Below are 115343 nucleotides of genomic sequence, written 5' to 3' on the forward strand. Positions count from 1 at the left end.
GTTCGAAGGTGGATTCCACGGGATGAATGACTACGCGCTTATGAGCGTGTTTTCGGCGAATCCAGACGGGTATCCACATCCATCGCCGGACTCCGCCGGAATCCCCAGGTCGATCCAGGATGAAGTGCTCATAGCGCCTTTCAACGATCTGGAGAAGGCCGGGGAGATTATCGAACAGTACCACGACGAAATCGGCGGGATCATAGTCGAGCCATTCCAGAGGCTTATACCTCCGCAGCCCGGATTCCTCCAGGGACTTCGGAACCTGGCCGACGAGTATCAGATACCACTGATCTTCGATGAAGTGGTCACGGGGTTCAGGTTCGCGTATGGAGGCGCCCAGGAGTTCTACGGTGTCAAACCGGACATCTGCACCCTGGGTAAAGCCGTCGCAGGGGGCTTCCCGCTTACCGCGATTGCGGGCAGCGACGAGATCATGTCACATATGGACTCCGAGGCGGTCTCATCTGACAACTTCATGCCGCAGATCGGCACACTAAGCGGCAATCCAATAGCAGCAGTTGCAGGTCTCAAGACGCTCGAGATTCTACGCAGGCCGGGGACGTACGAGGGCATGAGGGCAACTGGGAACCAGCTAAGGACAACCCTCCAGAATATGCTCGACGAAGCGGAGATACCTGCGAAGGTGACCGGCGAAGACGTGCTGTTCGACGTGTTCTTCACTGACCAGGAGATCACCAACCACAAGGACACACTCACATCCGACTCAGCGACCATGAGTAAATTCAACGCCGGTGTTGTTGAACGCGGCGTGTTCAAAGGGGCATCCAAGTTCTACATCTCAGCCGCCCATACTGAGACGGACGTAGAGCAGACACTTGAGGCTTTCAGGGGCGCAGTAGAAGAGCTCCGCTGAAGTCAAAGTCCCTGTGGTGACTTCCACACATGACGGCCACTAGAGGGCCTTGTGTTTTCGCGCTGCCCTAACTATGGGGGCTGCGTAATCATCTTGAAGTCATGCTACTGTGTATTACGTATTTCGTAGGTGTTGCCAGTTTATGTAACCGATTTTCACTAATCATAGCTGGCATAAAATCTTTACACACGAATATTGCCAAAACATATACGTTCTCACGCTTGACAATTTTCGAAACAGATCATAAATTTAGAGGCGTGGGCTCCGGGGGGATATGCCCAATCCGCTAATGGATAGAAAGCGATTATGCAGCGTGAAAGACCGTTGCATTCGCCTCTCCGGCCAGGTCAACTGGCATCGTTCAACTGCATGACCCAACGACTACGGGTCACCTTGCTAGACGTGCAAGATTTAATGCGCCCGTATGTGGCGACTTGCGCACTTTCGATGTCTCTGGGAGCACCCTACTCGGGTGGCGCCAGCCTGGGCCGTGAACGACCGCGCGTAGGTGCGCGCTAGTGGAAAACGCTGTCTCCACCCACCTACGTGAGATTCATTTGAGATTCTGTATTTCATTTCTTGGAGGTTGCACAGGTGGATGTTGGGAATACGTCAATCAACTTGGTTAAAGATGGCACATTTATGGTCGACGGTGGAGTAATTTTCGGGCAGCTCGCCCGCACCCAGTGGGAACAGTTCATTAAGCCCGACCGCCGGAACAGGATTCGCCTGGGTCTGAACGCAGTACTCGTCAGGACACCAGGCCTCAATATTCTGGTCGACACCGGTGCCGGCAGCAAAAGAATGGTGGAGCTGAAGGCTGATTACAGCCTGAACGGCAACAAGCTGACAAAAGGGTTGAAGTCTTTTGGCCTGACGGCGAGGGACATCGACATAGTTGTGCTCACCAATCTCCAATTCGAGCACAGCGGGGGTTGCACCAAGCTAGACCGTACCGGGGCAGCTATTCCGATGTTTCCCAAAGCCAAATACCTGGTGCAGAAGGCGTCATGGGAGGCAGCAAACTCACCCAATGAGCGCTACGCCCAATCCTTCTACGAGGACGACTTCGAGCCACTAGCGGACCGCGACCTGATCGAGTTCGTGGATGGCAACAAAGAGATCGCCCCGGGTGTCAGTGTGAGGCTGATGGAGGGCCCATCGAGGGGGAACCAGGTCGTGTTCATCGAGTACGGCAGCGAACGAATCATCTACGCCGGCGACCTCATCCCTACCCCATTCCACCTACCCTTGCATCACATACCGGCCACGGCCGAATTCCCTAACGACACGCTGGTGCAGAAGCGCGAGCTACTGGAAATGGCAATGGGTGACGGGTGGATGATCGTCTTCGGGCACGGGAACGACTGCAACGCGGCCTACGTACAGGACCGAGGCGGCGTGCCTCAGTTGGTACCAGTGGAAGTCTAGGAGAAGCTACAGAGGGTTGACCTCTGCAGTCATCCAGTCGCCGTCTAAAGCCGTCAGCTTAGATTGCATGATTCGATTGGAGAGGTCGGCCTCATTCGTTGTACGCACACGAATGTAGTTGTCCGTAAGGCCAGACCAGACTCGATGGCCTCGACGGCCTCCATTTGTCGGTCTCTCCCACAGCACTGCCCTGCTCTGCCTGAGGAAACTACTTCTGAATTGCATCGACAGGTCAGCGGCAACGACCGCAAGCTCGGAAATGCGCTCCGCCTTTACCCTGGGGTCAATCTGTCCTTCAAGATAGGCCGCGCTAGTTCCTGGACGAACCGAATACGGGAAGAAGTGCACCGAGGCCAGTTCCGATTCAACACACGTTGCCAGGGTATTTTGGAAGTCTGAATCGGACTCCCCTGGAAATCCCACAATGACATCCGCGGTAATGGCCACATCTGGGACGGCGTCGCGAATCCGGCCCACAGTTTCAAGGAACTCTGCGGCATGGTATTGGCGCCTCATCCTCTTGAGGGCAGCGTCACTGCCGCTCTGAAGTGGAACGTGGAAGTGGGGGCACAGTCGCGTGTCCGTCCACAGATTCAGGAACTCATCAGATATGTCCTGGGGCTGGAGAGACGAGATCCTGATTCTTGGGATATCGGTCTCTTTAAGCAGGCTCTGGACCAGCAAAGTCAGGTCGACACCTGGTAGATCGAAACCGTACGAACCTAGTTGAGTCCCCGTAAGTACAACCTCCTGGCAGCCTGCCTCGCCATAGGAGTTGGCAGATTCGACTATCTGCCTGAGAGGGACGCTTCGCTCCCGGCCTCGAACCTTGGGAACGATGCAGTAAGCACAGACCTGGTCACAGCCCTCCTGGATCTTGATCATCGCCCTTGAACGCAGCCTGAGCAGAGGCTGGAGGGCACTGTCATCCCCGATCGCACAGGCGGTATCTGGCCCTTGGGAAGCGTCCTCCAGCATCGCGACCAGGGACTCCTTGTCGGCGTTCCCGACGACAAAGTCGACCTCCCGCATCGTGCGGAGGTCTCCGGGGGCACGTTCGGCATAGCATCCCGTTGCAACTACTGTTGCGTTCGGATTGCGTCGCTTCGCAGCCCGAGCGGCCTGTCTGGCCTTTCGATCAGCTACGTGAGTCACGGTACAGGTATTGAGGACGTAAACGTCAGCCGGCTCGTCCTGGGATGTCAGTACATAACCGGCCTCGACGAATTCCCTGGCCAAGACCTGCGTGTCGGCTTGATTGAGCTTGCACCCGTGCGTTTCCAGACACACGGTCTTTTGCGCTCCCCCACTGTCGATATTCTTAGCCGTTTCGATGCCCCCAAAATTGGATCAATGTATACTAGCACGGTGCTCACCAGCCATCACAACGAGCCGGTAAGCAAAGTGAAAGTAACAAACCCGTGACTGTAGACCCCTCGGACACCAGCATAAATCCCTGGCTGGACAGGGTCCGGCGGATGACAGAGCTTAGAGACGAAGCGGCCGACTTCATTCGGCGCGCAGGTTCGCTTTTGCCTGCGGCCGACTCCGACGTTGAGCTTGTCTGTCGGCTGTGGACCATTGCAGATGAGCACGACACGTTCATCTGCGAGGCCATGCAGAAGTTCAACGACGCAGTGTTCGAAACCACGGGAGAGTTGGAAATTACCCGGGGCGCTGAACCGATCACCGCCCCTGAAGGCAGTGTCTCACTCTCTTATATTTGCACGTGGACACTTGCGCGACCTGATTCACAAGGCGCGAGCGTGGTGCTGGCAGCCGACCAGGTATCGGGACGACTGATGTTTGAGATAAGGGACTCCACTGGCGCTGCGCGCAATATTGGCTTTCCAATTGACGAAGACGAAAGCCTCTACGAGGCATTAACATCCAGCTTCTTCGCCATGTACAGCCAGTCCGCACAGCCCTAGGGGTCACGCCGGAGGCGGGGAGCAATTCCGGCCACAGGGAAAACGGTGCACCTACTTGGTATAATCAACCGGCCTATCCGGACGAATCTGCGCTGGGCACTCGCAACTGGCGGCGCCCTACCCTCCGAGGGAGACTTAACTTGATGCACGCAAACAGAGTCGTTGTAACAGGAGTCGGTGTCGTCAGCCCCCTGGGGCTGGACGCAGGTTCAACCTGGAAGAATCTCCTGGCGGGAAAGTCAGGCGTTGATCAGATCACAGCTTTCGACACGGAAGGCCACGGGACAACAATCGCGGCCGAGGTCAAGGACTTCGATCCGGACTCGATAGTCGGCAGGAAGCAGGCGCGAAGGATGGACAGGTTCGTCCAACTTGGTGCAGCGGCCGCCCTCGAGGCCGTAGACGCGGCAGAGATAAGCGTTACTCCAGATAACCAGACAAGGGTCTCCGTGATGATGGCCAGCGGAATTGGTGGCCTCATCACTCTTGAGAGCCAGATCGGAGTGCTCGGCAATCGAGGACCTAACCGTATCTCGCCGTTCCTGGTCCCTATGATGCTTCCGGACATGGCATCGGGTCAGATCTCAATGATTCTTGGAGCAAAAGGGCCGAACTACAGCACAGTGTCGGCGTGTTCAAGCGCTGCAGACACAATAGGTCAGGCATTCGAAGCCCTCAGGAGGGGTGATGCTGACGTTGCGGTTGCTGGCGGTTCAGAAGCAGCCGTCTGCCCTATCGGGGTTGCTGGATTCAATGCCTGCCATGCACTCTCAAAGAGAAACGACGAACCGGAACGAGCCTCCCGTCCCTTCGACGCCGAAAGGGATGGATTCGTGATGGGAGAAGGCGGAGCCGCACTGGTGCTTGAAACCTTGGAACACGCCGTAGCGAGGGGTGCCGAGCCTATTGCAGAACTCTCCGGCTACGGCTCCACTGCTGACGCCCATCACATTACTCAACCAGCCCCGGAGGGTGAAGGTGCAGCTCGCGCAATGCGAAACGCCTTGAACCAGGCCAAAGTTCAGCCAGACGAGATTGGCTACATCAACGCACACGGAACATCGACTCCGCTGAACGACAAGTATGAGACGATGGCAGTCAAGGCCGTGTTCGGTGAAGAGGCATACAACATACCTATCAGCTCTACAAAGTCCATGACAGGCCACCTCCTTGGCGCCAGTGGCGCCCTGGAAGCAGCAGTGACAGTGTTCGCGCTCTCCAAGTGGGCGATCCCGCCTACGATCAATCTTGAGTCGCCCGACCCTGACTGCGACCTTGACTACACACCTCACATGCCGAGGCGGGGCCGTATTAGAAGCGCCATGAGCAACTCCTTCGGCTTCGGAGGGCACAACGCCTCCCTGGTCTTCCAGGAGTTCGCAAGCTAGATACCAACTAACCAAGCGGCGTTCCGGGAGAATGAAATGAAACCTAACTGGGCCATCCTCCCGACAGTACCTGCGTCCGTTGTCCGCGAAATCGGTCTGCCTCAGGCACATTGCCAGCTGCTGTACAACCGTGGCCTGACTACCGGGGCCTCCGTTCAGGAGTTCCTGTCCCCTGACACTTCTCATTCGCACGACCCCTGGCTGATGCCAGACATGGATGCTGCTGTAAGCCGATTGATCACGGCAGCTGAACAGGGTGAGACGATCGGCGTATTCGGAGATTTCGACATCGACGGGATCAGCGGTACAGCCGTCATGTCGACCGCTCTCCGCGATCTAGGCGCGGATGTCGTATCGTACATTCCAGACCGGGTTGCCGAAGGCCACGGCCTGGGACTGGAGGCAGTACAGTCCCTTGCGAGTCGAGGGGTGACCCTGCTGGTAACCGTGGACTGTGGTTCGACCTCCGAATCAGAAATAGAAGAGGCTTCCGACCTCGGTGTGGACACGATAGTCACGGACCACCACCTCCTATTGGACCAACCTCCCTACCCTGTCGTCGCCATGGTCAATCCGAGACGGCCCGACTCGGAATACCCATTCGAGCACCTCACTGGCGCCGGCACAGCCTACAAAGTGGCGCAGGCCCTCTACCGCTACAGGGATAGGCAGGAACCACCCGAGCTTCTCGCACTCACCGCCCTCGGAACCGTGGGCGACGTCGGGCCTCTTCAGGGGGAAAACCGTTACATCGTCGCTGAGGGGCTACGAAGGATGAACGCCAGCCCTTCTGTTGGTTTGGAGGCGCTTACAGCAGTCTCCGGCATTGGAGGACAAAACCTGGACACGGGTTCGCTGTCATTTCAGATCATCCCGAGACTGAACGCCCCCGGGAGGTTGGCCGATCCAGGGATCAGCCTGAGCCTGCTCACGACAACTGACCTGGCTCAGGCCAGGTCAATGGCTTCTCAGATCGACAGGCTAAACGCGGTACGTAGAACCGCAACCGAGAAGGGCGTTAAACAGGCGGAAGGCCAGATTCTCGAGAGATGGGGCGACGAAATTCCGGGAATCGTAATGGTGGGAAGGCGCGACTGGAGTGACGGCATAGTTGGCCTGATTGCCTCACGTATTGCTGAGACGTACACCAGACCTGTGATTGCGGTCGCGGTGGGTGATCAACTTAGCAGAGCGAGCGCGCGGAGCATCGACGGCTTCAACCTGATGGAAGTAATCGAGCCTGCAGGCCACCTTATGACTCAATTCGGGGGACATGAGCAGGCGGCTGGGTTCACTATTCCGAACGAAAACCTGAGCGAGTTGGCCCAGCAATTGGAATCAGTTCAGGTCTCTCAGGGAATCCAGTCAGGTAAGCCCAGAATTGAAATTGATATGGTCTGCGATCCATCAGCCTTGGAACGTGACATGTTCGAGTTTACTGAGAAGCTGGCGCCATTCGGAAAGGACAATCCAAGGCCCAAGTTCGCTGCGAGTGGGCTTCGGGTAGTGGACTCTCGATCCGTGGGTTCGGGGAAGCACCTCAAGCTCAGGGTCGCAGATGACAAGAGGACCTGGGACGCGATAGCGTTCCGAATGGGCGACCGAATCGCGGAGGCGCCCACCGGTTCGAGCATCGATATCGTCTATGAGATGGAGACGAACGTCTGGAATGGACGCACGAGTCTTCAACTCGTGGTCGAAGACTTCGAACCTACCCAACAGCCTCGACTAATCTAGCGTCGGTCCTGCCTGCGGCGCTGGGCCCTTGTGCGACTGTCTCTTGGCTGCACATCTTCAGGCTCGACAGCAACCTCGCCTGCCGGCACAGGCCGTGCCTTGATTAGCAGCAGCGGCACAGTGATCGCGAGTACCAGCAACGCGATGTAGTGCGCTTCCTGCATTCCAAACGCCCAGATCCGGTCTTCACGCAAGAATGTGATTCCGAATCGACCTATGGAGTACAGGGCAAGGTATAGGGCGAATAGCATGCCGTCCGGTCGGAGCCGATTACGAAGCTTCCAGACCACGATCAGCGACAGCATATTCCAGATTATTTCGTAGGCAATGACCGGCTGAACTGACACACCGATTCCGTTGGCGCAACGTGCCGCGTCTGAGGCTGGGTTCGTCCACATGAATCCCAGGGCAAAATCCCAGGCCTTGGCGCAATGTTCCCCGTTCACGATGTCGCCGAGTCGGCCAATCGTCTGGACCAACAGCAATGCTGGCGCGGTCAGATCGGCTATTACCCCCACGGGGTGCTTCCTCCAGGCTGCGTAGGCCACTCCGGCGATGAACCCGCCGAGGATTCCTCCCCAGAGCCCAATTCCACCGCTCCAGATCGCCAGTATCTGTCCAGGGGAGTTCTGATAGAAGTCCCAGTGGTCGATTACGTGGACTGCCCTGGCCCCCAGAATTCCGCCGATTATTGCCCAGATAGCGATGGAGTAGATGTCGTCAGGATGGATGCCACGCGCGGGCGCCCACCTGCCCACGAGGAACACCGCGGTCGCCACTGCTATGAAACTGAAGAATCCGTGCCAGCTCAGCACGAACGCAGAGAACGCGACGAGATTTGGGCCAACGACGATATCAACCATGTGGAGTGTCTCCGACTAGAACGGCTAACCCGGCGGGGTGTTTCGGACTGTTGATCCGCGAAATCTCCGTCTTATGAGACCGTCAACTCAGGACGCAATCGGGGCACATGGGCCGTACACTTGAAGGAATCCGTGTCACAGCCTGTGTCGAAAGGGCTTCCATGAGAGAGCAACTCGAAGATTTCCTTCACTACATGACAGTTGAACGAGGTGTTTCGAACAATACGATCGCCGCTTACCGAAACGATCTGGTGCAGTTGACTGAGTACCTCGACGCTCAGTATTCAGGCCGTTTCCGCCCATTCACATGGGCTGACATCTCGGAACAGACGATCTCAGACTATGTACTTCATTTGCACGAGTTAGGATATTCGGAAACTACGAGAGCGCGCAAGATTGCATCACTAAAGTCGATGTTCGGGTTCCTGGTCATGGAACAGGTCCTGGAGAACAACCCGACGGCAAATGTGGGCACTCCCAAGGTTGGTCGTTCACTTCCCGACCCCCTGACATTCGACGAGATTGAGAGGCTGCTCTCGGTTCCAGCATCCCTGGATTCACCTGAGGGGCTGCGAGACCTGGCAATGCTGGACCTGCTGTACGCGACCGGCATGAGAGTCAGCGAGCTGACTGCTCTCGACCTCGCGGACATCGATCTTACAGACGGATCGGTGCGATGCCAGGGTAAGGGAGGCAAGGAGCGAATCATTCCTGTTCATCCTGATGCGGTAGGTCTGGTGGATCTCTACATTCAAGACTCCCGGCCGGCGCTGGCCGGCGAGAGGGAGCCGGCGGCGCTGTTCCTGAACAGGAGAGGCAACAGGTTAACCAGGCAGGGTTTCTGGCTCATCCTGAAGAAGTACACAGCGGAAGCCAGACTGGAAGGACGTGTTACTCCGCATACTCTAAGGCACAGCTTCGCCACTCATCTCCTTAGAGGTGGGGCGCCACTGCGCCACGTGCAGGAACTGCTTGGACACGCGAGCATCACGACAACGCAGATCTACACCTACCTGACCAGTGAGCATGTCCGCTCCGAGTATGACACAGCCCATCCGAGGGCGTGAATTTTACAAGTCGCCGCTAGACCGCTATCCTCAAAGGGAGTCATTCCCCAACAGGAGCGAATCCAAATGCCAAGCAAGGGCAGGAGCAAGCGCGCAGCAACGCGCCAGGCCCAACTCAGCGGTAGACGTCGACGGCGAACAGGCAGGGCACGAGTAGAGGCTACCGAGCAGCCGCAGGTTCAGGAAGTGCGCAGGCAGGCACGCCCCTCCCCTGCGACGGCTACGGCTTCTGCGCTGGAAACTCCCTCGACAGCCCGGGCCCAGGAGACCACACCCGCTGTGGCAACTCAGGCACGCAGAAGGTCGTCCCGGGCCCGCGCTCCGATGGAGCCGCTGCAGATGTATCCGTACCTGGGCTCTGAGCTGCGAAGAATTGGTGCCCTGACGGGCCTAATGGCGATTGCTCTCGCCGTACTCACCTTTGTTCTCGGATGAGACGAATTTAGCGTTCCCGACAACTTGGTTACCCTGCCGGCCGGGACGTATCCCGTGCAGCTCGGTGGGAACTGATTTCGGTTCGGCCACATGATAGAAGCCCACAGAGACGCCACTGGCAGCGTGGCAGTGGCTGAGACTCCAGTCTTTACCCAACGACTTCGCGCCCTTCCCCCAGAGCCCGGCGTCTATCTGATGCGCGACGCCTCCGGGGAGATCATCTACGTTGGAAAGGCTGCCAGCCTTCGCAATCGGGTCTCGTCTTACTTTGGCAGTCCATGGGGACTGCATCCCAAGATTAGGCAGATGGTGCGCCGCATTGTGGACTTCGAGTTCATCGTAACGGAGTCCGAGCAGGAGGCGCTGATCCTTGAGAACAACCTCATCAAGGAGCACCAACCGCAGTATAACTCCCGTCTGAAGGACGACAAGTCCTACCCCTTTATCAAGATCGATACGACCGAGGACTTCCCGATCGTTTACGTCACACGCAGGGTACGTGAGGACGGAGCCCGGTACTTTGGCCCCTTCGCAAGCGCTTCAAGTGTTCGCAAGACTCTGGCACTGCTTAAGAAGCTATTCCCGTACAGATCTTGCACAAAGACCATAACCGGCAACGATGACCGAGCGTGTCTCGACTACTTCATTCATCGTTGTGCGGGCCCGTGTATCGGCGAGGTCGACAGGGTCCAGTACCACGAAATCATCGACCAGGTTGCGCTGTTCCTCGAGGGCCGTACCGACCAGGTCGTAAAGGGCATACGGTCTCGCATGATAGAGTCCTCGGAAAACCTCGAGTTCGAGCGCGCCGCCGTATTGAGGGACCAGATTCAGGCGATCGAGAGGGTCCACGAGGGACAGAAGGTACTCCATCTCTCGAACGAGAACGTCGACGTCATCGCGCTCGCGCAGGAAGGACGCGACGCGTGGGTTGAAGTCTTTTTCATCAGGCAAGGCAAGTTGGTCGGACGCGAGAACTTCCTGATGCACAGGTCTGAGGGTGATGAGCCTGCCGAGGTGATGGCAGCCTTCGTCAAGCAGTTCTACTCTGCCAACCCATACGTACCCAGGCGAGTTCTGCTTCAGCACTTGCCTGAAGACTTTGAAGCCATCGTCGCATGGCTGCGAACCAAGAGGCAGGGAGCAGTCCAGCTTCACGTGCCACAGAGGGGCGAGAAGCGAAAACTGGTCCAGATGGTGGCCCAGAATGCTGAACAGGGCTTGAATCAGCTAAGAGTCCGCCGACTTCACGAGTCCACAAACAACCAACAGGCCCTTGAGGAGCTTCAGGAAGCCCTGAGTCTGCCTGAACTGCCACGCAGGATCGAATGCTACGACATTTCCAATATCCAGGGCACAAATTCCGTGGGCAGCATGGTGGTGTTCGAAGATGGCAGGCCTAAGTCTGCCCACTACCGCAGATTCAAGATAAAGTCGGTCGCCGGTGTGGACGACTACTCCATGATGCGCGAGGTGCTTACACGCCGGTTCAAACGACTCTCTGAATCGCGGAAGTCGGAAGCAGCTGGAGGAGAAAACCAAGCAAACGGACGAGGAAGTGAGCGCGATAACGGAAACGCCTGGGGAATCATCCCCGACCTCGTCCTGATAGACGGCGGCAAGGGGCATCTTGGAGCAGCCTTACAGGTCTTCCTGGAGCTGGGAATCAACGACATTCCATTGTCCAGCCTCGCCAAGGAGAACGAGGAGCTATTCGTTCCCTACGTAAGCGACCCGATTGTCCTCCCTCGCGACGCACAGGGTCTGTTCCTGGTCCAGCGGGTACGTGATGAAGCACACCGGTTCGCGATCACGTTCCATCGCGAGCGGCGCTCGAAGAAGAGTGTGCAGTCTACCCTGGACCTTGTACCCGGTGTCGGACCCAAGCGTAAGCGAATGCTGATCCGAAGGTTCGGCTCGGTCAAAGGTATCCGTGAGGCATCGCTTGAAGAGGTCGCGGCCGTGCCTGGTCTGACCTTGACCGTGGCTCGGGCGATCAAGGACCACATCTAGCCCGAACTTATCCCCCATGCGTGGTTCAATGGGCTACTAGCAGGCTGGGTCGCCCACTTCAGCTAGTCTGCTTCCCTTGAGTTTACCGCTGCGGCTCCGGTTGCGGCGTTGATAAACGGATTCAACAGGTTCGTGAACTCCATTGGGAAGATGAACTTAGTGCTTTCGCTGCTCCCCAGAGCCTTGAGCGTGTCAAAGTACTGAAGGCTGAGCGTGTTAGCATCAATCCCCTCGGCAACATTCGAAATCCTGTCCAAGGCAGTGCTGAATCCCTCAGCCCGAAGTATCGCGGCCTGCTGATCGCCTTCAGCAGTCAGAATCTCGGACTGCCTGAGTCCCTCTGCACGGAGGATGGCGGACTGCTTCTCACCTTCAGCGACAGTAATTGCTGCTTGCCTAATGCCTTCAGCCTCCGTAACCGCGGCTCGGCGAATGCGCTCTGCAGACATCTGACGGTTCATGGCCTCCTGGATATCCCGCGCCGGTTCGATCTCGCTGATCTCGACCTGGGTTACCTTGATTCCCCACCGTCCTGTTATATCATCGAGCTTGATGCGGAGGTCTTCGTTGATTCGTTCCCTCTGTGACAGGACGTCATCCACGTTCATTTCGCCAATGACAGCGCGGAGTGTAGTAGTCGCCATCCCGACAACGGCGGCATGGTAGTCAACTACTTCGAGAACTGCCCTCTCCGCCTGATCCTCCATGATTCGCATGTAAACAAGGAAATCTATATCAATAGGTGCATTATCCAGGGTGATGTTGGTCTGGCGTGGGATGTCCATAACCTCCTCGCGCAGGTCAACAGTGCTGGTAACGTGAAACGGCCAGAACAGCAGACTCAGGCCCGGCTGCCGCAATCCGGCATACTTACCTAGGGTAAAGATCGCGATACGTTCATACTGGCGAACTATCTTCAGATATGGAATCACGTGATGCTCCTTTATATGGCGCCTAAACTGCTCTCTCTTACGACCCTAAGTTTCACTCCGTCCAGTTCTGCTGCGACTACGGTCTCCCCACTTTCGATTGTGTCTCCGGACTCTGATTCTGCGGTCCACAACTCACCTGCCAGGTGAACAGTGCCTATGGGATCCAGGGTGGACCTGACTACTCCGGTCTGTCCAATGATCTGTGAAGCACGTGAAACCACCGTGATGTCTTGGGCCTTCCTGGAAAAGTGGAATAGACCAAAGACGGATATTGCTATAAACACGGCCGTGCCAGCCAGTACGGCCCAGCCCACCCGCATGTCAGGCGCGGGCAGGCCCGGAACGCTCGTGTCACCGAACAGAAGAAATCCACCAATGACGAAGGCTATTCCGCCTGCTGCTCCGAATCCACCCCATCCTGGCGCCTGAAGTTCAACGAACAGCAGCACCAGCCCTCCTCCCATGAGCGCGAGGCCGATCCAGTTGACCGGTAAGTTGCCAATTCCCACAAAGGCCAGCAGCAGCAGGCCGAGTCCTACTGCACCCGGGATCCATCCACCCGGGCTAACCAGTTCAACGATTATCAGGATCCCACCGACTGCGAAGAGGATGAAAACCAGGTGAGGGTTGGCGAGCCATCCCTGGAATCGTTGGACGGGTGTCGCCTCCAGAAGTTCGACACTAGCCTGGGACGTTGCAAGCGTTACTGTCGTCCCCTGCACTTCAATCTCGGTGCCGTCGAGCTTGGCAATAAGATCGGACACGTCTCGGACATTAAGATCGACCACACCAAGCTCAAGCGCCTCCTCCGCAGAGTAAGAACTGGCTTCGAAAATTGTCTTCTCAAGCGCCTCAGAATTGCGACCTCTCTGGGCAGCGATGCCACGCAGAAGTGCCGCTGCATCCTGGGATGCTTTGGCCTTTATCGTTTCACGTAGGTCGTTTCCACCTGCATCGACCGGAGAAGCTGCGCCAATCGTCGTTCCTGGAGTCATCGCCGCGACATGGCCAGAAGCCACAATAAAGGTGCCGGCAGACGCGGCTCTAGCCCCGGCGGGAGTCACGATCACAGCCACCGGGACAGTGGAGTCCAACAGCGCGCCGGTCATGTCTCGCATTGAGTCAAGCCGTCCGCCGGGAGTGTCGATCTCCAGAACGAGAAGACGCGCGCTGCGAGCCTCTGCGTCTTCAATCCATCCCCTCACAACCCGGGCGGACACGGGATCAATCTGTGAATCGAGGCGCCCCACTAGGACGCCACCTCCGCCCTGCCCCTGTAACTCGCTCACTGCAAACGATGACGCAACCAGGATGACAACCACGGCTAGGAGAGTTCGGCGCACCATTGACATTGTGCCGTTGCCATCCGATCTGAGTTGGCGGATTCTGCCGAGAGCACACCTGACAGCCCAAGGTTACGCCGACGGCGATGCTCTACACAGTCATTATAGACTAGCGAATCTAAACTGCGCTTAGATCTTTCCAAGAGCTGTCCGGGAAACGGACTCGGCAGTTCGACGGGCGAATGACTCTAGATTCCTCCTATGCTGCAGCCCATAGCGGAAAAGAATTCATCGTCTATACAGGCTACAGACAGACCATTCTCCAGTGCCGTTGCGGCGACGACGGCGCTCAGCATTGCTTCCGGATTTGGAGAATCAAGCTCACGTACGATCTGTCCCGCTCGCCTCGCAACGGTTGCGCTCAGGTCGAGTACCTCGACGGAGTCCAGCAGTGCTTCAAGCTGAATCTCCGCCCGCCTGTCAGGAGCTTTCCGCACCATCTCCGCCACAGTCACTGTCGAGACTGCAGCCTTGCCGTCTCCGTTGACGACCGCCTCCAACCACCCCGTTCCCTCACCACCCGTCCACAAGCTCTCTACTACACCAGTATCCAATATAAGCGCGTCGTTCATTGTCCGAAGACTCCCTACACACCTGAGCTACCTTTGAAGTGCCTCACGAACTATCGCCTTTGCTTCCTCTGAGGTGAGTTCCACAGGCGAACCGAGTGGCTGGCGAAGCTGCATACCGAGATATTCGTCATCCCACACGGACCTGGGGACATCGGCGCGAGAGTGCTCGCCACTAAGAGCCGACTCGAGGGCGTCCTCTATGAATTCCCGTAGTGGGACCCTCATTTCTGCCGCCCTTGCCTTGGAAGCGAGGTAAATATCCTCCCTTATCTGGGCATACAGCTGCCTTGTTGGCTGCGTAGCTCTTTCCCTGGGCATGGACTTGGTCTCCCTATACTACTATTCATCTAGTTTAACACCTTGATCGCAAACGGCAAAGTGCCCACAATGATTGTCTGCTATTGTACTAGTTACCTATGGCCATATCATAATCATTTAGCTAGCGAGCTTCCCCTTGGCTGTCAACGTTCCCTAAAATGTGCCTGATATGAGAATTGTCATTGCACCACAGGCCTTTAAGGGAAGCATCTCGGCACTCAATGCAGCGAAAGCTATGGAGGCTGGCGTACTCAACGTGTTGCCAGATGCCGACACTTACTTGATACCCGTTGCCGACGGCGGCGACGGTACCCTGGAGACGCTGGTCGAAGGTTCCAGTGGCTCTGTACGCACTGCACTGGTAACTGGCCCCCTGGGAGAGCAGAGAGAGGCCTTGTGGGGAGCTATGGGCGACGGAGTAACCGCCGTAATTGAAATGGCGCGTACCTCCGGGCTGGCTCTCGTTCCCTTAGATGCCAGGGATCCATTGAACTCCACCACCTATGGTCTTGGTGAAGCGATTGCAGCAGCTCTGGACGAGGGATTCCGCAGATTCATCGTCGGTATCGGCGGCAGTGCAACGAACGATGCTGGAGCCGGAATGGCGCAGGCGTTGGGAGTTTCACTGCTAGATAGTAGCGGCAATAATCTCGCACTGGGCGGCGCCGCTCTAGCCCAACTGGACAGGGTCGACCTGTCTGGTCTCGATGACAGGGCCCTGGAATCGACATTAATGGTCGCCTGTGACGTAACCAACCCTCTTACCGGTCCCGAGGGCGCATCGGCCATTTACGGGCCTCAGAAGGGCGCTACGCCGGACATGGTTGCCAGTCTGGACTCAGCCTTGGGGAACTTCGCGGAGGTTGTACGCAGAGACTTAGATGTAGATGTCGAGCATCTTCAGGGATCTGGCGCTGCCGGAGGCCTCGGTGGCGGCATGGTGGCCTTTCTGAACGCTGAACTGCGCACAGGCGTCGATATAGTCATGGACATCGTGAACATCGACGAGCACCTGGAAGGCGCTGATCTGGTCATTACCGGTGAGGGGGAACTGGACTACCAGACGCTGTACAACAAGGCCCCTATTGGCGTCGCGCGGCGAGCCCAGGCCCTTGGAATTCCAGTGGTCGCCATAGCTGGCACACTTGGAGAGCGCTACGAACTGGTCCACGACCACGGAATTGACGGAGCGCTTTCGATTCCGACAGGCCCTATGACGCTCGACGAAGCCTCAGAACGAGCCGCTGAGCTCATAACCCGGTCAACTGAGCGAATGCTGAGGCTCATGAGGACTGGAGCGAAGGTGTTCGGTACCCTCTAGGTCCTGGTGTCCCCTACCCTATCAGCACCATGTGCACTTCACCGGGACCATGCACACCAGTCACGAGCTTGTACTCGATATCTGCGGTGCGGCTGGGTCCTGTGATGAGGTTCATGTAGCTTCGCACTGCCCCATCGACGAAGTCCCGGCGTCGCAATGTGAACAGCTCATCTAGGGTCGGAAGTACCTGGCCTCGCTCGATCAGTGCAATGTGAACCGGTGGAAGAAGGGACACAAGGCGGCTGGATCCAGTCGCAGGTATGATCACGCAGGTGCCAGTCTCGGCGATAGCGTAGTCAACTCCCGTGATTCCCAGGTCTGCGCTGGCCATGGCGGCTCTCAGGGTCGCGCGAGATTCACTCTCTGCATCTTCGCTTGCACGATCGACCTCAACTGGGACCAGTTCAATCCCCGTGCTGGAAAACAGGTCGCCGTATAATGCATCCTGGACGACGTTGTGGAGCGAGTGGACCGCAGACCTTGCCTCGAGGTCTCGTGCAACCTCCAGAACGTACTGCCCGGCCTCCTCAGCGCTGGGCACCCTTTTGACCACCCATCCGGAGGCCTCTCCTGAAGTTGCGAGTGCGTCCATGAGTGCATCAGCATCCCCGCTGGCCAAACCCTCGGCGGCCTGGACACGGGCTGCCAACTCATCGACGGGCCCCCGTGCAGGCGGTGCGTCGCCGGCGGGCGCGGTTACGGGCTCCGAACGTCCCAGGGAGGTCCGTATTCGCTGTAGAAACTCCGCCCGCTCGTTCATTCCTTCTGGAGCCTCTTCCATCGAGACCTGAACGACTCCTTTAGCTCAGGCATGTCCCGGTGATCAGTCCATCCCGACAGCGGACCCGGCAGTCCGGGGCTTTCCGATTGTCGCGAAACCAGTGACTGACCGAGTCTTCCGACCCAGTTGGCGAACTGCATGGTTCCAGCACTGGAAACCGACGCGCGCCAGCCTTTCATTGCCAGCTTCTCTGCGCTGTCAACAGACTTGTCCGATGGATAGTTATCCCCCTGGGTGAGCTCCTTGCGCAAATACAAAAGCATTCTCGGGATGTCTATCTTGACTGGACACGCTTCCTTGCACGCCCCGCAAAGGGTTGACGCGTATGGAAGGTCCTTGGCGTCTGACAGTCCAGTCAACATGGGGGACACAATCGAGCCAATGGGGCCGGGATACACCCAGCCGTATGCGTGGCCGCCTACCTTTCGATAGACCGGACAGGCGTTCAGACACGCCCCGCAGCGGAGGCAGAGAAGCCCTTCGCGGAGATGTTCATCGGCAAGCAGGCGAGAGCGTCCGTTATCGACAATTACCAGGTGAAACTCTTCCGGTCCATCTTCCTCTTCGGAGCGCCTCGGACCGGTCACGGTCGTGACATAGCTGGATAGCATCTGTCCCGTCGCCGACCTGATCAGCAATCGCAGGAACAGGCCAAGGTCCTCAAGTGAGGGGACTACCTTCTCCATACCTGAGATCGCAATGTGCACCTTCGGCATGGATGTGACCATCCGGCCGTTTCCTTCGTTCGTAACCAGGGTGACGGTGCCTGACTCGGCTACCAGGAAATTCGCCCCCGAAATGCCCATGCCTGCCGCCAGAAACTTCTCCCTAAGCTGCCGACGGGCCTCACGGGTAAGCTCCTCGATATCCTCTATCCTGTCAGTGCCTAGTTTCTCAGCGAAGAGGTCCGAGACCTGCTCACGAGACTTGTGGATCGCGGGCGCGATTATGTGGAACGGCGTGTCGCCGGCGAGCTGTACGATGTACTCACCCAGGTCGGTCTCCACTGGCTCGATCCCCTCGGACTCAAGCCGCTCGTTTAGTCCCATCTCCTCGGAGAGCATGGATTTGCTCTTCACGACCATCTCGACACCGCGATTGTTCGCTACTGAGACAACGTAGTCCGAAGCTGCCTTGGCGTCTTTGGCGAAGTAGACCTTCCCTCCGGCCTTCTCAACATTTGTCGCGAGAAGATCGAGGTAGTGGTCCAGGTTCTCGATTACGTGCCACTTGATCTGGCGCCCACGTTCACGCAGCTCTTCCCAATTCGTTGTCGCGCCAGAAGCAGAAATGCGGGCGCTGTGGAAGCCGGAATAGAGGCCATCTAAATTGCGCTGGATCTGGTTGTCGGCTAGCGCGCTGGCCGAACCTTGTCTGAACTGGCTGGTGCGGGGCTCCAAGCTCTAGTCCTCCTTGAGACCCTGCGAAATAAGCTCTGCAAAGTGGGCAGGTCGAACCTGGCTACCGCGACGGCGCAGGCCACCACCGATGTGCATAAGGCAGCTTGTGTCGCACGCGGAAACGACGTCCGCGCCACTTCGCTCAATGCTGTCCAGCTTATCACTCAGCATTGCGCCAGAAATATCGGCGTACTTAACTGCGAATGTACCGCCGAATCCGCAACACACTTCGGCTTGGTCCAAATCCACTCGACGAAATCCGGGAACTGCATCGATCAAGGACTTTGGCTGAGCATCGATACCAAGCTCGCGCTTGGCGTGACAGGCCTCGTGGAAGGCTACTTCGACCTCATCTGCCGCGGACGTCTGGAACAGTTGCTCCAGTTCTGGCGGACCAACTTTGTCGACGAGGAATTCACTGAATTCATAGACATTTCCAGCCAGTGAACCCGCGCGAGCGAGATTGACCGGATCGTCGGCGAACAGTTCCTCGTAGTAGTTGCGGATCATCGCTGTGCATGATCCTGAAGGAATCACTACGGGAACAGAATGGTCCAGTTGGCCTAGGAGCCTTCTGGCGACAGGGCGAGCTTCGTTCCAGAATCCAGAGTTGAATGCTGGCTGTCCGCAGCAGGTCTGGGATGTGTCAAACTCGACCTCGATGTCGAGGGCCTCGAGTACGTCTACTACAGCCTCACCGACTTCAGGGAAGAACTGGTCAACAACACATGTGACGAAAAGCTGTACGCGACGGCGGCCAGTTCGTTGAGTCATCCGAATATCTCACAAGTGACTCGAGGATCAGTCTTAACCGTCAAGGTACCTGGAGTCACAGTACAAGCCCGCGAACAACAAACCCGGCGATCCAGGTGATCATGAACACCCCGCCGCAGGCGAACAGCGCTCCTTCGGTCTCGCGCCGGGCCGGGCCATGCAACGCCAGATACGCAATAAACAGACCCAATCCAATTGCGATCAGCCAAACGGAAATTGAGTTCACGCCGAGTGCGAGGCCAATCGCGAAGCCTGTCACTCCCCACGTGATCCAGGAGTCCAGACGTCTGATAGTGGCCGCGAGCCAGGGTGGTCTAATGCGTTCAGTCAAGGAAACTATCCCGAAACTCATGCTGATGCCTGCGTCCGTCAAGGAAGGATACACAGGCCGTCGGAGCGATGCAACGCAGATTGTCGCATGGTGGCCAGTGACGTAAACTCGGCACAGAACAGGCAAGGGAGGAGAGGCATGGTAACCGGCTTCAATCACTCTGGATTCGTTGTCAAAGACATCAAGGCGATGGTGGAGTTCTACAGGGATACGCTCGGTCTAAATGTCATGAGGGAGGTCGACAGTGTAGCCCCACCCGAAGGCGACCACACAGGCATTCCGGGAGCGCGTAGGACGTTAGTCTTCGTCGGGAAGCCTGAAGGTGAGCACGTCCTGGAACTTGTTCACTTCATCGATCCACCAAGTCCGGATGGGCACCTGCACAGGCATCAACTGGGCGCAGCCCACGTCTGCTTCAACGTCAGTGACCTCGCCGACCTTGCGTCCAAGCTCAAGGCACAGGGAATTAGGTTTATTACCGCCCCAATCTTCCACGAAATGCCGGACGGCAAGAGGCGAGGGATATGCTACATCCAGGATCCCGAGGGCAACTACGTTGAACTGATTCAACCGCCAACGTAGCAGGGTCACACTGCCCTGTGGGTAGGTCTAACTAGGAAGACTTCTGGTACACCTGGAAGCGGTGGCGGTTGGTCTCGACGACGTACATTTTGTCTTCTCTGTCGAGTCTGACTGCCACGGGACCCCAGAAGTACGGCTCGACCTGAGAGGACGTGTGATAGGGGGTTTGGAGGTGTTCAGGCAGTTCGTCCGGGACGAGCTGCGATATCTGCCGGAGCTCCCATTCCTCGGGGTTGGACGAGTAGTAGTCAGCGGCCCACTTGGAAACTGTGGCCTGTCCTCTGAGCGTCGTCAAGAACGAGCCATCAGGATTGAAGACCTGTATCCGTTCGTTTCCCCAGTCGGCAACGGCCACAACTCCGTCCGATGCCACGGCGACACCGGATGGTCTACTAAGTTCCCCAGCACCCATACCGGACTTCCCATAGGTCTGTATGTAGTCACCATCGGGTGAGAACTTCTGAACGCGGTCGTTACGCCAGTCGGCGACGTAAACTGCGTCATCCGGTCCAACCCCGACACCCCATGGCAGGTTGAACTGACCGTTTCCTGACCCTGGCTCGCCCCAGGCGATGATCAATTCTCCGTCTGGCGACATCTTCTGAACGCGTCCGTTCTGTTGATCGGCTATGTAGAGATTGTCATGTGAATCGATTGCGATGCCCGCAGGTCCGCCAAACTGGCCGGGGTCCGAGCCCGCTTCACCCCACTGACTGACAAACTTGCCATCAGCATCATAGATGCAAACGCGGTTGTTGTATTCGTCGGTAATGTACAGACGGTCTTCGCTGTCGAAAGCCATGGCCACGGGCCAGATAAGCTGACCGTCCCCCTGACCGTAACCGTTTCCAAACTCGTACAGGTATTCTTCGTCGAGATTCAGCACGCCTACCCTGATGGCCACGGCACGAGCAGGGTCACAACGATTCAGTACAAAAATACGACCGTCCGGACGAAAGGCGATGTCGTAGGGATTAGCGAACCCACGTCCGTTGTCGCCATTGTTTACGATGCCGATCGTCTTGAGGTAGTCGAAGCTGAGTGTGGTAGCGCTTTCCTGTGTGGTCAAGTTATAATCCCCATCTCCGTCAGCTTCTTGCCGGTCTGTCGCCAATGAGCCGGCGTTTACTTACACCGGCTCATTCCTTCGGTCTTGCTGGCTCCTGAAGGCCTGTCTAAGCCAGTTGGTATTCCTTGGACGACGCGATCAGACGCATAACGTTAGCAACGGCCTCGACCGACCCTTCGGCTTCAAGGTCCATGTCACCAAACTGCGATGCAAACTCGACGATCGCCTCTCGTGTGCTGTCCTCAACCTGCAGGGGCCCCATCAGGTCCAGGCAACCGTCCACGACGTCGGCAGCCGACTGGGCAGTACCGCCATCTCTGGCAAGCCTGTCCACGATTGCACGCACACCGGGGTTAGAGGGATTGCCAAGCTCTTTGGCGGCGAAGTTCACCCGCTCGACGAGTGAACCGCTGTCGATCCACTCTACGCCCTCGTGCCAGCCCTCCACCGTGGGGGGCTGGAGCAGCCCCTGCCCCATGTAGAAGGCCTGGCTGGCGAGCTGGTTCACGCCCAGGGTCGGCTGGCGGTAGGACCCCGCCATCCTGACCGCGCCAACAACTGTTTCCACAGGGGCCTTCACGCGCGCATAACGGGCCGCCTCACCCTTGAAGAACTCGGAGTTGAAGAGGGTCCTGAGTACCGACCTGATCTCGTAGTCGGATTCGAAGTAGGAAGCCATCATCTGCTCGATTGCAGCTTCCCCTCTCTCGTCGATCTCGTCAGCGCCGAAGAACTGGAACAGACGCGTGCAGATAAACCGTGCAGTCGCGTCCTGCCTGCAAATGATGTCGACAATTTCGCCGCCGCCGAAGGCTCCGCGCTCACCGAGGAATTCCTTGTCGCCTGTGTCATGGTCATCTTCGCGGTACTCGAAGTGCCACGCGATGCGGCCATACGGCCAGATCGAGTCCTTCATGGCTCGCATGGACATGTACTCGGCGTTCTTCAGAGTCCATCCTGTAAAGGCGCGAGACGCCTCTTTGATGTCGTCCTCCGTGTAGTTGCCGATGCCCATCGAGAAGAGTTCCAGCAGCTCTCTGCCGTAGTTCTCGTTGATGGCGCCGTCATGGTTATCGTTATTGTCCAGCCAGATAATCATGGCCGGGTCCTTGGACAGCTCGATGAGAATATCCCTGAAGCTGCCGAACCCTGTGCGCTTGAACATATCTACCTGGTTCAAGAGAGCCCTGGCCTGGTTCAGCTTCGCATAGCCCGTCGCAAACAGACCGTGCCAGAAGAGCGCGAGCTTCTCCTCTAGAGGATGATTCGTCGTAATCATCTGGTACATCCAGTACGCGCCAGCGCCGTCCAGCTGGCGAAGCTCAGACTGGTCGACATGGTAGCGACGAATCAGATCGTCGGGAAGGTTCTCCCGGCTGTCAGCCGAGGGATGCAGCAGGTCCTCGACTACGTTCTCGTAGCCTCTTGCTACCTGCTCCTCCAGCTCCTCGCGGCCGGCTCCGAAGCCGGCCCTGCGCATGAGATGGGCCATCAGTGCAACGTCTGCCGTAGTGGTGGTCATCTGCACAATCCTCCTGAGTGTGAAATCAATTGAGACGTCTTAGGCGGGAAGGAAGTCAAACTGCTCGAACCTGCCGTTAACGATCGGTTCGGAGTCGAGGTGGAACCAGCGTTCCAGCAGCGTCGAATAGGTCATCCTGAAATCGTTGTTGTAGTGAAGGTCGCCCTCAAGCTGCATGTCAGGCGCCAGTGAGGGATACTGTCCGTAGAGTCCGCCCTTAACCTCGCCTCCGATCACGAAGGCGGTGCCGCCGGAGCCGTGGTCCGTGCCGGAGCCATTGTCCTTGACGCGGCGACCGAACTCGGAGAATACGAGGATCACGGCGTCGTTCTCACGGCCATGCTCCCTGAGGTCGTCGTAGAAGTCGCCGATTCCACCAGCGACCTCATCCCAGAGCTTGGCGTGACTTACCAACTCACCTGAGTGGGTGTCGAAACTGCCGTGCTGGGTGTAGAAGACCCTGGTGCCAAGATCTGCCAGCATCACCTGGGCGACGCTCTTTAGGCTCTGAGCGATCGGATTGGCTGCGTACTCGATTGAGGACTGGTACTGAGCAGGAGCGGTCCTCAGAATATCAGCGCCCTTCAACGCGTCGGTTCCCGTCTGGCCAAGGAAGTCCATAACGGCGTCCCTGCCCTGCGCGCCTCCGTACATCTTTGCGAATGCATCGAGTGCGTACTTTCGCAGGAACTCGTCCTGCACGTCAGGGAACAGTCCATACGTCTCAAGGTTTCCGACGGAAGCAACAGGTACACCTCTTACGCCAAGCGCCCTGGGCATTCCCCTTCCGAAGTTGACCGCGGTCAGAACGTTGTCGCCGGTCGGGTCCAACTCGCGTGTTGCGCGGCCAAGCCAGCCCTCTCGGCCGATCTCGTCCGGCATGGCAGTGTGCCATATGTCCATCGAACGGAAGTGAGACCTGTTAGGGTTGGGGTAGCCGATCCCGTTGATGACCGCGACCTTACCCTCGTCCCACAGGCGCTTGACCGGTCCCATGCTCGGGTTGAACGCGAGGTCGTCGCTGATGGGATGCACCGCGTCACCATCAACGTGGACCGTCTGTCTGTAGTCGTAATAGAGACCGTCGTTGTAGGGTACGACGGTGTTGAGGGTGTCGTTCCCTCCGGAAAGCTGAACGACTACTAGGGTCTTGTCGTGGTTGCCATTCTGCGTAACCATTGAAACGCTCCCTTTTTGAACGATTCCAGAATCTGCTGAATCTATGCAGAGAATCTACTACTTCCAGCCTCCTGACGCAAGACTTGGCACACCTCCAGCGTCTGATTAAATTGGATTCATGCCGTACCTGGTGACATAATCTCAGTACACGACGTTTTGAACTCGCATCTAAGGGAACAGGAAGACTCAAAACATGCAGAAGTCAGCAGCTGAATCATGGAGACTCCGAGTAGAGTCACATCACGAACAGTCGCTAAAAGTCATGGATGAATCGTGGCGTCAGGGTGACTTCTGGAAGAACCTGGCCCCAATGTTCAGGGCAGACCCTCGTCGGAACGACGACGAGGCGCTGAACGCCATCTCAGAACTCATCGGTTCCGTTTCAACCGTGCTCGACGTTGGAGGCGGTGCAGGCAGGTTCGCCATCGCTCTTTCGTTGAAGTGCGAGTCGGTGACAGTGGTTGACCCATCAGAGTCAATGCTGGAGCAGTTGCAGGAAGCAACCAACGAGGCTGGGCAGTCAAACGTCGCTTCCGTCCATTCAGAGTGGGAGACTGCAGAAATTGAACCAGAGGACGTTGTCCTCTGTTCACACGTCGTCTATGGCGTCGCCGACATAATACCATTCATCGAGAAGATCAACGCTCATGCACGGCGACGAGTAGTGCTGTTGTCTTTCGTTGATTCCCCGCAGTCGAACGTCGCAGCACTCTGGGAGCCTGTGCACGGTGAGCGCAGGATCAACCTACCAGCGATGCCTGAGCTAGTGAATGTGCTATGGGAGATGGACGTCTATCCCAGCATCCGGATGTTGACCTCTACGAGAGCGCAGTCATTCGAGTCAGTAGACGCCGCTACCGAGGAGTTGTCCAACAGGCTGTTCCTTGCCCAGGATTCCCCCGCCCGCCAGAGACTCGAGGCAGTGATCGAAGACTACCTCGAGTCCACGGACGAGGGTTGGCGAGTCATTGGTGCCAGACCTGTGAGGCAGGGTGTCATCTGGTGGGACACCGAGTCACGTTAGAGGCTGAATCTAGAGTCCCTCAGCATACGCTGAATGGAACGTATCCACGCCGGCTCGGAAGCCGCCATCACCGTCCCTGACGATGGCAACAGGGCTCGCGAAGCTGGCGAAGCCGCCCTGCACGTGATTGTCGCCAATGACGTATATGCGGTGACCTTTGCCCTCCAGTTCCGCTACCACGTCTGCCGAGAGCCTTGGATCCACGCTGGTGACAGGCAGGGAGCAGTCGACCCTCGGCGAGTCTATAGCCTCCTGGGGGCCAATGCCATAGTCAACGACCTTCGAGATCAGTTGCGTTACACAGTTGGTAATTCGGCGTCCTCCGGATGCACCTACGGCGAGCCGCACACCATCGTCGCCCATAACCAGGGCTGGAGTCATATTATTCAGTGGGTACTTGCCTGGCATGATCGAATTCACCCGCCCGGGAACCGGGTCGAACCACATCATCCCATTGTTCATCACGACGCCCGTTCCCTTCGGAACGAATCCGGAACCGAATCCAGCCATCAGCGTGTTTGTTAGTGAAACTGCGTTACCGTCCCCATCCATCGCGCACAGGTGAGTAGTTCCAGCGTCAAGTGCTGGAGCGCTCGCAGCGAGCTTCTTGCCAGGTGCGCCCTCATCAAATGCCCACGGGTCCCCGACTTCGATATTTCCCAATCGCTCGGAGTCGATCTGTCCACGTCGTAGCTCGGTGTAGCCGTCTGAAACAAGCCCCTTCCAGGGGGCGTCGACGAATGCCGGATCCGCCATGTAGGCGAACCTGTCTGCATAGGCCAGGCGGGCGCCGTATATGTAAGCGTGAAGCGCATCGGCTGAGTTGTGACCCATCGATGCAACGTCGAAACCGTCAAGCGACCGAAGCGTCATGGCGGACGTCGTCCCTGCACATGCGAACGGCGGCACTCTCACGGTATGTCCTCGATAGCCAAACTCAAGGCCGGAGTCCCACACGAATGGACGATACTCGGCAAGATCTTCCTCGGAAACAATTCCGCCCTTAGCCTGAATGTCGGAGGCAAGAGCCCGCGCAATCTCGCCAGCATAGAACGCAGATGGGCCTTCTCTTCCGATTGCGTCGAGCACGTCGCCGAGGTCAGGCTGCTTAAGCAAAGCAGGGCTTGTGAGATCACCTGCGGGCAACCTTCCCCCAGGCATGAAGACGTTTCGCAGCTCGTCGAAGTCGAAAAGGCGTGACGCCATCAGCCCCAGCGCGTACATGTTGTGCCACCCCGGAGAGTGCCCGTCCCTCGCCAGAGAGACAGCCGGGGCGATCACCTCCTTGAGGGGGAGTTTGCCAAGCAACCTGTGAGCCTCACACAAGCCTGCAACCGCGCCAGGTACGGCGATTGATCGGGGACCATCGAGATTCTCATCGTTGACGACGCCCGCCCATCCAAAGTTTCCGACTGCGGCCTCGCCGGTGAGTTCATACATGTCCGGCTTGGCAGCCAGGGGACCCTTCATCGGAAATCCGACTACTCCTCCCCTGTCCCCCAATTGGTACACGAGATATCCGCCGCCACCGATACCACTCGACATCGGTTCGACGACCCCAATGGCAAAACAGGCTGCGACCGCCGCATCGACGGCATTGCCGCCCATTTCAAGCATCTGCACGCCTGCTCGCGTTGCGTGGATGTCTTTTGTGGCGACCATGCCTCGCTGGGCACGCGCTTCAGTCTTGTTGATAGTTGTAAGAGTCGGCGTTGCAGTGACCATTATTCTGTCCTCTCGGATGTCTCTTTAACCCGGGCATTTTGGCTAGATTTTCGGCGAGACCTGGTACTTCGGTCTCGCCGGTGACTACTGTAACAGATGATCCAACGAAGTCATTGTCGATAGGCTCATACCTGCCGCCAAGGCACTTCGCGAGGAATGCCTCGGCCATTGCCATGAAGGCAATGTTGTTCTCCTGCCTCCTGAAGCCATGTCCCTCATCCGGAAACAGCACATAAGTCACCGGTATGCCATGGCCAGTCATTGCCCCAACGATCTGGTCGGATTCAGCCTGCTTGACCCTGGGATCGTTAGCACCCTGTCCTATGAGCAGTGGCCTCTCTATTCTGTCCGCGAAAGTTAGGGGAGACCTTTCAGCAAGGAATTGTCTCCCTTCCAGAGTCGAGTTGTCTCCCACACGGGTCCTGAACATGGCGATCTCCGGCTCCCAGTACGGAGGCACGGTATCAAGGAGCGTATTGAGGTTCGAGGGCCCCACCACATCGACTCCGCAGGCGAACACTTCAGGAGTAAAGGTCAACCCGACAAGGGTCGCGTATCCCCCATAGCTGACACCCATGATGGCGATCTTGTCTCTGTCGGCGATCCCTGTTTCAACGGCCCAGTTGACGACGTCGATCAGGTCGTCATGCATCTTGCCCGCCCACTCGCGGTTGCCAGCATTTACGAAGGGCTTTCCAAAACCCCACGAGCCACGGAAGTTCACGGAGATTACCGAGTAGCCTCGGCTGGCCCATAGCTGATGGCCGGGCACGAATCCCCAGCTGTCTCTCCCCCAAGGTCCACCGTGTACCAGAAGAACAGCGGGAGGCGGTCCTTCTTCACAGGAGGTCCACGTAGGCTGCGTGTAGTAGACGGTGAGGTCCAGCCCGTCTCGTGACCTGACAGTTGCCGATTGCATTGGGGCCAGCTTGTACTTTTCCAGCTCAGGACGGTTCGAGAAGAGGAACTGGAGACTCTTGGCTTCTCGCTCGTACAGGTAGAAGTCCAGTGGGCCGACGTCCTGTTCATGCGCGACCACCCAACGTCCGTCGTCTAGCGACCGGCTCGTCAACCAGTAGTCGTTTCCGAACTCTCCATGCAGGACGTCGAGGTCGTCAATAATGGAGTCATCTATTGACACCCAGTGGGCTCGTTCGTGTTCGATCGAGACCGCCTGTGGTCTACCTGTCGACGGATGAATCATGAATCCAGTTATATCTGCATGTGAGTCAACCGCAAGTTCCCTCTCCTCATGAGAGTTCAAGTCCAGTTCGACCAACGCGGAGGTGTCCCGGTTCCTACTGTCGAGCATGAACAGCGTTCTGCCATTCGAGTCGAGTCCTAGAGGGTGAGTTGTTATTTCATCCTCGGGCCCAACGTCCATCAGCTTGCGCCACTCACCCAAGGGGTGTCTGTGAAGAAACTGAGAACCGCCATCCGGTGTGGACAACTTTGCGAGCCTGACAGTTAAGTCCAAGTCTGCAACGAACAAAGTAGCGCCAATGTCGTTCTCGAACTCAATGGTCGACCCTCCCGACACCATGTTGACCCTATGGATGTCGTGGAAGCGTCCGTCCCTATTGTTGATTTCAACCAGCACCTCGTCAGGATGCCTTGAAGAGAGTGCCAGTACGCGGGCATGGATGTCCTCGTAGGGCGTTAGGTCCCTTGTTTCCAGTGTGATTAGGTGAGTCGCGTACAGATGCCAGTTCTCGTCCGCGGCCTCATCCTGCACGTGGAGGAGGTAGTCTGAGTTGTAAGGCCAGATGTAGAACGGGATTCCCCTCTCTTGATCATTGGTAACTGGCTTCGCCTCGTCAATTGAATCCAGTGGTGACACCCAGACGTTCATGACGCGGTTGACTGGTGCAAGGAATGCAAGACGTCTCCCATCCCTGCTGACTTTCGCGAAGTTTCGTTCGGAGTTACCGTACAGGATTCGCCGGGGAATCAGGTCCGTTTCGCGATCGCTTTTCAAACTGGGAACCTCCGGAATGAGATATGCCAAGCTCGTTCAAGGCGTTCTGTGGCCACGAGTCCTCTCCAAGCCTATGGGACAGACGCAAGCAGTACTTCATGGGTCCCTAAGGGATGAGAAATCATGAAAATTCGTGGTTGACAAGTATTTGGGTCGCTGATATATTGTATTTAACGTCCCAATGGACCAAGTCGAATGCGCGAGGCTTTCAAGGCGACGGCGGCCCACCCGCCGGAGTCGGGAGAGTGGAGCACAGATAGACGAAGCCCGTTGGGGCGTTTTGCTTTTGCTCAGTTCCCTACTGGTCTCAGGACGCCCACAAACGGCAGATTCCTATAGGACTCCATGTAGTCGAGACCGTAGCCAACGAGGAACTCGTCCGGCGCTTCGAAACCCACGTACTTGACATCAACGTCCGCGATTCGCCTTGCCCGCTTGTCGAGTAGAGCGCAGACTTCGACGGTAGCCGGTTGGCGAGACTGCAAGTGAGCGATCAGCCAGTTCAACGTCATTCCAGTATCCACGATGTCCTCAACCAGGATGACGTCCGAGCCGTCGATACCCAGATCCAGCCCTTTAGTAACTCTGATATCCGGCCCATGCTCCCCGGCATAGCGCGAAATGGACATGAAGTCCATACGAGTGGGCAGCGAGATCTGGCGCATAACGTCTGCCATGAAACAGACCATTCCTCTCTGTACGCCAATCAGTACGGGGCGCTTGCCTGCATAGTCTCGTGAAATCGTCCTCCCTAGCTCCTGCACCCTCTGCTGAATCTGACGCTCCGAGTATAAGACACGGGAAATGCCGGGCAGGTCGGACTCGACGAGGGGGCCAAACCCGAACTTCGCCAGAAGACGGTGAAAGTCCCTCCGGTACAGGAGTTTTATGTTAACTTCGGGATACAGTTCCCGGATGCGCCTGAGCTTGCGATTCTTCTGAGTAACCAGCGACTGCTTCATGGTCGTTAGTTCAAGGTAGAGATCGAGATCAGGCAGATAGAAGTCCGGGGTAAGCATTTCGGTGGCCCGGTCACCATCCCATCGGAGAGGGAATGAGAGAGGCTCATAGTCCCAGCGAAGACCGTAGAAGTCCAGAATTCTCGCGAACTCTAGCTCGCTAGGATGAGCAAAATTGGGTTCAGCCCCGCCTGCCACGTTGGGCACGGGAGTGAACCTGGACGTTTCGACATCGACCAACCGACACCTCCGCGTCAAACCGGCACGCTCCAGTGTTTGACCGCAAGGATAGCACATACGCGCTAGATGATAAATCCGCTGCCCTTGCACTATACATGACAGTGGATTGACCATAGTTCCGGCGCTTCATATAATCGCCTGGAAGTCTCTGTGAAAGGCACGCTATGACAAGTGGGCAACTGAGTTCGGCACGACTGGAGTTCGACTCATGGAATGAAGTCGTGGAAGGATTCATGGACCGTGGATGGACGGACGGCCTTCCGATCATTCCCCCGACTCCAGACCTCGTCAACGCCTGCCTTGATGCAGGGGGACGCAATCCATCAGACATACTTGCGACTGAGCCCACCAAGGGTAGAGTGATCACCGCAGAGAAAGTGGCGGTGAACGCCGTCATGGCAGGCTGCAAGCCAGAGTATTTCAAGGTCGTCGCAGCTGCCGTCGAAGCGATGAGCGAACCTCAATTCAATCTGCACGCCATCACGGCCAGCACACAGGGTTCGGCCCTGCTTGCCCTCGTAAACGGTCCGGTTGCCAAAGAGATCGGCTTGAACTCCGGTGTCAGCGTATTTGGGCCAGGGCATAGGGCAAACGCCACTATTGGGAGGGCTATCCGCCTTGTAGTCATCAACGCCACCGGCTCCCGGTCGGGGGAGATCGATAAGGCTACGCTTGGCCATCCAGGCAAGTACACGTGGTGTATGGCTGAGGCCGAGGACGTCTCGCCCTGGGAGCCGTTCCAGGCTAACAGGGGGTTCTCCGAGGAGCAGAGTACGATCACTCTGTTTCCCGCACTCTCCCCTATCCAGGTCGACAACCACGCGTTCCAACGTCCTGAGGAGATCCTGGTCTCGTTCCGTGAAGCCATGTTTGCCGGCGGAGGCGGATGGAACCAGGGGGAGGTCGTAGTCGTCCTCTGCCCTGAGCACGTCGGGAATTTGGAACGCGCCGGCTGGAGCAAGGAGCAAGTGCGCGAGTTTCTTCATGACTCGGCGAGGCGTCCTATAGATGAGTGGCGCGCGGCGGGAAGATACATAAGGGACGATGTGGGACAGCCTGGCGATGAACTACACTCACTCAATAGTTCGGAAGGTATTTCAATTGTTGTTGCAGGCGGTGGCGCTGGAGCGTTCTCCTGTGTAATACCATTGTGGAGCGGTGGAATTGGAGCTAGATCGGTAACCCGGTTAATCTAGGAACAAGAGGAGGATGCTGATGACAACTGCAGAACTCGTAGTATTGGATCCCACGGTAGAACCCCTACCGTCGGAAGGGGTCGTCGCGGACCGACCGACCACGCTGGACGGGCTAACGTTGGGACTTCTTGCGAATGGGAAGTTGAACTCGGTTGAGATGCTCACGGCGATCCACGACGTGCTGGCCGACAGGTTTGAATTTGCTTCCGTAGTGGAGCGAAACAAGCACAATGCCTCTCGACCATGTCCCGAGGAGATCATCGACGAGCTTGTCGATAAGTGCGACGTGGTGGTCACGTCATCGGGCGATTGAGGGTCCTGCTCGTCGTGCAGTGTGCACGACGGAATTACCCTTGAGAAACGCGGAGTCCCGACAGTAGTGATCTGCACAGAGCCCTTCATCACGAGCGCTGACGCCATGGCAGCGTTGGGCGGAGTTCCTGACTACCCATATGTGGTGGTACCCCACCCGCTGGGAAGCAGGACGATGGAGCAGCTCAGGGAGCTTGCCGCAGCGGCAGCACCTGATGTGCTGTCCATACTTCTCGCTCAGAAGTAGAAGTTAATAGTACCGGGCGAGAGCCACTTCTCGCCTAAGACCAGGAAAAGAGAGCGACCACACCCAAGCTTGGGTGTGGTCGCCTTGCTTTGTCCCTAGGAGAACTGGCGGGAGCGAGAGGGAGTCGAACCCACCGCGCCAACCGCTGGGTTGCCGCCGGACGGTTTTGAAGACCGCGAGAGGGTGTAAAAGATGGTACCTCGAGAGGGCTTCCTTGAAGCCCACCAGGGGCCGTGTGCAAGAGCCCACTGGCGTGGCCGTGAGTTAGGCTATTGCCTCGTCGACGCGCTTCTTCAGCATGGACTTCGGGACGGCGCCCACCACCTGGTCAACTGCCTTGCCCTCGTTGAAGATGAGCAGTGAAGGAATTCCACGAATACCGAACTGCATGGCGGTCTTGGGGTTGGAGTCTACGTCCAGCTTCGTGAACTTCACCTTGCCCGCATACTCGCCGGCCAGTTCTTCGACAATTGGGGCGATCATCTTACAGGGACCGCACCACTCGGCCCAGAAATCTACCACTACGGGAACGTCCGAGTTAACGACCTCGTCCTCAAAAGTGGCGTCTGTAATCTCAACTGCGTTTGCCATTTGTTACTCCATTCAGTCTTAGTAATTGAACCCGCATACCTATCCATTATATTCGATGTTGAATCGTTTCGACAGGTTCATTTGAGACCGAATTAGAATAGTGGCGCGGTGTTGTATTAGCCTGCCGCGTTCCCCGGATGACAGAGGGCTAACGCCTGCGGTACTCCACGTAGTCAGCCACTACCTCGTCTACCTCATCCCACCACAGCGTACCGAGGGTCAGACCCTTGGGAACGTCGAATATCACCCAACCCTGCACCTGGAAGTTGCGGTCCAGCTGTATATCACCCCAGAGCAAGGGAGAATACTTGTCCTCGTCGACGTCGGCAACATCAATAGTACCGAACCGATCGAACGGGTCCATTGCTCGAATCCGCTCACCTCGCCGATCTCCCAACCTGGCGGCTTCAGTGTCGACAAGAAGTGGCATCACAGTACTTGTCCTGTTGACCACAGTGACAAGCACCGCGGCGAGTTGCCTGTTCGATGCACGTGGCCTGAGTACTCGGTGTTCTCCAGAATTAGTGGAGTACGACACCTTCTCCAGAATCACTGGCCGTTCGGCGTGGATCTCTATACTGCGACCACGGACTGCGACTAAGTCAGGTTCGCTGGAACAGGCTGCAGTCAATGGGACTGCCACCATGATCAGCATCAAGACCCAGAGCGGCCATGAGGCGAATCTTAAATTACTCTGGGAATTCGAGAATTGGGAGTCAGGTTGTTTTCGGTTCAACAATGCCCTTTACCGGAGTCTCACTAGACGCTTGAAAGGGACGGCATTGATCTTAGCCTCCCCACCAAGTCTGTCAGGGTTTCTATCATGTAGTCGACGTCTTCGTCAGTTGTTTCCCTTCCAATAGTGATACGCAGACTGCCCTGCGCCAGATCCGCCGGGAGGCCAATGGCAGTCAACACGTGGGACGGCTCAAGGCTCGCCGACGAGCAGGCAGAGCCGCTAGATGCGCAGATCCCAGCAAAGTCCAGTCCCAGAAGGATTGGCTCCCCCTCGACGTTTTCGAAAGAAACGTTCACATTATTGGGCAGCCTTGTAGTGGGATGACCATTCAACTTCGCATTCGGTATTCGCTCATGAATCCCGTGAATGATCATATCGCGGAGCTTTATCAGGCGCTCTGTTAGCGCAGTTCTCTCGCCTTCTGCGAGGCGGATTGCCTCAGCCAGTCCCACGATGGATGGCACATTCTCCGTGCCTGATCGCCTCTCGCGCTCCTGGCCGCCACCCAGTATCAACGGCTCAAATGGCGTTCCACGCTTAATGTACAGAGCCCCGATGCCTTTAGGCCCGTGCAACTTGTGCCCGGACAGACTCAGGAGATCGACGCTCAGGTCCCGAACATTTACGTCGATAGCGCCGACGGCTTGGACTGCATCGGTATGGACGTAGATCTTCCTGTCAAATCTGAGGGCTTCCCTCTTGACCGCGGCTGCGATCTCCGCGACGGGCTGGATAGTACCTATCTCGTTATTGGCAAGCATGACGCTTACCAGGACGGTACGCTCGGTTATCGCTCCAGCAACGTCCACCGGGTCGAGAAGCCCGTGCTCGTCGACAGGCAGATACGTAACGTCGAATCCGAACTGCTCCAACTGATGACAGGCGTGCAGGACCGCATGGTGCTCTATGCTAGTTGTAATGACATGATTGCCGATGTTTCTGAGGGCAGTGGCCACCCCTTTGATGGCGGCGTTGTCAGACTCGGTGCCACCCGACGTGAAGACCACTTCACTCGCCCTGCAGCCCAGGGCCTTGGCAATTGACCTGCGCGATTGATCGACGGCCCCCCTGCTCTGCTGAGCCAACTCGTAGATGCTTGATGGGTTGCCGAATCCTTCCGAAAAGTAAGGCAGCATGGCCTGCACCACCTCCGGTCTAACCGGAGTGGTGGCAGCGTAGTCCATGTAGATCAGCCTGTCGGTCGCAACCACTGAACCAGTCTCTCTGTCACTATCTTTCAATGTGTCCGCGAATGCGGGACTCCAATTGTAGCGCACAACCCGTCAAGGAGTCAGGACGTAACCCATGACTTTGTATGTGAGCCTTGCCGCCGTCGACGAACAGGCAACTGGACCCTCTTCGGGACTGAGTTCCAGCACGTCGAAACCAACGATTCGGGACTTTCGCGACACCTCACGTATTAACCGGATTGTATCCCACCAGGTCATCCCACCGGGCTCTGGCGTGCCAACTGCGGGCATAATTGACGGGTCCAGGACATCCAGATCAATAGAAAGATAGACATTCTGCGACAGTTGACCACAGACCGCGTCGTGGAGTTCCTGTTCGTTCCGATCCGTCGGCCAAAAGTGAATATCGACACCCGGTTCACTCTGGGCGAAACGGAACTCCTCATCGCTGATGGACCGTACGCCGACTTCCACGATGGGGCAAGTCTCTGAAATTCTCCGTGCCACCGTCGCGTGTCCCAACTCAGTCCCCATGTACGAGTCCCGGAGATCAGCGTGAGCATCGAGATATAGTACAGACAGGTCTTCGTACTTCTCGGCACAAGCCCTGACAGCACCAAGGGCGAGAGAGTGCTCTCCACCAATGAGTACTGGCGTCTTGGCGCTCTTGAGGACATCCGTCACAGCCCTTCTCACCTGATCCACGACCTGGGCCGGGCCTGATGCATCCGGAGTCACTTCTGGCATGGTATAGATACCTGAAGCTGAGGGATCGCACCTCAATTCCACATCGAAGTCTTCCAGGTGGCGCGAGGCATCTACTATCGCTGCTGGGCCGTATCTCGAACCGGTACGAAATGACGTTGTTCCATCGTAGGGAACCGGTAATACGACAAAGTGGGCCGACTCATAATCATGCTCCTCAGGAGGAGTGTCGAGAAAGGTCTGCCAAGCATAGGACGGCTGCCTTGAACTCAACTGCTCCCTTTCGAGGGTTGGAGGCCGAACCGCTCACGGACCATTCCCGTGTAGGCCTCGGTCGTGTCCAGGTACTGCAGACCCCTCTCGAGTACACGACTCTCGGTCCGCTCCAGGCCAAACCAGCCCTTTACAATGTCCAGGGATTCGGCGGCGTCGAATTCACGACATGAGAAGATATCGACGTTCAGGTAAGATCGATCAGGAAATGTATGCACGGTAATGTGACTCTCAGCAATCAGCACAAATCCCGACACGCCCCAGTCCTCCTCCTTTCGGCTTCGGTAAGTGTATACCTGAGGCGGAGCGATCCGGGTCATCCCGATCCGATCGGGGAACCAGTCGAGGAAATCGTGGACCAGGTCTACATCCTTGAGTGAGGAAGGTGCTGCTTCGTAACCGTCGATCACCAGATGCAACGAAATTGTCTCCAGATCAGTTGGTGCTTCAAGTGCGCTGGGCAAGGCGGAAACCGGGCCGCCGATTTGGGCAATTAGCTTAGCACCCGCCCGAGCCTCGGACAACCTGCCTTGAAAGCACGGAAGTGCTTGAATTAGAATCCCCATGGCTTTCGGGATGGGCCAGAGGCATTGGAATCCCTTGCCACTGAAGTTTCGTAAATTACTTAAGTAGATAACACACAGGCGACCACCGACGGTGGTGTGAAGTGCCCGTCAGAGCATAGCGTTGCATGATCGAAGTAAATAACGTAACCAAATATTTCGGGAACTTCCCTGCCATCACTGACATTAGTTTCAGGGTGGAGCAAGGGGAGATTGTCGGTTTCCTAGGGCCGAACGGCGCGGGAAAGTCGACCACAATGAAGGTAATCACCGGCTTCCTCCCTCCGACAGAGGGAAGCGCCTCGGTGGCGGGCTACGATATCGTAACCGAATCGTTGGACGCTCGGCGTCACATTGGATACCTGCCTGAGACTGTCCCCCTCTACACAGAGATGAACGTGCGCGAGTACCTCGAATACATGGGGAAGATCCGGGGTATGGACTCGGCACGAATCAGGACGCGTATCGACGACGTAGTCGAGATCTGTCACCTCGAAGACTACTACTCCTCGATTATCGGTAAGTTGTCCAAGGGGTTCCGACAGCGTGTCGGGATTGCCCAGTCGATAATTCACGAGCCAGACGTGCTAGTTCTGGACGAGCCAACCATTGGCATCGACCCCATACAGGTAGTAGAGACCCGACAGCTCATCAAGGACCTTGGCGGAGAGCACACACTCATTGTGAGTACGCACATACTGCCCGAAGTTAGCCAGATCTGCGAGCGTGTGATCGTAATTCACGAAGGGCAGATCGTGGCCATTGACGAGCCGGACAATCTTGCCCGCAGGCTGCTAGGCCGCGAGCGAGTAGACCTGCAGGTCAAGGGCCCACAGCAGGAAGTTCTCGCCCACCTGTCCGACGTACCCGGAGTGCAGACTGCCAATCGCGTGAACATACAACGCGGAGAACTGCCTCAGTACCGGGTAGAGTCGGAGTCAGGAGTAGAAATAAGGGCGGCGCTGGCTCAGAAGGTCGTTGAGTCCGGCTATGAACTTCACCGGCTCGAGGCAGTCACGATGTCGCTTGAAGAGATTTTCCTGAGGCTGACGACCGAGGAAGAAGACATAGTGGACGGAAGCGCGGAGAACGCCGCGTGAACACGTTCAACATCGCCTGGAAAGAAATTAAGTCCTACTTCGGGACCCCCGCCGCCTACATCGTGGGCGCAATGTTCCTTGGTCTTACCGGTGTCTTCTTCGTAGCCGAAGTGACGGCGCCTTTTGCTGAGGCCGGAGTGCGCGGGATCGTGGAGTGGGCGAGTTTCTTCATCATATTCCTTGCGCCGCTACTGACTATGAGACTGCTGGCCGAAGAGCAGAAGCTCGGCACGCTTGAGCTGTTGCTGACGTCCCCCGTACGAGATTGGGAGGTCGTGCTGGGCAAGTACATCGCCAGCTTCCTCATCCTGGCAGCGATCGTTGCCGTGACGCTCTATTACGTGGTGTTGCTCTACTCTTTTGGAGACCCGGATACCGGCCCCGCGCTGAGCGGTTATCTTGGGTTGCTGCTATATGGCGCCTCGGCGCTTGCAATTGGCCTCCTCGGCTCATCGCTATCAAGCAACCAGATCGTCGCAGCAGTGGTCGGAATAGCAATCCTCCTGATGCTCTCCTTTGTGAACCTGATCGCGGACATCGTCACCGGTATCGCCAGTGAGGTGTTCAACGGCATGTCTATGAACGAACACATCGTCGACTTCAGCCGCGGAGTAATCGACACTTCCAGCGTCGTGTTCTTCCTGTCACTGACTGCCGTATTCCTGTTCCTTTCGATTAGATCGCTCGAAACACGTAGGTGGAGATAGTTGGCAAGGCCTCAAGATCGCCGTCAGTCGATTAGCACGGATTTGTTGGACACAGTCAAGTCCACAGGTTTCTGGAGTGCGATCGGCGCAGTCGTAGGACTAGTTGCCACGATCGCGGGCGTCGTTCTCTTCCTGACGATCGACGAGCTAAGCAACTTCGCTATTTCCGTCCTCATAATCGGGCTCGTCCTTCTGTTCATCGCACTCGTTCTATCTCCTCGAGCGGTTGCCATCTTCATGGCCGGACGTCAGGGTCGATACGGCACCAACGTCGCGATCATGACCGTCGCATTCTTCATCATATTGATTCTGATTAACTTCCTGATGTTTAGGAGTCCGAGCAGACTGGACGTAACAGCCACACGGATCTTTAGCCCGGCACAACAGACCCTGCAGGTATTGGACTCGCTCGAGGGGCCAATCAGAGCCAACGCCTTCTTCTCCCCCACAGACGCCGATTCCACGCTGACTCGCCAACAGGCAGAAGACCTGTTGAACGAGTTTGCACGTCGTAGTAATAACTTCACATACCGGTTCATCGACCCCGAACTGAACCGGAGCATCGCCGTTAGCTATGACGTGACTGACTTTCCAGTAATCGTTTTCGAAGACATCGACACTGGGGTGCACCAGGGAGTCTTCAGCTTCACTCAGCAGGACTTTGTCACAGGTATTCTCGTAGTCTCAGGCACCCAGCAGAAGGTCGTGTACCACCTTACCGGTCACGGCGAGTCCTCCATTACGCGGACTATTACAAATGAGACCGACGACGAAGGATTCGACTTCGCAATTCAGGGTATGCAGCGAGACAACTACAGGGTCTTCCCGCTCAATCTCAAGCAGGATGGTTTCGTTCCTGAGGATGCTGCAGTACTGGTGATTCCAGGTCCCAAACAGAACCTGGATCAAGATGAACTTCAGATAGTCGCCGACTACCTTGCAGGAGGCGGGAAGCTGATTGCCCTGCTTGACCCTGACGCCCCCAACTCTTACAGGGAGTTGCTGGCCGTCTGGGGACTGGCAGTCGGGAATCACCGAATAGCGGACGTAATAAGCAACGTGGCCGGCGAAACCACCTCTCCTATGGTCCAGCGTTCCAACGCCCAGTTCGGTACCAGCGGGCTAACAGGCATCAACATCGCCGATCAGTTGAACAACGTCTTCTTTACGGATGCAACAGCCGTGCTTCCTTCGATCCCACTGGAGGATCTGCCTGCATTCATGTCCTACACAGGACTGGCCAGAACCACTCCTGCAAGCTGGATGGAGTCACACCCGGAAGCTACTGACTATAACCCAGGTGAAGACATTCAGGGCCCGCTGGACGTTGCTGCGGTCATGCAGGCAGGCGCGTCGCTCGCCGGTGACATTGTTCCAGGTGAAAACAACCTCGCCAAGGTCATCGTAATTGGCGATTCCGACTTCGCACGTAACAAGTTCTTCTTCCAGAGCGACAACGCCAATCTGCTTCTGAACTCTGTCAACTGGCTGGCAGAAGACTACGAACTTATTTCCATTCGCGAACCGGCGATTCCCATTCGCGTCCTGGTTTTGAACCAGCGAGAGCGCGACTTCATCAAGTGGACAGGTTGGTTCCTACCGCCGATCCTGATGCTTGTTATTGCAGTAGTCGTCTGGTGGCGCAGGCGGTAAGGCGAACGACACCATGAATTGGAAGATGACTGTTGCTCTCGTTGTCGTCGCAGCCATTGTGGGCGTGGTCGCCTACATCAATCCGTTCGTTCAGGAAGAGGAACGCGAACCCAAGTCTCCGTGGTTCTACCAGGTCAGCTTCGATGACATCGTAAGCATCGAAGTATCCGCTGGTGGAAACACCGAGAAGTTCTTCAAGAACGACCAGGAAGCCTGGGTGTTCGAACGACTCGACGGCATTCCTCCCTCGCACACTCGTTGGGGCGGCATTGTCCTGCTTGTAAGCGGACCCCAGACACGTCGGGATCTGACATCAGGACCGACAGGTTTCCAGGAGGACTTCTCCGTTGGGCGGCAGACCATCGACGATCCCGCAGAGTACGGTCTGGATGAACCAAACCTGGTCGTGAAGCTGGGTCTGACTGCAGACCGTGAGCTTGAGTTCAGGTTGGGAGACAAGACAATCAATGGCCATCACCACTACGGTGAAGTCATTGGATTCGATGAGCTCTTCCTCATAGCAGACATCTGGGGCGAGGTGTTGGCGAGACTGGCAAACGAACCCCCGGTACCCAAGTGGTGGGTATACAGAGACCCTGAGACAATAACTGAGGTGAATGTCTACACTGGCGTGGTCGGAGAGCCGGACGGTCCATTCCTTAGGCTTCAGCAGGAAGAAGGTGAATGGTTCGCCAGGCACTTTGATACCGACGAGGACAATCGGCCTCTCGATACGCAGAAGTGGGAAGAGTACCTGCCTCTTCTCGGCGGCCCGCAGGAGTTTGAAGTCGAAGAATACCGCGTTCGGAGCCGCGACTTCATAGACTGGGGAATCGAGCTCAAGGGCCCTGAAGAGCCGTATGAAGGCAAGACCATCGAAATCAGGTTCTCAGGTACCACCGAGCGGGGCACCCGGTTCATCGACGGCGTGCTGTTCGCATTCGGCAATCGCACAGAAGACGGCGAGCACTACTATGCCACGCCCCTCGCAAGTCTGGCCGCCACACCTCTCATAAAGATAAAAGCCGACTGGGCGGATGCACTGTTCGATCTCGTAGAGAATGTCCCCTACGCCGACGAGGCATCAAGCTCAGGCTAGACTCCACTAGCTACTCTCCGGCACTGCCCCACTGTCGCAGCGCACTCAGCAGCATTGTTCCCTCCACTCACTGGGGATATACTTGCGCCCAATTGCCTGAGCTGACTGTGGTCAGTCGCGGTAAGGGAATCTACTCGCGGAGTTCTAAACATGAATGCCGAGATCATATCCATCGGGACCGAACTGCTGATGGGCGAGACCGTGGATACAAATTCAACGTACATCGGTGAGCAGTTGGCGAAGATCGGGATCAATCTCACCTGGGCCACCAAGGTAGGCGATCATCCGGAGAGGCTTCAGGAGGCCATCAGGCGGGCCTGGGAGCGCTCAGACGTCACCGTAACGACTGGAGGCCTGGGCCCAACGTCCGATGACCTGACCCGGGAATCCATCGCTGCCGTTATGGGTGAGGAGATGGAGGTGCAGGACGACCTGCTCGCTCATCTCAAGTCTCAGTTCGCGAGCCGTGGAATGCCGATGCCGGAGACAAACGTCAAGCAGGCCACGCTGATTCCATCGGCAAGAGTCATTCCGAACCCCATGGGAACAGCACCCGGATGGTGGGTCGAAAGCCATGGGCATGTAATTGCTGCCCTACCCGGACCTCCGAGGGAGATCACTGGCATGTGGGAGGCCGTGGTTGGGCCAGGGCTCCGGGAGCTCAACCCGGGCGTATTCATCGTAACTCGCACACTGAAGACCTTCGGCATCACCGAAGGCGGACTGGACGAGATGCTATCTCCGCTGTTTGAGAGCGAGAATCCGTCGCTCGGCATCTACTCCAAGCAGGACGGAATCCATCTCCGAGCTATTGCACGGGGAGCGTCCGAGGAAGAGGCCAGGCGACTCATTGAACCGCTGGAGGCTGAAATCAGGCGCGTCGCCGGACACGCGATCTGGGGAGAAGATGAAGATACAGCGGTCACTGCCTCACTCGTCGCGCTCGCGAACAGGCATCTCACGCTCGCAATAGTAGAAGGATTTACTGGGGGACTCCTGTCCAGCACCTTGCTGGAATCCACATTGTCCCTGGACACCATGGTTGGAGGAGTGGTTCTCTCGTCTAACGGCGCGGGAGCAAGGATGCTTGGAGGGGTGCGCGGCTCTGGAGGCAGTCCAACTCCACAAGAGGCCACTGCCCTGGCCCACGCAGTGAGGGACGAGTTCAGCGCAGACGTCGGGCTGGCAGTCACAAACCTGGTCTCTGAAGCCACTGAAGAGTCGGGACCGGCTGGGACCACTCACGTCGGGGTAGTAGTCGGAGAAGAGAGCTACGTCAGATCGGCCTCCTACCCTACCCGTCGCCTGCGAATACGTGGTCGTGCCGTTACGCACACACTTCTGGAACTGACGAAGATCCTGGAGACGGGCTCAGGGGGACAAGAGTCCAACTGGGGTTGACCCCGCGTCCACATAACCCCTTTGTTAACGAAGAGGCCGCGACCCATGTGTTGGTCGCGGCCTTGTTTTCTTAGTGAGCTGTCCGAGCCGGTAAGCTACATCGTCAGGCGCCTGTAGAGGAACAGCAGACGCTCAGGTAGGTCGTAGATATTGTCCAGCACCTCGTACCCCATGTCGGCGCACATGGTCTTGAGGTAGTCGTGGCCGTTCTTGTCGACGGTCAGGCAGAATGCGTTGATGTCCTTGCGCCGTGCCTCTTCCAGCGCCATGCGCGTGTCGTGAACGGCGTACTCCTTCTCGACACCCTCCCGGCTGTATCCCCTGTCCTGTGGACGGCCGTCGCTTACCAGGAACAGAATCTTGGTCCTTGCGTCGGCCTTCTCCAACTTGGAGATCGTGTGTCGGATCGCAGGTCCCATCCTGGTGGCATGAAGGGGCGCCACGCGATCTATCCGGCGTTTGACGCGGTCCGAGAACGCCTCATCAAGGTCTTTGATCGTGTAGTACTCGACATTCTCACGACCGTAGCCCGAGAAGCCGTAGATGCCGTAGATGTCCCCAATCGCCTCCAACGCGTTCACAATAAGGACGATGGCCTCTTTCTCGACATCGATAATCCTCTTGTAGGATCGGCGGGCGGCCTCGCCGCGGCGAGTACGCAGCCACACCATGTACTCTACGGGATCGTCGGGTGCGTCCCAGTCGTCTGCGGTACGCTTCCCCTCGTCGATGGCTTCAGCAGTCGACGCGCTGGTGTCCAGAAGGAACGCAGCAGCGACCTCCCTCTGCACCTTGTTCCTGCGCCAGTAGAACTTGTCTGAAGGGCTGGCGCCGGTCTTCATGTCGACGATGGCCTCGATGAGGTCGTCGATGTCGATCTCCTCACCGTCCTCGAGCTTGCGCACGCGGCGGAACATCTCGGGCACCATCATCTCGAACTGTCTGCGAATTCTGGTTACCAGTCCGCCATAGCTGTGCAGGGTAGCCCCGTAGAAGTTGGGGTCTCCCTCGGCCATCATCTTCTGCCGGACGATGCACCACCTGGGCTTGTAGTCGGCGGCCCTGAAGTCCCATTCGTCGTATACAAACGTCTGGGGCTCGCTGGCCTCCAGCGAGTCGCCGTCCTCATCGATATGAACGAACGGTCCGTTGCTGAAGTCGGGATTGTCCGGTAGCTGCATTCCCGCCTCTTTCAGCAGGTTGTCAGCAAACATCCCCTGGGTTTCCTGGAGGTCGCCCTCAACAGCCTGGAGATCCAGCTCAGCGCTGTTCTGCAATAGCTCTTCAAGTTGCTCCTGGGTGATTGGCTCGCCGTTGGCCTCTGCTCCCGAATCCTGCTGCATCCGAAGCTGGGTCAGAAGCTGGGTCAGCTCGGGCTTGAAGTCGCCTCGGTAGTCCACCTCCTCGGAGGACTCATAGTCCTGCTCTTCATCGGGGCGCAGCTCCATGTCCATTCCCATGGCCATCTGCTGGAGCAACTGCTGCATGTCGTCAGGATCGGAGTACTCCTCCTCCTGCTCGTCTTCGACATCAACGTCGTCCCATTCGTCCGGCGGTACCTCTTCGTTAGGAATCGAGGAGATAATGGCGTAGATTCGAAGTGTAGCCTCTGCCGTGTCTTCGACATTAGCTTCGGCGTCCAGAATCTGCCTGGCGACGGAAGCGATCTGCAGGGCCTGGTCCACGTAATCAGTCGGCGCCGGAATTTCCCTGTATTGCTGCAGACTCAGCCGTACCAGGAACTCGACAAGCGCCTCTCTTGCCGGCATCTCGGTAATCTCAGGGCGGCCCTCAGATGAGTCCATCTGCACACGCGCGTAGGCTGCCTTAATGCCCGGGTACTCGTACTTCACCCTGAAGTCCAGCCGGCCATCCTCAACAACCGTGAAGATGTCCAGGGCAAGCTTGCGGTCCTCAAACAGGTTGAAGAACCTCTGCATGTCTGTAATCCAGGCCCGCTCAAGTCCCTCACCTGCCAGGTCTGAGGCAGACTGATCCACTGACTCCGGGCTATCTGGCTGTTCCTGACGCTGCGTCTCTACCTCTTGTCTGCGGTCCTCGTATAGCGCCGACGGTCTGTCAAACTCGAAGAAGAAGCTGCCGAATTCGAGGTGTGCCACCTGGTGGGTCGAAACAACCTTGAACCAGGAGAAGTTTTCGTCCTTTGAGTGGTACCTGTCTACTACGTCCGGCAGAAAGACAGTAGACCCTTCCGTCGTCGGAGACTCAGCTGAGACCCAACCGATGTTGCGGTCTACCAGCTCTGGCGAAGATGAAAGCTTGACCTCTTCACCCGCCAGTCCCCGGCAGTACATCTCCATGATGGCCTTGATTCGGTCGAATTCAACGCCGGACGACAGAGCCTCGATCATCGTTTCAGAGTGAGCGGACTCGATCTTGAAGTAAGCCAGCCCTCCGTCCGGGTTCTGGCGGAGCAGATTAACTCCCTCTTCGTACCATCTCTCGAATTGGGACATCGACAGCCGGTCCATCACCTGCGCCGACGCCTCAATGAAACTGGGGACGGCCTCAGGCGACTCCGATATCAACTGTTCCGACAAAGTAAGAACTCTTGAATGGAGCTCCGGGTCAATTTCGGAGAAGGCCTGCGATGTCTCAAGCATCACACCGGGTATGTTGGAGCCACCCTTGTGAACGAGGTCTTCAGCAATCTTCAGGAACCTGAAACGCTGCTCGGGGTCGATCTTCGGAAGCGCCTTCGCACCTGCGTCGAAGAAGCTCTTTACTTCGCGCCAGCCAGAGTCGACGAGGGCAGAGGCCAGGGTTATGAATGCCGTCTTGTCTTCTCCGATCAACGGGAAGATCTGCGTGCCTAGAGCCAGGCACTCGGAGGCAAGGTCGTAGGACCTGTGCGCAAGCGCGTCCAGGAAAGCGACGAAGCGCTCCAATTCCTGGAACGTAAGGCTTTCCATAAGGGCGGGGCTGTAAGTAAAGAACTTGCAGGCCAGGGTCGATGACTTCCATGTCCCCTTGTACAGGCTGCCGCCGAGCTCTGCCCAGCTCTCAATGTGGCGAGACCGGAGCTTGCTCATGGCTGCAGGGGAAGCCTCGAAGTAGGCCGCCGCCAGCGTGGGAGACTCTTTGCAGAGTTTTGCCCCACAGTCCGTCCAGTTCATGAAGTAGCTGAACGGCATGTACGCAACGACTTTCGGGCTAACCCGGAAGTACTGGGCCGTGGCCTCCCATGACCTGACCGTCTGGTCTGCGATGTTCAGGCCTGCCTGACCCCATAGCAGGATGTTGCCATCCTCCATAGTCTTGGGCATCTTTGAGCGGGCCTTGTCGAACTCCTCGATTACGGGAGCGGGGAACCTGCGGAACTCGGTCCTGAGTTGCGCCAATGTGGGCGTTTGTTCGTTACTCACGAATCCTCCTTACACAGGCAGATCTGCGGTCACTCTGAGAAACTGGTCCAGAATCCTTGCGGTAGCGCCAAATATAACATGCCCGTCGTGCACGAATACAGGCATCGTGCGAAAGGCGTCACCTTCAAGGTGAGTCTCTACCCTGAAGGCACCCGGCTTTCTCAGGTGCGACAGCGGCACGCTGAGTACTTCCGCGACCTCGATACTGGAAGGCACGAAGGGATATGGGTGCGGCACCACGCCCACATAGGTCGAGATCATAAACCCCGTAATCGTGGGTGAGTCGTCAAGGCGGCCGATGACATCCACATCATCCGGCTCTATGCCCATCTCTTCGTGGGCCTCGCGAAGCGCCGTGTGTAGGAGAGAATCGTCTCCGGGGTCTGCCATACCTCCGGGGAAGGATATCTCTCCTTTATGGTGCTCCACATGCTGGGAGCGCTTCTGAAGCACGACAAAGAAGTCGTCATCAGCGCTGTAGAGGGTAAGTAAGACAGCAGCGGGGGCCATTGAATGGCCCTCCGCGACGGTCACCGGGCGGCTCTCCAAGAGCCGCCCGGCACTGGCTATGAATTCAGAGCCCAAGTCCGGGCCTCACCCCACGCCCGCCACCCGCGGACGGTCTCTGCTACTCGAAAATCGAAGTCGTCAGCTCTTCGATGCTGCGCTGTATGCTGAAGTCATCAGTGACAGCCCAGTTGACCGCGACCTGGCAGGCTCGCCTGGGTGAGATACCCTGAGAAATCATCTGGCCAGCATAGATCAGCAGGCGGGTGCTGGCACCTTCGCCGAGACCGTGCTCCTTGAGATTCCTGATCTTCTCGCCGAGCTTGGCAAGCTGGAGCGCGGTATCTTCATCTGTGCCGGATTCGTGTGCGATGATCTCAGCCTCGATGTCACGTGGCGGGTAGTCGAACTCAATCGAGATGAATCGCTGCCTCGTGCTGTGCTTGAGGTCCTTCAGTGCGCTCTGATAGCCCGGGTTGTAGGAGAGGATCAGCAGGAAACCGTCAGCGGCTTCAAGCAGTTCGCCCCGCTTTTCAACCGGCAGTATTCGACGATGGTCGGTCAGCGGGTGAATCAGGACGGTGGTGTCTTTGCGAGCCTCGACGATTTCGTCCAGGTAGCAGATTCCTCCGGCCTTCACTGCACGTGTTAGTGGGCCGTCAATCCAGACGGTCTCATCGCCCTCAAGCAGGTAGCGCCCTACCAGGTCGCTAGCTGTGAGGTCCTCGTGGCAGGCGATTGTCACCAGCGGCAGGTGGTCTCGATCATCGGCAGCCGTATTCCCGTTGCCGGACGCGCTGGCAGATGACTGCTGCGTGACCCTGGTCAGGGGCTGGCTAAGCCTGTATGACATGTATTCTACGAATCGTGTTTTGCCGCAGCCAGTCGGGCCCTTGAAGATTACAGGGATCTTCTGAGCGTATGCGGCCTCGAAAAGGTCGATCTCATCTCCAACGGGAACGTAGTACGGTTCCTCAGTGAGGTGATACTCCTCGATAATGTAGCTCCGAAACAGGGTCCGCGTTGGTGATGTCATCTGGCTTACCGGTCTCCTTGTACTTTCGATGAGACCCGCTGGTCCCAATGTTCCTTGACTGCACTCTTCAACTCTGCCTCGCCGCCATCATTGGCGATAACAATGTCGGCGTGGGTTACTCGCTCTTCCTGTGGCATCTGCGATTCGACCCTGGCACGTGCCTGCTCCGGCGACATACCCCTACCCGTCAACCTCGAATACACCTGCTCAATTGGCGATGTCAGTACCCATATGTCGTCTACGAGGGGAGTCCACCCTGCCTCGATCAGCAATGCGGCCTCAACGACAACGGCGGTAATACCCTCAGCCTTGAGACCCTCGATACGGTCGCTGATCATAGCATAGATGCGAGGATGCACGATGGAGTTGAGCTGCTCCAACTTGGATGGATCACTGAAGACGATCGCTCCAAGCTTAGGTCGCACAATCTGACCTTCTTCGTCGAGTATGTCCGTCCCGAAGGCGTCAACCACCGCCTGCCAAGTCTCGGTGTGAGGGAGGTAGGCTTCGTGCCCCACAAGGTCAGCATTTATAATTGTTGCCCCGGACTCGCGGAGCGTTTCCGACACCAGCGTCTTGCCCGTGGCAATCCCGCCCGTGAGGCCGATAACGAACATACACCTGACCGTCAATTGGGAAAGTCATCACATTCTACTAAAGCCACAGAAATAGGGTCAACTTTGGGCGCCGATGAGGCATGGCCCAGCCCGTCAACCATCGGTATATAATTTACACATATACAGAGCTGCGGAGTTCCAATGGTCTCAAAATTTCGAGCGTTGCCGTCCGTTAATGACGTGCTAAGTGATCCCCGAATTGCCGAGCTTGTCGAGAAGTACTCGCACGAGGCAATAGTGGACATCGTGCGGGAGGAGCTGGACGGAGCAAGAAGTTCGATCAGCTCCGGCGGTGAGCCCCCTGATGCGGACGCACTGACCAAGTCCGTGGCAGCCGAGGCAGAGTCCAGGTGGCGGCCATGGCCACAGGGCGTGATAAACGCCACTGGTGTTGTACTGCACACAAACCTCGGCAGGGCGCCGTTAAGCAGCAGCAGTTTCGAGGCCATGAGAGTCGCCGCTGCCGGATACAGTGACCTCGAATTCGACCTTGCGGCAGGAAGGCGCGGTTCTAGGCAGCAGCACGTCTCGAACCTGATATGCCAGACGACCGGTGCCGAGGCCGCGTTGGCGGTCAACAACAATGCGTCGGCCGTGATGCTCGGACTTGCAGCAATTGCAACCGGTAAAGAGGTGATCGTTTCGAGGGGTGAGGCCGTCGAGATCGGCGGCGGATTCAGGATTCCTGACGTACTGAGCCAGAGTGGGGCGACTCTTGTTGAAGTTGGTACCACCAACCGTACGTACGCCTCTGACTTCGCCTCTGCCATCAACGAACGAACAGGAGCAATCCTGTCAGTTCACGCCTCTAACTTCAGGGTCATGGGATTTACGCATGCGCCTACTACAGCGGAACTCGTGAACGTTGGAGAGAGTTCGGGTGTGCCGGTGCTTCACGATCTGGGCAGTGGTTGTCTGCTGGATTCGAGTAAGTATGGACTTGCCCACGAACCGATGCCGCAGGAGAGCATCTCAGCGGGCGTCGCACTCAGCTTCTTCTCGGGAGACAAACTGCTGGGTGGTCCACAGGCCGGGATAATTGCCGGCCAGAGCGAGTACGTTGCCACTGTGTCGCGGCACCCACTGGCCAGGGCAGTCAGGATCGACAAGTTGAGCATGGCAGCCCTGTCAGCAACTCTTCTCCACTACATCAACGGAGACCCCGAATCCGAGGTCCCGGTCTGGCGGATGATCTCGGCCACGATAGCCGAACTGACAGCACGCGCCGACTCCTGGAAGTCGGCAGCCGGTCCGGGGGCAAGTGTCGTCAGTGCAAGATCGGCCATAGGCGGCGGCAGCCTGCCGGGCGAGACACTGGAATCCGTCGCGCTCCGCATCGACTGCAACGAGTTGGGTACTACCCCCGACGTCGCTCTCAGCGAGCTAAGGAAGGGAACGCCGCCGGTCATTGGCAGGATCGAGGATGACAGTGTCATGCTCGATCCCAGGACTGTACTACCCGAACAGGACGAGGCAGTTGCTGGCACAATACAGCGCCTCATGAGTGTGTGACGCGCCCATATGACCCTCTTCGATCACAGGCGGCGAGAACAGCTGCAAAACGTTGCACCGCTCGCAGAGCGTATGCGCCCCCGCAGCCTGGAAGAATTCGTCGGGCAGGAGCACATTGTTGGCAGGGATAGCGTCCTCGCGAGGTCCATTGCCTCAGGCCATGTGCCCTCGATGGTGCTGTGGGGTCCGCCAGGATCCGGCAAGACCACACTTGCTCAACTGATTGCGTCGCAGATCGACGGGCACTTCGACCGTGTTAGCGCGGTGACCTCCGGGGTAGCCGACCTGCGAAAGATCGTTTCTGAGTCTCGTCATCGGCTGGGGATGAACGGAACGAGAAGCATCCTGTTCATTGATGAAATACACAGGTTCAGCAAGTCGCAGCAGGACGTCATCCTCCCACACGTCGAAGACGGCTCGGTAATCCTGATCGGCGCTACTACTGAAAACCCATCGTTCGAGGTAATCTCTCCCCTCCTCTCCAGGGCCAGGGTTTACGTGCTCAAGCAACTGAATGGAGAGCAGGTCTCCGACATTCTCGACAGCGCAATGGGAGACTCTGAAAGGGGTATCGGTGAACTCAGGCCTTGCCTCGATTTAGATGCCCGCAACGCGCTCATATCACTCAGCAATGGCGACGCCCGCTCCGCACTCAACACACTTGAGCTGGCTGTGCATGCAACGATCCCAGATGAGAATGGCGGCCGTACCGTTTCGCTGGAGACCGTGGAAGAAGCAATCCAGCGTCGAGCATCCATCTACGATCGTTCAGGAGACCAGCACTACGACACCATCTCCGCATTCATAAAGTCAGTCCGGGCGTCAGATCCAGATGCGGCAATCTACTGGCTGGCACGAATGGTGGTTTCTGGTGAAGACCCGGTGTTCATCGCCAGACGACTGGTCATCCTGGCGGCAGAGGACATAGGTCTGGCCGATCCAGGAGCACTGTCCATAGCCGTGGCAGCCCAGCAGGCCGTGAGCCTGGTTGGAATGCCGGAAGGGAGAATCCCGCTGGCTGAGGCGACTGTCTACCTGGCAACGGCTCCTAAGAGCAACAGGGCCTACGCTGCGATCGGAGAGGCGATTAAGGACGCTGAGCGAACGACTAATGAACCCGTACCCCTACATCTGCGCAACGCTGTCACCGGGCTAATGCGAGACTTGGACTACGGAAAGGGCTACGAGTACGCCCACGACCACGAGGGCGGCTTCACCCCCACCCAGAACCTGCCGCACAATCTTAAGGGACGCCGTTACTACAAACCTTCAGACTTGGGGTACGAGTCCGAGGTTGGCGACAGGATGAAACTCTGGTGGGGAGACAGGGCCAGTGAATGAGAGAGTGCTGAGGAACGCAAAGCTCCGGACTCACTAGCTACCCTCCGCTGGCGCGTGTGTCGACCGGTATTCCACGGGGCGGTCGAGACTCGTGGCGAACTTGGCAAGGACCAGGCCTGCAACCATCACTACCACCGCTCCGATTCCTATGGAGAGCGGCGCCCCGAACCGGCTCGCAAGCGCGCCAGAATGGAAACCGGACATACCGGATACACCCCACAGCATCGCCTGGAAGCTCAACACCCTTCCCCTCATTCGTCTGTCGACCCCGGACTGCATTATGGTGTCGCCAGCGGTCTCGTACAGCGTCGTCGATGCCCCGGCGAAGCCAAACAGTACGAGTGACAGCGGCAGTGACCTGGAGAGTGAGAAGCAGAGCAGAAAGCAGCCAAACCCAAATATTCCCCCAACCATGAGCCAGCCTTTGTGCCGGACGTTCCCTACCGAAGACAGCGTGAATGCCGTAACCGCAGCCCCTGCACTGGCCGCAGCAAACAGTAATCCAAGTCCTGTTGCACCTCCCCCCAGCACATCCCGCACTACTACCGGCAGCATCGGCTCAGCCGACCAACCGAATAGCTCAGTAACCAGGATAACGCCCAGGATGGTTCGGACCAGTGGATGGCGCAGCGAATAGCTAATCCCGGACTTCAGTTCGGCCAGGGGTGATCGACGTTCAGGTGACTCGGCCGGCTCCGGAAGACGGACCATGCTCATCACTGCGACGCTGGTAAAGTCTCCGAGGGCAATGACCACGTACGCCCATTCGATGCCAATAACGTCCACGGCTGGCCCGATCAACAGGGGTACCACCACACCCACGACTGTCATCGACGCCATGCGAGCCGCCATTGCCGCGAGAAGGTGCTCCCCACCCGCAATGTCCATGGCAAGGGTCTTCATACCCGGCATGCGTGTTGCCCCTGTAGCAGCGGTCGCAACCGCGAAGGCAAGCACGTGCCAGAGTTCCACCGAGTCGGTGATCGCCAACACAGCTAGAGCTGTCGCTGACACACCCCTTATCAGGGACGCAATCCGGATTACGTCGATCTTGCGGAATCGGTCGATCAACACGCCACCCCAGGGAGCGAAGACAGTCATGCCGATCCCACCCACTCCTGCGGTTGCACCTACCCAGAAGGGAGAGTCTGTCACAAGCAGTGCAAGCCAGCCGTGCACCGTGAAGTACGTGATGAGGCTTACGTCGCCAAAGAGTCCTGCTGTCCAGAAGAGACGAAAGCGCGGGTTGCGGAAGATCAGATGCATAGGACAACCATGCGATAGCCCATCAAATGAAAAGGGGCGGGTCGTTCAATCGGCGACCCGCCCTGTGTAACTGTAACTCGGATTCAGGTCCGACTCAGTCGCCGGCGAACACGTCTCTGACGGTCTCCAGAGTGTAATCTATGTCTTCCTCGGTGATGCCATAGTGGGTGACATACCGCCAGCGTTTGCCGCCACCGCCGCCCTTGACTCCCCGCTCGACCAGTTTTCTGTGAAGGTCAGGCCAGTCTGCACGCTCGATTTCGAAGAAGACGAGGTTTGTAGGCAGCGCATCAGGGTCGATGTCGATGCCATCTATCTCGGCAAGGCCTTCGGAAAGTTTCCTGGCGTTAGCGTGGTCCTCGGCAAGCCTGTCGACCATCGAGTCGAGCGCTACGACTCCGGCAGCAGCCAGCACACCGGCCTGCCTCATGCTGCCACCCACCATCTTGCGCCATCGGCGCGCCTCCTGGATGTAGTCCTCTGAACCAACGATCACAGAACCCACAGGGCAGCTCAGACCTTTTGAGAGACAGAACGTGACCGAGTCTGCTTCACGGGTCAGTTCAGATACCGGCGCCTCAAGGGCTACGGCCGAATTGAAGATACGGGCACCATCTACGTGTACATTAAGGCCATGCTCGTGAGCAACGGAGGCTACTGAGTGCATGTCGTCCTGTGTCAGGGTCGCCCCACCACAGGCGTTCTGGGTGTTCTCGAGGCACACCAATGCGGTGCGTGGCATGTGAGGGTCATTTGGTCGAATGGCTGCGCGCACGTCATCTGGGTCCAGCATCCCGCGCTCATCATTGGGGATCGTGTGGAACGAGATGCCACCCAAAACCGACGAACCTCCCGCCTCGCTGCGGAAGATATGGGCCTGGTTGCCGAGAATGATCTCATCGCCCCGTTGAGCGTGGGCCAGCACGGAAACAAGGTTGCCCATGGTGCCGCTGGCTACGAAAACTGCGGCCTCTTTGCCGAACCTTTCAGCCGCCATGGCCTCCAGCCGGTTCAAGGTAGGGTCCTCTCCGTAGACATCGTCACCCAGCTCAGCTTCGTACATAGCCTGTCTCATTTCGGGCGACGGCATGGTGACCGTATCACTCCGCAGGTCGACAACACGCATTCTCAAATTCCTCCGGCTGAAAGGTGACGTACGGTAGCCCCGAGACGCTCGGCCCATTCTAGCAACCTGCCTTGTCAAACGCTACATCGTGACCTTAACATGATCCTGCTTTGACGACGATTGCAGAACCACTGACCATATCCAGCGGCGACCTTCAACTGGAAGCCCTGCTCGAACGTCCCAGCGGTCACTCAGACCCGGTCCCCGGCGTGGTGATCTGCCACCCCCATCCGCGGCAGAGTGGCAACATGTACTCTAACGTGGTCATCGGAGTTGCAGACCGCCTGACAGCCAATGGTTTCGCGGTGCTCAGGTTCAACTTCCGTGGTGTCGGAGAGAGCGAGGGCGCATTCGACTGGGGTTCGGGTGAAACCGACGACGCCGAAGCCGCTCTGGAAGAGCTGTCACTAGCCGAAGGTGTCGACGCTAGCCGAATTGGCCTGGCCGGTTACAGTTTTGGAGCCGCGGTCGCCCTACAGGCCGCCATGAGTTCTCCAACCATCCAGGCAGTCGCGACGATAGCCTGTCCAGCAGCGCAGGTGCGGGCCTTCAGCGGCCTCGAGATCCTTCAGCCCAAGCTCTTCGTCCTGGGGGACCACGACCACAACTTCCCGATCGACCAGTTCAGGTTTCTTACCAGGCGCTACGCCGACCCGTGCGAAGCCGAGGTCATCAAGGGCGCGGACCACTTCTTCAGGGGGTCAGAATCCGAGGTGGGAGACATTGCGTCACGCTTCTTCACAACCTGGCTGAAACGGTAGCCATGAGACAGTCTGCCATAGGTTTCTACAGCAAGAAGCTCGAACTCGAGGGGATAATCGGAACACCGCAGGACCCCGGAGCGAAAGGGATTCCCGCTGTAGTTGCGTGCCACTCTCACCCGATGCTGGGAGGAAACATGAACGATCCCGTAGTGGCAGCGGTGTGCCAATCGGCGGTCCGCGAAGGGATGGCTGCCCTCAGGTTCAACTTTCGGGGCGTTGGGGACAGCGAGGGCGAGTTCACCAGTGGCAAAGAGGAACACAACGACATCAAGTCGGCCCTTAACGTGATACGGCATTGGCCCGCCGTCCACGGAGGCCGAGTCGCGCTGGTGGGCTACTCGACCGGTGCAACGATAATCCTGGATGGGCTCCGTCACCTGAAGCGTGCCTCCGCAATTGTGCTAATCGCGCCGACGCTTGGCGCCCTCCGGAACAGGAGATTCAACCGGGACAAACGGCCTCGCCTGGTGGTGGCGGGTTCCGACGATCGCGTCGCTCCATCGCTTGAGATTCAGCGCATCCTCGACGAGTGCAGAGGTCCCGTTCAATTCCATGAAGTTGTGGGAGCCGACCACTCAATGCGAGGTTTCCACGCTGAGGCCGCAGAGGTGTCGGCCGACTTCCTCAAGCGTTATCTGTGACTTTGACCAGCAAAACGAAACGAAAACAACAACGATAAGCCAAACAGTTGAGGAGTTGACAGTGTCAGAATCGCAGCAGTTCAGATCGGAGAGAGACTCGATGGGAGAGTTCAGTGTTCCCGTCGATGCCTATTACGGCGCCAATACGATGCGGGCCGTATTGAACTTTCCCATCAGCGATCTTCGGTTCAACCGGTCCTTCATTGAGGCCATTGCCTCTATCAAGCTGGCTGCCAGTCAAGTCAACCACGAACTCGACTTGCTGGATGCCAACACAGCAGATGCCATCGCAACAGCGGCACAGGAAGTCGCCCAGGGCGGGTTCGACGACCAGTTCGTCGTCGACATCTTCCAGACCGGATCGGGGACTTCCACTAACATGAACGCCAACGAGGTCATCTCGAACCGCGCGATAGAAAACCTTGGCGGCGTGAAGGGGGCCCGGGACCCAGTGCACCCGAATGACCACGTGAACATGGGACAATCGTCAAATGACGTAATCCCAACTGCTATTCACATAGCTGCACTTAAAGCCATCCACAACGAACTGATCCCTGCCCTTCAGGAACTACAGGCTGAACTTGAAAAGAAGGGCGAGGAGTTCATGCCGATTCTGAAGACCGGCAGGACGCACCTCCAGGACGCCACACCTGTCCGGCTTGGACAGGAGTTCGTTGGCCATGCTGGCCAAGTAGAACGCGGAATATCCCGGCTTCGGGGAGCTGAGGACGAGCTCTCCGAGGTGGCGCTCGGTGGGACGGCTGTCGGCACTGGCGTGAACGTGCATCCTGAGTTCGCTGCTAGGGTCTGCGAGCGGCTGACAGACATGCTGGGAATCCCAGTTCGTGAGACGTCCAACCACTTCCAGGCGCAGAGCACGCTCGACAACATCGTCGCTGCCAGCGGGGCGCTGAAGACCGTTGCCGTTAGCTTGATGAAGATCAGCAATGACATCAGGTGGCTGGGATCAGGCCCACGCGCCGGCCTGGGTGAGATCATGTTGCCGGAGGTCCAGCCGGGTAGCTCGATAATGCCCGGCAAGGTCAATCCAGTGATCCCCGAGTCCGTATGCCAGGTCGCGGCTCACGTGATTGGGAACGACGCTGCTGTCGCAGTAGCCGGCCAGTCGGGCAACTTCGAGATCAACGTCATGATGCCTGTTGCGGCGTACAACCTGCTCCAGTCGATAGACCTGCTGGCGGCGTCATCACGCAACCTTGCTCGGCAGTGCGTCAGCGGACTCGAGGCGACCTCCGCTGGCCCTGACATGGTGGATCGCGGACTGGCTATTGTCACCACACTCGTGCCTCACATCGGGTACGACACCGCTGCTGACATCGCCAAGGAGGCTCAGGCGAGCGGGCAGACCGTCAAGGAGGTCGCGCTGGTCAGGACCGACTTCTCCTCGGAGGAGTTGGACGAGATCCTGGACCCGTCCAGTATGACGGAACCTGGGCTGGGCTCCGGAGTCGCGCTCGGTTAACTTTCGGCGACTTCGACTGCCAGCTCTTTAGCAAGGGCCCACTCCTCACTGGCGGTTGAGATCTCGCCGTCCAGCCATGCGTTTCTCAATCGCTTGAGGATGCTGCCGACACTCGGTCCTCTTGGCACACCCATTTCTATGAGGGAATCACCAGTCAGGTAAGGCCTGAGGCCCCTGTGTGAGCGCACGTACTGGGAGATCCTGCAACCGAGTTTGCCGCCCTTGGCCATACCAACGCCCAATACGGCTGACTCAGCCAGGGGATCGAGAACTCTGGCAAGACTGCTGTTAGAGAAGCTCACGAGTTCAGTGGCCGACATGCGGCCAAGCGTGGCCGAGTCCTCGATCGACCTGCGCTCGGAAGCTCGCGGAATTAGCCTGGCGATTAACCCGTTGACGTCTGCCTCGGTAATGCCGCAGGCGAGGATCGCATATCCAAGCGAGGTCCGGGCTTGAGGCGGTAGCGCTCCCGCCTCGGTGGCGAATCCATCCCAGGGATCGGCATGGAATTCTAGGCAGGGATGTATGCTCCACAGCACGTTCCAGTCCGACAGGAGATTCATTGCTCCTGAAGGGTCTCGTTCCAGGAAGACGCGGTCCAGTTCGTTTCGTATTCTGGCTGGCGAAACACTGTCTAGGAAACCGACAGACTGCAAGAGAGATTCTAGCGTGCCTGCCGTCGGAGATAGGTCGAGCCTGGAAGCATATCGGGCTGCCCTCACGATACGGGTGGGATCATCGCGAAAGCTATTTTCCTGCAGGACCCTGAGACGTCCTTGCTTCAGGTCGGCGAGTCCCTCGTGCAGGTCTACGAGGTCTCCCCAAGTTTCTGAGCACAGCGACACGGCCATCGCATTCACCGAAAAATCGCGCCTGGAAAGATCTTCCTCAAGAGTTCCAGAGCGGACGACAGGCAGACTGCCCGGCTTGGGATAGTCCTCTGCCCTCGCCATCGCGAGATCGATTTCGAGCGAATCAAGCTGAAGCTTGGCTGTTCCGAACTGGGAACGCCTGGAGAGCCGCCCTCCGGTCAGCTCAGCGATACGAGCGAAAGTCGCATCGTCGGCGCCGACGAGTGCGATGTCGAGGTCGAAGGTGCCCTGGTCGTCCACCAGGGCACCGCGCACCGATCCCCCGACCAGGAAAGGCGCGACACTGGCGGCTTCGGCCGCTGTGCCGACGGCGCGCAAGGCACGAACCAACTCCTCCGTCAGCCGCGACGCTAGCAGGTCGGCCACGTTGTCCACCACCCTACCTCCCACAGGTGCCGGTCGACTACGAAAGCGCGTTGGCCACCTTGGCCTGGAATGCCCGTCCGCCTGAGGCGACCCATGGCTGCCAGCCAGTCATCATGAACTTGACACCCATTTCGACGTAGGCCTCGACATTGTCGTCCGAAGCCAGCGAGCCAGGATTGCGTCCTGCCGAGGCGATCTTCTCGATTGCCCCTGCAATGGTGCCTGTTACTTCAGGGTGGCTGAGCTGGCCTATCAGACCCATGGACTGCGCAAGGTCGCTCGGGGCGACGAAGAATACGTCGATGTTATCGACCGTAAGGATCTCGTCCAGGTTGTTCACGGCCACTATGTCCTCGATCAGGACAACCAGCAGACTTTGATCGTTGGCCTCGGCAAAGTAGTTGTCAACGCCGTAGCTCTGACGACTTCCGAACATGCCTCGCTCGCCGATCGGGGCGAACTTACCCGCACTTACGACCGCCTCAGCCTCGGACTTGGTGTTCACGTGCGGGACTACGATGCCCTGGGCCCCAACGTCGAGGGTCCGGTAGATCACGCCCGGGACGTTCTGGTTTACTCTTACCACCGAAGTCATTCCCCAGAGGTCCGCCGCCCTGGTGAGGTCCGGGATGTCCTTGTAGTCGACTGGCCCGTGCTCAGTCTCTATCCAGACACCGTCGAAACCAAGCGGTCCGAGAGAGTCCACAATATCCGGCGTCATGTGCCCAGACAGTACGACGGACACTTCACCACTGTTCAACTTTGCCTTGACTCTGTTCTCACGCATGGACGCCAATTGGACACCCCTTTTCGAAACTAACTTGGAACCTTCGGCCACACCGAGGCAGCGCCATTATAGGTTTGGGCTATTTCATGGTCAAACGATGTGTCTGGGGTATAATTCAGTCCGATAGAGGTGTCACAGGTCGAACTCTCATATGCCGTCAGACAACACATACTGCCACCGCTGCGGTGAGATTCTAGGCGAGGAGCGCGTCGCAGGAGCGCTCAGGCCAAAGTGCGGTTCGTGCGGAGCGGTCGTATTTCTCGACCCCAAGCTTGCTGTGGTCGTGGTCGCGTCCCAGGAATCACGGATACTGATGGTGAAACGGGACATCGAGCCGATGATGGGTCGCTGGAGTTTCCCCTCTGGATACGTCGACCGTGGTGAGGTGGTTGAAGATGCGGCGGTGCGTGAGGTCCGTGAGGAGACAAACGTAGAAGTCTCCCTCGATGGACTTCTCGGCGTCTACTCTCGTGAGGGAGCTTCGGTAGTACTGGTAGCATTCGCAGCCAGCATAGTTGGCGGCAGTCCAAGCGCCGGTGACGAGGCCCAGGCAGTCCAGATGTTTGCTGCCGACGACCTACCGCCTCTGCCATTCCCGAATGATCCCGAAATCATGGCCGACTGGCGTCGGCGTATCACCTAGATCCCAAGTAACGGCCGGACGTCCCACACGTCATCCACAACGTGGTCCGGGCTGTATGAGTCGATGACCCATGATCGTCCATGGCTCATCCATGCAGTCCGCATCCCTATCCCACTGGCGCCGCCGATGTCCGCCACTGTGTTGTCTCCAACAAACAGGGTCTCCGCAGGGCTGGCTCCGATGAGGCTCAAGGCGTGATGGAATATTGCTGGGTCCGGTTTGTTCGCGCCAAACTCCTCCGATACGACCACTGCTCTAACCAGGTCTGCCACACCTGCGTTCCGGACCTTAGCCCACTGCATTTCGGTGGGCCCATTTGTGACAACGCCCACTGGAACTCCAGCGACCTTCAGGTCGCGCAGCATGACTTCAGTTCCCCTGTCGACAGAGACGCAGTCTGGCACCGCAACACTATGGGCTTCGAGTGCTGCCTCTACACTCGGGAAACATCCCGGCCAGATCTCCAGCATCCTGACGTAGAAGTCTCGCAGGCTCAACTGCTCGGAGTTAGTTACCTGAAGTCCGGCTATGAACTCCTCTTCTGTTGGAGGTCGGTTCTCCCGGGGCCGGGTAGCGTACCAGTGCTCGCTCACCCTGGTGAGTGCTTCCCTTGTATCGATGAGCGTGTCATCGAAATCGAACAGGACTGCCCTATACGGCCGGATATTCCCTGGTTTCACAGATATCCTCTCATGATGAAACGGCCCTAGTCTGGTGACGCACTCCGTACAGCGTAACCACGGCCGGAATCGAGAGTAAAGCAACAGCAGTAAACCCGACCTGCCACTGCATATCGTCAGGCACGAGGTCAAGAACGGCCCCTATGAATATGGGGCCAACAACGCCCCCCATAAACCCCAGAAACGCCTGTACCGCCATGGTCGAGCCGAGCAGGCCGGCAGGGGCTGACTCCGTTATGGCCGTTGTGTAAATTGACGAGTCCGCCGAGATTGCCCATCCCAGAAAACACGAAACCGCAACAACCAGGGGCCAGGGGGCAGCGTACATCCACCCTATGGCAAGGCAGAGCAGGCCGCTCAAAGCGAAGATCCCCGCGGCACTCTTGACTCGGCCCAGCCTGTCTGAGATGGCGCCTCCTGCTACAGGACCAAGTCCCCCAGCGGCGAGGGCGATGCCACCGATCGTCGCGGCTGTAATGGCAGCCGTGGATACGTCGCCTCCCCTTCCAACCAGGATCGCTGCAAGCAGTGCGGGAAGCCACACGCGCACTGCATACAGTTCCATCGCGTGGAGCGAGTAGCCGATTATGTATGCAGTTGTGATGCGGTTTCGGAGCACGTCGAGTCGCAGCCTCCCGGAGCTCTGTGACGACTGTGGAGCGGTCCTGTCACGAACTAGGGCCAGTGCCAGCGGCACACTGAGCGCAGCTAGCGCTGACAGCACCAGATAGGCGTCGCGCCAGTCCATGCTGTTCATCAGGACTCCTGTCAGAGCGAGCGAAACTGCGTTGGCGCTGTAGAATGCCGTAACGTACAGCCCCATTGCGGCTCCCCTGTTCTCGGCAGAAAACGTGGCCGAGATTATCCGGAGCCCGGGCATGTAGATCCCCACCAGCCCCACTCCTGCGGCCAACCTCAATACGCAGGCCATAACCACGTCGTAGGCGACCAGGGGGAAGAGCATGTTTCCCACCACGGAAACGAAAGCCGAGGTAAGAAATACCCACCGTGTGGGAAGCCTGTCCGTCAGAGGAAGTACCAGTAGCGCGGCAATCGCATAGCCAGCCAGGTAGCAGGAGAAGACAAGGCCTGCAGTCGTGTTGCTAATCCCCCATTCAGACTTGATAAAGGGAAGCGCGGCTACGTAGCTCGAAAACGTGGACAGTGCCAGGAGTAAAGTCAGGCACATCGCCAGGAGCCAGGCCACCCTCCGTAGCGGCGACCCAGCTTCCGATGTGGAACTTCCTTGACTTGGCGACAGCATATTTCGGGAGTCAGGATACAGTGATTACGGACAGTGCGTATCCCGTCTGTTACCTGACTCAAGACCCGGGCTGGGCGCTCAGGGCAACGCGGCCAGTATCTGCCTCGCAGTCGATATCAACCCCGGCTCGTCAGTAAGCTCAATCACCTGGAGCAGGTCTGATTCCGCCCGTCCAAGATCTCCCGTCATCAGATACACCTGACCTCGAACGAGGAACAGCTCTGCATTCTCCGGCTCCAGCCTTCCCGCCGCACTGAGGTCATCCAGCGCGGACTCCGCGTCCCCGATCTCCAGGTACACGCTGGCACGGCTGATGTGGGCGTCTGACAAGGTCGGCTCGAGTTCGATGGCACGTGTGTATTCGAGAATCGCCTCATCGTGATTATCGATCTCGTCGTAGATCATCCCTCGATGCAGCGATGTCAGCGGGAGGTCTGGTTCGAGTTTTTCCGCTAGGCGTAGGTCTGCCGCAGCGCTTGTAAGGTCGTCCATCACGATGTAGACGTAAGCGCGCCTGGCGTACGCCTCGGCATTCCTGGGATCGGCTTCGATCGCCGCATTGTACGCTCCATACGCCTGCTCTATGTGACCGTCCTCCTGCAGTTCAACGCCGCGCCTCAGGTCGGTGTTTTCGGGGATACCACCTTCAGAGCCCCCACAGGCGAGACCGGCTGCAATGGTCGACATGAAGACACAGAGCAATACGAGCTTCTGGAAGGCGGCCAGTTTGTGCGAGCGCCGTTCCATCATGTGGCGTTCGAGTTTCAACGATCGGATCCTGGCTGAACCAGTCCGGCAATGTCCGAGTCACCAACCTTCTTCCAAGGAGTCATATCACCCCAGGATGTGACTCGTATGGGTCTGAGCCTGATTACAGAGGCCTCATCAGATAGCAGAGTGCGGTACTGATCATACTTGCGCCTCAAGGCATCAATTGCGTTCGCCCTCTCGTGACAGTCATTGACCAGGCTGGCATCCGCACTAATGAGGACGTAGCCCAGTCGGCTCCAGTTATCCGAATATCGGTCGACGATGAATGCCGCCCGCGGGTTGCAGACGATGTTCCGAACTCGTCGAAGCTTCAGAACGTCCACGGTCTTGGGTTTGCCGTCCAGACCTATGTATATGGAATCGCCCAGCAACTCGAAGCAGACTGGAATTACGTGTGGCAGGCCTTCAGGAGATGAGGTCGCCAGCCGTCCTACCCTCGCGCTGGCGACGAACCGTCGAGCGTCATCCGCAAGCACCTGACAACTCACGTCAGATCACACCGGCTGCCAGACGCGCCTGTCTCCAGATCTGACAAATCTCCCGTATCCAGGCTCCGGGAAGTGTCCCGAGGCGACCAGCGTGCCGTCGCTCTCAAGCCTGTCCAGGACGGAGTGCCGAGTCTCCCGGGCGAGGTCGGGGTCGGTATCGAATCCAGGACTCCAGTCCGTGTACTGCGCCTGGGCAGGACTGTGCGCCACGTCCCCGAGTATGAACGCGCTCTCACCAGCGGACGTGATTACGAGTGATATGTGACCAGGTGTGTGGCCGGGCGTCGGCAGTGTCTTGACCTCGTCTGTCACGTTGTACTCGCCGTAGATCAGGTCGAGAACATTCAGGCCTTCCAGTGGAATCATCTGCGCATCCACGTGCGGCGCCTGCTCACGCATTTCAGGCTGCGTCCAGTGGTCCCAGTCGACGCGTGTGACCAGGTACCTGGCATTGGGGAACGTAGGACTGCCGTCCGACATATTCCATCCCACATGATCAGGATGTATGTGGGTCAGGACAACGAGGTCGACCACATCCCTGTCCACACCGCTCTCGCTGAGCTGGGTTAGCAGTGTGCCGTCCGGGCCTCCGAGGCCCGTGTCAACCAGCATCAGCTTGCCGCCCGAGTTGAATGCGAACGACCCGAACCTTGGATGAGTCAGGCCCGCATCGTCCAGGAGGTCACTGTACTCGGACCTCCAGATTTCCATCTCGCTCGCCGGGAAGACGTCCGTGGGCACCATGTCGCCCTGCCCGTCTGATACCGACACAATCTCGATATTGCCTACTGTGACCTTCGCACCTACCACGATTCTCCTCCCTAACGCGGAATGTGGATGAAGTCAGAACTTTCGCAGCGCGTATTCTATATGTCGTCATAAAGAGGGGCAAACGCAGCCGGCTTGACACCCCAATCTGCGCAGATATGATAGCGAGCGAGACCAATAGGGAGGATGTGACCCATGGCAGGCAGAGGAGCTGACTACATGATCCGGGGCGGCCTCGTCGTCCGTGGAAGTGGCATCACGCGCGAGGACATTGTCGTCGCCGACGGCAAAGTCGTCGAAAACGACGGAAGCTATTCCGATCCCGATATAGGGAGAATCATCGACGCCTCGGGGCAATTCGTACTCCCCGGGATTGTCGACGCGCACAACCACCCGGTGAACGCCGATCGCATCGAGACATTCTCCCTGAGCGCAGCGCACGGGGGCGTGACGACGGTCGTTCCATTCATTCAGAACATGCGTCGACAGGGCATCGAGGGCACCGTCGTCGACATGATTGACGAGTTCATGGACGAGGCAGCGGCCGATTCCTACCTCGACTACGCCATCCACGCGATCCTGCTTGGAGACGACGACGTTGAAGACCAGGTGCCGCAGCTCATGGATATGGGCGTCATCTCGTTCAAGATGTACATGACCTACCCCAGGCGCGGCATGATGATGCCCGATGACCGGATGCTCAGTGCGATGGAGATGGCCGCAGCAGACGGCGGGATCGCCATGGTCCACGCGGAGAACGGCTACTGCATCGACCACCTCGTTGAACGGTCGATCGATGCCGGGCACGTTGGTCGGGAACACTACGCGCCTTCACAGCCCAGGATACTTGAGATCGAGGCCGCAAACCGCGCGGCGACCTACGCCAAGGTAACCGGCTGTCCCCTGTACATCGTCCACCTGTCAGCCCGCGAGATCCTGAGCGTCCTGGAAGAGTTCCGAGGAGAGGAGATGCACCTCTTCGGTGAGACGTGTCCCCAGTATCTCGACCTCACGAACCAGGCCATGCTCGACCACGGATCACTTGCCAAGATTGGCCCTCCCCTCAGGGAACGGGAAGACAACGAGGCAATGTGGCGTGGGTTGGACTCACACCTCATCGACACCATAGCGAGCGACTTTTGCGGCTTCATGAAGTCGCAGAAGGGTTCGTACGACACGGAGGCCGACCCTGACGCAGAGGGTTCCATCTTCGACGCCACCTTCGGCGGGAACTGGGTCGAGCAGATGCTGTGTGTCGTCTACCAGGAGGGAGTAAACGCGGGCAGGATTACCCTCCCGCGTCTGGTGCAGGTCATGTGCGAGAATCCGGCCAAGATCTTCGGACTGTACCCGCAGAAAGGGTCCCTTGATCCGGGCGCAGACGCCGACATCGTGCTATTCGACCCGACCGTGGAACACACTCTCAGCGCTGAGTCCCAGCACTGCAACGCCGACTTCACGATGTTCGAAGGCAAGCAGATAACGGGCAAGCCGGTGCTGACGATGCAGCGCGGTGAGATACTTGTCGAGAACGGTGTAATGCAGCGTCCCAAGGGCCGCGCGAGGTATCTACCCGGAAACAGGGAGCTGACCGCCTACGCTGAGGCCGGCTACGGCGTTTCATAAGACCTTTCGCAGCCGGGCATAAACAGAGGCTATGCTATACTTACGTGGCTTCTCCAGCACGTTTAATTCGGGAGGAATTCACGTGGTCGACACCAGCGAACAGATCAGATTGACGAGCCTTGCCAGCTGTGCGGGTTGAGCCTCTAAATTCAGCCCAGAGGATCTGGGCCAAATCCTGAGTCAGCTCCCACCCGTCTCGGACGAGAACCTGCTCGTCGGAGTGAACACCGGCGACGATGCCGCTGTGTATCGGATGAGCGACGACACCGCCCTCATCCAGACAGTGGACTTCTTCCCGCCGATAGTGGACGACCCGTACGCATTCGGCCAGATTGCAGTCGCCAATGCGCTCAGTGACGTCTACGCTATGGGCGGCGAGCCCCTCATCGCATTGAACATAGTTGGATTCCCTGTTGCCCTGCCCAAGGACATACTTGGGTCGATTCTCATCGGCGGCGCGCACAAGGCACAGGAGGCCGGCGTGCTGATAGTCGGCGGGCACACCGTCGACGATGAAGAGCCCAAATACGGCCTATCCGTAACTGGAGTTGTGAAGCCTGGTGACGAGGTCACGAACGCAGGGGCTCGGCCCGGCGACAAGCTTGTTCTCACCAAGCCGATCGGCACCGGAATCATAACCACGGCAGGCAAGCAGGGTGTGGCTGGAGAGGACGTGATAGCGTCCGCAGTCGAGATTATGAGCACCCTCAACCGGGATGCTGCCCACGCCATGACTTCGGTCGGAGTAAACGGCTGCGTCGACGTGACTGGGTTCGGTCTGCTGGGTCACCTGCGCGGAATGACGCGTGCCAGTGGCGTTTCTGCTACTGTCGAGCTCGGCGCAATCTCCTTCATCCCCGGAGCCCAGGCTCTGGCGGAAGAGGGCGTTGCCCCGGGTGGAACTCACCGGAACCTCCAATCGCTCGAGCCTGACGTAACATGGGACGAATCAGTTACTGATATTCAGAAGCTGCTTCTGGCCGATGCACAGACATCCGGCGGGCTGCTCATCTCAGTCCCTGTCTCTTCCACGGTCGCGCTCATCGACGCCCTGGAACACCACGGTGTTCAGACGCACGCGGTGATCGGATCGATTGGTGAATCAGGCCAGAACGGTGGTCCTTCGATTCACGTGTCTGCCTGACGAACTGCTCAACAACACTGAATCAGATTGGCTTCTAATTCATGACTACTTCTCTACGCTCAGAGGTGGCGCAGCTTATCAGTAGCGCACTCGACGCTGCCATCAGCTCAGGGACACTCCCTGAAGTAGACGTTCAGGACCTGTCTATAGAGCGACCGCAAAAGGCGGAGAACGGCGATTTCTCCTGCAGTCTGGCCATGAAGCTCGCTCGCCCGATGAGGATGAACCCGCGGGCGATTGGGCAGGCAATCGTCGACTCCCTGCCCAACTCCCCCCTCGTGGGGAGCGCATGGCTTGCAGGCCCTGGATTCGTGAATTTCAGCTTCAACGAAGAATGGCTGAGGTCGCAGGTAGACGTCGTAATCGAGTCCGGCTCCAGTTATGGCGACTCTGCCAGCACAAGGGACGTCAAGGTCCAGGTCGAGTTCGTTAGCGTTAATCCAACTGGCCCGGTCCACGTCGGACACGCAAGGGGCGCCGTGCTGGGCAGCGCACTCGCGAACGTGCTGGCTGCCGCTGGCTACGACGTGCAGCGCGAATACTACGTCAACGATGCAGGCCGCCAGATGGAGCTGTTCTACGAGACGGCATACGTTCGCTACCTCCAGGCGTGGGACAGAGATGCCGTGATGCCGGAAGAGGGCTACCAGGGCGAGTACATGGTGGACCTTGCGCAGCAGATCAGGTCAGACCACGACGACGAATACCTGGGTATGAGCAGGGATGGCGCCATAGCGGCAATAGGAGAGGTTGGTCTGGAAGCGATGGTCGCCTCGATACGAGAGTCCCTTCAAAGAATCGGCGTGTCATACGACAACTGGTTCAGGGAGCGGGACCTGTACACGCGGGGCGACTACGAACGGGTCATGGACCTGATCGGGCAGCGCGGATACAGGACCTCGGCAGACGGCGCCGAATGGTTCGCCGCAACCAAGCTGGGCCAGGAGAAGGATGCTGTCCTGATACGGTCGAACGGAGACCCCACGTACTTCGCTTCAGACGTCGCGTACCACTACGACAAGTTCGTCGGGCGCAAGTTCGACCGGGTCATCAATATCTGGGGGGCAGACCACCAGGGACACGTCACCAGGATGAAGGCTGCCGTTTCGGCGATGGACGTCGACCCCGACCGCCTCACCCTGATGATCTACCAGATGGTCACCTTCAAGCAGGGCGAAGAGCTGGTCCGGCTGTCCAAGCGATCCGGGGACATCATCACGGTCGACGACCTCGTGGACCAGGTCGGCGCCGATGCGTGCAGGTTCTTCTTCCTGTCGAGGGCCGCCGAGACGCAGATGGAGTTCGACCTCGAGCTGGCTACCCGACAGTCGTCGGACAACCCGGTCTACTACGTCCAGTATGCTCACGCCCGCATCGCTGGGATCATCGCCAACGCTCAGGAACGGGGCATAGACCTCGACGGCGGCGATCTGTCGCTTCTGACCGACGACGCAGAGCTCGACCTCATCCGTAAGATCGTGCAGCTCCCGGAGCTGGTCGAGTTGATGGCTAACAGCCTTGCCGTCCACCACCTGCCCCACTTCGCACAGGAACTGGCCACGGTGTTCCACTGGTTCTACCAGCAGTGCCGGGTCATCTCGACCGTAGAGGGAGAAGAGGAGCTCACACGGGCCCGTCTCCGTCTATGCCAGGCTGCCAGGGTGGCCCTAGCGAAGTGCCTCGACCTCATGGGTGTGACCGCGCCAGATAAGATGTGAGACGTTTCAGGTCGCAGCGCCTAATCAGGAGCCGAGGCCGCCGTTTCTAAGGTATCGCTGCGTCTTCAGGACGTAAACGCCGCTGAAGTAGTCTCCAAGCTCCAGGTGTCTGTCCTGCACTTCTCCCCTGACTCGTCCGGGGACTCCCACGACAATTGACCTCTCCGGCACCTGCATATCGTCAAGAACCACAGCACCCGAAGCAATGACGCACTCGTCTCCGATCGAAACGCCATCGTTAACGACTGACCCGTTGCCCAGGAGCGTTCGTGAACCAACGTTCCTGGCATGGCAAACTACCCTGTGACCGATCACAACGTAGTCGCCAATGGTCGCATCGGTGTCGCAGTGGACTACAGAGTTGTCCTGGACACAGGTGTACTTTCCGATGGTGATGCGTCCCATGTCGCCGCGAACAACGGAACCGGGCCAAACACTGGAGCCCTCACCTATGACAACGTTGCCAATTACATAGGCCGCCTCGCTCACGAAGGCAGTCGGGTGAATTTTAGGGGATATCCCGTCAAGAGACCTGATCACATTACCTCCTTTTGCCGGCCGGTTGCCGGGCCCGATTACTGTATTTCATCGCCCTCTCGATTGGAACTCCCAACCCTGGCGCCTGTGGAGCGTTCTACAGAATAAGCGGCCCGACGGATGTCGGGCCTCAGACACGGGCTATGCTATTCTGTTATCGCAATATCGCAAATTTCTACAGGCTGGATTCATGCTAAAACTCGGGTTAACCGTCTTTCTCCTGGTGGCGTTCATCTTCGCGATCAGCTGCAGTTCTCCACCCCTTGAGCCGACTCCCACTCCAGAACCAACACCCACACCCCAACCGACGCCCACCCCGGAGCCGACTGCGACCCCAGAGCCGACGCCCACGCCGACTCCGGAGGTAGACCCCACAGCCACTCCCCAGATTGCGGCGCTGTTCGAGTACATGCGTGCGGTAAGGCTACTTCAGGTGCAGGAGTTCGACGACGCGGTCACGGCGTTCGACCTGGTCATCAGGAAGCTGCCCGACTTTGGTCGCGCATACTATGGCAGGGGCAAGGCCTTCTACGGGGATGAGCGCCCTGAGCTGGCACTGGAGGACTTCGAGACCTCGATTAGATTGGAGCCAGACCATCCAGGAGCGTATATAGAAAGAGCGAGGCTCTACCTCGACAGGGAACAGCGCGAAGACGCCATCGAAGACCTGAGGAAGGCGCTCGAAGTGGCCAATCCGATCAGGGACTGGCAGCATATTACAGAGGCGGAGCAGATCATCGCCGACCTAGGCGGCTGACACTCCTGAGCCAGGCCACGACTTCGATCTGGCCAGCGCATGTAGCCCAAAGTGCTGGCTAGCCGTCTTTAGGCGGACGTCCAGCCCCAGGACGGAGCTCACGCCCCTGGTTACGGCGTCTTGAGGGGGAGAAGGCATCTCGCTGAACGCCTTTTCCATCCTCTGCTGCTCACCTGCGTTGTGGGGAGGAGAGAAAGCGTGGAGAGCAGGCACCACTACGTTTGCCACCACGGTGACCGCAAAACCTCGGCCAATGTACGGCCGGTTCTCCACCTCAAGAATCAGGCCACGCACCCCCTCACGTTCGAACACGGCCTTGAGAGCGCTGACGAGCCCTGCCCCGGTGCTTCGCGCTATCAGGGGCGCAATTCCCCTCAATCGGGAGGAAGGAGCGTTAGTCGGCCTCACCCGGAACCGGTTCCAGGAACTGGGACTTAAGCAGCTCCTGACACCCATTTGGCGAGCTAACCTGCGCACCTGAACCTGTTTAAGCTGGTCCAAGTCCGTTACCAGGCCTCCGCCCACTGCTAACCCCGAAAAGACGGCGAACTCCGCGGTAGAGACCGGCTCTGCAGACAGGCTCGAGAACGTAGCATACGGGACACCTCTGGCAAGAGCTCGAAACGGCTTCCGGTTGCGCGCGTAGCCCATAGCGTCCATGAGAGCCTCGTACAATACCTGGTCTGAGTTCGACTCCGATTCCAGCTCAAGCCTGAACCCCGCGCTCTTGGCCAGGAACCGTCTGAGTCCAAGCTCCTCGAGGTCTGGCGACTCTCCTGCAGGCATCGGGGCCACACGGGTGTCGCTGTCCAGCTCAAATCTCGCCTCTGCCGTCGGCGGGGCTGGAGCGCCGCCACGGACGGGTCGAGCCTTCAGGACTACCTGTAGGACAACTCCCCTATACCTGGAGTCCCTATGGTGCCCATGACCCCTCCAGCCGCTGGAGTCGAGGTGGAGTTCAACATCGCCGCCGATGGTACTTCCCTCGCGCCTCAATACCGCGCCTTTGAAGTCGGGGCCCGCTCCCTGGTTCCGTACACCTGGAAAGAGGACCTCGTAGGTCTCCCCATCGCGCCCTGTGAGCTGCGGCCTGAGCTCCAGCGAGCGCTCCCACAGGTCGGAGAACGCCTTTTCTGAGGTGATTGATGGTTCGCAGTCGGCTGCGTAGGGACGTTTGCGCTCGGCGACGCACTTGCCGCGCAGTAGGACGCCTGAGACCACTGGAGTCACACCACCGGCCAGCGAGGGCCGAAATCGACCCCTGCCCGCTTCATCATGTCAGCGCCGAAGCCCTGGACTTCCTGGATCAGTTCCCATTCGTCAACGAAGGTAGGCACATGGTCGCGGACGACGAGTCGGCCGTCCACTATCACCGTGTGGACACTACGACCATCGGCCGAATAGACGAGATTGTTGATGGGATTGAACAGCGTGCGCCATTCAGGCCGCCTCGTATCGAACAGGACGAGGTCTGCCCTCTTCCCCGCCTCGATCGACCCGATCATGTCGTCCATACCCAGCGCTTTTGCTCCCGTAATCGTGGCCAGTTCAACTGCAGTCTCGGCGGGAATGACGGTCACGTCCTCCCTGCCGTCCTTGTAGAGGATCGCGGCCAGGTACATCGACCTCATCGTTTCAACCAGGTTCGAGTTGTTGGCAGCATCAGTTCCAAGGCCGACGGCCACTCCTGCGTCCACCAGTTCCGGGAGCAGAGCCGTCCTTGTCATCCCGGAGCCGCCCTTGGCCGCTGCCGTCGGACACATCGCTACTGTAGCGCCCGACCTTGCGATGATGCCCACGTCGTCCCTGGTTATGCCGAGTGCGTGAGCCAGGAGCATGTCTTCATCCAGGATACCGATCTGGTCAAGGAACGCTGTCGGCGTTCTGCCGGTCCGGTCGAGCCAGCCGCTGCGTGAAGAGGTCGTATAGCTGTGGTGCAGCGTCGATCGCGTACCCAGGTCACGGGCGATCTGCGCCGTACCTGCGAGAAGTTCAGCCGAGGCGAAGTCCGGCGAGAACGGCATTGCCCACGCGCTAACCATCCCATCGAGTTCGCCGTCGAACCTGCCAATCGTCTCCCGGGTGATCTCCAGGGCCTCTGCAGTCTCGTAGACCGGCACGTTGAGCGGGTTTTCCCTGTCCGTGACCTGGGTGCCAGTCACGATTCGGCATCCTGACTGCTTGTACGCGTCGAGGCATGACTCAATGTACTTAGTAGACCCTGGATCGACGAAGGTGGTAGTACCATACTTCAGCAGTTCAGTGATTCCGAGAAGCGAAGTCAGTCGCTCTTCGTCAGGTGTCATCACCCCCTGGAGGGCGAACACGTTCGGCAGATAGGCAGGCCCCAGGTCATCGGGAAAGATTCCCCGGGTGGCGTGAGCGTAGCTTATGTGCATGTGCCCGCTGATAAAACCAGGGGTCACTACGAAGTGGCGTCCATCGATGGTCTCGTCTGCCTGAATAACGTGAAGTTCACTGGTCTTTCCGACCGCGGTTATCGTGTTCCCGGTGATGACTATCGTAGCGCCGGTCATGATGCGCCGATCGTCGTCCATGGTCAGGACGAAGTCGCAGTTGTCGATCTTCAGGGTCGCTGTTTCAGTACCTGACGTTACCAAGAGTGTTATCTCCAATGAGCCGGGACTATTGGCCCGTCGAAGCCCAGTTTCGACGCTATCCACTGTTCCTGGTGCAGGCCGTCCTTGTAGCTGGACTGCTGGGAGGCATAGATATCCGCGCCGCCGGGGATCGACGAGGCGAGATCTCCCAGCGCCTCCGGTCCAAGCGAGGAGCCTGCCGGTCCGGCCATGAACAGCGCGTTGGCATTCACCAGTGGCGCAAAACTCCGCAGGTCGAAGTACGACAGCGTCTGGGCCACCTGTTCATTGCGGGATGGATGAAGGCGCAGGTAGTCGTTGATCTCCTCCAGGGGGTACGACTCGGTTCGCGTCGCCGATGCCAGAGTCTCGAAGAACAGCGCCGGTGCACTGACCACGTGGGATGCTTTTCCGACTAGAGCAACTGCCTGCAAGGCGACATCGTTACCGATGACGACGATCGGCGATGAGTCTACCTCGGGAACAGTGCTAACGAATTCCAGACCACGTATCGAGTCGGCAACAATCCCCCTGAAGACGTAGCTGTCCTTCGAGTCAATGTTCACTGTGAGAAGGCCAGGAAACATGGCAGCGAATGGCTGGTCGGAGTTCCGCTGCCCACGCCCTGCGAGCGAGAAAGTCACGAACCTGCTCCTAACGTCGTTTTCCGTGCCCTGAGGGATGACCTCCAGCACGCTGCCGTACTTCGGAGTCCAGTATAATGCGGGAAAAGGCCCCCGACCCTTGGGAATGCTGAGATAGCCGTACAGCCTGTAGGGGCCTATGCTGCTCAGTCGCACCCCGTACAGAGTGGCAAAGTCCGTCTTCCTGATGGGAATCGCTTCGATCTCCGGACTCGCTGGAGTCGAGGCCAACTCCTCAGAAACAGCCGCCCAGTAGTCATTGAAGTCTACTGGCCTGGAAACGGTCAGTTTAGTCATGTGACGCCTCCCCTTTGAGGTGGCGGTCAAAGAACGACGCGATGATTGGGTCGTGCTCGTACCTTCCGGCACTGTGACCTTGCCCGTCGTATGCGTACAGGCGCTTATCCTCACTCGCTATTCGGTGGTAGAGAGCGTATCCGGTCTCAGGCGGGCAAACGTTGTCCTGGAGACCGATGTTCACGATGATTGGGCAGTCTATCCGGTCGGCAAAGTTTATGCAGTCGAAGTAGCTTACCGTCTCTTCTACCAGCTCTCTGCTCTCGGGGTGCAGCCTCAGGTAGTCGTTGATCTCCTCGTAGGGGTAGGTGTGTGTAAGCTCGATCGAGTCCATGAACCCCGTGAGGTATGGACACCCGGCAGCCGCGGCGACTACCTCCTTGCGCATAGCCGCAGTGCACAGGGTCAGGCCGCCGCCCTGGCTGCTGCCTGTGACACCAATGCTGGCGCTATCCACCTCGTCCCTCGACAGCAGGACGTCCACCGCCCTCCAGGCATCCACGTAGAATCCCCTGTAGGAGTAGATGTTGCGGTCCGTGATGCCGTAGGTCAACAGTCCCGGATAGCCTGGATTGAACTGGGAATTGGACCGCAGCTTTCCCCTGGGCGCCACCGCCAGGGCCGCGTAGCCCCTCCTCGCCCACTCCTTAGGTATCCCGGGGTCGCTCTGGTAGCCGGGTACTACAAGCACCGCGGGCAGTGGCCTTTCGCGATCCCTCGGCAGGCAGTACCATCCTGCGATGCGAACGCCATCGATACTTGTGTGATAGGTCTGGAAGACCTCTATCTCGTCCGAAGTCCGCAGGGGGTCCAGCACGACTTCAGGTTCAAGGTCCAGCCTTTCAACCTGAGAGACCACGTCAGCCCAGAATTCGTCGAAGTCGTCGGGCTTGCGGGCCTTGGTCTGGTAGTTGGGGTCGACGAAATACGCCACTGTTCCCTCCTCGACAGTCGGAGCGATTGTATGAACGGCTCCCCAGTGTGTCAATCTGATGGTCGAGTCAGGAACTATCAGACGTAGCCGTTCTTCGCGTCCCAGGCTGCGGTCTCGGAAGACCGCTGGGCGGGGTCACCATATCCCCCACCGCCGGATGACAGGGCGACGATGCGGTCGCCAGGCCTCACAACCACGCCCGTCTGCTTGGTCGGTAGAACAGTTTCCGTCCCATTAGAGACGATGGAGTACCTGTGAGGAAGCCCTGGTTCGCCGCCAAGAACACCGAACGGAGGCACAACAGCGCCGTCCCCTGCGGTGTTCAGCGAAGCGTCCCCTTCACCCTCGTAGACGATTTCGCAGACGGCCCCCAGGCCACCTCTCCACTCGCCCTCACCTGCGGAGCCGGGCCTGAGCTCGTGGTTCACTACGAACAGGGGGAAGCGCTCCTCGGTAACCTCAACGCTGTTGGCGCGAATGCCGCCGGCAACGTTCACCTCACCTACGCAGCTCCAGCCGTCGTGTCCCTGCGACGCTCCACCTCCGCCCCTCGCCATGAAGAAGTGCCACAGGAACGACTCGCCGGTCCTCGGATCGATCCCAGTGATTGCGTACCTCAGACGACGGGAGAAGCCGGCGTTCACTGCCTCTGGGACCGCCTGAGAGAGGGCCTTGAAGATCGCTTCGACAATCTCCTCGGCACAGTGGTTGGTGCTCATGCAAACAGGGGCGGGAGCGTTGGCATTGACTATCAGACCCTTGGGCGCGATGACCTCGAGGGGGCCCATGGAACCCTCGTTCTTGGGCACGTCATACGGGGCCACGTACATGATGGCGGCGTGAGCTAGGGACCTGGTATTCGCGTATGCGCTGTTGATGAATCCAGTAACCTGGGACGCGGACTCGCTCAGATCAATGGTCATCGTGTCGCCAGCGATGGTGATCGCGGCCCTAATCGGGATGAGTTCCGAGTCGAATCCATCGTCATCAACGAGCGATTCGCCGTAGTAGACGCCGTCAGGCCACTCGGAGATGAAGCTCCTCACTTGCGCCTCCGTCGCCTCCAAAATCCCGTCCACTATGCGAGTGAGGTTGTCGACACCGTAGTGATCGACAAGTTCTCGTATCCGGCGCTCGGCGGTCAGTACCGATCCAATCTGGGCATTGAGGTCGCCAAGAAAGTTCTTCGGGGTCCTGACATTTGCCGCCATCATCTGCAGCAGGTCGTCACGAGGGACGTCACGGTCATATATCCTGAGCGGCGGAATGCGCAGACCTTCGTGGAAGATCTCGCTCGCGGACGGATTGTAGCCCCCGTGGGTGCCTCCACCGACATCTGTGTGGTGCGCCCTGTTGACGGTCATGAACACAAGGTCGCCGTCGACGAACACTGGCCTGATCACGGTCAGGTCCGGCAGATGTGAGCCTCCGAAGTACGGATCGTTCAGGAGGAACACGTCACCGGGGGCAATGTCGTCTCCGAAGTAGTCCAACACGGCACGCCCGGCAACCGGGAGCGCGCTCATGTGTACGGGGATGCCCTCCCCCTGCGCGACCATTCTGCTTTGACTGTCGAGGATGGCCGTCGAAAAGTCCCTGCTCGCGTTCAGGATCTGCGAGAGAGCCGTGCGGAGCATCACGTCCATCATCTCGATCGCGATGGACTCCAGCCGGTTTCCAACCACGGACAGGGTGACGGAGTCTGCCGCCGTATCTTCAGGAGCCTGTGTGTCAATCTGGACGTCGATGTGCATGACGCCGCGCGAGTCGAGTCTCGCAGAGCACCCCTCACCAACTACCACTGTGTTGTAGTCGGTGTTGATCACTGATGGGCCTTGAGTCGCCGGGTGGGAAGAACTCGGCTCGTTTGCCGTGGCTTCTGTTGAGTCTGAGTCCAAACCTGAGCCCGCCGGAAGTCTCCCGACCGCGCTTGCCCGCAGGGTAACGATCCTGATGTCCTGTTCCTGCTGACGATACGCGTAGAGACGCTCGAACCGGATGTGCATGTTCTCCGCCCAGCGAAGCCGCAACTCCTCATCGGGTAAGTTCAAGTCTGGAACCTCGACCGTCACCTCGTAAATCTGGTCGAGGTAGCGCATGTCAGCCGAAAAGGTCACGGTAATGTCGGAATCAGTGGCACCGGCTGAAAGAAGCCGATTACGGCCGGCCTGGTCCAGGTCGTTGAATGCAGATCGCAGGCTATCGAGATCCACAGTACTGAGGCTCGATGGATGGGAGAAAGCAAGATCGTACTTCAGGTCTGACGCCATCATTCCGAACGCGGAGAGCACCGGGCCGGCAGGCGGAATCAGGGCGCGGCTGATGCCGATCTCCCTCGCTACCCTTGTAGTCACAAGCCCTGCGGCGCCACCAAATCCCATCAGGGCAAACTCGCGGGGATCGAGGCCACGACTCACAGAAGCCAGGCGGATTCCCTCCGCGATCGAGCTGGACACGACCCTGAGTATGCCCTCCGCGGCAGACTCGACGTCCAGTCCAAGGGGTTCAGCGACCTGGCTGCATATCGCCTCGATCGCCAGCTCTTCGTCAAGCTGAACGGCTCCTCCAAGGAACTTGTCGGTGTTGAGCAACCCAAGAACAAGGGCAGCGTCCGTTACCGTGGGTTGAGTTCCGCCCTTCCCATAGCAAGCGGGACCCGGGTCTGCGCCTGCGCTGGTAGGACCGACACGCAGCACTCCGCCTTCATCGACGCGGGCAATACTCCCGCCGCCTGCACCGAGGGTGTGTATGTCGACTGTGGGAACGGCAATCTTCCAGCCCGCTTCGAATTTCTCGCCCGTCACATGTGGCGTGCCATCCTCTATCAGAGTAATGTCAGTGCTCGTGCCGCCCATGTCGAGGGCAATAACGCGCTCTTCTCCCAACTGCCGGGCCACGTGTGCTGCTCCGGCTGCCCCTCCCGCAGGGCCGGAGAGTATCGACCTCACGGCCTGCTCAGAGCTGTCCGATACCGGCGCGATTCCACCGTTGGACTGGATAACGAAGACGGGCACAGTCCCGCCGGCTTCAGTTATTCGACCCTCGAGCCGCCGGAGGTAACTGGCCAGTGACGGGCCGACATACGCGTTCAGCGTTGTCGTCGAAAGACGGTCGAACTCCTTGATCTGGGGAAGGATGACGTGAGACGAGGATACGTAGGCGTCGGGCATCATCTCTCTGACTATTCGCTCTGCCTCTCTTTCGTGGTCGGGGTTCAGGAACGAGAAGAGGAAGCAGATCGCGACCGAGTCTACGCCCTCCGACTGGAGATATTCGACCTGGCGTTTCAGCTCCTCTACGTCAAGCTCACGCCTTACCATCCCGCTGGAATCCACACGCTCGGGCACTCCTACCCTCAGGTACCTCGGAGCGAGCGGTTCGACCTGGTCCATTCGCAGGTTGTACCTGTCCTCCTTCAGCCCTTCGCGTATCTCAAGCAGGTCGCGAAACCCTTCCGTCGTGATCAGGCCTACCCTGGCTCCCTTTCTCTCGACCAACGTATTCGTTGCCACAGTAGTCCCGTGAATCAGCACCTCCGCGCCGCCAAGCAGGTCTTCCGACGTAACCTCCATTGCCGCTGCAAGTCCCTCAATACCGTTGACGACGCCAAGTGATGGGTCGTCAGGCGTCGTTGGGGTCTTGAACACGGCTGGAGCCGAGTCCCCCACACGCATCGCGACCAGGTCTGTGAAGGTTCCGCCGACGTCAACACCAATTCTCAACAATCTGTCCTTTCGATCAAGAGCGATGACCACTGGCCATTCAGTTCGAGGCGGTGCGTAGAATACTACAACTGACTGCGATTCAGCAGATGGACAACTGGTCAGGACTGCCAAGAGGCGGCCAGAGGGCCACATGCTGAGAGACCAGGTCTGGACTGAATCTCATCCGGGGCCAGACTGGGACGTAGTGTAGCGGCCTCATCAGCCTCATGGGGCGTTCAATTCTACCTGGCACGTGGCCTGCCGTTCGCGGAATACTCTAAGATGATGGCTGAGGTAGTGAATTTGAACGACTATTGGAACAACGACATCCGCAACTTGGCCATCGTAGCCCACGTTGACCACGGTAAGACCACCCTGGTGGACGAACTGTTGAAACAGGGCCAGGTATTCGCTGCTCACCAACAGGTGGGAGCCCTGATCATGGACACCAACCCCCTCGAGCGGGAGCGCGGCATCACCATCCTGGCCAAGAACGCCTCCGTCTCCTACCGGGGAACAAGGATCAACATCATCGATACGCCGGGCCACGCCGATTTTGGTGGCGAGGTGGAGCGCGTCATGAACATGGCAGACGGCTGTTTGTTACTTGTAGACGCCGTCGACGGCCCCATGCCGCAGACCACTTACGTACTGCGCCAGGCACTACAGCAGAACGTAAACCCAATGGTGGTTGTAAATAAGATTGACCGACCCGATGCCAGGGTGGCTGAGGTAGTAGAGATGGTCCAGGACCTGTTCCTGGACGTGGCCACGGATGCAGCGCAGCTTGATTTTCCTGTTGTATACGCATCTGCCCGCGACGGTTACGCCACATTGGATTTGGGTGAACCCGCATCGAATATGGGACCACTCTTTGAGGCCATTCTGGATTCCGTGCCGCCACCAAAGGGAAACCCTGACGCCCCTCTGCAAATGCTTGTTGCGGCACTTGACTACGACAACTACCTGGGACAGATTGCCATCGGCCGCGTCACCAACGGCACACTCAGACAGCGGGACGAAGTGGCCCTGCTCAGCAGTAGCGCCGAGCCCACGCACCACCTCATCGAGCGCATCTTTGTATTCCAGGGGATGGAACGCGTCGAGGTCGAAGAGGCTCATGCCGGAAACATTGTGGCAATCTCCGGTCCTGAGGGAATGTCTATTGGTGACACCATTGCTTCTCTCGAAGACCCGATGGCTCTACCCGCAATTGACATTAACGAGCCGACAGTGCGAATGACGTTCGGTGTCAATACCTCCCCCTTCATGGGCAAGGAGGGGGACTACTGCACTTCCCGCAATCTCCACGAACGGTTGACAAGGGAGCTGCGCACGAATGTCAGCCTGAGAGTAGAGACGACGGACAGCCCGGACGTTTTCGTGGTTGCGGGGCGCGGCGAGCTGCACCTGTCCATCCTGGTTGAGACCATGCGCCGTGAACAGTTCGAATTCCAGGTTTCCCGCCCTGTGCCTATCACCAAGGTGATCGAAGGCAAGGTGCACGAACCCTATGAAGTCCTGAACGTCACTACCCGCGAAGAGTATGTGGGCACGCTGACGGAATACCTGTCGGCGCACCTGGGCCAGCTTCGGGATATGCGGTACGGTGAGGACGGTTACGTGTACCTGGAGTACAAGGTTCCCACCCGGGGGCTCATCGGATTCAACGCCTTCTTTCTACGCACCACCCGTGGCGATGGTGTCAAGAGCAGTGTCTTCTCGTCGTATGAACCGATGGAGGGTGAAATCCAGTCCCGGCGCGGTGGCGCACTCGTGGCGTCCGAGGGCGGAGTAGCTGTCACCTATGGGCTGCTCAACGCCCAAGGTAGGGGCGATACGTTCATCGACCCCGGCACCAGGGTCTACTCCGGCATGATTGTAGGCTCCCAGCGCCGCGAGGGAGACATCGACATCAACGTCTGCAAGGAAAAGAAGCTGACCAACATCCGCTCGTCGACGGCCGACGTTGCAAAGCGCCTGAAGGCCACTACGACCATGAGCCTCGAGGAAGCGCTGGCGTTCATCTCCGATGACGAACTCGTGGAGGTCACTCCGCAGAACCTGCGGCTACGCAAGATGTCTCTTTCCGCAGTTGACCGCAAACGGCAGCGCCGCGTGGTCGCCCGTGCGCGGACAGAGTAGAAGTCCTCGGGGAATCGGCGCGTAATAAGTGAAGTGGTGGGGAAGGGGAGACTCGAACTCCCACGCCTTTCGGCACATGATCCTAAATCATGCTCGTCTACCAATTCCGACACTCCGGAATTATAGTTGCCGCGTCGCTCGCGTGTCGAACGATTACCGTGTATTCGACACCTCGAAAATGCTAAAATACTATCGGCGGAAACGCATGGCGTTGAGGTTGCTCTCGAGCGCAGCGAGTGTCCTGAAGTGACCGCCACATGAGTAAATCAAATAGAGGTGAGGGATAGATGGCGAAACAGTTTCAGTTTGATTCTGACGCCCGGCAGCAGCTGATGTCGGGCATCGACACGTTGGCAGCAACAGTCGGTGTCACGCTAGGTCCGGCCGGACGAAATGTCGTGCTGGATCAGGAATTCGGGCCTCCACAAGTCTGCAGCGACGGTGTGACTATCGCGAAGGAAATCGAGCTAGTGGAGCCGTTCCCCAACATGGGCGTCCAGCTCGTCAAAGAGGCATCCAGCAAGACAAACGACGATGTCGGAGACGGCACTACGTCATCGACCGTAGTTGCGCAGGCGATGATCAGGAACGGTTTCCGGGTGCTGACTGCCGGCGCGAACCCACTCGCGCTCAAGCGTGGCATCGAGCTTGCGGTCAACGGCGCCAGAGACGAGATTCGCGCGATGGCACGGCCTGTCGAAGGCAAAGAGCAGATCGAACAGATCGCCGTGCTCTCTGCCCACGATACGGAGATGGGCGTGCTGATTGCCGACGTTCTCGACAAGGTTGGCCCGCACGGCATCGTGACGGTGGAGGAGTCCAAGGGACTCAGCTACGAGGTGGACTTCGTAGAGGGAATGCAGGTCGATCGCGGCTATCTCTCGCCATACCTCGTCACCAATCAGGAGAGGATGATCGCGGAGATCGAGAACCCATACATCCTGGTAACTTCCGCCAAGATTTCGGCAGTGGGCGAGCTGCTTCCTGTCCTGGAGCAGGTGTCACAGGTGTCCAGGGACATCGTGCTGATCGCCGAAGACGTCGACGGTGAGGCGCTTGCGACCCTGGTGGTCAACAAACTGCGGGGGACGCTAAATTGCCTGGCAATCAAGGCCCCAGCCTTTGGAGACAGGCGCAAGGCGATCCTCGAAGACATGGCGATCCTCTTCGGATGCCAGGTCATCAGCGAGGACGTGGGCAGGTCGCTTGACTCCGTCACAGTAGCCGATCTCGGAAGGTGCGGTCGTGTGATCTCCGACAAGGACAACACCACGTTCGTGAACGGCGGCGGCGAACAGGATGCGATTCAGGCCCGAATCAGTCAGATTCACTCGCAGGCTGAAGACACTACATCAGATTATGATCGCGAGAAGCTCGAAGAGCGCGCGGCAAAGCTCTCCGGAGGGGTATCCGTCCTCAGGGTCGGCGCTTCGACCGAGATAGAACTCCGTGAAAAGAAGCAGAGGCTCGAAGACGCGTTGTCTGCAAGTCGTGCCGCAATGGAAGAGGGAATTGTTCCAGGTGGCGGAACAGCACTTCTGAGAGCAGTCCAGAAGGCCGCCGCCAAGATTGAGGCTGAAGGCGATGAGATGTCCGGCGTGAACCTCGTGCTTAGAGCCTCCGAGGAACCCATCAAAGTCATTTCGGCCAACTCCGGCCTGAGCGGCGAGGTGGTTCTCCACCGTGTTTCCGCACAGGAGGGCGACTACGGTTTCGACGCTGAGACCGAGCAGTATGGCAGCATGTTCGAGTTGGGCATCGTCGATCCGGCAAAGGTCACACGGGCGGTCCTGGAGAACGCGGCGAGCGTCGCCGGCATGGTGCTCACAACGGAGTCGCTGATCACGGAATTGAATCCGATGAAACTGCCCGCCCCGTACGATGATTAGAAGATGGTAATAAGTGACCGTCTAATCTTGTGCACTCTGTGAGAATCGGCTGGCGATGGCGGTCCTGTAAAGGCCCAGCCATCGCCAGACTCTAGACAGCGGACCAGTCTGCATCGCTACAGGGCAACATCGAATGACTGACCAGATAGAAGAGGTCTCAACCGCCGAGCAGCCTTCGGATCCAGACGCCACGATACAGGTGAAGGGTGTTACGAAGAGGTTTGGCTCCCATGTTGCAGTCGACAACCTCTCGTTCGATGTAAAGCGCGGCGAGATCGTTGGATTCCTTGGCCCAAACGGCTCAGGCAAAACGACGACCATGCGAATGCTGACGTCGTTCTACACGCCTGACCTGGGGTCCATATCCATCAATGGTACAGACACTCAGGAGAGCGATCTCGTCACACGAGGGTCCATCGGGTACCTGCCAGAGAACAATCCTCTCTATGAAGACATGCTGGTGGCAGAGTACCTCGCCTTCGTTGCCGAGCTACGCGGCCTGAACGGCGCCGAACGCAAGTCCAACATGGACCTGACCGTCGAAGAGACTGGCATCCAGGAAGTCTTCTACCGGCCAATCCATGAGCTTTCAAAGGGTTACCACCAGAGGGTGGGCCTCGCCCAGGCCATTCTTCACAGGCCATCGATTCTGGTCCTCGACGAACCGACCGAGGGCCTCGATCCCAACCAGCGAATTACCATTCGGGACCTGATTAGACATCTCGGCGGCGAGCGAACCGTCTTGCTGAGTACGCATGTCATGCAGGAGGTCGAGAACACCTGCGAGCGCGTCCTAGTGATCAGGAGAGGCAAGCTGGTGGCCAACAGCCCGGTCCAGGACCTTCTGCACCAGACACTCGAGCTTAGGACCGTTCATCTCGAGGTGGACGGCAACAACGTCGAGGCCGGACTCGCAGAGATTGACGGAATCACGTCTGTCGAGAGCATGGGCATCGAAGCCGGTCGGAAGCGCTACAGGCTCTCTGTGTCGGCAGAGGGGGACCCCAGGGGCGACATATTCACGCTTGCCAAGTCAAGAGACTGGACCTTGTGGGAACTGCATGAGGAACGGCCCAGGTTGGAAGACGTGTTCCATCACTTGACCGCTGAAGGCGAGCGGACGGGAGACGAGTCCTAGACACATGCGCTCACCACTGTTCGCACTGGTCAAGAAGGACGTCAAGAGCTACTTCGATCAGCCAACCGCGTACATTCTGATCGTCCCGTTTGTTGCGGTTCTGGCCTATGTGTTCTTCAGCCAGGCACTTTTGACGGCCGAGGCTTCACTCAGGCCGATGTTTACGGTTGACTTCCAGATTGACAGCCCTTCCCTGCCCTGGCTGCTTGCGATATTCGTCCCCGCTGCCACCATGAGGCTACTGGCTGAGGAGAACCGCGACGGGACACTGGAGCTCCTGCTGACGCATCCTGTCAGGGGATGGATCGTTCTACTGTCGAAGTTCCTTGCAGGTTTCATCTTCGTAGCGTTCGCCATACTGGCTACATTGGGCATACCCATCGCTGTAACCACGGCTGGAAATCTCGACATCGGCGCAGCAGTGGGACAGTACGTCAGCAGCCTCTTCCTGGCTGCCGCATTCGTCTCCATCGGGCTGTTCACGTCCAGTCTGACCCGCAACCAGATCGTGGCGTTCATCCTGGGTCTCTCGCTCACGATGATGCTGATGATCATGGGTCTGGACATTGTCGCTGTGACTCTGCCGCCCCGACTGGCATCGCTGCTGCAGGACCTGAGCCCGGTGACTCACTTTTCGAGCATAGCGAGGGGGGTCATTCACCTGCGGGACGTGCTCTACTTCGCTGCGCTGATCTCGACCTTCCTGAGCGCGACCTTCCTGGTCATCAGAGGCCGAACGCTCAGCCACTCGTCGGCCCAGTACCGAAACCTGCAACTGGGTACGGTTGGACTCATCGTAGTTAGCCTCCTGGTTGGATGGTCTGGCAACTCAATTGGCGGGCGAATTGACCTTACACAGGACCAGTTGTTCACCCTTAGCCCTGCCACAGCAGACATTCTCGACGGCCTTGATGACATCCTGACGCTGGAGCTCTTCGAGTCCAGGGAACCTCCCGTGCAGGTGGCTATAACTGCCCGTGACGTTGGAGACTTCCTGGAGGACTTCGCGGCAGGATCGGGCGGGGACGTAAAGCTCGTTCGGCGATTCCCTGCGGACGATGAAGACGAGGCTCGAAAGGCACAGCTGGCAGGCATTCCGCCAGTCCAGTTCAACGTTCAGAGCCAGGGTGAACTCCAGATAAAGACAGGTTACCTCGGACTTGCGATGACCTACGTCGACAAGCGGCAGGTCATCCCCTACATCACTAATTTCGATGGCTTCGAGTACCAGCTGGCATCCATTGCCAACCGGATGCTTCAGGAAGACAAGAAGACTGTGGCATTCCTCACCGGTCACGGAGAGGCTGGTCCGTCAGTTGGATACAACACCTTCGCGGGACTGCTACTCGACTCATATCGAGTCAGGGAAGTCGACGCCACAGAGGACCCGAATATAGACCTGTCGGACGTGGACGTACTAATAATCGGCGGCCCGACCAGTTCCATTCGCGACGAGACGGCCGACGCCATCAGGCAGTACCTGCTCGGCGGCGGCAAGGCTATGATCATGGTGAACTCTGTCGTCATCGACCAGAGTCGCCTGATTGCCAACCAGAACCGCAACAGCTTCTCATATCTGCCCGAGGAGTTCGGCGTGATCGTCGAAGACGATCTCGTATTCGATCTACAATCGAATGAGACCTTGTCGTTCAACACTGGTGTCGGCAGCGTATTTCTGCCCTACCCGTACTGGATGCGCGTACCGGTAATTGATAGAAAAGTTGCGGGAAACGTGGGCTCAGTGCTGCTGCCGTGGGCCAGTTCCGTAGGAATTACAGAGTCTGGGCGGGGCCGCATCGAGGTTGTACCGTTGCTAGAGACGACGGAGTTTGCGGCAATCGACTTCAACTACGGAGACGTCCGGCCAAACTCCCCGGTATTCGAGGATGTAACCCAAGGCAACTTCATCCAGGCGCTGATGGGAGCCGCGGTCATTCAAAGGAATGTTCCTGCCGGTCAGGAAGCGTTCAGGCTTATTGTCTTCGGCGATTCGGAATGGCTGGCAGACAGCGTTCTACCAAGGTCACAGGAGAACATCGCGCTGGGACTAAACCTCGTAGACTGGCTGGCTCAGGAAGATACACTAGCTGCCGTTCGCTCGAAAATAGTCACTTCACGTGACCTCCTATTCACTTCCACCACTCACAAGAACATTGCCCAGTGGGCAAATGTTGCCGGTGTCCCGCTGCTTATTGTTGTGGTCGGGCTTTTCAGTTCAATCAGAAGGCGGAGGTTCGGCTTCACCTTGTACGGCCAGGCCAGGACCGGGGGATTCAGACTCGGTCGCAGACGCCGAGGTGACCAGGGTCAGGAGGACGACGAATGAAGAGCAGGCAGCTCGGCTTCGTCCTAATGGCGCTGATCGCAGTCGGCGTGGCGGGCCTGATCTTCCGGGTATTCTCTGCCGGATCGGACGAGATAATCCTGGAGGGACTGGTCCAGGTCTCGCGGGAGGCCAGCGATCGCGTATTGATTAACGATGCAGAGAAGCAGACGGAGTTGGTAAGACTAGGCGACGCTGAGCAGGCGACGTGGTTCGTCGACGACCAGGCCGTGTTTCAGCCGAGGCTTGAGCAGTTCTGGCAGGCGGTTGACGACCTGTACGATGCTCAGCTTGTATCCATAAATCCTGTTAATCACCCTCCCCTGGGTGTCGTTGACGGTGAGTCAATCGAAGTGTCGTTCTTCATAGGGGGAAGGTCACTGCAGGAGAAGTTCCTGGTCGGCGAGTGGCAACCCGACGTGCGTCTTTGTTACGTCAGGAGGGCTGGGCACGAGGAGACCTACGGAGTCCCTTGTCCTGGGGGCAACATCTTCGAACCCGACCCGGACAGGTGGAAGAACCCGGTGGTGGCCTCGATACCTCCTAACGAGATTCTGGAGATCCAGTTCACCTACCCCGACGAGGCCTTCATACTTCGTCCCGACGATGAAGGCGAGTGGTACGCCCATGGAACTGGCGGTTCCGAAGACCCGATCAGCCCATTAGCCCTGAATTCCATCATAGGCACTCTCCAACTGGTTGTAGCCTCAGGGTTTGCCGAAGAAGAAGAGGCGGACAAGCTCAACTTCGCCGTCCCGGATGCGATGGTTCGTGTCATAACACACGAGGATGCCTCTACTCCGTCGACCCGGCTCAGGTTCCTGCGACGCGACGATCTGAGCTCGTACCTGTCGATCCCCACAACGGGAACGGTATACATAGTCGACAACCAAGCGGTCGGTGGGCTGCTCCTTCGTTTGGAGCAGATGATAGAAGCTCAGGACGGAGGCTAAGAGCGTACCGGGAAGCAGCTACCCGAGCTCTGGGTTGTCTGCCAGGTCAGCGCCTGCTAATTCGTCTGACAGCCGCCGCCGCCTGGCATGACCAACCAGCGCATGTCCGAACACGACCAGCGCCAGCATTCCCATCGCCAGGGCGGTATCAAGGTCATTGACTCGAGTCTGAGTGAACAGCAGTATGATCACTGCGTATCCGGCGATAATGCAGAACAGTGACGAGTATGGGAGCTTCTGCCCTCCAAGTGCCACAGCCACAGCCACGAGAACAGCGATGATGCTCTCGTAGTAGCCCTGGTATATGGGGAATACAGCCAGGGTAATGCCACCGAGAGTGACAAGTCCGTCTCCACCCCTGAAGCCGGTAAAGATCGAGTTCCAGTGACCAACTATAGCCGCAGCGGCAGGAACGACGATCCAGATACCGTCCACGCCGAGGGCCTGGGCAATAAGAATCGCAAGAATACCCTTGGCAGCATCGCCAAGGACAACCAGGCTTGCGGGAATCATCCCGACGCTTCTGCGGACGTTTGTGGCCCCAGCCAGACCTGTGCCTGAACTGAAGACATTTACTCCCCGCCTCTTGCTTAAACGATCCGCCAGTGGCAATGCACCAATGATGTATGCGATAACAGCCGCTAGTAGCAGGTTGAGAATCTCAGGTGCATCATACGGGAGCATATAGAATCGTCCACTCTATTTTCGTTTGTGAAATGATTGTATCACCCGTCATGATTTCTGAACATGTCTGTACTTTGGTGTGAATTCCGTTCAAATGAATGACAAGGACAAGAGCCCACATCGTGACCTGGAACGATTCCAACTCGGGGGTCTCCTGGGCGAGGGTGCAGACATGCAGGTGTTTGCGGCGACCGATGTCGAGTCGGGGCTGCCATGCGTGGTAAAGCGCCCCCACCCTTCCCTCATTTCTCGGAACATCCACGACGATGTGGAACGACGGATGTCCCTCCAGGCCGAACTGAGGTCAGAAGGGGGTGTATGGGCTGGTCTGCCCGGACTGCTGACGGTTACCGCCCCGGACGCATTCGGCTGGTACTTCGGGGACGATCTCGGCAACTCATACGCGGTGCAGGTTGAAGAACGCGCGGTAGGGATACCGCTCCTTGGCAGCGTTGCAGATCAGGTAAGGGGACATCCAGTCGGGCTGCCACTCAACCTGTTCATCCTGCACCCTTCGACCATGCACATCGAAAGATGCATCGAGAACCCGACGCTGACGGTACTGAGAATCATCGAACAGTGCCTGGAACTGGGTTTACTTGCGGGCGACCTGGGACCCAGAAACCTGTTCTACTCTCCTGGGACCGGCCGGGCTACCGTGATCGATCTCGGGGCGCTCAGGAGGCCAGAGCCTAAGAGCGCTCGTTCGCCAGAGTTCGACCTCAATAACATTCTATTCGAGTTCTTTCAGTTCTACACCACACCGGCTGAACATCCCACATCGTCAGATGATTACACCCGGGTGAGTGAGCATAGACTCGTTGGGTCACTGGAGAGAATGGTTCAGTCGATGGTTGAGAAGTACTCAGGTCTGACGAATTCCCAGCAGAGAGATTCTGCCCAGACCATATTGACTGGTCTGGCAGAACGCCGTTATCAATCGGTCGGGGAATTCCGTACCGATTTTGAAGTGTACCTGGAGGAAGCTGTACGGGAGCCCCCCAGTGAGTACGTCAATGGCGCCTGGTCAACGGCCGTGGAGCGCCTGCGTGAACCCTACTGGACCAAGTACCTCTTCCACGCTGACTCTGAACTTGCTAACTACACCTGAACAGCCGAGCGACCCAGCGTTGCATCCTGCCCCTACACGAATATGTCCTCGGGAAGGAACGCTGAGACCGTGACGTTCGGCAGATCGACGATGTTGCTTATCTTCAGATCAACGGCCACTGAGCAGATTACGTAAGCCTGCTCGCGCGTGTATCCACGCTCCCCAAGAAGGTCGATCATATTCAGCAGCGCGCCTTTAGCCGCGAGAGTAACGTCCTCGTCCTCCTGGGTGCCGTCTTCTCGAATTGGGTAGCCGACGGTTGCGGTGAAGTTCCCTGGTATGGCGAACTGTGGCGGCAGGAAATAGCCCGGGTGGGAAAACCGTGGCATGGTAATCCCTCGACTTGCAGCAGCCCCCTTATGGACTGTAAACCGGACCGATACGGTGGCCCCCATTTCGATAGCGGTGATGCACACCTCTCCGTCGCCCTGAGCGAAGTGTCCATCGCCCACGGAGAAGAGTCCACCTTCGACGGCGACCGGTATGTACAGCCTTGACCCACGTGTGAGCTGCTTGACGTCCATGTTGCCGGCGTTTTCGCGCGGTGGCCCAGTCCTCAGTCCCTCTTCCGCAATCTGCCCCCCCGGTACAGCATCCTGAGCATCTGGGGGCGGGACATTGCCTCCCCTCTCTAGCAGGTCTGCTTCCCTGGCGGTCCATGCCGCAAGCTGCTCGTGGGAGGGAGCCAGCCCTGCGGTCCCCATAAATGACCCGTCTGGTATACGTACGCCGGGGACCTGCTCAGACGTGGCGTAACCATGTTCGATGTCCCAGTGTGCAATAAACGGTTCAGTGAAGACGTCCCTGAGAAACCCGGCTCCAGGGCGGAAGCGTGTGAAGCCATAGGGCTGCGGAAAGATATCGACGTACTCGATCTCAAGCAGGTCGCCAGGTTCAGCCCCATTCACGTAGATCGGCCCGGTAAGCGGGTGGCTAACCTTCTGGTCCATGGCTTCCAGGTCCTCGACGACCGTAGAGCGTGTCATCTGACCATCACTCGCGTCCCGGGTGTCGATTACGATGTTCTCGTTCTCTCCGACCTCGATTATCGGCGGCACGTCCGGGTGCCAGCGATTGTGGCCGGTCTCCGGCTGCTCCTTGAGCCTCTTGTTCCTGTCGATTCTGATGAACTGAGTCAAGGTGAGTGTCTCCTGGTTGTTTTAACCGGTGAAGAGCCTGTCGTCCGCTGTGTCCTGCGGCTCCCAACCGAGTACTTCCTTCGGATGTGAGAGGTCTCGGTAGTTCCAGCGGTTGTTTGATACCGCGAAGAATGTGTCGCACTTCAGGTCCTCTGGGGCATCGATGCACGCCTTGAGGTGGGTGGCGACGTCCCTGTGGCTCAGATAGATCGCATTCTCGCGGATTGTCCTGGGACGGTTCTCACTTGTGACTGAACCTATCCTCACGCATATCATGCTCATGCCATAGTCATCGGAGAAGTGCCTGGCGAGGGCCTCGCCCCAGATTTTAGCGGCGCCATAGAGCGCCTCGGGCCTGACGTCGAGATGAGTGAGCTTTCTGAAGTCTGAAGGCACCTTATCGTATTCACCGGCAGCTATGTGAGAGTACGGGGGAACGAACTCGAACCCTCTGATAGCATTCCCACTGGAGGCGAAGATCACCCTTTTGACCCCTGCCCTGCGAGACGCCTCAAAGACGTTGTACGTACCAACTACGTTGCCGGCATGTTGTCCTTCCCAGTCCTGTGAACCGAGATATGCAGCCAGGTGGACGACGACTTCCTGACCTTCGAACGCCGGCTGGATGGCATCGAGGTCAGATATGTCAGCCTGCACACTCCGGATGCCATCGACCGGACGCCGATTCAGTGCAGTCAGCTCGTAACCTCCTGACTCAGTCAGGTGGTCCTTGAGCAGCCCTCCAATCAGACCGCTCATTCCGGTTATCAGCACTCTCCTGGACATTGGTTTCCTCCATTCTGCCCGCGACTGACACCGCGAACAGCGCGAGTTCGTTCATATAGTGGTATACTAGTAGTTCGCTTGGAAGGCGAACAGGCTTGCGACAGTTAACTAGCCGACCCTGCGGATGTCAAGTCAGGCACAGACATTGCGAACGGGGGCGCCGCTGGTAACGGTACTGTTGGCGTCCATTCAGATCGGGCGCGTCATAACTCCTGGCAAGGTAGGCAGGTATACGTAAGCGTGAAAGTCATTGAACGGTATATATCGGTCTGATATGGTCTGCTGAGAGGCAGTCGATGGCTCAGAGTGAGAACATGGTTGAACGACAGGATAGCCTGATAAGAACGGAATCCGACTCCAACGAAGAGTGGTCTCTGCTCGGCACAAATCGCCGCAGGAGGTCCAACGAGGGCTCAATGGACCTGCTCAAGGCCTATGAGCGCGAGCTCGGCGATGAGCCTACTGACACGGTCAGGGAGTACCTGAGGTCGATCGGACAGCACGCACTGCTGACCGCCCCAGAAGAGCTGGAGCTAGGCCTCGATGTCGAGCGTTGGATGCTGCTCAAGGAGACGCGGAAGCAAATGACCGCTGAGCTCGAGCGTGAACCTACGACGATAGAAGTCGCAGCGACGCTCATTGCGGCGACCGTCAGGGAGCTGCTCCTGCTCAGGACTCTCGGGGGCGAAACTGGTTTGGAACTTCCCAACGAGGCTCCGATCAGCGTGCTGCTCGGGGACCCGGACGTTCGGGAGGTCCTTGACAAGCCTCCTACAGACACGCTCAAGGAACTCCTTGCAGGGGTAAGCGGCGACACCCCGGACGAGTCGGGCCCGCGCCTTGCCGCGCTCTCACGAACCTCGAGTCTTATTCCTCCTGACGTATTCCAGGTCGTTGAACGGACACTCGGAGCGGAACTCTACGCCGACCTGCTGGACGTTGCTGCAGTTGAAACGTCGATAGAGGGGCGCGACCGTCGTATCGAACAGTGGTGGGCGCTGATTACGGACAGAGGGCAGTCGGCCTCAGAGCGTCTGACCAACTCCAATTTGAGGTTGGTCGTAAGTGTGGCACGCCGTTACCTGCGCCGCGGACTGCCCCTGCTTGATCTAGTCCAGGAGGGCAACCTCGGCCTGATGAGGGCCGTGGAGAAGTATGACCCTCACCGGGGATTCAAGTTCAGTACATACGCGACCTGGTGGATACGCCAGGCGGTCACAAGAGCTCTCGCCGACCAGGGTCGAACGATCAGGCTACCTGTGCACGTCGTCGAACGTCTACAGCAGCTCAACACCGCAGAGCGGCACCTGATGCGCGACAGGGATAGAGATCCGACCACGGAAGAGCTTGCCGCCGAGTTGGAGTGGACTCCCGAACAGGTCGAGACCTTGATGCGTCAGCGACAGCACACGATATCGCTCGGGACACCCGTGGGTGAAGAGGAGTCCACCCTTGAGGACTTCATCCAGGACACGAGCGGCCGCACGCCTGACGAAGTCGCAATGCGGCTGCTGACGCGCGAGGACGTCATCGAGGCCCTGGACGACATTCCGCCCAGACTCAGAATGGTACTCGCTCTGAGGTTCGGCTTCATCGACGACCGACCGCGTACGCTGGAAGAGGTAGGCCGCGAGCTTGGAGTAACCCGCGAGCGCGTACGCCAGCTGGAAAAGCAGGCGCTGACGCTACTGCGCAGCTCGGGGAAGCTTCCCAAGATCGAAGAGATGGAGCCAGACTAGCGCCAGAGGGATATCCTCTTGAAGGACTCTGCTAGTCCCCCTCCTATGGCCTTTCCTGTCTCTGCCGCACGCTCCCTGGATCGCTCGGAAGCCACCTCTTTGGGCCGTGACATCTGGCTCACGTGGCAGTACAGCGAGTCCATCTTCTTTTCGAACGTGTCCGTTATGTCGATGAAAATGTCGGGATCTTCGGACCTGAAGAGCCACACTTCCTGCACGTTGAACGGCTCCAGGCCTTCATCAAGCAGGTCAGGGAATGCAAGGTGGTCCCGGGCATACGGGAAGACTGCGTCCAGCGTTACCCTGCCCGTCATGTAGTGGTCACGGTGGCGGATGTAGGGGCGGTTTGGGTCGATGGTCACGACCAGATCGGGCCGGTGCTTTCTGATCTGCCTGACCAGGGCTTTCCTGAACTCCACGCAATCTTCGAGGTTCTGGTCCGGAAAGCGCAGGAACGCCACCTCCGCAAGGTTCAGCAACTTAGCTGAGTCGAGCTGTTCCTTCTCCCTGGTCTTCGCGAGCGCCGCTGGGTCGATGGATCTGTCACTCGTCCCCTTGTCGCCGTTAGTGCAGACGACCAGCACGACTCTTTTGCCCTCTGAGGTCCACTTTGCAATTGTGCCCCCTGCCCCGCCTTCAGCGTCGTCAGGATGAGGCGTGACTACTAGTATGGTCTGTTGGTTATCGGACATCGTTTCTGCTAGACTCCTGCGCCGACGTGCGGCGTGCTGTATCCTATCGAGGATCGGGACCGGCCCCGAGCCAGAAGGGTCCGGCCACAATCAACCTATTCAGGTAAGTCAGACTCTCAGACCCAATGGCAGATATTACCACACCAGAGCAGTTCCTTGGCTTCAAAGTAGGTGCTGACCGTTCTCTTGCAGGCTGGCCGCAAATAGTTAAGTATTTGCGACTCATCGAAGGTCAGACTGATCGGTTAAGAGTCACCGAAATCGGCCGCTCGACCGAAGACCACCCCTTTCTGCTGTGCACGGTTAGCTCGCCCGAAAACCTCAGTCGACTGGAGGATTACAGACAGTGCCAGCAGACCCTGTCGGACCCCCGCGCGCTGGACGATAGCGAGGCTCCCGACGCCATTGAAAAAGCTCGTGCTGTGGTTACGATTACCTGCAGCATTCACGCGACAGAGGTTGGCGCTACACAGATGTCGCTGGAGCTGGCTTACCTTCTGGCATCCTCAGATGAACCACGGGTGCGTTCGATTCTGGACAATGTGATCCTGCTCCTGGCCCCAAGCCTGAATCCCGATGGATTGATACGTGTCAAGGACTGGTACGACGCCTCAGTAGGAACACACTTCGAGGGCACGATCCCCCCTTACCTGTACCACAAGTACACCGGCCACGATAACAACCGCGACTGGTTCATGTTTACTCAGCGTGAAACCAGGCTCGTTGTGGACCACATTCACAACGCGTGGCGACCACACATAACGTACGACATTCACCAGACCCGCTCGGAAGGAATGCGCATGATCCTTCCGCCTCTTGTCGATCCTGTGGGCCCTAATGTCGATCCGGTCCTGCAGAGTGAGCTTTCCGTGCTTGGAACGCACATGGCCGCCCAGCTTACGGCTGAGGGCAAGTCTGGTGTGGCAGTGAACGTCGTGTACGACTCGTACAGTCCCAGCCGTTCATATCCTCACTACCACGGGGGCGTGCGTGTACTGTCAGAGGCGGCCAGCGTGCGGATCGCCACACCTATCGAGCTTCCCAAGTCTGCGCTAAGCGCCGATAGGGGCGAGCAGCCACGAGTCCGTTCCTGGAACCACCCCATGCCGTGGTCCGGTGGCAGATGGACTCTCAGGGACATCGTGGAGTACGACCTGTCGGCGTCTATGGCATGTCTGGACCATGCCGCCAGAAACAGGGAGTGGTGGGTCAAAAACTCGTATGAAGTCTTGAAGCGGGCCTCCGAACACAATGGCAGACCTTACGCCCACGTCATCCCTGTGAGTCAGCATGACGGGAGCGCGGCCGACGAGTTGATTGACATTCTTCGCTCTGCAGACGTGGACGTCCTGGAATCGATCGAGAGCGCAGAGTGCGACGATCTGACCATTAAACAGGGCGACCGGCTCGTCATGGTCGGACAGCCCTATGGCTCATTCGCCCAGACTATGCTGGAACGACAGCGGTACCCGGACATCAGGCAGTACCCCGGTGGGCCACCCAAGCGACCCTACGACGCCACTGCGCACAGTCTGCCTCTCAAGATGGGCGTGACGTGTCATGAGTTACAGCAGCCTATAGAACTGAAGACAAGACCCGTCTCCTATGGCTCCAGCAGTTTCTCAAGGAACGGGCACTCAATGGACCCGGCCGCTCCCGCTTACGCGATAGGCCCTGAGTCCAACGCTGCCTCCACCCTGGTCAACAGGCTGCTGTTCGGACAGCGTGCCGTGTTCAGGGCAATGTCCCACCTCGAATGTGATGGTGTCACTCTGAAGCCGGGTACATGGGTTGTCCCCTCTTCAGAGGCACTTCAGGAGGCGCTCGGTCACTGCTCCAGGAACATTGCCGTGGAAGCCCTCTGGCACAGACCATCTGAGGGCCTGAGGCTGATGAGGCCACCGAGGATTGGACTGTACGCCAGCTACGTGCCCTGCATTGAAGAGGGATGGACGCGGTTTGTATTCGACGAGTACGGGTTCAAGTACACGTCACTGGTGGATCACGATGTTCGGGAGGAGCGGCTGGATACCCGGTTCGACTGCATAGTCGTTCCTCACCAACTGGTGCGCCAACTCTATCGCGGATTCAGCCGAGCCCACTACTCGTCAAAGTTCTCAGGTGGGTTGGGTGATCGCGGGGTGGCGGCGCTCAGGCAGTTTGTAGAGCGCGGTGGAACTATCGTCGCATGGGACGATTCAGCGCGCTTTCTGTCGCGCCGGCTGGAACTGCCGGTGTCCAATCCGCTTGCAAGGCTGACCCACTCGGAGTTCTTTGCACCCGGTAGCCTGCTTAGCATTGAGGTCGATACGGACCACCCGCTCGGATTCGGAATGCCGGACCGTGCCGCGGCCCTGTTCATGAATGGCCCTGGCTATCGCGTGGACAAGGGAACGGTAGTAGCAAAGTTTTCCCCTGAGTCAACACTGTTGAGTGGGTGGCTGATAGGAGAGAAGCGCATCGGCGGTCTGTCGGCGCTGGCCTCTATCCCTCTTGGCCTTGGGAAAGTGATCCTGTTCGGATTCAGACCGCACTTCAGGGCGCAGGCCAGGGGCACGTACAAGTTCCTCTTCAATTCCATTTATCACTCTGTGAGGTGACTCGTGGCAGTAACACTGGTTAGAGGTCGCCACGTCGTGTGCCGGGTCACTGGAAGAAGCACTGCCGAGACAGTGGACTATGGCGCTGTCGCAGTAGATAACGGGGCGGTCGTCGAGGTTGGGCCATTCGACGATCTACGCGGAAAGTACCCTGACGCTGAGGTTCTAGGGTCGAATCGACAGGCCGTTATACCCGGACTGATAAACGCCCATCACCACGTTGGCCTGACGCCGTTCCAACTGGGAGTGCTGGACGAACCGCTCGAGCGTTGGATTATAGCCAGGTGGGCAATCCGAGACGTCGATCCCTACCTCGATACGCTATGGTGCGCTATCCAGATGATAGAGTCCGGCATTACAACGGTCCAGCACAACCACATGGCGGCCAGACTCCCTCCAGGAGTCGAACTTTACGACGCCGCCTCAGAGATCCTCAACGGATACGAGGACAGCGGCATGAGGGTCGCCTTCTCACTATCGACCCGAGATCAGAACCACCTCGTGTACGAGGACGACGCGCGGTTTCTGTCCACGCTGCCGTCAGAGCTGGCAGAGCGAGCGCGGGCGCAGATTGCGGCGCGCCCAGTCGAGCTCGAAGAGTACCTGTCGGGGTGCGGTGAGTTGCACGCGAGGAGGCAAGGGCCCAGAACAAACATCTTCGTAAGTCCGCACAACGTCCACTGGTGCTCGGACGAGATGCTAGTCGCGATCAGCGACTTCGCGAGAAGGCACCAGACCGGGTTCCACATACACCTCCACGAGACCATATACCAGAGAATGTACGGCAGTCGTCATTGGAACGGTACCCCGCTATCTCACCTATCGGAACTTGGTGTACTTGGACCGGAAGTGTCCTGCGCTCATGGCGTCTGGCTGTCTGAGTCCGACATAGACGTACTCTCAGAGACGAATACGGCAATCTGCACCAACCCCAGCTCCAATCTCAGGCTCAAAAGCGGTATCGCACCAGTCAACCGGCTCCTCGAGAGTGAGGTCATGGTTGCCCTGGGCATCGATGAAGCCGGCATGAACGACGATAACGACATCCTCCAGGAAATGCGGATCGCGCAGAAGATCCATAGAGAACCGGGAGTCGACGCCCCCTACCCCACATCACATGAAATCCTGGAACTCGCCACGACAAACGGGGCCAAGGTGACGTTCTTTGACGATGTCGGGACAATCGAGCCCGGCAAGCGTGCCGACCTCGTTGTGCTGAACCTCGACCGGATCGAAGACCCATACTTGCATCCCGACACTGACATCGTCGATGCAATCCTGTACAGGGGCAAGGGACTCGACGTGGATACAGTCATGGTGGATGGAGAGGTCCTGTTGAGGAGCGGAGAGTTCGTCAAGGTGGACAAGTCTGAGGTCCGAGCCAGGCTACAGGAATCGCTGGCGAGAGAACTGACTGACAGAGAGATTGGACGCACGGCGTTATCCAAGGACCTGCTGCCGTACGTGAACAGGTGGTTCTCAGCCTGGGAGATCGAAGAGGGCCCGCAGCACTACACGTACAACCTTCTCTAGCCAGCCTGCTCTTCCGGCGCCCTGACTTTTCGGAACATCGCGTACAGCGCGCCATTGTAGCCAAGCTTAATTACGCTGCCGACGATTATCGGGATTCCAAGCGCCGTCGTACTGGCGACAAACCCCGCGATGGCCGGCGTTATCGTCTGGGCCAGGGTCCTGCCCAGATTCGTCATTCCAGCCGTCGCCGTGCGGGCCTCGGGGGGAACTATCGCCATCGAGTAGGACTGCCGTGTCGGAATATCCATGTCGTTGATGAGTTCGCGGGCCATGAAGAACACCACGGCCAGTAGCGGATTTCCCGTCAGTGCCATGAAGATCATCATCGAGTTGGCAAGGCCCTGGGACGCCGCCATGGTCAGTATCAAACCTATTCGCCTTGCGGTGGGGGCAGCCAGGAGGATCGATACGGAGTTTAGTAACTGACCGATGAAGAAGATGCCCGCAATCGTCTCCGCTCCCATGTCGAACCTGTTGGCAAAAAAGTAAGACATGAAGCTGTAGACCATGAAGCCTCCGCCCAGCGAATCAAGGCTGAACAGGAGGGATAGCTGGATCATAATCGTCCTGGCACTCCGAGACATTTTCTGAGGCTCTTCGGCACCATCGCCTCCGGCTCGCGGAGGCTCCGCCTGCGGGCTCAGCATCCAGTACACAGCCAGTCCACAGAAGGCCGAGACCGCGTACACGAAGAACATCAGCTTGTAGGAAGCCACTTCATCGATCCCAAACAGGAACTGAAGTCCTGCGGGGATCGCAATCATCAGCGAACCTACCGCCTTAGTGAGCCTCCCAGCAAGGTTGTACATGCTGAAGACCAGCGTGCGCTGATCGGGTCGCCCCGACTGCGCCAGTATCGCCATGTCGATCGACAGAAAGGCAGTCCGGTCCCCGCCCGTCGAAGTCGTCATTGCAATCAGCGAGATGGCAATCAGAAGCGCGGTCTGCTCGGTCAGGGGAAACAGCACACCGCCTATTCCCATCAGCGCGGCCATGACGATCAACATGCGCCGCCGACCGATGGCGTCACCTCGCCAACTCGCTACGACGTTGGAAAGCGTTCCGCCAGCCATGATGGCGCTAAAGACCAACCCAGCCTGGACAGGAGTGAATTCCAGGAGGTCCAGGTAGACGCCCAGAAATACGCTGAGAAAACCGTAACCCAGCGAACGCACCGCGGCGGCGGCAATTACTACCTTGCCGTCGCGGTCAACAGTGGGAAAGGCCGAACGAAGGATTTCGGTTAACCCTGCACGTCTAGCGCCGTCGCCTATGCAGACAGGCGATCAAGAATCTCAACAAGGCGTTCGATTCGCGCCTCGGTGCTGAACAGCCTGTCGCGTTCCCTATCGACGACTTCTTCGGGGGCGCGATTGACGAAGTTCTCGTTCTGCAGGTTCTTGGACACCCTGACCTGGTACTTGCGGAGGTCCGCGAGTTCGCTCTTGAGGCGTTCCGTCTCTTCATCGAGGTCCACCAGGCCCTCCAGAGAGACGGCCAGAGTGCCCGCGTTGAGCACCTGCACGGCCTGATCCGCAGAGCCCTGCTCGGTAGTCTCTGAAGGAGTAACTTCAAGTGCGATCCTGGCCTGGGACTCGATAAACCCCATGGCGTCCTGGAACACCGAAGAAGTCCCGTTGGCGACCGCGAGCTGCGCCGTTAGCTGCTGGTTGTTCTCTATACGGAACTCTGCCCTGAGATTGCGGGCTGCCCGGACAATCTCGACGACAGACCCGACCTCACCCTCGGCCTCTGCGTCATACCGTGACGGATCAGCCTGTGGGTACGGAGCGAGCATGGCCGCTTCGGGCGGGTCTTCCACTTCTGGTAGAACTGCTGTCAGCCTACTCCAGATTTCCTCGGTAGCAAACGGTAGGAACGGGTGCAGCAGCCTGAGGGTACGCTCAAGCACGTGCGCTAAAACAGGCAACGGAGACTGACCATCTCCGGTCCTCAGCCTGATCTTGGACATCTCTATGTACCAGTCGCAATACTCGTTCCAGAGGAAGTCGTGAACGACTCTCTGCGCTTCCCCGAACTGGTAGGCTCTCATGTGTGAGTCGACTTGATCGGCTACGCGATTGAGCCTGCTGACGATCCAGCGGTCTTCTCGATGTTCGAGACTGCCAGGCTCCTGCCAATCTCCCAGACCCGTCGCGCCTTCTAGATTGGCGATCACGAACCGAGCGGCGTTCCACAACTTGTTCACGAAGTTTCGGCTGGCTTCCAGCCTCTGCTCGTTCATCCTCATGTCGTTGCCCGCGGTAGTTCCAGTGGTGAGGGCGAACCTGACGGCATCCGCCCCGTAGATGTCCACAAGCTCGAGAGGGTCGACCACGTTCCCCTTGGTCTTGCTCATCTTCACGCCTTCGGGGTCGCGAACGAGGCCGTGCAGATAGACCGTGTGGAACGGCGATTCACCCGTGTTCTCTATTGCCATGAAGATCATCCTGGCAACCCAGAAGAACAGGATGTCGTGACCTGTCTCCATGACGGACGTCGGGTAGAAGTAGTCGAAGTCGTCAGTGTCGCCGGGCCATCCCAGCGTCGAATGTGTCCACAGCCCTGAGCTGAACCAGGTGTCGAGCACATCAGGGTCGCGCTCCAGTTGGGTACTACCGCACTCAGGGCAACTCGTGGGGTCCTCCATCTCGACGATCTGGCACCCCTTCTCGCAGTACCACACAGGTATGCGGTGGCCCCACCAGAGTTGGCGGCTGATCGGCCAATCCCTGATGTTGTCCATCCAGTTGAGATACACCTTTGTGAAGCGCTCGGGAACGATGCTGATTTCGCCGTCCACGACTGCGGCGCGGGCGGGCTCGGCAAGAGGTCCCATCCTGACGTACCACTGGTCTGTGACAATCGGCTCGACGACCTCGTCGCAGCGGTCGCAGTGACCCACGGCATGGCTGAAGTCCTCTATTCCTTGGAGAATGCCTTCCTCTTCAAGACGGGCAACAACACCTGTACGCGCCTCGTCAACAGTAAGTCCCGCGAACTCACCTGCATTCTCATTGAGCGTGCCGTCCAGGTTCAGGATGTTTACGGTATCGATGTTGTGCCGCTCGCCAATTTCGTAGTCCGTCGGATCGTGGCCCGGCGTAACCTTGAGCGCCCCGGTACCAAATCCCAGCTCCACCGCTTCGTCAGCAATGACTGGGATCGAACGTCCCATAATGGGCAGCTTCACGCTCTTACCGATGAATTGGGAATATCGTTCGTCATCAGGATTGACGGCTACAGCCGTGTCGCCAAGCATCGTCTCAGGCCTCGTGGTCGCGATCGTCAGATGACCGGAGCCGTCCTCCAGCGGATAGCGGATGTGGTACAGCCCCGACTTCTCATCCTGGTGCTTGACCTCCAGGTCGGAAAGAGCAGTTCGGCACCTCGGACACCAATTCGTGATGCGTGTTCCCTTGTAGATGAGGCCCTTCCTGTAGAGGTTGACGAACGTCGTCCTCACGGCCAGCGCGGGGCCAGCATCCAGTGTGAACGCCTTGCGACTCCAGTCACAGGAAGCGCCGAGTCGCTCAGTTTGACGGTAGATTCGGTCACCGTAGTCGTCAACCCAGGACCACACTCGCTCAATGAACCCGTCCCGTCCCAGGTCGTGCCGGCTAAGACCGTCGGATGCAAGCTGACGCTCCACGACGACCTGCGTTGCTATACCAGCATGGTCGGAACCTGGCAGGTACAGAGCGGGCTCGCCAAGCATTCTGTGCCACCTGACCATCAGGTCTTCGACGGCAATGGTCAGGGCGTGCCCCATGTGGAGCTCACCGGTAACGTTGGGCGGCGGCATGATTACAACGAATGGCTTCTTCGAGTGGTCGATCTCCGGCCTGAAGAACCCGCTCTCGTTCCAGAACTTGTAGATCGGACCTTCAACGGAGCCCGGATCGTAAGCTCTCGGCATCTCGCCTTTGGAAGCCGCCCTCGCCATACCACTCCTCCTAGTTTCAAATAGATGGTTCATTCTAGGTTCGGCCAAAATTCGGCGTCAAACGACAACCGTAACTTGGAACCTCACACTCAGGGCATGGGCTAAACGCGCCCTGCGAGCACCGTCCCCATTCGCTCTGTGCTGACAACGTCGCCGCCGTCGGCCCCGATATCTGCGGTGCGGTAACCTTCTGAAAGTACGCCTTCGACGGCGGACTCCACTGCGCTCGCCTCTTCATCCAGTCCGAATGAGAGCCTGAGCATCATCGCCATGCTGAGCACCATGCCGATCGGGTTTGCGATTCCCTGCCCTGCTATGTCAGGGGCAGAGCCGTGGATGGGCTCGTAGAGGCTTACAGAGCCGGTTGAAGACCCTGGCATCCCTGCCAGCGAAGCCGATGGTTGCATCCCCATCGAACCAGATAGAACTGCTGCCTCGTCCGTCAGAATGTCACCGAACATGTTCTCAGCGACTATTACGTCGTAGTGCGCAGGATTGCGGATGAGAGCCATCGCAGCCGCATCCACCAGCACATGCTCCAACTCGACGTCGGGATAGTCCTCGTGGACTTCCTCTGTGACTTGGCGCCAGAGACGTGACGACTCCAGCACATTGGCCTTATCGACGCTTGTAAGTTGGCTCCTACGGGATCTGGCCAGTTCGAAAGCAACTCTCACGATGCGCTCGATCTCGTGCTCCGTGTACCGAAGGGTGTCCACACCTCTTCTACCTGTCTTGGTCGTCCAGCGGCGCTTGGGCTTTGCGAAGTACAGGCCGCCTGTCAGTTCGCGAAGGACGATCATATCAACTCCCTCAAGCAGCGACGGCTTGATGGGGCTGGAGTTAATCAGTGCGGGATATACCTTCACCGGGCGAAGGTTGGCGAACAGGCCGAGGCTCTTCCTGATGGCTAGAATCCCATCCTCGGGTCTTACCGTGTTCTGAGGGTCGTCCCACTTGGGACCGCCCACGGCACCGAACAGGATTGCGTCTGACCTCCGACAGAGCTCCACCGTATCGTCCGGGAGCGGAGTGCCGAAGTCGTCGATCGCATTCCCCCCGACTCGTCCCTGCTCTGTGTTGAACGAGTGCCCGAAGCGTCGGCCCACAGCGTCCATTACCTTCACGGCCTCGGTAGTCACCTCCGGCCCGATGCCGTCTCCGGGCAGGACCGCAACGTTGAACTCCATTTTCCTCTCCCGATTGAAGATCCCTTTGTAACGCTCACAGGTGGAGCAGACTCGTTAACGAATCACAAACGGCATTCGTTGTGAACACGGCTTGGCGCGGGTATTATAGGCGAAATCTCTCAGGAGGCGGAAACCGATGGCAGTAACGGCTAGCGCCGTGGTTATTGGCGGCGGTGTCATGGGAGCGAGCATACTGTTCAATCTCGCGAAGCGAGGCGTGGATAGTCCAATCCTTCTGGAGCGCGACACGCTCGGTTCAGGCTCCACGGGACGTTCCTCCGGCGCCATTCGTATGCACTACTCAACCGAGGTCAATGCACGACTAGCATGGGAGAGTCTTCACGTCTTTCAGAATTGGGGAGACGAGGTCGGTGGCGACGGCGACCCGGGCTTCGTCAGAACCGGTTACATGGTCATCGCACCGCACCGCGAGGTTGACGGCTTCCATCACAACATCGAAATGCAGCGGGAAGTCGGGATCGACACTCGCATCGTAAGCTGGCGGGAAGCCAAAGAACTAGCCCCGGACTTCCACCTCGGCGAGGACGAGCATTTCGCATGGGAGGACCGGTCCGGGCACGGAGACCCTTCCGGCACTGCGCTGGCGTTTACGATGCGCGCACGCGAGCTGGGAGCGACTGTTGTGCTGGAGTCGCCCGTTGCGTCCGTTGAAGTTGAAAACGGACGAGTAGTCGGCGTTAGAACAGGGGCAGAGCTGTACTCGACCGACACTGCCATCATCGCCACTGGGCCGTGGTCTTCGAGGTTCCTCGCCCACCTTGAAATCGACCTTCCCCTCCTCGCAACGAGGCACGAGGTCATCTTAATCAGGCGATCGGAAACTGGTGTCGGCCAGCACCCCGGTGGCGGAGACATGACCAATCTGATCTACTTCCGTCCAGAAGCCGACAACCTGACCCTCGTCGGCAATGGCAACCGAGAAGAAGAGGCCGACCCGGACACGTACAACCAGAGGGCAAGTACAGACTACGTCCAGGATGTGTGGAGCCGCCTTGCCATGCGCATCCCCGGCATCGCTGACGGCCAGCTGGCTCACGGCTACGCCGGCCTCTACACCACTACCCCCGATCTGCATCCCGTCATGGACCGCGTCGACGGCATCGAGGGCCTGTACATCTGCACCGGCTTCAGCGGCCACGGATTCAAGCTCGCACCCGCGGTTGGCGTGTGCATGGCGGAGCTAATGCTAGAAGGTGAATCGAAACTGGTAGACATTTCGACGCTGAGAATGAGCCGCTTCTCGGACGGCTCCCTCAACACCACCCAGTACGACTTCAAGGTGATTGCATAAAAGGGAACGAGCCGCCTGCCCGAGGGCAAGCGGCTCGCGACATTTTCTGTCCGTCAGGTTCTGAGTTAGTTGGCGACGATATTCACCAGGCGACCCGGTACGTAGATCACGCGGCGGACCTCCTTGCCCTCAGTGTGAGTCTTGGCTCTATCGGACTCTAACGCCCTTGCCTTGGCGTCTTCTTCAGAGATGTCCGCTGGCACATCGATCCGGTCCCGCAGACGACCGTTGACCTGCACGACTAACGTGATCGTCTCGTCGGCGGCAAGATCTGCGTCCCACTCAGGCCAGGGCTGCTGGTGGACGCTGAATGACTCGCCTATCTGGTCCCACATCTCCTCAGCAAGGAATGGTGTCACCGGTGACATCAATAGAGCCAGGCACTTAACAGCATCGGTCCACGCTTCGGAGTCGATCACACCCGCGTCCCACACCTGACCCAGAGAGTTGGAAAACTCCATCATGGACGCAATGGCGGTATTGAATTTGAACCGCTCAACATCTTCCGTGACCTTCTTGATTGTCTGGTGCTGAAGGCGCCGCAGGCCATTTACCGCATCGGGATGCGTGTCCGACTCGTCCAGCAGGCTGGCATCGCGGGTTGTGAGGTCCCAGACTCGGTTGGTCCAGCGGGCCATCCCGTTTATGCCATCGTCGTTCCACTCCCCTCCAGCCTCCCACGGCCCCATGAACATCATGTAGGTGCGGACAACGTCGCTGCCAACGTCGGACACGTAGGCATCGGGGGCAATCACGTTCCCCCTGGACTTGCTCATCTTCTGGTGGTTGAAGACGATGGTGCCCTGGTTCACCAGCCGCACGAAGGGTTCATCGAAGTCGAGGTAGCCCAGGTCCCGCAGCGCCTTGACGAAGAAGCGCGCATAGAGCAGATGCATTACCGCATGCTCGACGCCACCCGTATACTGATCTACGGCTCCCCACTGTCCCAGAGCATTGGGGTCGAACGGGCCGTCCTCGAAGTGAGGACTCGCATAGCGCAGGAAGTACCACGACGAGTCGACAAATGTGTCCATCGTATCGGTCTCCCGCTTGGCGGGGCTGCCGCAGTCAGGACAGGTCGTGTTGACGAAGCCCTCGTGAAGGGCCAACGGTGAGTCGCCTGTGGGCAGGAACTCAGCGTCTTCTGGAAGCAGTACGGGCAGGTCCGAATCGGGCACCGGGGTTTCCCCACAATTCTCGCAGAATACGATCGGTATGGGAGTACCCCAGTAACGCTGACGGCTTATGAGCCAGTCACGCATCCGGTAGTTGACTGACCTCTCTCCCCAACCGTTAGCCTCGACGAAATCGGCGATTCTTTCGAGGCCCTCAGCATTGGACATGCCATCGAACTGGCCTGAATTGACCTGCGTTCCCGGCTCAATATAGGCCTCTTCGAGGTCGGACCCATCCCAGTCAGGAGGAGCGATCACGGTACGAATGGGCAGGTCGTACTTCTTCGCGAACACGAAGTCGCGCTCGTCGTGCGCAGGAACGCCCATCACCATGCCCGTGCCGTAGCTCAGCAGGACGTAGTCCGCCACCAGGATTGGTACTCGCTCGCTGTTCAGCTTGTTGACTGCAAACGAGCCGGTGAATACGCCTGTCTTTTCTTTTTCGGTTGAAAGGCGCTCGATCTCAGTTTGGAGCCGCGCCTCTTCGACGTAGGCCTGGACTTCCTCCCGATGCTCGCTGGTTGTCAACTTGGCGACGAGCGGATGCTCCGGGGCCAGCACGATGAACGTGACCCCGAACACGGTGTCGATTCGCGTCGTGAACGTGCGTATTGCCTTCTCTTCCAGTCCGTGCTCGGATATGTCGAAATCTACTTCAACACCCTCAGACCGCCCGATCCAGTTCGTCTGCATTGCGTTGATGCGGTCAGGCCAGTCCATCTTGGAGTGATCGAGCAGTTCATCCGCATAGTCGGTAATCTTGAAGAACCACTGCTCCATGTCCCTGTGGACCACTGACGTGTCGCACCTCTCGCACAGGCCATTAACGACCTGCTCGTTGGCCAGCACGGTCTGACAGGACGGGCACCAGTTGACAGGAGCGTCGGATCTGTAGGCGAGGCCATTCTTGTAGAGCTGCAGGAAGAACCACTGGTTCCACCTGTAGTAGTCAGGCGTACACGTAACCACTTCGCGGTCCCAGTCGTACATCGGCCCCATCGATCGTAGCTGACGACGCATGTTTTCGATGTTGGACATGGTCCATTTATGCGGATGGATGCCGTTTTTGATGGCCGCGTTCTCGGCGTTCAGTCCGAAGGCGTCGAAGCCCATCGGGTGCAGAACGTTGTAGCCCTTCATTCGCATGAAACGGGCATGGACATCTGCGCCAGTCATCGCGAACCAGTGACCGACATGGAGGTCCCCAGACGGATACGGATACATGTGGAGCTCGTACCACTTGGGACGCGGATCGTCGTCTTCAACGGTGTAGATCCCGCCTTCCTCCCAGCGATCGCTCCACCTCGTCTGCATGTCATGATGGTCGTATGACATTCGGGAACTATGCGATGCAGTAGTTGCCATCTGATAACTCTCTCCAACCGTTGGCAGCCTAACGGCTGACCACTTAGCTACCCGGCTCCCAACTCTCCAACAAAAAAACCCGTCCCCTGCTAGGGACGGGCCGTCGATTCGATACCCGCGGTACCACCCTGATTTCCGTCGCTTACGCAAACGGACGCTCATTGAGCTGTAACGGTGCTAACCGTCCGACCTTAATGGTTACTTTCGGGCCGGAAGCTCGAGGGCGAGTTCAAGTCGGTCACTGCGCCGGGCTCTCACCTCTCCCCGGCTCTCTTGGGCCGATACCGACCTCTAATACTCCCTTTCGTAGCCTGTGTCTATCTCGAAAACGCTAGCACAGCGTCAAAAGTAGAGTCAAGAAAAGTTGTCGGAATTCGTATTGCCAATTCCCAAACTTGGGTTAGAATGCAAACACTAAGACAGACTTACATTCGCACCGACTTTCTGGCACTAGTCCACCACAGCAAACCAACACCGGTTTCGACTTAGTACATGCGAAGGACGCTTGAGATGGCTGACATCAAGCTGCCAGAGAGGGCCAGAGCCGTAATCGTCGGCGCAGGCATAGCCGGATGTAGCGTCGCCTACCACCTGGCAAAGCTGGGTTGGCGTGATGTAGTACTCGTCGATCAGGGTCCCCTATTCGAAACCGGGGGTTCCACGTCTCATGCCCCGGGTCTGGTCTTCCAGCTCAACGCGTCTAAGACCATGACCAACTTCTCGAGCTACACGGTGGACCTGTGGAAGCAGTTGGAACTGGCGGGCGAGCTCTGCGCCAATCCGGTGGGAAGCCTTGAGGTCGCCTGGACCGACGAGAGATTCACCGACCTGAAGCGCAAGGCTGGGTACGGCATGAGTTGGGGGGTCGAGGCCCACCTTATCAGTCCCAGCGAGGCCCGCGCCATGATTCCGATGCTTTCGGACCGCATAAAAGGCGCGCTGTACGTTCCGTCAGACATCCACACGAGGGCCACGAGGCCTGCAGAGGCGATGGCGAGGTATGCGGAGCAGAATGGTGCCTCACTCTTCGGCCATGTCGAAGTGACTGGCTTCAGCATCGAGAACGGCCGTGTCTGCGGTGTGCAGACAACACAGGGCGACATCGAGACAGACCTGGTGGTGGCCGCAGTAGGCATCTGGGCGCCGAAGCTCGGGGGATTGGCAGGTGTCTCCATACCGCTTTCCCCGATGGAGCACCTCTACGCTGTAACAACTCCCCTTCCCGGCCTCGCTGGAGCTATGGGGGAAGTCACCCAGCCGCTTCTCCGGCACCAGGACGCGTCCATTTACTTCCGGCAGGAAGGCGAGAGCTACGGCATCGGCTCGTACAATCATGAGCCACTCCTCGTTGAGGCCAGCGACATTCTGCCCATTGATGAGGCTCCAATTGCCCCTGCTGAGACGGAATTCACACCAGAACATTTCGAGAAGGCGATGACGGCTGCCGGCAAACTTCTCCCTGACCTCGAGGGAGTCGGGCTAACGCGTAAGTTCAACGGCATGTTTTCATTCACCCAGGACGGATTCCCCATTCTCGGAGAGTCTCCCAGTCTCAAGGGATTCTGGTCAGCACAGGCCGTTTGGATCACTCACGCTGGTGGCGTCGGGAGAGCGGTTGCCGAGTGGATCGTCAACGGTGAACCTACAACCGACCTTCGAGAGTGCGACATCAGACGGTTCCATCCTCACGCGTTCAGTCGCCCCTACGTCAAGACAAGGTCTGCCCAGCAGTACCGCGAGGTGTACGACATCATTCACCCTCGTCAGCAGATCGAGAACCCCAGGAATGTGAGGGTGACGCCGTTCTACACTCGACAGAAGGAATTGGGCGCCGTCTTCTTCGAGAACTCAGGCTGGGAGCGGCCTCAGTGGTACGACGCCAATGAGGGTCTGCTGGATTCCCTGACCGTCGCAGGAGAGTCGAGATCAGGCTGGGAGGCACGAGAGTGGTCTCCCACCGTGGCAGCGGAACACGTTGCAGCTCGCGAACGCGTCGCCCTGTTCGACCTGACTCCGTTCGCCAAGTTCGAGGTCGACGGACCGGGTGCACTCAAGGGACTTCAACGCCTTGCTGCCAATCAGATGAACAAGCCTGTCGGATCGATTACATACACGCCGATGCTCACTCCCTCCGGAGGCATGAAATGCGACCTCACGATAACCCGACTCGCTGAGGACCGATTCATGGTGGTGACGGGCGGAGGAATGGGACTCCATGACCTGCACTGGATCGAGTCCCACATGCCGGACGACGGCTCTGTCAGTATCACCGACACCTCGTCGGGATCCTGCTGCATTGGTCTGTGGGGTCCCCGAGCGCGGGACCTGCTGAGCCGGGTGTGCGACGACGACCTATCAAACGACGGGTTCCCGTACATGACGGCAAAGCCCATTACCATCGCCGAAGTACCGGCGCTCGCGCTCCGCATCTCCTATGTTGGAGAACTCGGCTGGGAGATTTACACCCCCAGCGAACACGGCCTGAGGCTCTGGGACATACTGTGGGAGGCAGGCCAGCCGCTGGGCGTCATTGCCGCCGGTGGAGGAGCCTTTGATTCTCTGCGACTTGAGAAAGGCTACCGGCTGTGGGGCAACGACATCCACACTGAGTACAACCCATACGAGGCCGGGACGGGGTTCGCAGTTAGGATGCGAAAGGGTAACTTCATCGGAAGGGACGCCCTCAGAGAAGTCCGCTCGAACGGAGTGAAGCACAAGCTCTGCTGCATCACCCTGGACGACCCCAACGCAGTCGTCACGGGCAAGGAACCGATCGTCGACGGCGACGAAGTGCTCGGCTACGTAACAAGCGCGAACTACGGCCACTCAATCGGACGAGGCATCGTTTACGGCTACTTGCCAGTGGGCCATGCCGAAGTGGGTACAAGTGTAGACGTGGTCTACTTTGGTGAACGTATGCAGGCCACGGTAGCTCAGGAACCGCTGTATGACCCGACCGGATCCAAGATGAAGGTGTAATACAGATCCGAGTAGTATCGGATATTAGTCCGGTCAGGATGGAATCGCTCCTATCAACCCATTCGTAGAGTCAGTGAGTAGAAGCGCGTACATTCCGCGCTCAGCAGTTGTGGCAGGAGGTGGTCTCGGTGGAAGAGTCGATAAGCCATACGGTAACAAGGCCTGGCAGACGGTCTGGTGATCCATGTGTCGACATACCGGTTCCCGCTGAGCTTGCCACGATACCGGGTATCCCCCAAAAACCTGTTGACGTGGCCTTCTACAGCAGAGAGCATCCGCTCGAGTCTCAGGCCGTGTACAAATCCGCCGATCGCCAGTGGGCAGTCGTCCACCAGTCGACTGACATCGACGACTTCAGGAAGGGCCACGACGAGCGAATGGAGCCGATGTACCAGGACGGGCTGGTGTCCGGCGACGTAGAGCCGACCGGTACGCCTGTCGCGGGCGAGGATCTAACGGATGGCATCCGTCAACTCGCCAGGGAGCTCGGATTTGGTGAAGTTGGATTCGCCAAACACGACCGTCACTACACTTACTCGGGCAAGAAACGGTGGGCAAAGTTCGAGCACGCCATCTGTCTGGCTTACGAGCAGGACTACCGGATGACACAGTCAGGCCCGAGTCCAGAGGCGGACCAGGCGCGATTCGAGACCTACGAGTTCGAGCAAGCTGGATGCCTGAAGCTGGCTGAATACATCAGGTCGAGGGGCTACCACGCGCAGGTCCACGATGGTTACGACTGCAGCGGCCCTTACATCCCAATGTTCGTCGAGGCGGGACTGGGACAGCTAGGCGCGAACGGTCAACTACTGTCACCACACTTCGGTTCGCGAGCGAGACTGATGCTAGTCACGACCAACGCTCCTGTCACATACGACACGCCCGAGGACTACGGCATCCACAAGTTCTGCCAGGAGTGCCAGGTCTGCGTTAATCGCTGCCCAGGAAGGGCAATTTCACGAGACAAGGTCTGGTGGCGCGGGGTCGAGAAGAACAAGCTCATCTACGAACGCTGTCGCCCGATCATGGTTACCTATCACGGCTGTGCGGTCTGCATGATCGTCTGCCCCGTCCAGCGGTACGGGATGAAGCCGGTGATGGAACACTACGTGGAGACTGGAGAAGTGCTGGGGAAAGGCACTGAGAACCTCGAAGGTTACCCTTTGAAGGGCAAGGGACACTTCGGCCCTGGGGAACTGCCGAGCTTCGAAAGAGGGTTCTTCGATATCCCACAGGGTCGTGAGGAAGACTGGCTCTTCGAACAGTTCAAAGAAAAGCTTCGCTCATCTGGTGTTCCCGAAGAATCCGAATTGGTAGAATTCGCGTCCGTTGTGAAGAAAGTGCTGGATAAGGGCGAGACGACCTTCGACATCGCCTGAGAAGTGGTTGAAGCCGACGGATTGTGGAGGCTCAATTGCAGACGTTTTCCGAATCGCTGAAGTCCGGCAAGTTCGTAGTTACCACCGAGCTGAACCCTCCGAAGGGTACAGACCTCCGAAGGCTGTTCAGGGAGGCCGATGCCCTCAGCGGCATGGTTGACGCATTCAACCTTACGGACTCCCCTGGCGCCAACATGTCGATGGCGCCCATCGCCGCTGCGCACCTGATGCGGGACCGCAACATTGAACCCATACTGCAGGTGACCGGTCGCGACCGTAATCGCATTGCGATCGAGGGAGAGATACTCGCGGCCGCCGCGCTGGGAGTCACCAATGTCCTGTGCATGAGCGGAGACCCCCCCGGCCGTGGCGATCACCCAGATGCGGTGGGAGTATTCGATCTCAGGGCTGAGACGCTGCTAGAGGCCGTTTCAGCGATGAACTCAGGCACAGACATGTACGGCAACGACCTTAGGGGTACCCCGTCCATACTTGCGGGTGCCGTCGCCAATCCTGGCGCCGATGACCTGGACGTCGAGCTTGCCCGCATGGAGGAGAAGGTGCGCATGGGAGCGTCCTTCTTCCAGACCCAGGCAGTCTATGATGCCGCGACGTTCCAGACGTTCATGGAAACCGCCCGGGGATTCGGAGTGCCCGTACTTGCCGGCATGATTGTCCTCAAGTCGGCGCGAATGGCGAGGTTTCTGGATGAGAATCTACCTGGTGTTTCAGTACCGGACAGCATAATCCAGGAGATGGACTCAGCAGATGTCCCGGCAGAGACCAGCATCGAAATCACTTCCCGTCTCATCCGAGATGTACGCGACATGTGCGACGGTACGCACATTATGGCCATCGGTTGGGAGTCCCGCATTCCCGAGATTCTGGAGGGATCCGGCCTGGTCTGATTGATAGCACCCAGGGTGTCTGATGAATCCCCGCCTCCTGGAATTCCAGAGAACTATGGGGATGTTGCGTCTTCCACCCTGCCCTTTCGTTCCACCCAACAAGTGAAAGGAGACAATTTGCACAAATCAAACAGCGGAATCACGTAGCGTTGTCAGATAAAGGCTGAACAGCTGGAGGAAAATAATGGGGGAAACTCTGGTTATCGACGGTCTGAAGAAGAGGATCTTGCCTGTAAACCTTCGACAGAGCGGAAACAGTGACGCGAAGATGCTTATCTCGACCCGCGTCAGGAAGTCTCCGTGGTGGCACATGTCGAAGGCCGCAGGCTGCTGGGCATACACGGTTTACAACCACCTTTATCACCCTCGCGCGTACATCAAACCCGAAGACGGTGGCCTTATGGCCGAGTACGAGACATTAACGAATCACGTGAGTATGTGGGACGTCGCCGTCGAACGTCAGATTCAGGTCAAAGGCCCTGACGCAGCCGCATTTGTGGACTACCTGATCACACGTGACGTTTACGAGCGTGTCCCTACCATGCAGGCCCGCTACGTGATCCTGTGCAACCAGCACGGTGGCATAATCAACGACCCGGTGCTCCTGCGCGTAGCCGATGACGAGTTTTGGTTCAGCATCTCAGATTCGGATGTCCTTCTTTGGGCGCAGGGTGTCAACTCCACGGGCAGGTTCAACGCGGAAGTTCACGAGATAGACGTTTCGCCAGTGCAGATTCAGGGTCCCAAGTCTGTAGATCTACTCGAAAAGATGGTGGGCTCCCACGTGAGGGAGATACCCTACTACGGACTGATCCACGATAAGGTGAACGGCTATCCAGTGACGATTTCGCGAACCGGCTTCTCCGCGGAGGTTGGTTTCGAGATCTACCTGCACAACGCGATGCTCTACTCGGACGAGATCTGGCCTTACATCATGGAACAGGGTGAGGAGTTCAATCTGGGAGTCATTGCCCCAAGCCATATCCGGCGACTGGAAGCCGGTATTCTCTCCTACGGCCAGGACATGGACATCGAGAGTAACCCCTTCGAGGTGCGTCTCGGCTGGCAGGTCGATCTGCAGAAGGGTGACTACATAGGCAAGGAAGCTCTGGCCAGGATTAAGGATGAGGGAGTGCAGCAGCGGCTTGTCGGACTGCGAGTGGGAGGCGAACCCATCACCTGGTACAACGAGGACTTTTACCTCGTAAAGGACAGGGGCTCCGGCGACGACGTGGGCTACGTCACGAGCGCCTTCTGGTCGCCCGCCCAGGGTTCGAATATCGCCCTAGCCGTGATGCCGAGGTCACACTGGCGACGCGGCACTGAGGTCAAGGTCCAACTTCCGAAGGACGGAATCGTCGATGCCCAGGTGGTGCAGGTGCCGTTTGTTGACCCCACCAAGGAGCTTCCCAAGACGGCTCTGGCAGCTGCGATCTAACAGTCAGACAGTTGATTTGGGGACGGACGGGGATCAGCATTCTTCACCGTCCCCAATGACTACGAGCGCGCTCTCTGTGTCTGCCGCGACTTGACAGGTGCCCTGGCCATGAAGACCAGGACCATGGATACCAGTGCGGCACCGGAGAAGGAAAAGAAGGCGATGGTATAGCTGCCGGTAGTATCGTAGACGTATCCGCTGATGATGGGTCCGACAATGATCCCAAGCATCTGGATTGTGGACCTGAATCCCTGGATCGTCGCATATGAACGGCGTCCGAAGTAGTCCGCAATCAGAGATTGTGGGATCACGGAAATGCCTCCCTGAGACGCTGAGAACGCAACGAGAATAGGTATCACGGCAGCTACGCTTGGGGCGCGGGCCATAAAGACGATTGATACTGACATCAAAGCAAGCGAGGCAACCATCACGTAGCGCTTGTTAACGTAGTCGCCAAGAGCACTAAGTCCGAATCGTCCGGGTATACTCATCAGCCCTACAGAACCGGCGAGCGCGGCTGCCGTGACGCTTGACGCCCCGAGATCTATGAAGAACGGTACAAGGTGTAGCCCAATTCCTCCGCTAACCAGCGAACGGGCCATGATGGACAGTGTCAAATACCAGAAGCTGGACGTTTGCAGCGCCTCGCGCGCTGTGAAGTCGTTCGATAGGTCGGGTAGGACAGGCCTACGGGCTGCCCCTGAAGCTCTGACTTCCTCTGGTACGATTCCATCCGGGTAGTAGCCGTACGTCTCAGGTCTATGTCGCATGACTGCTGCGACAGGTACCCCCAGGACTGCTATGAACACCCCAACGAATAGCGCCGCCGGGCGCCATCCATACGTCTCAACAAGCCATCCCAGGGCAGGCACGAACAGCCCCCCAACGCCAACACCAGACCACATGATCCCGAATGCCAGACCGCGCTTCCGGTTGAACCAGTTTGCAACGGAAGCGGTAATGGGCGTACTCATGCCCAAGCTGTTGCCAAGGGCGATCATGAACACGTAGACGAAGAAGAACGCCAGCAGCCCGTCGATACGGCTCATCGCCATATAGCCCAGGCCCATGAGCGGTATGCCTACCGCAATCAGTCTGCGAGGCCCAAAGCGGTCGACGGCCCACCCTTCAACAGGGCCAATGAGGCCGGACTCCAGCCGCGCCACGCTGAAAACAACAGAGATTGTTGTTCGGCTCCACCCGAACTCTTCGCCGAGCGGTATGATGAAGTTTCCGAAGCCGTGGAAATTTATTCCAGACGCGATGGACATCGCAGCGCCGCCGGCTACTACTATCCACCAGCCGTAGAATACCCTCGGGCTGTTTGAGACGTTAGCTGCCAGTGGTCAGTGAGTGTCGATTTCGGTCCATCATGGGCTGACCCATTTAGAACCCGATCGCAGTGCCGTCACGCCTGGGGTCTGCACCACCCTGGAACGTGCCCTCTTCTCGGTTCACCTGGATTCCCTGTGCCCCTCCGACGGCAGTGGTGAAAGGAGCATCCAGGTCGATGTCATGACCCTTTGCAGCAAGTGCCATGCGCACCGGCGCTGGGAACCGTTCCTCCATGACTACCCTGCGTTCTTCGAAAACCCGAAGGCGCGGCGCCTCAATCGCCTCCTGCACATTCATCCCGAAGTCCAGCACGTTCATCACGAACTGTGGAGTAGTCTGTAGAATCCCCCAACTACCGGGCGTACCCAGGCTCACGTGGAACTTACCGTCCTTGAAGGTCTGGGTGGGGGCGACACAGAAGTCCACGCGCTTGCCGCCCTCGAGACGGTTTGGCGCGCCCTCTTCGAGATCGAACCAGTGCGCCATGTTGTTGAGGAACAGGCCGGTATCTCCAGGTGCTACGGCCGAGCCGAATCCACCGCCCAACGTCTGGGTAACCGAGACGACATTGCCGTCACTGTCTGCCACCGCGAAGTGCGTGGTCATACCACCGTCGAATGCGTCCGGGCTGCCAGCCTTGACTGATCCTGAAGGCACCATTCTGCTGAATTGCTCTCCAGAAACAACGGCGGCCTTGTTGCGATCGATTCGTGCACGCTGTTGCTTCGCGTAGCCGTCCGAAAGCAGGGCATTGACCGGAGCTTTGACGTAGTCAGGATCGCCGCCCCACTTAATCCTGTCGGCAACCGCGAGCTTCACGCTCTCGATGTATAGATGCAGCGTCTCCGGGTGCTGGAAGATCAGGTCGGAGCCTTTAAAGCCTTCCATGAGCTTTAGCGTTTCCAGTAATTGGAATCCGGTCGAGTTAGGTGGAACCGAGAATATCTCGTAGTCTCGATAGTTGATGCTGATCGGCTCGCACCATTCAGCATCGTAAGTCGCCAGATCTTCTTCAGTGAACTGCCCACCAAGCTCCTGCGCGCCCTTAATGATTCGGCTGGCCAGCTCGCCCCTGTAGAACTCGTCCTTGCCTCCGCTCGCAATTGCCTTTAGTGATTCGGCGAGTTGAGGCTGCCTGACCCTCTCCCCCACCCTCGGGCCGCTTCCATTCTTGACCCAGATGCCTTTTGAAGGAAACATAGACAGTCTTGGGACGGAGTTCCCTATCGACTTGGCATTGAAAGGCGTTATTGGAGTCCCGTTGGCGGCGTAGCCAATAGCAGGCTCGAATAGCTGGTCACGATCGAGTCGACCGTAAGTCTCATGGAGAGTCAGCCAGCCTGCGGCATTGCCCGGGACCAGCGCCGACTTGATACCGACGTCTTTGTCATTCTCTGCGTATTCTTCTGGGTCGGCAGCCGCCGGCATCCTTCCAGAGAAGTTCAGGGCTCGGACCCGGTCTTCAGCCGCGACGTACGCGAGTGCGACACCCACACCTGCGGCGCCGGACATGAACGGCTCGCACACATTGAGGGTCGACGCGACTGCTACGGCAGCGTCAAAGGCGTTGCCCCCTGCCATCATCATTCGAACGCCTGCCAGGGACGCCAGTGGATGGGCAGAAGCCGCCATTCCATTGGTGCCTACCGCCGGAGGACGACCTGCTGGAGGTGTGACTGACAAGCTGACCATTAGGGCACTCCTGACTCGCTGTTCTTCCGACAGGGCTAAACGCTAATGTTCGCACTATGCTATGTCAAGGTCGGCTCTGTTGAGCCGTGGGGCATGAATTGGAGGGGTGCGGCCAATTGACCTACAAGTCAGGTTCCGTTATCACCAAGACCTGATCCGCGTCGACACCTTCAAGGATCTGATCCCGACCACTTGGCCAGAGCACCCTGATTTCGTCAACCGATTCTGAGTCGCCAAGCCCGAACTCAAGCTCGATGCTGTCCATCGACAGGTAGCTGGACCCGGCGCGCACCTCCTGGACTTGCGTGTGAACTCCAGTCGTTAGGTAGACTCTCGCTCCCACCGCATCGGAGTTGCTGCCGGTGCCGTCTATACTCATTCGTCCCTTCAGATGTAGCGATATCCAGTGGTTATCCCCACCACCGTTCATCCATACAAACACGGGCCCCAGTTTTGGCTCCCATGAGCTTGTGAGACTGTCCCAAACGGGACCGCTGCTGTTCGTTCCCACGAGGTCGAGGTATCCGTCTCCGTTCAGGTCGGCATGTGCAAGCGCCTTGCCATTGAGGTGGAACCTGCTGCTGATTCTCTGGCGGTCAGGGTTGAATGAAGGATCGTCCGCGTCGAGGACCGAATAGTCCACATCCAAAATGTCTAACATCTGTGCGCGAACAGTTATGTCCTCAAAGCTCCCCTTCCCATCTCCCCTAAGCATGCGTCCTGCCGCTGGAAAGCTGCTCTTGCCCGGTGGCCCTTCAGAGCCCAGCCAGTAGACGTCCTGATCTCCATCGTTATCGTAGTCGAAGAAGGTAGCTCCGTAGCCGAAGTCGTAGGCTGACAACCCGGTCGGCTGTTCCCAATCCGGGTGTATCCTCTTACTGTCGAGTGATCTTGGGGGCATCAGCGGACTCGGTGCGACGCTGGTCTGGGGGGCCACATCCACGAATCCGCCGATGAGACCCACACCCTCCACTTGACTGGAGCCATCGTTTCTCAGCAAATAGTGGAGACACGTGCCCCAGTCAAATCGCTCTGTGTATCTACAGTCACCGCCGGGTTCCTCCTGAGGCTCAAACAGCCGCAGGTGAGAGCCAGCGTTGGTCACGAACAGGTCTAAGTCCTGATCCCCGTCGTAGTCGCCTACTGCAAAACCCATCCAATTGCCTGACTTATCAACGCCCATTGCCTCAGCCACGGGTGTGAACTTCACGTGACCTGGGGTGGAGTCGTTTCGGAAGACATAAGGGCGATGGCCGTCATTAGCGACCCACAGGTCTGGGTCCCGGTCATCATCGTGGTCGAAGAACAGCACCGCGTGCGTTCGTCCGGACGGGTCAGCTACTCGATTTCCCTGGGCATCCAGGAGGCTGGGGTCGTATCCCTCGTACTGTAGCCCGGTATCCGGGTCGGTGTAGTAAATAGGTCTACCGTCAGGGTCCCGTAGCATGATTGGACCGCCATCCACACCTGCATCCTTCGCAATCTCATCAAACGTGAGGTCGCGATTGTTTAGGTACAGCACATTGTAGTGGCCAGCATGGGATGCCTGATCAAACATAAACCAGTCTTCATCAACGGCATTTCCGACGTAGATGTCCAGCCAGCCATCGCCATTTACGTCGGCGCAGGCGGCACTCGATGCTGAGCGGAGATTTACTTCTCCACCCAACGCAGACGCCGTGATGTCCTTGAACGCTCCGTCCCCCTCGTTCACCAGCAATCGATCACCGATTACCCCCTGAAGGTGCCGCGAGTCGGTGTCTGCACCCTCTGCCGATCGGAAGTCTAGGCCATCGCCAATGATCCCCCTGGCTCCAACGTACAGGTCTTTGTACCCGTCGTTGTTCAGGTCGCACGCAATCGCTCCACTGCTGTTCTGGATGGTGAGGTCGACGCCAGCATCTCCTGAAACGTCTTTGAACGTTCCATCTCCCTGGTTGTCGTACAGGAAGTTCGAGTGATCAGCATGCTGGGTAACATAGAGGTCCTGGTCACCGTCGTTGTCATAGTCGAAAACAACGGCCGAGGGGCGATAGTTGGAGACC

The 115343-nt window shown here is 58.1% G+C and carries 94 protein-coding genes and 1 other annotated feature (2 of these 95 cut by a window edge); of the genes, 43 read left to right on the forward strand and 51 right to left on the reverse strand.

The genetic code is table 11. The annotated features are described in order from the left end of the window. Together J4G14_00590 and J4G14_00595 are read left to right on the forward strand one after the other, a co-directional pair. A protein-coding gene (locus tag J4G14_00590; protein ID MCE2456297.1) for an aspartate aminotransferase family protein crosses the window boundary here: on the forward strand, positions 1-877 show its 3' portion. Its footprint begins 404 nt before the window's first position; 877 of the gene's 1281 nt are visible here — the last part of the coding sequence; the start codon falls outside the window, past its left edge; its stop codon occupies positions 875-877. Positions 878-1519: 642 nt separating this feature from the next. Then, entirely contained in the window at positions 1520-2308 is a 789-nt protein-coding gene (locus J4G14_00595) for an MBL fold metallo-hydrolase (protein MCE2456298.1), read from the forward strand. Between the two features lie 6 nt (positions 2309-2314). Here the strand turns inward: J4G14_00595 and mtaB are convergent, their stop codons facing one another. Continuing rightward, complete coding sequence (gene mtaB / locus J4G14_00600; protein ID MCE2456299.1) at positions 2315-3598, reverse strand: tRNA (N(6)-L-threonylcarbamoyladenosine(37)-C(2))-methylthiotransferase MtaB; 1284 nt, start codon at positions 3596-3598, stop codon at positions 2315-2317. Positions 3599-3786: 188 nt separating this feature from the next. Between mtaB and J4G14_00605 the strand changes: the two genes are divergently transcribed. From J4G14_00605 to recJ, 3 genes are all read left to right on the forward strand, one after another. After that, the gene (locus J4G14_00605; protein MCE2456300.1) at positions 3787-4239 is read left to right on the forward strand and encodes a hypothetical protein; all 453 of its coding nucleotides are present in this window, start codon (positions 3787-3789) and stop codon (positions 4237-4239) included. A 143-nt stretch (positions 4240-4382) separates the two neighbouring features. Then, positions 4383-5627, forward strand: coding sequence for a beta-ketoacyl-ACP synthase II (fabF, locus tag J4G14_00610; protein MCE2456301.1), 1245 nt, complete (start codon positions 4383-4385; stop codon positions 5625-5627). 36 nt (positions 5628-5663) lie between these two features. Next, positions 5664-7364, forward strand: a complete 1701-nt coding sequence (gene recJ / locus J4G14_00615; protein ID MCE2456302.1) for a single-stranded-DNA-specific exonuclease RecJ — start codon at positions 5664-5666, stop codon at positions 7362-7364. Here recJ and J4G14_00620 read toward each other — a convergent pair. Then, the gene (locus tag J4G14_00620) at positions 7361-8227 is read right to left on the reverse strand and encodes a prolipoprotein diacylglyceryl transferase (protein MCE2456303.1); all 867 of its coding nucleotides are present in this window, start codon (positions 8225-8227) and stop codon (positions 7361-7363) included. The genes recJ and J4G14_00620 overlap by 4 nt on opposite strands. 161 nt (positions 8228-8388) lie before the next feature. Here J4G14_00620 and xerD point away from each other — a divergent pair, with 161 nt between their 5' ends. From xerD to uvrC, 3 genes are all read left to right on the forward strand, one after another. Beyond that, positions 8389-9294, forward strand: a complete 906-nt coding sequence (gene xerD / locus J4G14_00625) for a site-specific tyrosine recombinase XerD (GenBank protein ID MCE2456304.1) — start codon at positions 8389-8391, stop codon at positions 9292-9294. Between the two features lie 66 nt (positions 9295-9360). Continuing rightward, positions 9361-9729, forward strand: coding sequence for a hypothetical protein (locus tag J4G14_00630; GenBank protein ID MCE2456305.1), 369 nt, complete (start codon positions 9361-9363; stop codon positions 9727-9729). A 90-nt stretch (positions 9730-9819) separates the two neighbouring features. After that, entirely contained in the window at positions 9820-11742 is a 1923-nt protein-coding gene (gene uvrC / locus J4G14_00635) for an excinuclease ABC subunit UvrC (protein MCE2456306.1), read from the forward strand. 62 nt (positions 11743-11804) lie between these two features. Here the strand turns inward: uvrC and J4G14_00640 are convergent, their stop codons facing one another. The 4 genes from J4G14_00640 to J4G14_00655 all read right to left on the reverse strand — a co-directional run bounded on the left by J4G14_00640 (position 11805) and on the right by J4G14_00655 (position 14907). After that, entirely contained in the window at positions 11805-12689 is an 885-nt protein-coding gene (locus J4G14_00640) for an SPFH/Band 7/PHB domain protein (GenBank protein MCE2456307.1), read from the reverse strand. After that, complete coding sequence (locus J4G14_00645; protein ID MCE2456308.1) at positions 12686-14020, reverse strand: nodulation protein NfeD; 1335 nt, start codon at positions 14018-14020, stop codon at positions 12686-12688. The genes J4G14_00640 and J4G14_00645 overlap by 4 nt, the downstream gene beginning before the upstream one ends. A 185-nt stretch (positions 14021-14205) precedes the next feature. Next, the gene (locus tag J4G14_00650) at positions 14206-14589 is read right to left on the reverse strand and encodes a PIN domain-containing protein (protein MCE2456309.1); all 384 of its coding nucleotides are present in this window, start codon (positions 14587-14589) and stop codon (positions 14206-14208) included. Positions 14590-14616: 27 nt separating this feature from the next. Continuing rightward, complete coding sequence (locus J4G14_00655; GenBank protein ID MCE2456310.1) at positions 14617-14907, reverse strand: hypothetical protein; 291 nt, start codon at positions 14905-14907, stop codon at positions 14617-14619. Between the two features lie 169 nt (positions 14908-15076). Here J4G14_00655 and J4G14_00660 point away from each other — a divergent pair, with 169 nt between their 5' ends. Beyond that, a complete protein-coding gene (locus tag J4G14_00660) occupies positions 15077-16228 on the forward strand; it encodes a glycerate kinase (protein MCE2456311.1) in 1152 nt (383 codons plus the stop codon). A 13-nt stretch (positions 16229-16241) separates the two neighbouring features. Here the strand turns inward: J4G14_00660 and J4G14_00665 are convergent, their stop codons facing one another. From J4G14_00665 to J4G14_00680, 4 genes are read right to left on the reverse strand one after another with little or no spacing between them, the layout of a single operon-like run. Beyond that, complete coding sequence (locus tag J4G14_00665) at positions 16242-17009, reverse strand: lactate utilization protein (GenBank protein MCE2456312.1); 768 nt, start codon at positions 17007-17009, stop codon at positions 16242-16244. After that, positions 16985-18409 carry an iron-sulfur cluster-binding protein gene (locus J4G14_00670; GenBank protein ID MCE2456313.1) on the reverse strand — a complete coding sequence of 475 codons (1425 nt, stop codon included), beginning with the start codon at positions 18407-18409 and terminating at the stop codon, positions 16985-16987. Before J4G14_00670 ends, J4G14_00665 begins: the two co-directional genes overlap by 25 nt. A 3-nt stretch (positions 18410-18412) precedes the next feature. Further along, on the reverse strand, positions 18413-19183 hold the full coding sequence (locus tag J4G14_00675; protein ID MCE2456314.1) for a (Fe-S)-binding protein: 771 nt from the start codon (positions 19181-19183) through the stop codon (positions 18413-18415). 55 nt (positions 19184-19238) lie between these two features. Continuing rightward, complete coding sequence (locus J4G14_00680; GenBank protein MCE2456315.1) at positions 19239-19514, reverse strand: hypothetical protein; 276 nt, start codon at positions 19512-19514, stop codon at positions 19239-19241. Between the two features lie 138 nt (positions 19515-19652). Here J4G14_00680 and J4G14_00685 point away from each other — a divergent pair, with 138 nt between their 5' ends. Beyond that, on the forward strand, positions 19653-20096 hold the full coding sequence (locus tag J4G14_00685) for a VOC family protein (GenBank protein MCE2456316.1): 444 nt from the start codon (positions 19653-19655) through the stop codon (positions 20094-20096). A gap of 31 nt (positions 20097-20127) precedes the next feature. Here J4G14_00685 and J4G14_00690 read toward each other — a convergent pair whose 3' ends face one another. From J4G14_00690 to J4G14_00700, 3 genes are all read right to left on the reverse strand, one after another. Then, entirely contained in the window at positions 20128-21165 is a 1038-nt protein-coding gene (locus tag J4G14_00690) for an NHL repeat-containing protein (protein MCE2456317.1), read from the reverse strand. A gap of 106 nt (positions 21166-21271) precedes the next feature. Further along, positions 21272-22687, reverse strand: coding sequence for a DUF1800 domain-containing protein (locus tag J4G14_00695; GenBank protein MCE2456318.1), 1416 nt, complete (start codon positions 22685-22687; stop codon positions 21272-21274). A 39-nt stretch (positions 22688-22726) separates the two neighbouring features. Beyond that, positions 22727-23866, reverse strand: coding sequence for a DUF1501 domain-containing protein (locus tag J4G14_00700; protein ID MCE2456319.1), 1140 nt, complete (start codon positions 23864-23866; stop codon positions 22727-22729). Positions 23867-24059: 193 nt separating this feature from the next. Here J4G14_00700 and J4G14_00705 point away from each other — a divergent pair, with 193 nt between their 5' ends. Continuing rightward, on the forward strand, positions 24060-24890 hold the full coding sequence (locus J4G14_00705; GenBank protein MCE2456320.1) for a class I SAM-dependent methyltransferase: 831 nt from the start codon (positions 24060-24062) through the stop codon (positions 24888-24890). Between the two features lie 9 nt (positions 24891-24899). Here J4G14_00705 and J4G14_00710 read toward each other — a convergent pair whose 3' ends face one another. From J4G14_00710 to hpt, 3 genes are all read right to left on the reverse strand, one after another. Then, entirely contained in the window at positions 24900-26615 is a 1716-nt protein-coding gene (locus J4G14_00710) for a gamma-glutamyltransferase family protein (GenBank protein ID MCE2456321.1), read from the reverse strand. Continuing rightward, positions 26572-28593, reverse strand: coding sequence for a S9 family peptidase (locus tag J4G14_00715; protein ID MCE2456322.1), 2022 nt, complete (start codon positions 28591-28593; stop codon positions 26572-26574). Before J4G14_00715 ends, J4G14_00710 begins: the two co-directional genes overlap by 44 nt. A 290-nt stretch (positions 28594-28883) precedes the next feature. Next, positions 28884-29906 carry a hypoxanthine phosphoribosyltransferase gene (gene hpt / locus J4G14_00720; protein MCE2456323.1) on the reverse strand — a complete coding sequence of 341 codons (1023 nt, stop codon included), beginning with the start codon at positions 29904-29906 and terminating at the stop codon, positions 28884-28886. Between the two features lie 50 nt (positions 29907-29956). On the opposite strand from hpt, the gene J4G14_00725 reads away from it, so the two are divergent. From J4G14_00725 to J4G14_00735, 3 genes are all read left to right on the forward strand, one after another. After that, positions 29957-30988 carry a hypothetical protein gene (locus J4G14_00725; GenBank protein MCE2456324.1) on the forward strand — a complete coding sequence of 344 codons (1032 nt, stop codon included), beginning with the start codon at positions 29957-29959 and terminating at the stop codon, positions 30986-30988. Between the two features lie 19 nt (positions 30989-31007). After that, positions 31008-31301 (forward strand): hypothetical protein, encoded by a 294-nt coding sequence (locus J4G14_00730; protein MCE2456325.1) that lies wholly within the window; start codon positions 31008-31010, stop codon positions 31299-31301. A gap of 66 nt (positions 31302-31367) precedes the next feature. Then, complete coding sequence (locus J4G14_00735; GenBank protein MCE2456326.1) at positions 31368-31547, forward strand: hypothetical protein; 180 nt, start codon at positions 31368-31370, stop codon at positions 31545-31547. A 264-nt stretch (positions 31548-31811) separates the two neighbouring features. Here the strand turns inward: J4G14_00735 and trxA are convergent, their stop codons facing one another. The 5 genes from trxA to J4G14_00760 form a co-directional block, all read right to left on the reverse strand. Beyond that, a complete protein-coding gene (trxA, locus tag J4G14_00740; GenBank protein MCE2456327.1) occupies positions 31812-32138 on the reverse strand; it encodes a thioredoxin in 327 nt (108 codons plus the stop codon). A 148-nt stretch (positions 32139-32286) separates the two neighbouring features. Continuing rightward, positions 32287-32769, reverse strand: coding sequence for a hypothetical protein (locus J4G14_00745; protein ID MCE2456328.1), 483 nt, complete (start codon positions 32767-32769; stop codon positions 32287-32289). A 128-nt stretch (positions 32770-32897) separates the two neighbouring features. Beyond that, positions 32898-34061, reverse strand: a complete 1164-nt coding sequence (gene nifS / locus J4G14_00750; GenBank protein ID MCE2456329.1) for a cysteine desulfurase NifS — start codon at positions 34059-34061, stop codon at positions 32898-32900. 99 nt (positions 34062-34160) lie between these two features. Then, the gene (speB, locus tag J4G14_00755; GenBank protein MCE2456330.1) at positions 34161-35045 is read right to left on the reverse strand and encodes an agmatinase; all 885 of its coding nucleotides are present in this window, start codon (positions 35043-35045) and stop codon (positions 34161-34163) included. Beyond that, positions 35042-35611 carry an S-adenosylmethionine decarboxylase gene (locus J4G14_00760; protein MCE2456331.1) on the reverse strand — a complete coding sequence of 190 codons (570 nt, stop codon included), beginning with the start codon at positions 35609-35611 and terminating at the stop codon, positions 35042-35044. The genes speB and J4G14_00760 overlap by 4 nt, the downstream gene beginning before the upstream one ends. A 125-nt stretch (positions 35612-35736) precedes the next feature. On the opposite strand from J4G14_00760, the gene J4G14_00765 reads away from it, so the two are divergent. The 5 genes from J4G14_00765 (at position 35737) to J4G14_00785 (ending at position 41568) form a co-directional block, all read left to right on the forward strand. Then, on the forward strand, positions 35737-36708 hold the full coding sequence (locus tag J4G14_00765) for an ABC transporter ATP-binding protein (protein MCE2456332.1): 972 nt from the start codon (positions 35737-35739) through the stop codon (positions 36706-36708). Next, positions 36705-37415, forward strand: coding sequence for an ABC transporter permease subunit (locus J4G14_00770; GenBank protein ID MCE2456333.1), 711 nt, complete (start codon positions 36705-36707; stop codon positions 37413-37415). The genes J4G14_00765 and J4G14_00770 overlap by 4 nt, the downstream gene beginning before the upstream one ends. Positions 37416-37460: 45 nt before the next feature. Further along, the gene (locus J4G14_00775; GenBank protein MCE2456334.1) at positions 37461-39068 is read left to right on the forward strand and encodes a Gldg family protein; all 1608 of its coding nucleotides are present in this window, start codon (positions 37461-37463) and stop codon (positions 39066-39068) included. 13 nt (positions 39069-39081) lie between these two features. Then, complete coding sequence (locus J4G14_00780) at positions 39082-40167, forward strand: hypothetical protein (protein ID MCE2456335.1); 1086 nt, start codon at positions 39082-39084, stop codon at positions 40165-40167. Between the two features lie 150 nt (positions 40168-40317). Next, positions 40318-41568, forward strand: coding sequence for a CinA family nicotinamide mononucleotide deamidase-related protein (locus tag J4G14_00785; protein MCE2456336.1), 1251 nt, complete (start codon positions 40318-40320; stop codon positions 41566-41568). A gap of 95 nt (positions 41569-41663) precedes the next feature. Here the strand turns inward: J4G14_00785 and J4G14_00790 are convergent, their stop codons facing one another. The 4 genes from J4G14_00790 to coaE form a co-directional block, all read right to left on the reverse strand. Beyond that, positions 41664-44954, reverse strand: coding sequence for a hypothetical protein (locus J4G14_00790; protein MCE2456337.1), 3291 nt, complete (start codon positions 44952-44954; stop codon positions 41664-41666). 9 nt (positions 44955-44963) lie between these two features. Continuing rightward, positions 44964-45464 carry a CoA pyrophosphatase gene (locus J4G14_00795; protein ID MCE2456338.1) on the reverse strand — a complete coding sequence of 167 codons (501 nt, stop codon included), beginning with the start codon at positions 45462-45464 and terminating at the stop codon, positions 44964-44966. Positions 45465-45582: 118 nt separating this feature from the next. Next, on the reverse strand, positions 45583-46497 hold the full coding sequence (locus J4G14_00800) for a CbbQ/NirQ/NorQ/GpvN family protein (protein ID MCE2456339.1): 915 nt from the start codon (positions 46495-46497) through the stop codon (positions 45583-45585). Between the two features lie 5 nt (positions 46498-46502). Further along, on the reverse strand, positions 46503-47129 hold the full coding sequence (gene coaE, locus J4G14_00805) for a dephospho-CoA kinase (protein MCE2456340.1): 627 nt from the start codon (positions 47127-47129) through the stop codon (positions 46503-46505). Positions 47130-47255: 126 nt separating this feature from the next. On the opposite strand from coaE, the gene selA reads away from it, so the two are divergent. Then, positions 47256-48626 (forward strand): L-seryl-tRNA(Sec) selenium transferase, encoded by a 1371-nt coding sequence (gene selA / locus J4G14_00810; protein ID MCE2456341.1) that lies wholly within the window; start codon positions 47256-47258, stop codon positions 48624-48626. Positions 48627-48635: 9 nt separating this feature from the next. Continuing rightward, positions 48636-49967 (forward strand): replication-associated recombination protein A, encoded by a 1332-nt coding sequence (locus tag J4G14_00815; GenBank protein MCE2456342.1) that lies wholly within the window; start codon positions 48636-48638, stop codon positions 49965-49967. A gap of 33 nt (positions 49968-50000) precedes the next feature. Here the strand turns inward: J4G14_00815 and J4G14_00820 are convergent, their stop codons facing one another. Further along, entirely contained in the window at positions 50001-51233 is a 1233-nt protein-coding gene (locus J4G14_00820; GenBank protein MCE2456343.1) for an MFS transporter, read from the reverse strand. A 94-nt stretch (positions 51234-51327) separates the two neighbouring features. Then, positions 51328-52359, reverse strand: a complete 1032-nt coding sequence (gene ltaE / locus J4G14_00825) for a low-specificity L-threonine aldolase (GenBank protein ID MCE2456344.1) — start codon at positions 52357-52359, stop codon at positions 51328-51330. 110 nt (positions 52360-52469) lie between these two features. Between ltaE and J4G14_00830 the strand changes: the two genes are divergently transcribed. From J4G14_00830 to J4G14_00840, 3 genes are read left to right on the forward strand one after another with little or no spacing between them, the layout of a single operon-like run. Beyond that, complete coding sequence (locus J4G14_00830) at positions 52470-53120, forward strand: alpha/beta fold hydrolase (GenBank protein MCE2456345.1); 651 nt, start codon at positions 52470-52472, stop codon at positions 53118-53120. Between the two features lie 2 nt (positions 53121-53122). After that, positions 53123-53764, forward strand: coding sequence for a dienelactone hydrolase family protein (locus tag J4G14_00835; GenBank protein MCE2456346.1), 642 nt, complete (start codon positions 53123-53125; stop codon positions 53762-53764). Then, entirely contained in the window at positions 53676-55247 is a 1572-nt protein-coding gene (locus J4G14_00840; protein MCE2456347.1) for a class II fumarate hydratase, read from the forward strand. Before J4G14_00835 ends, J4G14_00840 begins: the two co-directional genes overlap by 89 nt. On the opposite strand, the gene J4G14_00845 is transcribed toward J4G14_00840, so the two are convergent. Then, positions 55244-56494, reverse strand: a complete 1251-nt coding sequence (locus J4G14_00845) for a CCA tRNA nucleotidyltransferase (protein MCE2456348.1) — start codon at positions 56492-56494, stop codon at positions 55244-55246. The genes J4G14_00840 and J4G14_00845 overlap by 4 nt on opposite strands. Positions 56495-56522: 28 nt before the next feature. Beyond that, a complete protein-coding gene (locus tag J4G14_00850; GenBank protein ID MCE2456349.1) occupies positions 56523-57272 on the reverse strand; it encodes a hypothetical protein in 750 nt (249 codons plus the stop codon). A gap of 151 nt (positions 57273-57423) precedes the next feature. On the opposite strand from J4G14_00850, the gene J4G14_00855 reads away from it, so the two are divergent. Further along, entirely contained in the window at positions 57424-57915 is a 492-nt protein-coding gene (locus J4G14_00855) for an NUDIX domain-containing protein (protein ID MCE2456350.1), read from the forward strand. Here the strand turns inward: J4G14_00855 and J4G14_00860 are convergent. The 5 genes from J4G14_00860 to J4G14_00880 all read right to left on the reverse strand — a co-directional run bounded on the left by J4G14_00860 (position 57912) and on the right by J4G14_00880 (position 61928). Then, positions 57912-58595, reverse strand: a complete 684-nt coding sequence (locus J4G14_00860) for an HAD family hydrolase (GenBank protein MCE2456351.1) — start codon at positions 58593-58595, stop codon at positions 57912-57914. The genes J4G14_00855 and J4G14_00860 overlap by 4 nt on opposite strands. Positions 58596-58605: 10 nt before the next feature. Continuing rightward, a complete protein-coding gene (locus tag J4G14_00865) occupies positions 58606-59802 on the reverse strand; it encodes an MFS transporter (GenBank protein ID MCE2456352.1) in 1197 nt (398 codons plus the stop codon). Between the two features lie 135 nt (positions 59803-59937). Next, entirely contained in the window at positions 59938-60627 is a 690-nt protein-coding gene (locus J4G14_00870) for a tetratricopeptide repeat protein (protein MCE2456353.1), read from the reverse strand. Further along, entirely contained in the window at positions 60624-61106 is a 483-nt protein-coding gene (locus J4G14_00875; GenBank protein MCE2456354.1) for a TIGR03668 family PPOX class F420-dependent oxidoreductase, read from the reverse strand. The genes J4G14_00870 and J4G14_00875 overlap by 4 nt, the downstream gene beginning before the upstream one ends. 18 nt (positions 61107-61124) lie before the next feature. Next, on the reverse strand, positions 61125-61928 hold the full coding sequence (locus J4G14_00880) for an MBL fold metallo-hydrolase (protein MCE2456355.1): 804 nt from the start codon (positions 61926-61928) through the stop codon (positions 61125-61127). A gap of 153 nt (positions 61929-62081) precedes the next feature. Between J4G14_00880 and J4G14_00885 the strand changes: the two genes are divergently transcribed. The 3 genes from J4G14_00885 to J4G14_00895 are packed head-to-tail and all read left to right on the forward strand — an operon-like array spanning position 62082 to position 66374. Next, the gene (locus J4G14_00885; protein ID MCE2456356.1) at positions 62082-63512 is read left to right on the forward strand and encodes an amidohydrolase family protein; all 1431 of its coding nucleotides are present in this window, start codon (positions 62082-62084) and stop codon (positions 63510-63512) included. Positions 63513-63543: 31 nt separating this feature from the next. Further along, positions 63544-64656, forward strand: a complete 1113-nt coding sequence (gene selD, locus J4G14_00890) for a selenide, water dikinase SelD (GenBank protein MCE2456357.1) — start codon at positions 63544-63546, stop codon at positions 64654-64656. Between the two features lie 41 nt (positions 64657-64697). Continuing rightward, on the forward strand, positions 64698-66374 hold the full coding sequence (locus tag J4G14_00895) for an arginine--tRNA ligase (GenBank protein MCE2456358.1): 1677 nt from the start codon (positions 64698-64700) through the stop codon (positions 66372-66374). A gap of 24 nt (positions 66375-66398) precedes the next feature. Here the strand turns inward: J4G14_00895 and J4G14_00900 are convergent, their stop codons facing one another. Beyond that, positions 66399-66914, reverse strand: a complete 516-nt coding sequence (locus J4G14_00900) for a gamma carbonic anhydrase family protein (GenBank protein MCE2456359.1) — start codon at positions 66912-66914, stop codon at positions 66399-66401. Between the two features lie 187 nt (positions 66915-67101). Between J4G14_00900 and J4G14_00905 the strand changes: the two genes are divergently transcribed. Then, the gene (locus J4G14_00905) at positions 67102-67668 is read left to right on the forward strand and encodes a tetratricopeptide repeat protein (GenBank protein MCE2456360.1); all 567 of its coding nucleotides are present in this window, start codon (positions 67102-67104) and stop codon (positions 67666-67668) included. On the opposite strand, the gene J4G14_00910 is transcribed toward J4G14_00905, so the two are convergent. The 5 genes from J4G14_00910 to J4G14_00930 form a co-directional block, all read right to left on the reverse strand. Beyond that, complete coding sequence (locus tag J4G14_00910) at positions 67657-68889, reverse strand: DUF2851 family protein (GenBank protein ID MCE2456361.1); 1233 nt, start codon at positions 68887-68889, stop codon at positions 67657-67659. The two genes, J4G14_00905 and J4G14_00910, sit on opposite strands and share 12 nt — an antisense overlap. A 5-nt stretch (positions 68890-68894) precedes the next feature. Next, positions 68895-70289 carry an amidohydrolase family protein gene (locus tag J4G14_00915; protein MCE2456362.1) on the reverse strand — a complete coding sequence of 465 codons (1395 nt, stop codon included), beginning with the start codon at positions 70287-70289 and terminating at the stop codon, positions 68895-68897. A 5-nt stretch (positions 70290-70294) separates the two neighbouring features. Further along, the gene (locus J4G14_00920; GenBank protein MCE2456363.1) at positions 70295-71209 is read right to left on the reverse strand and encodes an acetylxylan esterase; all 915 of its coding nucleotides are present in this window, start codon (positions 71207-71209) and stop codon (positions 70295-70297) included. After that, on the reverse strand, positions 71202-72143 hold the full coding sequence (locus tag J4G14_00925; GenBank protein ID MCE2456364.1) for an acetylxylan esterase: 942 nt from the start codon (positions 72141-72143) through the stop codon (positions 71202-71204). Before J4G14_00925 ends, J4G14_00920 begins: the two co-directional genes overlap by 8 nt. A 77-nt stretch (positions 72144-72220) precedes the next feature. After that, on the reverse strand, positions 72221-75865 hold the full coding sequence (locus J4G14_00930; GenBank protein ID MCE2456365.1) for a hydantoinase B/oxoprolinase family protein: 3645 nt from the start codon (positions 75863-75865) through the stop codon (positions 72221-72223). Positions 75866-76132: 267 nt separating this feature from the next. On the opposite strand from J4G14_00930, the gene typA reads away from it, so the two are divergent. The 5 genes from typA (at position 76133) to J4G14_00955 (ending at position 84295) form a co-directional block, all read left to right on the forward strand. Then, the gene (typA, locus tag J4G14_00935; GenBank protein ID MCE2456366.1) at positions 76133-77992 is read left to right on the forward strand and encodes a translational GTPase TypA; all 1860 of its coding nucleotides are present in this window, start codon (positions 76133-76135) and stop codon (positions 77990-77992) included. A gap of 287 nt (positions 77993-78279) precedes the next feature. Then, positions 78280-79881: a chaperonin GroEL gene (gene groL / locus J4G14_00940; GenBank protein ID MCE2456367.1), complete on the forward strand. Its 1602-nt coding sequence runs from the start codon at positions 78280-78282 to the stop codon at positions 79879-79881. Between the two features lie 133 nt (positions 79882-80014). Beyond that, positions 80015-81019, forward strand: coding sequence for an ATP-binding cassette domain-containing protein (locus J4G14_00945; protein MCE2456368.1), 1005 nt, complete (start codon positions 80015-80017; stop codon positions 81017-81019). A 4-nt stretch (positions 81020-81023) separates the two neighbouring features. Beyond that, positions 81024-83345 (forward strand): Gldg family protein, encoded by a 2322-nt coding sequence (locus J4G14_00950; protein MCE2456369.1) that lies wholly within the window; start codon positions 81024-81026, stop codon positions 83343-83345. After that, a complete protein-coding gene (locus J4G14_00955) occupies positions 83342-84295 on the forward strand; it encodes a DUF4340 domain-containing protein (GenBank protein MCE2456370.1) in 954 nt (317 codons plus the stop codon). The genes J4G14_00950 and J4G14_00955 overlap by 4 nt, the downstream gene beginning before the upstream one ends. Before the next feature lie 18 nt (positions 84296-84313). On the opposite strand, the gene J4G14_00960 is transcribed toward J4G14_00955, so the two are convergent. Next, positions 84314-84979 carry a glycerol-3-phosphate acyltransferase gene (locus J4G14_00960; GenBank protein MCE2456371.1) on the reverse strand — a complete coding sequence of 222 codons (666 nt, stop codon included), beginning with the start codon at positions 84977-84979 and terminating at the stop codon, positions 84314-84316. A gap of 94 nt (positions 84980-85073) precedes the next feature. On the opposite strand from J4G14_00960, the gene J4G14_00965 reads away from it, so the two are divergent. Continuing rightward, entirely contained in the window at positions 85074-86090 is a 1017-nt protein-coding gene (locus tag J4G14_00965; protein MCE2456372.1) for a hypothetical protein, read from the forward strand. Positions 86091-86122: 32 nt separating this feature from the next. Here J4G14_00965 and J4G14_00970 read toward each other — a convergent pair whose 3' ends face one another. After that, complete coding sequence (locus tag J4G14_00970; GenBank protein MCE2456373.1) at positions 86123-87229, reverse strand: acetamidase/formamidase family protein; 1107 nt, start codon at positions 87227-87229, stop codon at positions 86123-86125. 21 nt (positions 87230-87250) lie between these two features. Continuing rightward, positions 87251-88015: an NAD(P)-dependent oxidoreductase gene (locus J4G14_00975; protein ID MCE2456374.1), complete on the reverse strand. Its 765-nt coding sequence runs from the start codon at positions 88013-88015 to the stop codon at positions 87251-87253. A gap of 314 nt (positions 88016-88329) precedes the next feature. Between J4G14_00975 and J4G14_00980 the strand changes: the two genes are divergently transcribed. Continuing rightward, a complete protein-coding gene (locus tag J4G14_00980; GenBank protein ID MCE2456375.1) occupies positions 88330-89754 on the forward strand; it encodes a sigma-70 family RNA polymerase sigma factor in 1425 nt (474 codons plus the stop codon). Here J4G14_00980 and J4G14_00985 read toward each other — a convergent pair. Continuing rightward, positions 89751-90446 carry a PIG-L family deacetylase gene (locus J4G14_00985; protein MCE2456376.1) on the reverse strand — a complete coding sequence of 232 codons (696 nt, stop codon included), beginning with the start codon at positions 90444-90446 and terminating at the stop codon, positions 89751-89753. The two genes, J4G14_00980 and J4G14_00985, sit on opposite strands and share 4 nt — an antisense overlap. 125 nt (positions 90447-90571) lie before the next feature. Between J4G14_00985 and J4G14_00990 the strand changes: the two genes are divergently transcribed. Then, positions 90572-93046, forward strand: coding sequence for a hypothetical protein (locus J4G14_00990; GenBank protein MCE2456377.1), 2475 nt, complete (start codon positions 90572-90574; stop codon positions 93044-93046). A 3-nt stretch (positions 93047-93049) separates the two neighbouring features. Further along, complete coding sequence (locus J4G14_00995) at positions 93050-94579, forward strand: amidohydrolase family protein (GenBank protein MCE2456378.1); 1530 nt, start codon at positions 93050-93052, stop codon at positions 94577-94579. On the opposite strand, the gene J4G14_01000 is transcribed toward J4G14_00995, so the two are convergent. The 3 genes from J4G14_01000 to leuB form a co-directional block, all read right to left on the reverse strand. After that, positions 94576-95754 carry an MFS transporter gene (locus J4G14_01000; GenBank protein MCE2456379.1) on the reverse strand — a complete coding sequence of 393 codons (1179 nt, stop codon included), beginning with the start codon at positions 95752-95754 and terminating at the stop codon, positions 94576-94578. The two genes, J4G14_00995 and J4G14_01000, sit on opposite strands and share 4 nt — an antisense overlap. 95 nt (positions 95755-95849) lie before the next feature. Continuing rightward, positions 95850-98525, reverse strand: coding sequence for a valine--tRNA ligase (locus tag J4G14_01005; protein ID MCE2456380.1), 2676 nt, complete (start codon positions 98523-98525; stop codon positions 95850-95852). 101 nt (positions 98526-98626) lie between these two features. Continuing rightward, positions 98627-99715, reverse strand: a complete 1089-nt coding sequence (gene leuB / locus J4G14_01010) for a 3-isopropylmalate dehydrogenase (protein MCE2456381.1) — start codon at positions 99713-99715, stop codon at positions 98627-98629. Positions 99716-99851: 136 nt separating this feature from the next. Between leuB and J4G14_01015 the strand changes: the two genes are divergently transcribed. Next, on the forward strand, positions 99852-101027 hold the full coding sequence (locus J4G14_01015) for an FAD-binding oxidoreductase (GenBank protein MCE2456382.1): 1176 nt from the start codon (positions 99852-99854) through the stop codon (positions 101025-101027). 65 nt (positions 101028-101092) lie between these two features. On the opposite strand, the gene leuS is transcribed toward J4G14_01015, so the two are convergent. Beyond that, positions 101093-103537 (reverse strand): leucine--tRNA ligase, encoded by a 2445-nt coding sequence (gene leuS / locus J4G14_01020; GenBank protein ID MCE2456383.1) that lies wholly within the window; start codon positions 103535-103537, stop codon positions 101093-101095. A gap of 118 nt (positions 103538-103655) precedes the next feature. Further along, positions 103656-103884 (reverse strand) — a binding site (T-box leader). A 193-nt stretch (positions 103885-104077) separates the two neighbouring features. Between leuS and J4G14_01025 the strand changes: the two genes are divergently transcribed. The 4 genes from J4G14_01025 to J4G14_01040 all read left to right on the forward strand — a co-directional run bounded on the left by J4G14_01025 (position 104078) and on the right by J4G14_01040 (position 110271). Continuing rightward, complete coding sequence (locus J4G14_01025; protein ID MCE2456384.1) at positions 104078-106546, forward strand: GcvT family protein; 2469 nt, start codon at positions 104078-104080, stop codon at positions 106544-106546. Between the two features lie 128 nt (positions 106547-106674). Next, complete coding sequence (locus J4G14_01030; GenBank protein ID MCE2456385.1) at positions 106675-107925, forward strand: hypothetical protein; 1251 nt, start codon at positions 106675-106677, stop codon at positions 107923-107925. Positions 107926-107960: 35 nt separating this feature from the next. After that, complete coding sequence (locus J4G14_01035) at positions 107961-108833, forward strand: methylenetetrahydrofolate reductase (GenBank protein ID MCE2456386.1); 873 nt, start codon at positions 107961-107963, stop codon at positions 108831-108833. A 184-nt stretch (positions 108834-109017) separates the two neighbouring features. Continuing rightward, positions 109018-110271, forward strand: coding sequence for an aminomethyl transferase family protein (locus tag J4G14_01040; protein MCE2456387.1), 1254 nt, complete (start codon positions 109018-109020; stop codon positions 110269-110271). 59 nt (positions 110272-110330) lie between these two features. Here the strand turns inward: J4G14_01040 and J4G14_01045 are convergent, their stop codons facing one another. From J4G14_01045 to J4G14_01055, 3 genes are all read right to left on the reverse strand, one after another. Next, the gene (locus J4G14_01045) at positions 110331-111542 is read right to left on the reverse strand and encodes an MFS transporter (protein ID MCE2456388.1); all 1212 of its coding nucleotides are present in this window, start codon (positions 111540-111542) and stop codon (positions 110331-110333) included. Between the two features lie 115 nt (positions 111543-111657). Next, positions 111658-113298, reverse strand: coding sequence for a gamma-glutamyltransferase (ggt, locus tag J4G14_01050; GenBank protein ID MCE2456389.1), 1641 nt, complete (start codon positions 113296-113298; stop codon positions 111658-111660). 121 nt (positions 113299-113419) lie between these two features. Beyond that, positions 113420-115343, reverse strand: the 3' portion of a protein-coding gene (locus J4G14_01055) for a CRTAC1 family protein (GenBank protein ID MCE2456390.1). The gene runs 260 nt beyond the window's last position; 1924 of the gene's 2184 nt are visible here — the last part of the coding sequence; its start codon lies beyond the right edge, outside the window; its stop codon occupies positions 113420-113422.

The sequence above is a fragment of the Dehalococcoidia bacterium genome (genome assembly GCA_021295915.1).
Taxonomy (GTDB): Bacteria; Chloroflexota; Dehalococcoidia; order Lucifugimonadales; family UBA1123; genus VXRN01.

Bases quoted from the DNA above. Each gene is read 5' to 3' on its own strand.
- J4G14_00595 (MCE2456298.1), top strand. From the start codon at position 1,520: ATGGTCGACGGTGGAGTAATTTTCGGGCAGCTCGCCCGCACCCAGTGG.
- J4G14_00605 (MCE2456300.1), top strand. From the start codon at position 3,787: ATGACAGAGCTTAGAGACGAAGCGGCCGACTTCATTCGGCGCGCAGGT.
- fabF (MCE2456301.1), top strand. From the start codon at position 4,383: ATGCACGCAAACAGAGTCGTTGTAACAGGAGTCGGTGTCGTCAGCCCC.
- recJ (MCE2456302.1), top strand. From the start codon at position 5,664: ATGAAACCTAACTGGGCCATCCTCCCGACAGTACCTGCGTCCGTTGTC.
- J4G14_00620 (MCE2456303.1), bottom strand. From the start codon at position 8,227: ATGGTTGATATCGTCGTTGGCCCAAATCTCGTCGCGTTCTCTGCGTTC.
- xerD (MCE2456304.1), top strand. From the start codon at position 8,389: ATGAGAGAGCAACTCGAAGATTTCCTTCACTACATGACAGTTGAACGA.
- J4G14_00630 (MCE2456305.1), top strand. From the start codon at position 9,361: ATGCCAAGCAAGGGCAGGAGCAAGCGCGCAGCAACGCGCCAGGCCCAA.
- uvrC (MCE2456306.1), top strand. From the start codon at position 9,820: ATGATAGAAGCCCACAGAGACGCCACTGGCAGCGTGGCAGTGGCTGAG.
- J4G14_00645 (MCE2456308.1), bottom strand. From the start codon at position 14,020: ATGGTGCGCCGAACTCTCCTAGCCGTGGTTGTCATCCTGGTTGCGTCA.
- J4G14_00650 (MCE2456309.1), bottom strand. From the start codon at position 14,589: ATGAACGACGCGCTTATATTGGATACTGGTGTAGTAGAGAGCTTGTGG.
- J4G14_00655 (MCE2456310.1), bottom strand. From the start codon at position 14,907: ATGCCCAGGGAAAGAGCTACGCAGCCAACAAGGCAGCTGTATGCCCAG.
- J4G14_00660 (MCE2456311.1), top strand. From the start codon at position 15,077: ATGAGAATTGTCATTGCACCACAGGCCTTTAAGGGAAGCATCTCGGCA.
- J4G14_00665 (MCE2456312.1), bottom strand. From the start codon at position 17,009: ATGGAAGAGGCTCCAGAAGGAATGAACGAGCGGGCGGAGTTTCTACAG.
- J4G14_00675 (MCE2456314.1), bottom strand. From the start codon at position 19,183: ATGACTCAACGAACTGGCCGCCGTCGCGTACAGCTTTTCGTCACATGT.
- J4G14_00685 (MCE2456316.1), top strand. From the start codon at position 19,653: ATGGTAACCGGCTTCAATCACTCTGGATTCGTTGTCAAAGACATCAAG.
- J4G14_00695 (MCE2456318.1), bottom strand. From the start codon at position 22,687: ATGACCACCACTACGGCAGACGTTGCACTGATGGCCCATCTCATGCGC.
- J4G14_00700 (MCE2456319.1), bottom strand. From the start codon at position 23,866: ATGGTTACGCAGAATGGCAACCACGACAAGACCCTAGTAGTCGTTCAG.
- J4G14_00705 (MCE2456320.1), top strand. From the start codon at position 24,060: ATGCAGAAGTCAGCAGCTGAATCATGGAGACTCCGAGTAGAGTCACAT.
- J4G14_00710 (MCE2456321.1), bottom strand. From the start codon at position 26,615: ATGGTCACTGCAACGCCGACTCTTACAACTATCAACAAGACTGAAGCG.
- hpt (MCE2456323.1), bottom strand. From the start codon at position 29,906: ATGGTCAATCCACTGTCATGTATAGTGCAAGGGCAGCGGATTTATCAT.
- J4G14_00725 (MCE2456324.1), top strand. From the start codon at position 29,957: ATGACAAGTGGGCAACTGAGTTCGGCACGACTGGAGTTCGACTCATGG.
- J4G14_00730 (MCE2456325.1), top strand. From the start codon at position 31,008: ATGACAACTGCAGAACTCGTAGTATTGGATCCCACGGTAGAACCCCTA.
- trxA (MCE2456327.1), bottom strand. From the start codon at position 32,138: ATGGCAAACGCAGTTGAGATTACAGACGCCACTTTTGAGGACGAGGTC.
- nifS (MCE2456329.1), bottom strand. From the start codon at position 34,061: ATGGACTACGCTGCCACCACTCCGGTTAGACCGGAGGTGGTGCAGGCC.
- J4G14_00760 (MCE2456331.1), bottom strand. From the start codon at position 35,611: ATGGGGATTCTAATTCAAGCACTTCCGTGCTTTCAAGGCAGGTTGTCC.
- J4G14_00765 (MCE2456332.1), top strand. From the start codon at position 35,737: ATGATCGAAGTAAATAACGTAACCAAATATTTCGGGAACTTCCCTGCC.
- J4G14_00780 (MCE2456335.1), top strand. From the start codon at position 39,082: ATGAATTGGAAGATGACTGTTGCTCTCGTTGTCGTCGCAGCCATTGTG.
- J4G14_00785 (MCE2456336.1), top strand. From the start codon at position 40,318: ATGAATGCCGAGATCATATCCATCGGGACCGAACTGCTGATGGGCGAG.
- J4G14_00795 (MCE2456338.1), bottom strand. From the start codon at position 45,464: ATGGCCCCCGCTGCTGTCTTACTTACCCTCTACAGCGCTGATGACGAC.
- J4G14_00800 (MCE2456339.1), bottom strand. From the start codon at position 46,497: ATGACATCACCAACGCGGACCCTGTTTCGGAGCTACATTATCGAGGAG.
- selA (MCE2456341.1), top strand. From the start codon at position 47,256: ATGGTCTCAAAATTTCGAGCGTTGCCGTCCGTTAATGACGTGCTAAGT.
- J4G14_00815 (MCE2456342.1), top strand. From the start codon at position 48,636: ATGACCCTCTTCGATCACAGGCGGCGAGAACAGCTGCAAAACGTTGCA.
- J4G14_00820 (MCE2456343.1), bottom strand. From the start codon at position 51,233: ATGCATCTGATCTTCCGCAACCCGCGCTTTCGTCTCTTCTGGACAGCA.
- ltaE (MCE2456344.1), bottom strand. From the start codon at position 52,359: ATGCGTGTTGTCGACCTGCGGAGTGATACGGTCACCATGCCGTCGCCC.
- J4G14_00835 (MCE2456346.1), top strand. From the start codon at position 53,123: ATGAGACAGTCTGCCATAGGTTTCTACAGCAAGAAGCTCGAACTCGAG.
- J4G14_00840 (MCE2456347.1), top strand. From the start codon at position 53,676: ATGAAGTTGTGGGAGCCGACCACTCAATGCGAGGTTTCCACGCTGAGG.
- J4G14_00850 (MCE2456349.1), bottom strand. From the start codon at position 57,272: ATGCGTGAGAACAGAGTCAAGGCAAAGTTGAACAGTGGTGAAGTGTCC.
- J4G14_00855 (MCE2456350.1), top strand. From the start codon at position 57,424: ATGCCGTCAGACAACACATACTGCCACCGCTGCGGTGAGATTCTAGGC.
- J4G14_00885 (MCE2456356.1), top strand. From the start codon at position 62,082: ATGGCAGGCAGAGGAGCTGACTACATGATCCGGGGCGGCCTCGTCGTC.
- J4G14_00895 (MCE2456358.1), top strand. From the start codon at position 64,698: ATGACTACTTCTCTACGCTCAGAGGTGGCGCAGCTTATCAGTAGCGCA.
- J4G14_00905 (MCE2456360.1), top strand. From the start codon at position 67,102: ATGCTAAAACTCGGGTTAACCGTCTTTCTCCTGGTGGCGTTCATCTTC.
- J4G14_00920 (MCE2456363.1), bottom strand. From the start codon at position 71,209: ATGACTAAACTGACCGTTTCCAGGCCAGTAGACTTCAATGACTACTGG.
- typA (MCE2456366.1), top strand. From the start codon at position 76,133: ATGGCTGAGGTAGTGAATTTGAACGACTATTGGAACAACGACATCCGC.
- groL (MCE2456367.1), top strand. From the start codon at position 78,280: ATGGCGAAACAGTTTCAGTTTGATTCTGACGCCCGGCAGCAGCTGATG.
- J4G14_00945 (MCE2456368.1), top strand. From the start codon at position 80,015: ATGACTGACCAGATAGAAGAGGTCTCAACCGCCGAGCAGCCTTCGGAT.
- J4G14_00950 (MCE2456369.1), top strand. From the start codon at position 81,024: ATGCGCTCACCACTGTTCGCACTGGTCAAGAAGGACGTCAAGAGCTAC.
- J4G14_00955 (MCE2456370.1), top strand. From the start codon at position 83,342: ATGAAGAGCAGGCAGCTCGGCTTCGTCCTAATGGCGCTGATCGCAGTC.
- J4G14_00960 (MCE2456371.1), bottom strand. From the start codon at position 84,979: ATGCTCCCGTATGATGCACCTGAGATTCTCAACCTGCTACTAGCGGCT.
- J4G14_00965 (MCE2456372.1), top strand. From the start codon at position 85,074: ATGAATGACAAGGACAAGAGCCCACATCGTGACCTGGAACGATTCCAA.
- J4G14_00975 (MCE2456374.1), bottom strand. From the start codon at position 88,015: ATGTCCAGGAGAGTGCTGATAACCGGAATGAGCGGTCTGATTGGAGGG.
- J4G14_00980 (MCE2456375.1), top strand. From the start codon at position 88,330: ATGGTTGAACGACAGGATAGCCTGATAAGAACGGAATCCGACTCCAAC.
- J4G14_00985 (MCE2456376.1), bottom strand. From the start codon at position 90,446: ATGTCCGATAACCAACAGACCATACTAGTAGTCACGCCTCATCCTGAC.
- J4G14_00990 (MCE2456377.1), top strand. From the start codon at position 90,572: ATGGCAGATATTACCACACCAGAGCAGTTCCTTGGCTTCAAAGTAGGT.
- J4G14_01005 (MCE2456380.1), bottom strand. From the start codon at position 98,525: ATGGCGAGGGCGGCTTCCAAAGGCGAGATGCCGAGAGCTTACGATCCG.
- leuB (MCE2456381.1), bottom strand. From the start codon at position 99,715: ATGGAGTTCAACGTTGCGGTCCTGCCCGGAGACGGCATCGGGCCGGAG.
- J4G14_01015 (MCE2456382.1), top strand. From the start codon at position 99,852: ATGGCAGTAACGGCTAGCGCCGTGGTTATTGGCGGCGGTGTCATGGGA.
- leuS (MCE2456383.1), bottom strand. From the start codon at position 103,537: ATGTCATACGACCATCATGACATGCAGACGAGGTGGAGCGATCGCTGG.
- J4G14_01025 (MCE2456384.1), top strand. From the start codon at position 104,078: ATGGCTGACATCAAGCTGCCAGAGAGGGCCAGAGCCGTAATCGTCGGC.
- J4G14_01040 (MCE2456387.1), top strand. From the start codon at position 109,018: ATGGGGGAAACTCTGGTTATCGACGGTCTGAAGAAGAGGATCTTGCCT.
- J4G14_01045 (MCE2456388.1), bottom strand. From the start codon at position 111,542: ATGTCCATCGCGTCTGGAATAAATTTCCACGGCTTCGGAAACTTCATC.
- ggt (MCE2456389.1), bottom strand. From the start codon at position 113,298: ATGGTCAGCTTGTCAGTCACACCTCCAGCAGGTCGTCCTCCGGCGGTA.